Origin of the sequence: Streptomyces zaomyceticus (genome assembly GCF_014656215.1) — a bacterium.
GTDB lineage: Bacteria > Actinomycetota > Actinomycetes > Streptomycetales > Streptomycetaceae > Streptomyces > Streptomyces zaomyceticus.
On the sequence record NZ_BNBZ01000029.1, the window covers coordinates 1 to 91,784 of the forward strand.

General features: G+C 71.9%; 77 protein-coding genes, 10 tRNA genes, 1 other RNA gene and 1 riboswitch. Of the genes, 30 read left to right on the top strand and 58 right to left on the bottom strand.

All coding sequences use genetic code 11. The annotated features are described in order from the left end of the window. Positions 1 to 491: 491 nt before the first annotated feature. A complete protein-coding gene (locus IE311_RS28780) occupies positions 492 to 1,058 on the bottom strand; it encodes a MarR family winged helix-turn-helix transcriptional regulator (RefSeq protein ID WP_189834766.1) in 567 nt (188 codons plus the stop codon). 154 nt (positions 1,059 to 1,212) lie between these two features. On the opposite strand from IE311_RS28780, the gene IE311_RS28785 reads away from it, so the two are divergent. Then, entirely contained in the window at positions 1,213 to 2,484 is a 1,272-nt protein-coding gene (locus tag IE311_RS28785; RefSeq protein ID WP_189834767.1) for an MFS transporter, read from the top strand. On the opposite strand, the gene IE311_RS28790 is transcribed toward IE311_RS28785, so the two are convergent. Further along, on the bottom strand, positions 2,481 to 4,148 hold the full coding sequence (locus tag IE311_RS28790) for an ATP-binding SpoIIE family protein phosphatase (protein WP_189834768.1): 1,668 nt from the start codon (positions 4,146 to 4,148) through the stop codon (positions 2,481 to 2,483). The genes IE311_RS28785 and IE311_RS28790 overlap by 4 nt on opposite strands. Positions 4,149 to 4,254: 106 nt before the next feature. Further along, positions 4,255 to 5,619: an NAD(P)/FAD-dependent oxidoreductase gene (locus IE311_RS28795; RefSeq protein ID WP_189834769.1), complete on the bottom strand. Its 1,365-nt coding sequence runs from the start codon at positions 5,617 to 5,619 to the stop codon at positions 4,255 to 4,257. Positions 5,620 to 5,974: 355 nt separating this feature from the next. Between IE311_RS28795 and IE311_RS28800 the strand changes: the two genes are divergently transcribed. Then, positions 5,975 to 6,763 carry a TetR/AcrR family transcriptional regulator gene (locus IE311_RS28800; RefSeq protein WP_373313998.1) on the top strand — a complete coding sequence of 263 codons (789 nt, stop codon included), beginning with the start codon at positions 5,975 to 5,977 and terminating at the stop codon, positions 6,761 to 6,763. Positions 6,764 to 6,984: 221 nt separating this feature from the next. Then, positions 6,985 to 9,129 carry a sigma-70 family RNA polymerase sigma factor gene (locus tag IE311_RS28805; protein ID WP_189834771.1) on the top strand — a complete coding sequence of 715 codons (2,145 nt, stop codon included), beginning with the start codon at positions 6,985 to 6,987 and terminating at the stop codon, positions 9,127 to 9,129. Here the strand turns inward: IE311_RS28805 and IE311_RS28810 are convergent. The 3 genes from IE311_RS28810 to IE311_RS28820 all read right to left on the bottom strand — a co-directional run bounded on the left by IE311_RS28810 (position 9,116) and on the right by IE311_RS28820 (position 15,566). After that, positions 9,116 to 12,526: an ATP-binding protein gene (locus tag IE311_RS28810; RefSeq protein ID WP_189834772.1), complete on the bottom strand. Its 3,411-nt coding sequence runs from the start codon at positions 12,524 to 12,526 to the stop codon at positions 9,116 to 9,118. The genes IE311_RS28805 and IE311_RS28810 overlap by 14 nt on opposite strands. A 72-nt stretch (positions 12,527 to 12,598) precedes the next feature. Continuing rightward, on the bottom strand, positions 12,599 to 13,195 hold the full coding sequence (locus IE311_RS28815) for a Uma2 family endonuclease (RefSeq protein WP_373314001.1): 597 nt from the start codon (positions 13,193 to 13,195) through the stop codon (positions 12,599 to 12,601). 121 nt (positions 13,196 to 13,316) lie between these two features. Then, positions 13,317 to 15,566 (bottom strand): asparagine synthase-related protein, encoded by a 2,250-nt coding sequence (locus IE311_RS28820; protein WP_189834832.1) that lies wholly within the window; start codon positions 15,564 to 15,566, stop codon positions 13,317 to 13,319. A 568-nt stretch (positions 15,567 to 16,134) separates the two neighbouring features. Between IE311_RS28820 and IE311_RS28825 the strand changes: the two genes are divergently transcribed. The 4 genes from IE311_RS28825 to IE311_RS28840 all read left to right on the top strand — a co-directional run bounded on the left by IE311_RS28825 (position 16,135) and on the right by IE311_RS28840 (position 21,233). Continuing rightward, the gene (locus IE311_RS28825; RefSeq protein ID WP_189834774.1) at positions 16,135 to 17,574 is read left to right on the top strand and encodes an MFS transporter; all 1,440 of its coding nucleotides are present in this window, start codon (positions 16,135 to 16,137) and stop codon (positions 17,572 to 17,574) included. A gap of 176 nt (positions 17,575 to 17,750) precedes the next feature. Further along, positions 17,751 to 18,935, top strand: a complete 1,185-nt coding sequence (gene lhgO, locus IE311_RS28830) for an L-2-hydroxyglutarate oxidase (protein WP_189834775.1) — start codon at positions 17,751 to 17,753, stop codon at positions 18,933 to 18,935. Between the two features lie 106 nt (positions 18,936 to 19,041). After that, the gene (gene trmB, locus IE311_RS28835; RefSeq protein ID WP_189834776.1) at positions 19,042 to 19,836 is read left to right on the top strand and encodes a tRNA (guanosine(46)-N7)-methyltransferase TrmB; all 795 of its coding nucleotides are present in this window, start codon (positions 19,042 to 19,044) and stop codon (positions 19,834 to 19,836) included. Between the two features lie 56 nt (positions 19,837 to 19,892). Further along, a complete protein-coding gene (locus IE311_RS28840; protein ID WP_229902231.1) occupies positions 19,893 to 21,233 on the top strand; it encodes a PrsW family intramembrane metalloprotease in 1,341 nt (446 codons plus the stop codon). Between the two features lie 4 nt (positions 21,234 to 21,237). On the opposite strand, the gene IE311_RS28845 is transcribed toward IE311_RS28840, so the two are convergent. From IE311_RS28845 to IE311_RS28885, 9 genes are all read right to left on the bottom strand, one after another. After that, complete coding sequence (locus IE311_RS28845; protein ID WP_189834778.1) at positions 21,238 to 22,185, bottom strand: aldo/keto reductase; 948 nt, start codon at positions 22,183 to 22,185, stop codon at positions 21,238 to 21,240. A gap of 222 nt (positions 22,186 to 22,407) precedes the next feature. Next, the gene (locus IE311_RS28850; RefSeq protein ID WP_189834779.1) at positions 22,408 to 23,541 is read right to left on the bottom strand and encodes a M23 family metallopeptidase; all 1,134 of its coding nucleotides are present in this window, start codon (positions 23,539 to 23,541) and stop codon (positions 22,408 to 22,410) included. An 11-nt stretch (positions 23,542 to 23,552) separates the two neighbouring features. After that, a riboswitch (cyclic di-AMP (ydaO/yuaA leader) is annotated at positions 23,553 to 23,699 on the bottom strand. Between the two features lie 201 nt (positions 23,700 to 23,900). Further along, the gene (locus IE311_RS28855) at positions 23,901 to 25,166 is read right to left on the bottom strand and encodes a PP2C family protein-serine/threonine phosphatase (RefSeq protein ID WP_189834780.1); all 1,266 of its coding nucleotides are present in this window, start codon (positions 25,164 to 25,166) and stop codon (positions 23,901 to 23,903) included. Positions 25,167 to 25,343: 177 nt separating this feature from the next. Continuing rightward, a complete protein-coding gene (locus IE311_RS28860) occupies positions 25,344 to 26,534 on the bottom strand; it encodes an MFS transporter (RefSeq protein ID WP_189834781.1) in 1,191 nt (396 codons plus the stop codon). A gap of 29 nt (positions 26,535 to 26,563) precedes the next feature. Next, the gene (locus tag IE311_RS28865) at positions 26,564 to 27,607 is read right to left on the bottom strand and encodes a PLP-dependent cysteine synthase family protein (protein ID WP_189834782.1); all 1,044 of its coding nucleotides are present in this window, start codon (positions 27,605 to 27,607) and stop codon (positions 26,564 to 26,566) included. Positions 27,608 to 27,669: 62 nt separating this feature from the next. Beyond that, entirely contained in the window at positions 27,670 to 28,050 is a 381-nt protein-coding gene (locus IE311_RS28870; protein ID WP_189834783.1) for a hypothetical protein, read from the bottom strand. Positions 28,051 to 28,137: 87 nt separating this feature from the next. Next, positions 28,138 to 28,878, bottom strand: a complete 741-nt coding sequence (locus IE311_RS28875) for a MerR family transcriptional regulator (RefSeq protein ID WP_189834784.1) — start codon at positions 28,876 to 28,878, stop codon at positions 28,138 to 28,140. 155 nt (positions 28,879 to 29,033) lie between these two features. Further along, positions 29,034 to 29,107 (bottom strand) — tRNA-Met (locus IE311_RS28880). Positions 29,108 to 29,159: 52 nt separating this feature from the next. After that, a complete protein-coding gene (locus IE311_RS28885; protein WP_189834785.1) occupies positions 29,160 to 29,654 on the bottom strand; it encodes a rhodanese-like domain-containing protein in 495 nt (164 codons plus the stop codon). A 194-nt stretch (positions 29,655 to 29,848) separates the two neighbouring features. Here IE311_RS28885 and IE311_RS28890 point away from each other — a divergent pair, with 194 nt between their 5' ends. Continuing rightward, the gene (locus IE311_RS28890) at positions 29,849 to 30,790 is read left to right on the top strand and encodes a sigma-70 family RNA polymerase sigma factor (protein ID WP_189834786.1); all 942 of its coding nucleotides are present in this window, start codon (positions 29,849 to 29,851) and stop codon (positions 30,788 to 30,790) included. A gap of 204 nt (positions 30,791 to 30,994) precedes the next feature. Here IE311_RS28890 and IE311_RS28895 read toward each other — a convergent pair whose 3' ends face one another. The 7 genes from IE311_RS28895 to IE311_RS28925 all read right to left on the bottom strand — a co-directional run bounded on the left by IE311_RS28895 (position 30,995) and on the right by IE311_RS28925 (position 40,515). Beyond that, on the bottom strand, positions 30,995 to 31,612 hold the full coding sequence (locus IE311_RS28895; RefSeq protein WP_189834787.1) for a phosphatase PAP2 family protein: 618 nt from the start codon (positions 31,610 to 31,612) through the stop codon (positions 30,995 to 30,997). Next, a complete protein-coding gene (locus IE311_RS28900) occupies positions 31,609 to 33,003 on the bottom strand; it encodes a diacylglycerol/lipid kinase family protein (RefSeq protein WP_189834833.1) in 1,395 nt (464 codons plus the stop codon). Before IE311_RS28900 ends, IE311_RS28895 begins: the two co-directional genes overlap by 4 nt. Positions 33,004 to 33,185: 182 nt before the next feature. After that, a tRNA-Lys gene (locus tag IE311_RS28905) sits at positions 33,186 to 33,258 on the bottom strand. Positions 33,259 to 33,351: 93 nt separating this feature from the next. After that, complete coding sequence (locus IE311_RS28910; RefSeq protein WP_189834788.1) at positions 33,352 to 36,480, bottom strand: FG-GAP-like repeat-containing protein; 3,129 nt, start codon at positions 36,478 to 36,480, stop codon at positions 33,352 to 33,354. A gap of 249 nt (positions 36,481 to 36,729) precedes the next feature. Continuing rightward, the gene (locus IE311_RS28915) at positions 36,730 to 39,090 is read right to left on the bottom strand and encodes a DEAD/DEAH box helicase (RefSeq protein ID WP_189834789.1); all 2,361 of its coding nucleotides are present in this window, start codon (positions 39,088 to 39,090) and stop codon (positions 36,730 to 36,732) included. A 197-nt stretch (positions 39,091 to 39,287) separates the two neighbouring features. Continuing rightward, positions 39,288 to 39,977 (bottom strand): hypothetical protein, encoded by a 690-nt coding sequence (locus IE311_RS28920; RefSeq protein WP_229902233.1) that lies wholly within the window; start codon positions 39,975 to 39,977, stop codon positions 39,288 to 39,290. Between the two features lie 187 nt (positions 39,978 to 40,164). After that, positions 40,165 to 40,515, bottom strand: a complete 351-nt coding sequence (locus IE311_RS28925; RefSeq protein ID WP_033208941.1) for a metallopeptidase family protein — start codon at positions 40,513 to 40,515, stop codon at positions 40,165 to 40,167. Positions 40,516 to 40,619: 104 nt separating this feature from the next. On the opposite strand from IE311_RS28925, the gene IE311_RS28930 reads away from it, so the two are divergent. The 3 genes from IE311_RS28930 (at position 40,620) to IE311_RS28940 (ending at position 40,932) form a co-directional block, all read left to right on the top strand. Next, positions 40,620 to 40,692: transfer RNA gene (locus IE311_RS28930), tRNA-Glu, on the top strand. A 40-nt stretch (positions 40,693 to 40,732) separates the two neighbouring features. After that, a tRNA-Asp gene (locus tag IE311_RS28935) sits at positions 40,733 to 40,806 on the top strand. Positions 40,807 to 40,858: 52 nt separating this feature from the next. Then, positions 40,859 to 40,932: transfer RNA gene (locus IE311_RS28940), tRNA-Phe, on the top strand. 125 nt (positions 40,933 to 41,057) lie between these two features. On the opposite strand, the gene IE311_RS28945 is transcribed toward IE311_RS28940, so the two are convergent. From IE311_RS28945 to IE311_RS28955, 3 genes are read right to left on the bottom strand one after another with little or no spacing between them, the layout of a single operon-like run. Beyond that, the gene (locus IE311_RS28945; protein ID WP_189834790.1) at positions 41,058 to 41,900 is read right to left on the bottom strand and encodes a cytochrome c biogenesis CcdA family protein; all 843 of its coding nucleotides are present in this window, start codon (positions 41,898 to 41,900) and stop codon (positions 41,058 to 41,060) included. Further along, positions 41,897 to 42,673, bottom strand: a complete 777-nt coding sequence (locus tag IE311_RS28950; RefSeq protein ID WP_189834791.1) for a DsbA family protein — start codon at positions 42,671 to 42,673, stop codon at positions 41,897 to 41,899. The genes IE311_RS28945 and IE311_RS28950 overlap by 4 nt, the downstream gene beginning before the upstream one ends. Before the next feature lie 57 nt (positions 42,674 to 42,730). After that, positions 42,731 to 43,081 carry a hypothetical protein gene (locus IE311_RS28955; protein ID WP_189834792.1) on the bottom strand — a complete coding sequence of 117 codons (351 nt, stop codon included), beginning with the start codon at positions 43,079 to 43,081 and terminating at the stop codon, positions 42,731 to 42,733. A 125-nt stretch (positions 43,082 to 43,206) separates the two neighbouring features. On the opposite strand from IE311_RS28955, the gene hrpA reads away from it, so the two are divergent. From hrpA to IE311_RS28970, 3 genes are all read left to right on the top strand, one after another. Continuing rightward, positions 43,207 to 47,145, top strand: coding sequence for an ATP-dependent RNA helicase HrpA (gene hrpA, locus IE311_RS28960; RefSeq protein ID WP_189834793.1), 3,939 nt, complete (start codon positions 43,207 to 43,209; stop codon positions 47,143 to 47,145). Positions 47,146 to 47,226: 81 nt separating this feature from the next. Then, a tRNA-Asp gene (locus tag IE311_RS28965) sits at positions 47,227 to 47,300 on the top strand. 127 nt (positions 47,301 to 47,427) lie between these two features. After that, on the top strand, positions 47,428 to 47,712 hold the full coding sequence (locus IE311_RS28970; protein ID WP_189834794.1) for a DUF6274 family protein: 285 nt from the start codon (positions 47,428 to 47,430) through the stop codon (positions 47,710 to 47,712). A gap of 341 nt (positions 47,713 to 48,053) precedes the next feature. Here the strand turns inward: IE311_RS28970 and bldC are convergent, their stop codons facing one another. Continuing rightward, complete coding sequence (gene bldC / locus IE311_RS28975) at positions 48,054 to 48,260, bottom strand: developmental transcriptional regulator BldC (protein ID WP_003949541.1); 207 nt, start codon at positions 48,258 to 48,260, stop codon at positions 48,054 to 48,056. A 394-nt stretch (positions 48,261 to 48,654) separates the two neighbouring features. Between bldC and IE311_RS28980 the strand changes: the two genes are divergently transcribed. Further along, complete coding sequence (locus tag IE311_RS28980) at positions 48,655 to 48,840, top strand: hypothetical protein (RefSeq protein WP_189834795.1); 186 nt, start codon at positions 48,655 to 48,657, stop codon at positions 48,838 to 48,840. Between the two features lie 2 nt (positions 48,841 to 48,842). Here the strand turns inward: IE311_RS28980 and IE311_RS28985 are convergent, their stop codons facing one another. After that, the gene (locus tag IE311_RS28985; protein WP_189834796.1) at positions 48,843 to 49,709 is read right to left on the bottom strand and encodes a hypothetical protein; all 867 of its coding nucleotides are present in this window, start codon (positions 49,707 to 49,709) and stop codon (positions 48,843 to 48,845) included. Between the two features lie 156 nt (positions 49,710 to 49,865). On the opposite strand from IE311_RS28985, the gene IE311_RS28990 reads away from it, so the two are divergent. Continuing rightward, positions 49,866 to 50,957 carry a Leu/Phe/Val dehydrogenase gene (locus tag IE311_RS28990; protein WP_189834797.1) on the top strand — a complete coding sequence of 364 codons (1,092 nt, stop codon included), beginning with the start codon at positions 49,866 to 49,868 and terminating at the stop codon, positions 50,955 to 50,957. Between the two features lie 344 nt (positions 50,958 to 51,301). Continuing rightward, positions 51,302 to 51,556 (top strand): DUF3073 domain-containing protein, encoded by a 255-nt coding sequence (locus tag IE311_RS28995; protein WP_030318267.1) that lies wholly within the window; start codon positions 51,302 to 51,304, stop codon positions 51,554 to 51,556. A 203-nt stretch (positions 51,557 to 51,759) separates the two neighbouring features. Here the strand turns inward: IE311_RS28995 and purM are convergent, their stop codons facing one another. The 4 genes from purM to IE311_RS29015 all read right to left on the bottom strand — a co-directional run bounded on the left by purM (position 51,760) and on the right by IE311_RS29015 (position 56,381). Beyond that, positions 51,760 to 52,827 carry a phosphoribosylformylglycinamidine cyclo-ligase gene (gene purM, locus IE311_RS29000; RefSeq protein WP_189834798.1) on the bottom strand — a complete coding sequence of 356 codons (1,068 nt, stop codon included), beginning with the start codon at positions 52,825 to 52,827 and terminating at the stop codon, positions 51,760 to 51,762. A gap of 63 nt (positions 52,828 to 52,890) precedes the next feature. After that, positions 52,891 to 54,417, bottom strand: a complete 1,527-nt coding sequence (gene purF, locus IE311_RS29005) for an amidophosphoribosyltransferase (protein ID WP_189834799.1) — start codon at positions 54,415 to 54,417, stop codon at positions 52,891 to 52,893. Positions 54,418 to 54,660: 243 nt separating this feature from the next. Beyond that, positions 54,661 to 55,497: an META domain-containing protein gene (locus IE311_RS29010; protein WP_189834800.1), complete on the bottom strand. Its 837-nt coding sequence runs from the start codon at positions 55,495 to 55,497 to the stop codon at positions 54,661 to 54,663. Between the two features lie 95 nt (positions 55,498 to 55,592). After that, on the bottom strand, positions 55,593 to 56,381 hold the full coding sequence (locus IE311_RS29015; protein WP_189834801.1) for a maleylpyruvate isomerase family mycothiol-dependent enzyme: 789 nt from the start codon (positions 56,379 to 56,381) through the stop codon (positions 55,593 to 55,595). Positions 56,382 to 56,456: 75 nt separating this feature from the next. Here IE311_RS29015 and IE311_RS29020 point away from each other — a divergent pair, with 75 nt between their 5' ends. After that, positions 56,457 to 56,867 carry a nuclear transport factor 2 family protein gene (locus tag IE311_RS29020; protein ID WP_189834802.1) on the top strand — a complete coding sequence of 137 codons (411 nt, stop codon included), beginning with the start codon at positions 56,457 to 56,459 and terminating at the stop codon, positions 56,865 to 56,867. 83 nt (positions 56,868 to 56,950) lie between these two features. Here IE311_RS29020 and IE311_RS29025 read toward each other — a convergent pair whose 3' ends face one another. From IE311_RS29025 to purS, 5 genes are all read right to left on the bottom strand, one after another. After that, positions 56,951 to 57,781, bottom strand: a complete 831-nt coding sequence (locus IE311_RS29025; RefSeq protein ID WP_189834803.1) for a M23 family metallopeptidase — start codon at positions 57,779 to 57,781, stop codon at positions 56,951 to 56,953. Positions 57,782 to 57,813: 32 nt separating this feature from the next. Beyond that, positions 57,814 to 58,320, bottom strand: a complete 507-nt coding sequence (locus IE311_RS29030) for an ArsR/SmtB family transcription factor (RefSeq protein WP_189834804.1) — start codon at positions 58,318 to 58,320, stop codon at positions 57,814 to 57,816. 125 nt (positions 58,321 to 58,445) lie between these two features. After that, positions 58,446 to 60,695, bottom strand: a complete 2,250-nt coding sequence (gene purL, locus IE311_RS29035; protein ID WP_189834805.1) for a phosphoribosylformylglycinamidine synthase subunit PurL — start codon at positions 60,693 to 60,695, stop codon at positions 58,446 to 58,448. Then, positions 60,695 to 61,375: a phosphoribosylformylglycinamidine synthase subunit PurQ gene (gene purQ / locus IE311_RS29040; RefSeq protein ID WP_189834806.1), complete on the bottom strand. Its 681-nt coding sequence runs from the start codon at positions 61,373 to 61,375 to the stop codon at positions 60,695 to 60,697. The genes purL and purQ overlap by 1 nt, the downstream gene beginning before the upstream one ends. Beyond that, a complete protein-coding gene (gene purS, locus IE311_RS29045; protein ID WP_015035032.1) occupies positions 61,372 to 61,617 on the bottom strand; it encodes a phosphoribosylformylglycinamidine synthase subunit PurS in 246 nt (81 codons plus the stop codon). The genes purQ and purS overlap by 4 nt, the downstream gene beginning before the upstream one ends. A gap of 366 nt (positions 61,618 to 61,983) precedes the next feature. On the opposite strand from purS, the gene IE311_RS29050 reads away from it, so the two are divergent. The 8 genes from IE311_RS29050 (at position 61,984) to IE311_RS29085 (ending at position 66,921) form a co-directional block, all read left to right on the top strand. Beyond that, the gene (locus tag IE311_RS29050; RefSeq protein ID WP_189834807.1) at positions 61,984 to 62,325 is read left to right on the top strand and encodes a histone-like nucleoid-structuring protein Lsr2; all 342 of its coding nucleotides are present in this window, start codon (positions 61,984 to 61,986) and stop codon (positions 62,323 to 62,325) included. Positions 62,326 to 62,492: 167 nt separating this feature from the next. Next, a tRNA-Gly gene (locus IE311_RS29055) sits at positions 62,493 to 62,564 on the top strand. A gap of 80 nt (positions 62,565 to 62,644) precedes the next feature. Then, positions 62,645 to 62,720: transfer RNA gene (locus IE311_RS29060), tRNA-Gly, on the top strand. Between the two features lie 252 nt (positions 62,721 to 62,972). Further along, on the top strand, positions 62,973 to 63,998 hold the full coding sequence (locus tag IE311_RS29065; protein ID WP_229902234.1) for an ABC transporter ATP-binding protein: 1,026 nt from the start codon (positions 62,973 to 62,975) through the stop codon (positions 63,996 to 63,998). Continuing rightward, positions 63,995 to 64,810, top strand: a complete 816-nt coding sequence (locus IE311_RS29070; protein ID WP_189834808.1) for an ABC transporter permease — start codon at positions 63,995 to 63,997, stop codon at positions 64,808 to 64,810. Before IE311_RS29065 ends, IE311_RS29070 begins: the two co-directional genes overlap by 4 nt. A gap of 139 nt (positions 64,811 to 64,949) precedes the next feature. After that, positions 64,950 to 66,206 (top strand): sensor histidine kinase, encoded by a 1,257-nt coding sequence (locus tag IE311_RS29075; RefSeq protein WP_229902235.1) that lies wholly within the window; start codon positions 64,950 to 64,952, stop codon positions 66,204 to 66,206. After that, positions 66,203 to 66,823, top strand: coding sequence for a response regulator transcription factor (locus tag IE311_RS29080; RefSeq protein WP_189834810.1), 621 nt, complete (start codon positions 66,203 to 66,205; stop codon positions 66,821 to 66,823). Before IE311_RS29075 ends, IE311_RS29080 begins: the two co-directional genes overlap by 4 nt. A gap of 22 nt (positions 66,824 to 66,845) precedes the next feature. Next, positions 66,846 to 66,921: transfer RNA gene (locus tag IE311_RS29085), tRNA-Gly, on the top strand. Between the two features lie 240 nt (positions 66,922 to 67,161). Here IE311_RS29085 and IE311_RS29090 read toward each other — a convergent pair. The 6 genes from IE311_RS29090 to ffs form a co-directional block, all read right to left on the bottom strand. Next, positions 67,162 to 68,070 carry a phosphoribosylaminoimidazolesuccinocarboxamide synthase gene (locus IE311_RS29090; RefSeq protein WP_189834811.1) on the bottom strand — a complete coding sequence of 303 codons (909 nt, stop codon included), beginning with the start codon at positions 68,068 to 68,070 and terminating at the stop codon, positions 67,162 to 67,164. A gap of 88 nt (positions 68,071 to 68,158) precedes the next feature. Further along, positions 68,159 to 69,619 (bottom strand): N,N-dimethylformamidase beta subunit family domain-containing protein, encoded by a 1,461-nt coding sequence (locus IE311_RS29095; RefSeq protein WP_189834812.1) that lies wholly within the window; start codon positions 69,617 to 69,619, stop codon positions 68,159 to 68,161. Positions 69,620 to 69,891: 272 nt separating this feature from the next. Then, positions 69,892 to 71,874, bottom strand: coding sequence for a M48 family metalloprotease (locus tag IE311_RS29100; RefSeq protein ID WP_189834813.1), 1,983 nt, complete (start codon positions 71,872 to 71,874; stop codon positions 69,892 to 69,894). A 250-nt stretch (positions 71,875 to 72,124) separates the two neighbouring features. Next, positions 72,125 to 73,375, bottom strand: a complete 1,251-nt coding sequence (purD, locus tag IE311_RS29105) for a phosphoribosylamine--glycine ligase (RefSeq protein WP_189834814.1) — start codon at positions 73,373 to 73,375, stop codon at positions 72,125 to 72,127. A gap of 61 nt (positions 73,376 to 73,436) precedes the next feature. Next, the gene (locus IE311_RS29110; protein WP_189834815.1) at positions 73,437 to 75,587 is read right to left on the bottom strand and encodes a DNA polymerase III subunit gamma and tau; all 2,151 of its coding nucleotides are present in this window, start codon (positions 75,585 to 75,587) and stop codon (positions 73,437 to 73,439) included. Positions 75,588 to 75,823: 236 nt separating this feature from the next. After that, positions 75,824 to 75,922: signal recognition particle sRNA small type (ffs, locus tag IE311_RS29115), an RNA gene on the bottom strand. Positions 75,923 to 76,028: 106 nt separating this feature from the next. Between ffs and IE311_RS29120 the strand changes: the two genes are divergently transcribed. Then, positions 76,029 to 76,116: transfer RNA gene (locus tag IE311_RS29120), tRNA-Ser, on the top strand. Positions 76,117 to 76,196: 80 nt separating this feature from the next. Here the strand turns inward: IE311_RS29120 and IE311_RS29125 are convergent. The 13 genes from IE311_RS29125 to IE311_RS29185 all read right to left on the bottom strand — a co-directional run bounded on the left by IE311_RS29125 (position 76,197) and on the right by IE311_RS29185 (position 86,781). Further along, positions 76,197 to 77,456: a tyrosine-type recombinase/integrase gene (locus IE311_RS29125; RefSeq protein ID WP_189834816.1), complete on the bottom strand. Its 1,260-nt coding sequence runs from the start codon at positions 77,454 to 77,456 to the stop codon at positions 76,197 to 76,199. Between the two features lie 10 nt (positions 77,457 to 77,466). Continuing rightward, a complete protein-coding gene (locus IE311_RS29130; RefSeq protein WP_189834817.1) occupies positions 77,467 to 77,697 on the bottom strand; it encodes an excisionase family DNA-binding protein in 231 nt (76 codons plus the stop codon). A 487-nt stretch (positions 77,698 to 78,184) separates the two neighbouring features. Continuing rightward, positions 78,185 to 79,657 (bottom strand): ATP-binding protein, encoded by a 1,473-nt coding sequence (locus IE311_RS29135; protein ID WP_189834818.1) that lies wholly within the window; start codon positions 79,655 to 79,657, stop codon positions 78,185 to 78,187. 1 nt (position 79,658) lies between these two features. Beyond that, complete coding sequence (locus tag IE311_RS29140; protein WP_189834819.1) at positions 79,659 to 80,507, bottom strand: bifunctional DNA primase/polymerase; 849 nt, start codon at positions 80,505 to 80,507, stop codon at positions 79,659 to 79,661. After that, positions 80,504 to 81,187 carry a class I SAM-dependent methyltransferase gene (locus IE311_RS29145; RefSeq protein ID WP_189834835.1) on the bottom strand — a complete coding sequence of 228 codons (684 nt, stop codon included), beginning with the start codon at positions 81,185 to 81,187 and terminating at the stop codon, positions 80,504 to 80,506. Before IE311_RS29145 ends, IE311_RS29140 begins: the two co-directional genes overlap by 4 nt. A 94-nt stretch (positions 81,188 to 81,281) precedes the next feature. Further along, positions 81,282 to 81,470, bottom strand: a complete 189-nt coding sequence (locus IE311_RS29150) for a hypothetical protein (protein WP_189834820.1) — start codon at positions 81,468 to 81,470, stop codon at positions 81,282 to 81,284. A gap of 159 nt (positions 81,471 to 81,629) precedes the next feature. Next, positions 81,630 to 81,875 (bottom strand): hypothetical protein, encoded by a 246-nt coding sequence (locus tag IE311_RS29155; RefSeq protein ID WP_189834821.1) that lies wholly within the window; start codon positions 81,873 to 81,875, stop codon positions 81,630 to 81,632. Positions 81,876 to 82,024: 149 nt separating this feature from the next. Then, positions 82,025 to 84,103, bottom strand: coding sequence for a cell division protein FtsK (locus tag IE311_RS29160; protein ID WP_189834822.1), 2,079 nt, complete (start codon positions 84,101 to 84,103; stop codon positions 82,025 to 82,027). Positions 84,104 to 84,192: 89 nt separating this feature from the next. Then, positions 84,193 to 84,399, bottom strand: a complete 207-nt coding sequence (locus tag IE311_RS29165; RefSeq protein WP_189834823.1) for a DUF6257 family protein — start codon at positions 84,397 to 84,399, stop codon at positions 84,193 to 84,195. 77 nt (positions 84,400 to 84,476) lie between these two features. Beyond that, positions 84,477 to 84,851 carry a DUF6251 family protein gene (locus tag IE311_RS29170; protein WP_189834824.1) on the bottom strand — a complete coding sequence of 125 codons (375 nt, stop codon included), beginning with the start codon at positions 84,849 to 84,851 and terminating at the stop codon, positions 84,477 to 84,479. A gap of 207 nt (positions 84,852 to 85,058) precedes the next feature. After that, positions 85,059 to 85,394: an RRQRL motif-containing zinc-binding protein gene (locus IE311_RS29175; protein WP_189834825.1), complete on the bottom strand. Its 336-nt coding sequence runs from the start codon at positions 85,392 to 85,394 to the stop codon at positions 85,059 to 85,061. Continuing rightward, a complete protein-coding gene (locus tag IE311_RS29180; RefSeq protein ID WP_189834826.1) occupies positions 85,391 to 86,518 on the bottom strand; it encodes a conjugal transfer protein in 1,128 nt (375 codons plus the stop codon). Before IE311_RS29180 ends, IE311_RS29175 begins: the two co-directional genes overlap by 4 nt. Continuing rightward, positions 86,515 to 86,781 (bottom strand): DUF6284 family protein, encoded by a 267-nt coding sequence (locus IE311_RS29185; RefSeq protein WP_189834827.1) that lies wholly within the window; start codon positions 86,779 to 86,781, stop codon positions 86,515 to 86,517. The genes IE311_RS29180 and IE311_RS29185 overlap by 4 nt, the downstream gene beginning before the upstream one ends. Positions 86,782 to 87,256: 475 nt before the next feature. On the opposite strand from IE311_RS29185, the gene IE311_RS29190 reads away from it, so the two are divergent. Beyond that, positions 87,257 to 88,015 carry a GntR family transcriptional regulator gene (locus IE311_RS29190; RefSeq protein ID WP_189834828.1) on the top strand — a complete coding sequence of 253 codons (759 nt, stop codon included), beginning with the start codon at positions 87,257 to 87,259 and terminating at the stop codon, positions 88,013 to 88,015. Between the two features lie 40 nt (positions 88,016 to 88,055). Continuing rightward, positions 88,056 to 88,595, top strand: coding sequence for a GNAT family N-acetyltransferase (locus tag IE311_RS37390; RefSeq protein ID WP_373314002.1), 540 nt, complete (start codon positions 88,056 to 88,058; stop codon positions 88,593 to 88,595). Positions 88,596 to 88,711: 116 nt separating this feature from the next. Here IE311_RS37390 and IE311_RS29195 read toward each other — a convergent pair whose 3' ends face one another. The 3 genes from IE311_RS29195 to IE311_RS29205 form a co-directional block, all read right to left on the bottom strand. After that, positions 88,712 to 89,302 carry a hypothetical protein gene (locus IE311_RS29195; RefSeq protein WP_189834829.1) on the bottom strand — a complete coding sequence of 197 codons (591 nt, stop codon included), beginning with the start codon at positions 89,300 to 89,302 and terminating at the stop codon, positions 88,712 to 88,714. Positions 89,303 to 89,867: 565 nt separating this feature from the next. Beyond that, a complete protein-coding gene (locus tag IE311_RS29200) occupies positions 89,868 to 90,080 on the bottom strand; it encodes an EF-hand domain-containing protein (RefSeq protein WP_189834830.1) in 213 nt (70 codons plus the stop codon). A gap of 468 nt (positions 90,081 to 90,548) precedes the next feature. Next, positions 90,549 to 91,187: a TetR/AcrR family transcriptional regulator gene (locus tag IE311_RS29205; protein ID WP_373313999.1), complete on the bottom strand. Its 639-nt coding sequence runs from the start codon at positions 91,185 to 91,187 to the stop codon at positions 90,549 to 90,551. A gap of 144 nt (positions 91,188 to 91,331) precedes the next feature. Between IE311_RS29205 and IE311_RS29210 the strand changes: the two genes are divergently transcribed. Next, the gene (locus IE311_RS29210) at positions 91,332 to 91,721 is read left to right on the top strand and encodes a VOC family protein (protein WP_189834831.1); all 390 of its coding nucleotides are present in this window, start codon (positions 91,332 to 91,334) and stop codon (positions 91,719 to 91,721) included. The last annotated feature ends 63 nt before the right edge of the window (positions 91,722 to 91,784 follow it).

Below are 91,784 nucleotides of genomic sequence, written 5' to 3' on the forward strand. Positions count from 1 at the left end.
TGATTTTTGGCACGCTGTTGAGTTCTCAAGGAACGGACGCTTCCTTTGTACTCACCCTCTCGGGCTTTCCTCCGGGCTTCCCTTCGGTCTTGCGTTTCCGACTCTATCAGATCTTTCCGACCCGATTTCCTCGGTACTTTCCGGTCCCTTTCGCTTTCGCTCCGGGCCCTTCCTGTGTTTCCGACTCTATCAGATCCTTTCGGCGTCTGATCCCCGGTCAGCGGGGTTTGTCTTTCCGGCTGTTGGGCCGTTCCGACGTCTCAAACTCTAGCGGATTTCCCCGGCGCCTCATAATCGAGACTTTCGAAATGAATTTCGGCATGCCGAAATTCGTCCCGGTGGGGAGATCGTACGGAGTAGAGGTGCCGCTATCAGCGGCGGAGTGGTTGTCGAAGAACCGTTCCGGCTCCGTGACAACTCGGAGAACACTACGCATCCGGGAGGGGCGTGTCAACCCTCCCCCGGATGGCCTCGGGAGACCTCGGAGGACCTCAGTCGAGGTCCGTCAGACGGCCGCCGGCGTCGGGCTGTGTGAGCTCCACGCGGCGCAGCAGACGGATGAGCATCTCGCCGAGGGCGCCCTTCTCCTCCGTCGAGAGGTCCTGGAGGAGCTCCTCCTCGAAGTCGGTGGCCATCCGCATGGCCTCCAGCCACTTCGAGCGGCCCTCGTCGGTGAGCTCGACGATCACGCGGACGCGGTTGTTCTCGTCGCGGTCGCGGGTGACCAGGCCCTCGCCCGCCATGCGGTCGATGCGGTGGGTCATCGCGGCCGGGGTGAGTCCCAGTCGCTTGGCGAGCTCGCCCGGGCCCAGTCGGTAGGGCTCTCCGGCGAGGACCAGGGTCTTGAGGACCTCCCACTCGGCGTTGCTGATGCCGAGGTCGGCGAGCTGGCGTCCGTACGCCACGTTCATCCGGCGGTTCAGCCGGCCGAGGGCGGAGACGACCTTCTCGACCTGGGGGTCGAGGTCGCGGAACTCGCGCTGGTAGGCGGCGATCTGCTCGTCGAGGCTCGGCTCCTGCGGAGCCTGCGGACCGGACCGCTCGGGGTTGTCGGACATGCGGGGAGTATCCCACGGGTCTCGTTGGCGTTGAAGTCCTTCGGTGTGTACTGTTAAGGCTCTAACTTTAGCGTTGAAGTCTTCAAGGTTCAGGGATACACCTCTGAACCTGCGACCGAAGTGGGTGAGTGTGACCAAGGCGAGGGGCGCAGCGATGCGCCGTATTCAGGCAGGCAGCGCGCTGAGCGCGTTCGGACTCGGCTTCACCGTGCCGTACCTCTATGTGTACGTGGCGCAGGTGCGGGATCTGGGTGCCGCCACGGCGGGCATCGTCCTGGCCGTCTTCGCCATGGCCGCCCTCGTGGTGCTGCCGTTCAGCGGGCGGGCCATCGACCGGCGCGGCCCCGTGCCGGTGCTGCTGGTCGCCTCGGTCGTCGCCGCCGTGGGTGCGGTGGCGATGGGCTTCGCCTCCAGCGTGCCCGCGGCCGTGGGGGCCGCGGCGCTGCTCGGTGCCGGTACGGCCGTGCTCCAGCCGGCCCTCGCCACGATGATCGTCTGGTGCTCGACGCCCGTCGGCCGCACCCGGGCCTTCGCCATGCAGTTCTTCCTGCAGAACCTGGGGCTCGGTGTCGGTGGTCTGATCGGCGGTCTGCTGGTCGACACGAGCCGTCCGGGCAGCTTCATCCTGCTGTTCTCGATCGAGGCGGCGATGTTCCTCGTCCTGGCGGCGATCGTCGGGACCGTGCGGATGCCGGGCTCCCCCGCCTTCCAGGGCGCCCGTCCCTCCGGGAGCGGCAAGGGCGGCGTCCGTGCGCTGCTCGGGCACAAGGCGATGGTGCAGCTCTGCGTCCTCGGCTTCGTCCTCTTCTTCGCCTGCTACGGACAGTTCGAGTCGGGTCTCGCCGCGTACGGCACCGAGGCCGCCGGCATCCAGCCCTCGACCCTCGGCATGGCGCTCGCCGCCAACACCGTGGTGATCGTGGCCGCCCAGTTCCTGGTGCTGAAGTTCGTCGAGCGCCGCAGGCGGAGCCGGGTGATCGCGGCCGTCGGTCTGATCTGGACCGTGGCCTGGCTGATCGCCGGGTACGCGGGCCTCGGGCACGGCAGCCAGGCCATGGCCACGGCGGCCTTCGTCTCCACGTACGCCCTCTTCGGGCTCGGTGAGGCGATGCTGTCGCCGACCGTGGCACCGCTGGTCGCCGATCTGGCGCCGGAATCGATGGTCGGGCAGTACAACTCGGCCTTCGCCCTGGTCAAGCAGCTGGCGCTGGCCGTCGGACCGGCCGTGGGCGGGCCCATGGGGGCCGCGCTGCACGGTCCGTACATCGTGACCTTCGTGCTCTTCTCGCTCGGCATCACCTTCCTCGCCGTACGGCTCGGAAAGCAGCTGACCCCGGAGCAGAACCAGCCTTCGCTCGCCCTCAGGCCGTCGAAGGTGGTCGCACGGCACGAGCCGGTCCGCGAGAGCGAGACCGCCCCGGCCTAGGCCGACCGGTCCGGCAGGGCGAATTCGCACCAGACCGCTTTGCCGCCGCCCGGTGTGCGGCGGCTCCCCCAGGACGAGGCGATCGTCGCGATGATCGAGATTCCGCGACCCGCCTCGTCCTCCGTTTCCGCCCTGCGGCGGCGCGGCAGATGGTCGTCCCCGTCCGTGACCTCGATGATCAGGCGCCGATCGGTGCGGCGCAGCCGCAGCCGCATGGGCGGGGTGCCGTGCTGGAGGGAGTTCGCCACCAGCTCGCTGGTCGCGAGGACCCCCAGGTCGCGCAGCTCGACCGGGAAGCGCCAGGACGACAGGACCCCGGAGGCGAAGGCACGCGCGCGGGGAGCGGCCTCCACCCCACCGAGGAGTTCCAGGGCCGCGTTGTGGAAGAGCTCCGCGTCCGCTCCCTTGCGGGACGGGTGCTGGACGACCAGGACGGCCACGTCGTCGTCGTGCTCCGCGGTGACCCCCAGGGAGCGGAGCAGCCGGTCGCAGACCACCTGCGGGGTGCCGCTGGCGCCGGAGAGGGCACGGGCCAGGGCGGCGACGCCCTCATCGATGTCCTCACGGCGCCGCTCGACCAGGCCGTCGGTGTAGAGGACGGCGGTGGAGCCGGGCGGCAGGGCGATGGAGCCGGAGGCGTGCAGCCAGCCGCCGGTGCCGAGCGGCGGGCCCGTCGGGTCCTCGGCACGCCGGACGCTGCCGTCCTCGTCCCGTACGAGGATCGGGAGGTGGCCGGCCGAGGCGTAGACCAGCTTGCCCTCGCTGGGGTCGTGGATCGCGTACACACAGGTGGCGATCTGGCTGGCGTCGATCTCGGCGGCGAGGCCGTCGAGGAGCTGGAGCACCTCGTGCGGGGGCAGGTCGAGGCGCGCGTAGGCCCGGACGGCGGTGCGGAGCTGGCCCATGACGGCGGCGGCGCGCACCCCCCTGCCCATCACGTCGCCGATGACGAGCGCGGTGCGTCCCGCGCCGAGGGTGATCACGTCGTACCAGTCGCCGCCGACGGCCGCGTCGGTGCCGCCGGGCTGGTAGGTGGCGGCGATCCGCAGGTCGTCGGGCTGTTCGAGGTCCTGAGGGAGCAGGGAGCGCTGGAGGGTGACGGCGGTTTCGCGGTGGCGGCGCTCGCTGGCCCGCAGCCGCTCGGCGGCCTCGGCGTGGTCGGTGACGTCGGCGGCGTGGACGAGGACCCCGCCGCCGTCGAGGTGCGGGCTGTCCACGGGCAGGCACGTCACCGTGTAGGAGCCGCCGTCCTGGGTGCGCCGGGACTTGACCGTACGGGGCTTGCCGCTGCGCAGGACCTGGTCCATGAGCGGCAGCAGCCCGAGCTCCTCCGCCTCCGGGCAGGTGTCGGCGACGGTGGCGCCCGCGGGGCGGGGGCCGAAGGCGGCGGCATAGGCGTCGTTGACGTACGCGATGCGGTGCTCCGGGCCGTACACGAGTGCGACCAGGCCGGGGAGACGGCCGAGGAGCTCCCGTACGGAGAAGTCCTCGAGGGCGGGGACGTCGGCGGACTCGGTCGCCTCGGCGGCCTTGGCCGCCTCATCGATGAGCTGCCCCAGCTGCTGCGCGTACTCACCGCGGGCGGCGGGCACGGAGCCTTCGGTCCCCCGCGCCGCGCGGCGCTGTGTGCCGGGGAGCCGGGCGCTCCAACGGGTGAAGTTCACGGATCTGTATGCCTCGTGGTGTCGGTGCCGTGCAGAGTCACGCTGTGCAGGTGTGAGCCCACCTATGGTCACACGTCCAGTGTGGACGAGTGCACTGACAGTGATGTCAGGACGACGGCTTGTCGCCGTGGTCGGGTGGCGGTGCGGCGGCGAGTTCGAATTCGGCGCGGGGGTGTTCCAGTGAGCCCAGAGAGACGATCTCCCGTTTGAACAGGCCGGACAGGGTCCATTCGGCGAGGACCCGGGCCTTGCGGTTGAAGGTGGGCACCCGGCTGAGGTGATAGGCGCGGTGCATGAGCCAGGCCGGATATCCCTTGAGTTTCCGTCCGTAGACGTGGGCGACTCCCTTGTGGAGGCCCAGGGAGGCGACGGAACCGGCGTACGCGTGCTCGTACTCCTTGAGCGGCTGTCCGCGCAGGGAGGCCGTGATGTTCTCGGCGAGGACCTTGGCCTGGCGGACGGCGTGCTGCGCGTTGGGCGCGCACTCCCTGCCGGGTTCCTCGGCGGTCACGTCGGGGACGGCGGCGGCGTCACCGGCCGCCCAGGCGTGGTCGACGCCCTCGACGGCGAGCCGGGACGTACAGCGGAGCCGGCCGCGTTCGTTCAGCGGCAGGTCGGTCGCGGCGAGGACGGGGGCGGGCTTGACCCCGGCGGTCCAGACGACGGTGCGGGTGGGCAGCCGGGTGCCGTCGCTGAGGACGGCGACCCGGTCCTCGCAGGACTCCAGCCGGGTCTCCAGGCGTACGTCGATGTTCCGGCCGCGCAGCTCGCGAATGGCGTACCGGCCCATCTCCGCGCCCACCTCGGGCAGGATCCGGTCCGAGGCCTCGACGAGGACCCATCGCAGGTCCTCCGGCTTGAGGTTGTGGTAGTACCGCGCCGTGTACCGGGCCATGTCCTCCAGCTCGGCGAGCGCCTCCACGCCCGCGTACCCCCCGCCGACGAAGACGAAGGTCAGGGCGGCGTCGCGGATCGCGGGGTCGCGGGTCGAGGAGGCGATGTCCATCTGTTCGATGACGTGGTTGCGCAGGCCGATGGCCTCCTCGACGGTCTTGAAGCCGATGCCGTGGTCGAGGAGGCCGGGGACCGGAAGCGTGCGGGAGACCGACCCCGGCGCGAGGACCAGCTCGTCGTAGGTGAGGTCGACGGCGCCGGTGCCCTCCTCGGCGGTCGCGAGGGTGGCGAGGGTCGCGGTCCGCTTGGCGTGGTCGACGGAACGGACCTCGCCGATGACGATCCGGCAGCGGTCGAGGACCCGGCGGAGCGGCACGACGACATGGCGCGGGGAGATCGAGCCGGCGGCGGCCTCGGGCAGGAACGGCTGGTACGTCATGTACGGCTCGGGGGTGACCACCACGATCTCGGCCGCGCCGGCTCTCAGCTCGGCCCTGAGCTGCCGCTGCAGGCGCAGCGCGGTGTACATGCCGACGTAGCCGCCGCCGACCACGAGAATGCGCGCAGGTTCGGTCACTGTCCCATGACGCACCTCCGTCCGTGGTTTGTCCACAGCCCCGGCAAATTGTGTGACCGGAGGGGTACGGAGGCGCGGGGTGGCGCACAACAGGGGTGTGGGGAGAACAGTGCAGGTCAGAGTGGGCGTGACGGGTCCGCCGGAGGGTCGGAATCGGGAGTGTTCCGGTCCTTGCTCCGATCGGGGGGCGCACCGTACGGAACTTCCCCTTCTGAATTGACCCGGACTCAACTATGTTCGTACTTCGTCGGGGTGTCGGACGGGAGCGCGTGGACCGAAGCGCTTGCCGACCGGAAGCGCCCCGTGTCAGGGCGGGGAGTCTCCGGGGGGAGACATCATGAGCGGGGGAACGCTTATGCAGATTCAGGATTCACGTTGGCAGACGGGCGCCGGAACGGCGACCGTGGACGACGGCCTTCACGCGGGCGCCGGCGCCTCCGAGCGCAACGGCGCGTCGGTGCTCGGCAGCAGGTCCGCGCCGCTGCGGGTGGACGCCCAGCGCAATCTGGAGCATGTCCTGCGCGCCGCGCGCGAGGTCTTCGGCGAGCTCGGTTACGGGGCTCCGATGGAGGACGTGGCACGCCGCGCCCGCGTCGGTGTCGGCACCGTCTACCGGCGCTTCCCGAGCAAGGACGTGCTGGTCAGGCGGATAGCCGAGGAGGAGACCTCCCGGCTGACCGAGCAGGCGCGGGCCGCGCTCGGCCAGGAGGACGAGCCGTGGTCGGCGCTCTCCCGGTTCCTGCGGACCTCGGTGGCCTCGGGCGCGGGCCGGCTCCTTCCGCCGCAGGTGCTGCGGGTGGGCGTGGACGACGTCACGGTGCTGCCCCTGGGTGACGGCACGGACGACCCGGCACGGGTGCCGTACCAGCGCGGTGTCGCCGAGCAGTCGGACGCACGCGTGGTCGCGCCGAGGGCCGTTCCGGCCGAGGAGCGGGACGACGCGGGTGCCTCGGAGCTGCTCGAGGTCGTCGGCCGGCTGGTCGACCGGGCGCGTGAGGCGGGTGAGCTGCGGGCCGACGTGACCGTGGCGGACGTCCTCCTCGTCATCGCCACCGCGGCGCCGGCCCTTCCGGACGCGGTGCAGCAGGCGGCGGCCTCGAGCCGGCTCCTCGACATCCTGCTCGAAGGCCTGCGCTCGCGGTAGGAGTTCGGCGGAGGCTCCGGGAGCCTTCGTTCTCGTGCGCGGCGGCGCCTTCGTGGTCCGGGCGGACCAACGACCATGACACGAACGTGTGAGCGGTTACGCCCGGATACGCGAAGTCGCCCCGGACGAGTGGTAGATGGACGCGGCGCTTCGGCGTGCTCGCGCTCTGTGGCAGGCTTGGCCGGTGTTCGGGTCTGAGCGTGCGTACGGGGGCTTCCGCGATGAGCGGTGACAGTCGGGACGAGCAGCTGAACAACGGCGGCGCCGCCGAGACCGGGGACGTGTCCTTCCGGCAGGTGCCGAGCCAGGGCGGTCCGGGCGGCCTCCACGGCCCGCCGGGGCAGGCCGAACCACTCGACGTGAGCGTCCCGCCGCAGCGCAAGGGCACAGTCGGCTCCCCGCCCGCCGGACGGGGAGCGGGCACGGGCATCGGAACCGGGATCGTCGCGGGGACTGTTTCCACGGCCTCCCCGGGCCCAGCGGACTCCGCGGACTCCGCCACCCCTTCCGTCACGGGTACCAGCACCGGTACGGCTCCGGACACGGCCTTCGAGGACGACGAGCCCGACACCGTCCTGCCGCCGCCCGTCGAGCTGCCCCCCTCCGACTCCGAGCTCGTCCAGCTCATGCGGGAGGGCGACGACTCCGCGTACGAGGAACTGTTCCTCCGCCACTCCGAGGCCGTGCGCCGGTACGCCAGGACCTGCTGCCGGGACGCCCACACCGCCGACGACCTGACCGCCGAGGTCTTCGCCCGTACCCTCCAGGCCGTCCGGGGCGGGGCCGGGCCCGAACAGGCCGTACGCGCCTATCTGATGACCACCGTCCGCCGGGTCGCCGCGCACTGGGCGCGAACCCAGAAGCGGGAACACCTCGTCGAGGACTTCGCCGTCTTCGCCGAGGCCGCCCGCGCCTCGGAGGTCTCCGACCAGAACGCCTCCTTCGGGGCGGGGCTCGACCTCGGCGCCGACGTCCTGGCCATGCACGAGGCCGAACAGTCGCTCGCCATGCAGGCCTTCCGCTCACTGCCCGAGCGCTGGCAGGCCGTGCTCTGGCACACCACCGTCGAGGAGGAGTCCCCGAGCGAGGTCGCGCCGCTCTTCGGCCTGACCGCCAACGCCACCGCCGTGCTCGCCAGCCGCGCCCGCGAAGGCCTCAAGCAGGCCTACCTCCAGGCCCATGTCAGCCAGTCCCTGACCGCCGGGGGCGACTGCGCCCGGTACGCGGACCGGCTCGGCGCCTACGCGCGCGGCGGACTGCGGATGCGCGCCGAGCGCGGGCTCCGCAAGCACCTGGACGAGTGTTCCCCATGCCGGCTCGCCGCCGGTGAACTGGCCCATGTCAACGCCGGGATCCCGGCGCTGCTGCCGGTCGCCGTCATCGGCTGGTTCGCCGCCGGGTACTCGCTCAAGGCCGCCGGGGTCGTCGCCGGCGGTGCCGTCGGCGCGGGAGCGGCGGGCGCGGCGGCCGCCGCCTCCGGGTCCTCGGGAGGCGCGGCCTCCGGAGGCGCCGTCGCCGAGGGGCTCGGCGCCCCCGCGAAGGCCGGGATCGCGGCCGCCGTGGCCGTCGCCGCCGCCGCAGGGCTCGTCTGGGCCATGGCCGGGGACCCGGTGCCGGTGGCCGCGCCCAGGCCCGCGCAGCCCGTCGTCACCCCCGTCGTACCGGAGGAGCCCGCGCCCCCGCCGAAGCCGACGCCGAAGCCCGTGCCGCCGCCCGCGCCCGTACGGTCCGAGCCGCCGAAGCCCGCCCCGACACCGACACCCACCCCGACACCCAGCCCCGAGAAGCCCACGCCGGAGCCCACGCCCCCGCCGAAGGCGTCACCGGCCCCCACGCCCCCGCCGAAGCCCGCCCCGACACCGACTCCCACCCCGACGCCCAGCCCCGAGAAGTCCTCGCAGAAGCCCGCACCGCCGCCCGCGCCGCCGGCCGTCTACCAGGTCAACGAGCTGGAGTACGGGATCTTCGGCGACGGCACCAAGCCCGAGGTGTCGCTCTCCGACAGCAGTTGGATGTGGCAGCGCGACGGACTCTCCGTCGGCGGCACCCCGTACGCGCACGGGGTGAGCGTCCACGCGCCCTCGTCCCTGCTCATCGACCTCAACCGGCAGTGCACGAGTTACGACGCGATCGTCGGGATCGACGATCTGAGCGCCCTGCTCGGTGTCGGTGGCGTCCGCTTCTCCGTCTACGGGGACGAGGAGCGGCTCTGGCGCTCCGACGTGGTCCGGGCGGGCGACCCCCCGGTCCCCGTGCACGTCGACATCTCCGGCCGCAGGACGATCCGGCTCGTGGTGGAGGAGCACACGCCGTTCGGGCGGGCCGCCGTCGCCGACTGGGCCCAGTCCCGCATCAGCTGCTCCTGAAGGCCTCCGCGAGGGCCAGTACCTCGTCGAGGCCGAGGCCCTCCCCCGCCGCGCGGGCCGCCGCGACGCCCGACGGGCCGAGCGCGGCGAGCGCCCGGTCGGTCACGGCCTGGAGATCCCGCAGCCCCGGGACCGAGCGGGGCAGCTCCTCGCGCCAGCCTTCGACGGCCGACATGATCAGGACCGCCAGGTTCTGTTCGCCCGCCGAGGACAGGACGACCGCGAGGCCCTCCGCCAGGCCCGAGATCATGAAGTCCGCGCACTGCGCGTCCCGCGCGCTGCGCAGTGCCTCGATGGCCGTGGCGACGGCGGACGCCCGTCCCTCGACCGCCTCGACGCGCGCGGACAGCCCCACGAGCGCCGCCTCGAAGTGCGGCGGGGGCGCCCCGGTCGAGACCGTGTGGCCCGCCTGCTCCAGCTGGGCGCCGGCCTCCGCGGCCTCTCCGCGGTACAGGGCGAGGGCGGCCCGCAGGAAGCAGATGAACACGCCGGTGTCCCGCACGCGGTAGCGCTCCGCCTCCCGCGCGGCCTCGTCGAGTCCCTTCCCCGCCGCCTCCATGTCGCCCGTGTGATAAGCGAGTTCGGCCAGGCGGGCGAGGAGGAACGGGGACTCGGCGTGCGCGCCGACCTCCCGGGCCAGCCGGAGGGCCTCCTCGTACGCCTCCCCGGCCTCCTCGCTCCGGCCGCGCAGCATATGGGCCTCGCCCACCGCGCTCGCGATCTGGGCGCCCATCCACCGGTCGCCGACGCTTCGGGCGAGAAGACGGAGCTCGGCAAGGTCCTCGTCGATGCCGGGCATGCCGCCGGGCATGTCGACGACCATGTGCGTACGGAACATGAGGCTGACGCCGACCTCCCAGTCACCGCCGTGACGACGGCAGTTGGCGACGGCCTCGTCGAGGAGCTCCCGGACCACGGCCGGTGTCTCGGTGAGGTACGCGGTGAACGGCCAGAGCAGGCCGGGGAACCGGGCGCCCTCGGGGCCGGGCGGCTCGCCGAACGCCGTCCGTACACGGCGGGCGAGCGCGATCGCCTCCGGTTCCTGGAAGTCCCCCAGCGTGCGGCTCTCGACCTCCAGGAAGAACTGCAGCATGCGCAGACGCATCCGGGGCCAGTACCGGAGGTCGTCGGGCTCGTCCGGGTCGTCGCCGAGCGCGACCGTGCGGTGCACCCAGGCCAGGCCCTCGGGGCGGTAGTTGCGCAGCCACCAGAACCAGCCCATGGCGAAGACCAGACGGTGGGCGGCGGCCTCGTCGGGGGAGGTGCCGACGGCGCGGTGCAGGGCGGCCCGGATGTTGTCCAGATCGCGCTCGATCCGCTCGATCCACGGGAGCTGCTCCGCCGAGCGGAGTCGGGGCTCGGCGGTCTCGGTGAGGGCCGTGAAGTGGGCGGTGTGCGCGGCCTCGGCGGCGGCGAGGATCTCCGGGTCCTCGGCTGCCCGCTCGACCGCGTACTCGTGGATGGTCTCCAGGAGCCGATAGCGCATCTCGCCGCCCTCGACGGGGGTGGCGACGACGAGGGACTTGTCGACCAGGGCGCCGAGCGCGTCGGCAGCGCGCGGGGAGAGGGCCTCCGCTGCGTCGAGGTCCCAGCCGCCGGCGAAGACCGAGACCTGGCGGAGCAGGGTGCGCTCGTCGGGGTCGAGCAGGTCCCAGGACCAGTCGACGACCGCGCGGAGGGTCTGCTGGCGGGGCAGGACCGTGCGGGAACCGGAGGTGAGGAGACGGAAGCGGTCGTCGAGGCGGTCGGCGATCTGGCGCGGGGTGAGCAGCCGGAGGCGGGCGGCGGCCAGTTCGATGGCGAGGGGCAGGCCGTCGAGGCGGCGGCAGATCTCGTCGGCGGCCGCGCCGCCGTCCCGGGTGAGGTCGACGTCGGGGCGTACGGCGCGGGCGCGCTCGGCGAAGAGGCGGTGCGCGGGGTCCGGCGGCAGGGGTTCGAGGGGGCGGACCGACTCTCCCGGGACACCGAGGGGTTCGCGGCTGGTGGCGAGGATGCGGAGCTCGGGGCAGTCGGTGAGGAGGGTCTCGGCGAGGGCGGCGGCCGCGTCGATCACGTGCTCGCAGTTGTCGAGGACGAGGAGGAAGGGGCGGCGGGCGAGGTGCTCGACGAGCTGGGTCGTGGGGTCGTCCTTGAGGGGCGCGCCCTCGCGGGTGATCAGGGTGATCTCGCGGAGCCCGAGCGCGGAGAGGACGGCGCCGGGGACGGCTTCGGGGTCGTCGAGCGGGGCGAGTTCGGCGATCCAGGCGGTGGCGGGGGAGGCGGGTGCGGGCTCGGTCCGCTGGAGGTTGGCCCCGGTGGGGCCCGGACTGGTGGGGGCTGAGGCGGTGGGGGTTGAGGCGGTGGGGTTTGCGGCTGTGGCGGGTGTGCCGGCTGGGTCGGTGGCGGGGGCGAAGGCCCTGAGGGCGGCTTCTTCGGCGAGCCGGGTCTTGCCGGAGCCGCCGGGGCCGGTGAGCGTGACGAGCCGGAAGCGGTCCAGCTCGGCGTGGATCGCGGCCAGCTCGGGCTCCCGGCCGACGAAGGAGGTGAGACGGGGCCGGATGTTGCCGGGGACGGGGGTGGACGCGGTCGGGGGCGTCGGGGGGTGCGCGTGGTCCGGCGGTGAGGTCGGCCGCGGGCCGGCGGCGGTCGTCGTCCCCCACGGGGTGTCCGTAAGGGGAGCGGTGGAGTTCGGGGCCGGGGCCGGGGCCGTGAGGAGTTCCCGGTGGAGGGCGGTGAGTTCGGGGCCCGGGTCGGCGCCGAGCGCGTCGGCGAGGGTGCGGCGGGCCGACTCGTAGGCCGAGAGGGCGTCGGCGTGACGGCCCTCGGCCCGCAGGGCGCGGATGAGGTGGGCGCGGAAGGCCTCGTCGTACGGATACGTGGTGGTGAGCTCGGTCAGCTCCGGTACGAGTCCGTCGGTGGCGCCCCGGCGCAGATCGGCCTCGACGCGCTGCCGCAGGGCGGCGAGCCGCTGGGCCTCGGGCCGGACTCCCGCCGGGTCGGGCAGGTCGGCGAGGGCGGGGCCCCGGAAGAGCCCGAGGGCTTCCCTCAGGAGCGCGGCGGCGGTGTCGGGGTCGCCGGAGTCGAGGCGGGTGCCCGCCTCCCTGACGCGGCGCTCGAAGACGTACAGGTCGATGTCCTCGGCGGTGGCGGCGAGCCGGTAGCCGGGGCCGGGGGTGGAGGCGACGGCCTCCCGGCCGAGGGTCCGGCGGAGCCTGCCGACGAGGGCCTGGAGGGCGGCGGGGGCGTCCTGCGGCGGGTCGTCCCCGTAGACGTCGTCGGCGAGCTCCGTGACGGAGGCGGCCCGTCCGCCGCGCAGTGCGAGCGCGGCGAGGAGTGCCCGCAGCCGGGCTCCGCCGAGCGGGAGGGGAGTGCCGCCGGCGCCGAGGGCCTCGGTGGTGCCGAGGATGAGATACCGCACCGGGTCATTGTGTCCGCCGGCACCGGCGTACGCCTCGGGGTTTACCCGGGGGTGACCCTGGGGTCGCGGTGGTCAGAACTCCGCGGTGTCCAGGGTGAAGCCGAGGGGGGCGGGGAGCGGGACCTGCGTCCCCAGCTTGTGGATGGACTTGTGGCCGAAGTCGTCACCGGAGGGTCCTGAGCACACGACCGCCTCGCCGGCCTCGCGATCGATCAGCAGGTAGACGGGGATGCCCGCGCGGGCGTAGGCCCGGCTCTTCTCGACGCGGTCGCGGCCCGCGGTGGAGGTGGAGGTGACCTCCGTGACGAGGAGGACGGGGTCGGGAGCGTGCCACTCCCGCTGGTCGTCGAAGCTGCCCTTGGGGGCGATGACGAGGTCGGGGATGACCCTGACGGTGTCGGTGGCCCCCGGCAGACTGAGGCCGATGCCCGTGAAGTTGCGCAGTTCCCTGTCGACACGTCGGGCGATGACTTGTTCCACCACCTCGGTCACGATCTCCTCGTGCTCGCCGTTGGCCGGAGGTACCACGTAGATCTCCCCTTCGATCAGCTCCACGCGCCAGCCCTTCGGGGCCACGGCGCTGAACAGCTCGAAGGTCTCCCGCACGCTCGCGCCCTCACGGTCGGGCAGCCCCTCGGAGAGCACGCTCTCCGGAACCGGCGGCGGCATCGCCATGACGGACCTCCTTCGCTCGGTGCGACGCTCTCAGCTTAGGACGGGGGTCCGATCGGGGTCCTGGAAGCGTTCACTCGCACGAGCGTGCAGGGACGTTCCGCCCGGGAAGCGGCTCTCACGCCGAGAGCGAGCGCGAGGTGGGGATCAGCGGTCCCGGGACCGCACGGGGCGGGCGGGGGGACGTCGTGTCCGTCCAGCAGGAACCCCGGCGGGCGAGGAGCCGGCGGAGCCAGAGTTCGGTGGAGACGAGGTCGGCGAGGCCGTCGAGGGGGACGGGGGCGCCGTCGGCCGCCGCGCGGAGGGCCTCGCGGACGACGCGGGCCTCGATCAGGCCCGCGTCGGCGAGGAGCGGGGCGTCGAAGAGGGCGATGAGGTGGGGGAGCGCCGCGCGCAGCCCCGCGCGCGAGGCGGCGGCCGGGACCGCCGGGTGGGGGGCGCCCCAGCCCGGGGGGAGGTCGTGGATGCCGGCGCCCGAGAGGACCGTGCGCAGGACGCCCGCGCGGGCGTCCGGCTGGACCCGGAGCGCTTCGGGAAGGTCGCGGCAGGCCCGTACCACCTGGTTGTCGAGGAAGGGGGCGTGCAGGCGCTGGCCGCGGATCTCGGCGGCCTGTTCCAGCACCCGGTGGTCCGCCGCCGCCCGGGCGAGGGCGGCACGCGCGCGTGCCTCCCCCGGCCGCTGGACGGAGGTCGGCAGGGTCGCGGCCCGGTTCAGGCGAACCGATACTTCGGCCAGGGCCTCCCCCGTCAGCCAGCGCGCCGCCGGTCCCGGCCGCGACCAGGTGAGCGCCGAGAGGGACGCCTCCAGGGGGCCGAAGCCGTCCTGAGCCGTACGGTTCGCCTCCAGGACCCGCCGGGCCGCCGCCTCGAGGCCCGTCCGGTACGGGGTGCGCGCGAGCTTCCGCGCCGCCCGGTACACGGTCAGCGGCACCAGGAGCGAACCCGCCGACGGCCCCGACGCCTTGGCGAGCGCCGTCACCGGGCGGACCAGCGAGCGGCGCCTGCGGTCCATCAGGAGGTCGGCGAGGCGGGCCGGGTGCGCGTCCAGGACCTGCTTGGCGCCCATCCCGGTGAAGTGGTCGGCGCTGCCGCCCGCGAGCCGCCTCCGGTGCCGTTCCGCCGTGACGAGCGAAGGTCCCGGCTCGTCGGTCAGCGGCCCGTCGAGAGTGGCGTACGGGAGCGCCTCCTCGCCCGCCGCGACGACCACGTGGTGCAGGCGGGGGTCGGCCGCGAGCTCCCCGGCCCGCTTCAGCTCGGCCTCACGGCCCGACCCCGCGCGGGTGGCCAGGTCGTTGAAGGTGACGGCGAGCAGCCGCTCCCCCGCGCCCGTGCCGTGCCCGACGATCGTGCCCGGTACTCCCGGGAGGCCCGCCGCGAGCAGTGCGAGCGTGCCGGAGGCACTGCCGCCGGAGAGGTCGGCGCCGATGCCGGGCGCCGGTCCTCCGCCCCGGGCCGCACGCCGGTCGGCGGGCCCCATGCCGGGCACCGGGCCCGGGTCGGGCAGCGGGGACTCGGGCGCGTGCCGGGGGGCGGTGAGCCGGGCCCGCACGGCTTCGACCAGGGCGTCCCTGACCCCTTCGACGGCCTGGTGGGGATCGGCCTGGGCCGCCGCGACGGCCAGCGAGGCGACCTGTTCGTACCCGGTGATCTCGCGCGAGCCCTCGCGCAGGATCAGCGCGTGTCCCGGCGGCACCCGCCGGACACCCTCGTACGGGGTGGAGTCGCGCAGTGCCTCCGGGGTCTCCGGGCAGGCGAGGAGCGCGGCCACATGGCCGATGTCGAGCTGGGCCTCGACGAGGTCGGCCAGGGGCAGGGCGGCGGTGGCGAAGGCGGTGCCGCCCGCCCAGGGGGTGTGGAACACCGGCCGGGCGCCCGCGAGGTCACCGGTGACGGTGACCCGGCGGCCCGCCTTGACGACCGCCGTGTAGCTGCCGGGCCAGGCCGTGAGATGCCTCAACGCGCCCCCGCGCGCGGTGAGCAGGCCGATGCGCAGTTCCTCGTCGCTCGCGGCGCAGCAGCCGAGGACGGCGAGGCGGGTGTGGTCGTCGACGGCCACCACGCGCACCTCGTCCGGGCGCCAGTCGCCGACCGCCCACAGCGGATCGGGGTCGCCCCAGAGGAGTTGGGCGCCGACCGGTTGCACCGTGCGCCCCTCGGTGGCGGCCCGGCCGGAGCCGGCGGGGTACGGGTCTCCGTAGCCGGAGGTCGCGCCGTATCCGCCGGAGCCCGGGCCGTACGCGTCGGAGGCCGAGCCGTACCCGCCGGAGGCCGAAGCCGTCCCGTACGCGCCGCTCACCGACCCCGCCCGCGCCCCGGCCGTCGTTGCGAAGTTCGCGGCGACACTGCTCCAGCCCACCAGCCATCGCATCGGCGCCTCCACATCCGTTTCGGTGGGAGACATGCTGCCACGACAACGGCGCACGGGGCGGAGTCCGGGCGCACGCGCGCCAAAGCCGAATGCGCCCCTGGCATGGGCCAGTTGAACACCGGCGTCATTCGGCCAAATATCGACCCTCCCCGGCGGGGGTGGAGGGCCTCCGGGCAGCCGCCCGCACGCATCGCCTCTCACCGGCCGTCGGCAGTCCGGGAGGCGCTCCCGCCTCCCGGAGCCGTCCGCCGCCCGCGGGGAATGGGGCGGCGGTATCCCCCAGCCCACCGGTCCGGGACAGTTCCCGGCCGAGCGGGCCGACCCACGCGCTACTCATGGAAGCGCTCCCCCGACGGCCCCGAGAGAGCGCACGGCCGGGCGCACGGCCACACGGCGGGAGCACGAGCCGGGCCACCGGGCCCTCCCGTCGGCCTTTCACACAACAATCTCGCCATACGGAACACCGCCCCTTAACGGTAGGGATGCGGCGAACTACGCTGTGTTTACGAATGCCGCACGCCTATGCCCGGCGTCGTGGCGGCCGTCTGGGTTGTCGAGGGGTGGCGTCATGTCCAGGGAGCAACGCGGGCCGAACGAAAAGCTCGGCACGGTTCTCGCCCTCGCGGGAATCAGCAACGCCGGGCTCGCCCGGCGCGTCAACGACCTCGGTTCACAACGGGGACTGACGCTTCGATACGACAAGACCTCGGTCGCCCGGTGGGTGTCCAAGGGCATGGTGCCGCAGGGCGCCGCCCCGCATCTGATCGCCGCCGCGATCGGACAGAAGCTCGGCCGGCCCGTGCCCCTGCACGAGATCGGCCTCGCCGACGCCGACCCCGCACCCGAGGTGGGCCTCGCCTTCCCCCGCGACGTGGGCGAAGCCGTGCGCTCCGCCACGGACCTGTACCGGCTGGATCTCGCCGGGCGGCGGGCCGGCGGCGGGATCTGGCAGTCGCTCGCCGGATCCTTCGCGGTGAGCGCCTACGCGACGCCCGCGTCCCGCTGGCTGATAACCCCCGCCGACCCGTCGGTGGAGCGCGAGGCCCCGCTCCCGGCGAGCGGCATCACGGCCGCCACCGTCGGCGAGCACGCGCGCGTGGGCCACAGCGACGTCGCCAAACTCCGCGAGGCCGCCGAGGACGCGCGCCGCTGGGACTCCAAGTACGGCGGCGGGGACTGGCGCTCGTCCATGGTCCCCGAGTGCTTACGCGTGGACGCGGCACCGCTGCTCCTCGCCTCGTACTCGGACGAGGTCGGCCGGGCCCTGTTCGGCGCGACGGCCGAGCTCACCCGGCTGGCCGGCTGGATGGCCTTCGACACCGGGCAGCAGGAGGCCGCCCAGCGCTACTACATCCAGGCCCTGCGTCTCGCCCGCGCCGCCGCCGACGTGCCCCTCGGCGGCTACGTCCTCGCCTCCATGTCCCTCCAGGCCACCTACCGCGGCTTCGCCGACGAGGGCGTCGACCTCGCCCAGGCCGCGCTCGAACGGAACCGGGGGCTCGCCACCGCCCGCACCATGTCCTTCTTCCGGCTCGTCGAGGCACGCGCCCACGCGAAGGCCGGGGACGGGGTCGCCGCGGCGGCCGCGCTCAAGTCCGCCGAGGGCTGGCTGGAGCGCTCCCGGGAGGGCGACGGCGACCCGAGCTGGCTGGGCTTCTACTCGTACGACCGGTTCTGCGCCGACGCCGCGGAGTGCTACCGCGATCTGAAGGCGCCCCGCGAGGTGCGCCGCTTCACCGAGCAGGCGCTCTCCCGGCCGACCGAGGAGTTCGTCCGTTCGCACGGGCTGCGACTCGTGGTCTCCGCCGTCGCCGAGCTGGAGTCCGGCAATCTGGACGCGGCCTGCGCGGCCGGCACGCGCGCGGTGGAGGTGGCGGGACGGATCTCCTCGGCCCGGACCACGGAGTACGTACGGGACCTGCTGCACCGGCTGGAGCCGTACGGGGACGAGCCGCGCGTCATGGAACTGCGGGAGCGGGCGAGGCCCCTGCTCGTCGCCCCCGTGTGACCGGGAGGCGGCTGACGGGGACCGGGTGACGGGGGGGGCCGGGCGGCGGGGTGACGGGGGGCCGGGTGACGGCTCCCGGTCGCGCGGACGGCGTGACCTGCGTCTCGTGATGTCGCGCGAGGTTTCACGGGATTGTCAGTGGGCCAGTGCACTATCGGGGGTGGGAGGTGGCGCTGGTGTTTGACTGTGACGTGCTGGTGATCGGCGGCGGGATCGTCGGTCTGTCGACGGCGTACGCCCTGACGCGCGCCGCTCCCGGCACCCGGGTCACGGTCCTGGAGAAGGAGCACGCCCTCGCGCGCCACCAGACCGGGCGCAACAGCGGGGTGATCCACAGCGGGATCTACTACCGGCCGGGTTCGCTCAAGGCCCGCTTCGCCGTCGAGGGCGCGGCCGAAATGGTCAAGTTCTGCGCGGAGTGGGGCATCCCGTACGAGGTGACGGGCAAGCTCGTCGTCGCCACCGCACGCGAGGAACTGCCCCGGCTGCACGCGCTCGTGCAGCGCGGCAGGGAGAACGGCATCCCGGTGCGCGAGCTCGGCCCCGCGCAGATCAGCGAGTACGAGCCACGGGTGCGGGGCCTGGCGGCGATCCACGTCGGCACGACCGGCATCTGCGACTACGGGGCGGTGTCCGCCCGGCTCGCCGAGTCCTCCGGGGCCCGGATCCTGTACGGCGCGGAGGTCACCGTCGTCGACCGGCGGCCGTGGGGCGTCGCCGTGCGGACGGCGGACGGCCGGGTGGTGCGGGCGCGGGTCCTGGTGAACTGCGCGGGGCTGCACTGCGACCGGATCGCGCGGCTCGCGGGCGACGACCCGGGCATGCGGATCGTCCCCTTCCGGGGCGAGTACTACGAGCTCGCCGACCCCTCGCTCGTGCGGGGCCTGGTCTACCCGGTCCCCGACCCGGCGTTCCCCTTCCTCGGGGTCCATCTGACGCGGGGCATCGACGGCGGCGTCCACATCGGGCCGAACGCCGTCCCGGCGCTCGCCCGCGAGGGATACGGCTGGTCCGTCGTCCGGCCCCGCGACCTGGCCGGCACGCTGGCCTGGCCCGGCTCCTGGGCCATCGCCCGCGAGCACTGGCGGTACGGGGCCGGCGAGCTGCGGCGGTCGCTGTCGAAGCGGGCCTTCACCGAGGCGGTGCGACGGCTCCTTCCGGTGGTGGAGGAATCGGACCTGCGGCGGGCGGCGCCGGGGGTCCGGGCGCAGGCCGTGCTGCGGGACGGGACGCTGGTCGACGACTTCCTCATCCGCGAGGCCTCACGGACGGTCCACGTGCTGAACGCCCCCTCGCCCGCCGCGACGGCGTCGCTGCCGATCGGACGCGAGGTGGCGGGCCGGGCCCTGGCCCTGCTGTAGCCCGCGAGAGCCCTGCCCGGCCCGCGACGCCCCCGGGCCGGGTGGCGGGGACGTCCGGGGTTCGGGACCGGTGGCAGCCCGGGGGGCGCCGTAGAATCTGGGCATTGTGTCTGAGCAGCCAGAGAACACCGCGCAGCCCGTCGCCGAGTCCGTACCGCCCGTCACGCAGCGGGGCAGTCAGCGGTTCGCGCCCGGTGAGGGCCCCCTGCCCGACCCCGCCGGGTCGCACCACGAGCGACGGATCCGCAGCTTCCAGCCGCGGCGCAGCCGTGTCACCACCAGCCAGGCCGAGGCGCTGCTGAAGCGGTGGCCCGACTGGGGTCTCGACATCGACGGCAAGCGGGTCCTCGACCTGGGCGAGATGTTCGACGGGCTTCCGGTCGTCATGGAGATCGGCTTCGGCATGGGCGAGGCGACCGCGCAGATGGCGGCCGCCGACCCCGGCACCGGCATCCTCGCCGTGGACGTGCACACCCCCGGCCAGGGCAATCTGCTCGGCCTGGCCGACCGCAACGGCCTGACCAACGTCCGGGTCGCCAACGGCGACGCGATCATCCTGCTCCGCGAGATGCTCGACAAGGACGCCCTCGACGGCTGCCGCGTCTACTTCCCGGACCCCTGGCCCAAGGCCCGCCACCACAAGCGGCGGCTCATCCAGCCCGAGTTCCTCGGCCTCCTCGCGACCCGGCTCAAGCCCGGCGGCGTGCTCCACTGCGCCACCGACTGGGAGCCGTACGCCGAGCAGATGCTGGAGGTGCTCTCCGCGCACCCGGACTTCGAGAACACGGAGGCCGACGGCGGGTTCTCGCCGCGCCCCGACTTCCGGCCGCTCACCCGCTTCGAGGGCCAGGGCCTCGACAAGGGCCACGTCGTGCACGATCTCCTCTTCCGGAGAAAGTGACCGGGAGGGAACAACTCCTTGGCCCCGTGTCGGTGGGGGTCGTTAGGGTCGCTCACGTGTCGAACCCCGCCCCCGCCGAAGCACCCACCGGCGCCGGAACCGCTCCGGTCCCCCACCGGGACACCGAGGAGCCGGCCTTCCCGGCCGCCGCCGACCGGTCCCAGTGGCGCTACCGGCCCCGCCGGGCCTTCTGGCGCAGCCGGGTGGTCCGGGCCGTCGCCGTCGTCACCGTGCTCGCGATCTGCGCCCTGTTCATCCTGGGCCTGGTCCGCGAGCAGACCGGCACCGAGGGCTTCCTCGTCGGCCTGGGCCTCGCGGTGCTTCCCGTACCGCTGCTGATGGCCGCGTTCCGCTGGCTGGACCGGGTCGAGCCCGGCCCCTGGAAGAACCTGCTCTTCGCCTTCGCCTGGGGCGCCTTCGCCGCCGCGCTGGTCGCGATCCTGGCGAACTCCTTCGCGGTCCGCTGGATCGCGACGGCGACCGCGGACCCCGATTCGGCGGACACCCTCGGCGCGACGGTGATCGCCCCGGTGGTGGAGGAGAGCGCGAAGGCCGCCGCGATCCTGCTGCTCTTCCTCTTCCGCAGGAAGCACTTCGGCGGTCTGGTCGACGGGGTCGTGATCGCCGGGTTCACCGCGACCGGCTTCGCCTTCACCGAGAACATCCTCTACCTCGGCAACGCCTTCGGCGAGGACCAGGAGTTCGGCTCCACCGGCCTCGGCTCGGTGACCGCCGCGACCTTCTTCGTCCGGGTCGTGATGTCCCCGTTCGCGCATCCGCTCTTCACCGTGCTCACCGGCATCGGCTTCGGATTCGCCGCCCTCGCGCCGCGTGGGAAGCGGCTCCGCCGGGTGCTGCTCCCGCTCGCCGGGCTGCTGCTCGCCATGGGGCTGCACGCCGCCTGGAACGGCTCCGCCACCTTCGGCGGCCCGCTGGCCTTCTACGCGGTGTACGGGGCACTCATGGTCCCGGCCTTCGGCCTGCTGACCTGGCTCGCGGTGTGGAGCCGACAGCGCGAGCTCCGGACGATATCCGGCGAGCTCCCGGCCTACGCGGCGGCCGGCTGGCTCTCCCCCGCCGAGCCGACGGCGCTCTCCTCGATGCGCGCCCGCCAGGTGGCCCGCGCCTTCGCCGCCCGCACGTACGGGCCGGCCGCGGCGCGGGCCGTCGGCGAGTACGAGTCCTTCGCGACGACCCTGGCGTTCCTGCGGGACCGGGCCCGGCGCGGCACGGCCGGGCCCGACTTCCCCGCCCGCGAGCAGGAGCTGCTGCACCATCTGTGGCAGCGCCGGGAGGTCGCCTCCCCCGCGCTCACCTACGCGGCGCGGGCGACGGGCCGGGTGTGGGCGCCGCCGCAGTACCTGGACTACGACGGCTACAACCCGTACCGCAGGTAGCCGGTCAGACGGCCGAGGCCTCGGTCAGCAGCGTCAGCTCGGCCTCCGTGAGGGTGAGGTCGGCGGCCGCGACGAGCGCCGGGACCTGCTCGACCGTGCGCGCCGAGGCGATCGGTGCCGCGACGGTCGGGCGGGAGGCGAGCCAGGCGAGGGCGACGGTGGCGAGTTCCGCGCCGTGCGCCTCGGCGACCGTGTCGAGCGCGGAGAGCACGGCCCGGCCCCGCTCGGTGTCCAGGTGTCCGCCGGCCCCGGAGGCGCGGACGCTGTCGACGGTGGCGCCGGGGCGGTACTTGCCGGTGAGGAAGCCGGCGGCGAGGCCGTAGTACGGGACGGCGGAGAGCCCGGCCCGCTCGACGGTCTCCAGGAGGGGGCCCTCGTAGGTGTCGCGGGAGACCAGGTTGTAGTGCGGCTGGAGGGCGACGTACCGGGCCAGGCCCTCGGCCTCGGCGAAGTCGAGCGAGGCGCGCAGCCGCTCCGGGGAGATGTTGGAGGCGGCGACGGCCCGCACCTTGCCGTCCTTCACCAGCTGGTCGAGGGCGGTGACGATCTCCTCGACGGGGACCGACTCGTCGTCGAAGTGCGTGTAGTAGAGGTCGATGCGGTCGGTGCCGAGGCGCCGCAGCGACTCCTCGGCGCCCGCCTTGATGGTGGTGGCGGACAGGCCCTTGAAGTGGGGGTGGGCGCCGACCTTGGTGGCGACGAGGACGTCGTCGCGGTTGCCGCGCGAGGCGAGCCAGCGGCCGATGACGGTCTCGGACTCGCCGCCCTCGTTGCCCTCGGCCCAGGCCGAGTAGACGTCGGCGGAGTCGACGAAGTTGCCGCCGGCGGCGGTGTAGGCGTCGAGGACGGCGAAGGACTGCGCCTCGTCGGCGGTCCAGCCGAAGACGTTGCCGCCCAGGGCGAGCGGGAAGACGTGCAGATCGGAGCTGCCCAGCGGGCGGAGAGAGGTCATGGGTCGGTCAACCTTCCGCACCGCCGGGGCTATTCCGGGAGCCGGGGGCCGCTCGGGGAGACCCGGCCCGCTCGGGGAGACCGGGGCCGCTCGGGGAGACCCGGCCCGCTCGGAGCAGCGGGGGCCGCTCAGGGAAGCCGGGGCACTGCACGAAGGCGGGGCCGGGACAGTGCACGAAGGCGCCGGGCCGCTCCGAAGCGGCCCGGCGCCTTCCGGGGTGCGTCAGATGCTGAGGCCCTTGGAGCGGAGCCACTGCGCCGGGTCGATGCCGTCGCCGCCGGCGGTGTGCACCTCCATGTGGAGGTGGGCGCCGGTGACGTTGCCGGTGGCCCCGACGCGGCCGATCGTCTCGCCGGTGCCCACGGTCTGGCCCGCGCCGACCGTCATCGAGGACAGGTGGCAGTACCAGACCTCGGTGCCGTCCTCCAGCTCCAGGACGATCCGGTAGCCGTACGAGCCGGACCAGCCCGCCGACTTCACGGTGGCGCCGTGGACCGCCTTGAGCGGGGTGCCGGTGGGGGCGGCGAAGTCGAGGCCGGTGTGGTAGCCGGAGGACCACATCGAACCGGACTGCATGTAGGTGGCGCTGACGCTGTACGAGGACAGGGGCATCGAGTAGCTCGCTGCCAGCTTGGCGAGGCGCTCGGCCTCGGCCTTCGCCTTGGCGGCCGCTTCCGCCTTCGCCTTGGCCTCCGCCTCGGCCTTCGCCTTGGCCTCGGCGGCCGCCTTCTCCGCCGCGTCGGCCTTCGCCTGCGCCTCCGCGGCCGCCTTCTCCGCCGCCGCCTTCTCCGCGGCGGCCTTCTCGGCGGCGTCGGCGGAGGCCTGCTGCTGCTCGGCCTGCTGGAGGATGCGGGCGCGCAGGGCCTCGCCCGCGTCGCCGGCGCCGGTCACACTCTGCGCGGCCTGGTGGGAGGCCTGCTCGGTGGTGGCGTCCTGGGTGTCGTCGAGGGTGGCGTAGGTCGCGACCGTGAGCGGGTTCGGGTTGGCACGGGCCGCGCTGACCGTCTCGGAGGACTCCTCGGGGAGGAGCTCGCCGACACCGGGGAGGTCGTGGGGGTCCGGCAGGTGGAGGTCCGGGAGGTCGGGAAGGTCCGGGAGCGATATCGCGACCGGGGGCTTCTCCTGCGCGGTGGCGAGGCCGCCCGCGCCGACCGCCGCGATCACACCGACGCCGAGGACGGTGGAGGAACGGGCGAAGTTGGAGCGCTGCTTGACGACGCGGTGCCGGCCGCCGGAACGGTTCTGGGCGCGGAGGGAGTCCTCGGTGGGGTTCCACTCGGTGTTCGGGGCGGAAGGAGCCGCACCACCACCGAAGGCATCGAAGGGTGCTTCGGGTGCGGGAGTGTTGGACGCCACGAAGGCGCGCTCCTTTCCTTCCTTCTCGCCTACCGGGTTAGCTGACGGGTTCGGAGCAGGAAGGTCTCCTACGGGCACGGTCGCACAGGTGCGAAAGGCCCGATTCACCCCAAGTAGTGGTTCCCCGGTTCCTTTTCAGGATTCGGCGCGTGCGCACGGTGCCGCCTCTTGCGACGGCTGGGACGACCGCGCTGCGTTATCGAACGTTAATAGACAGGGGCTCCCGATTCCAAGCTGTTCCTCTTGATCATTCATTGAATTGAGAGGGAATGGTCCGAGTTGACCCCCCTTCAGTCCTGGGCGGCGAAACCCTCGCGATCTGACGTTATGTCAATTGTTATCGCAGCGACACCTCGTGACTACGGCCGGTGACCGGGCCCCTGACCGGGTCGCCGATCCGGCCCCCGGCCGGGCTCGCCCCGGGGTTCGCCGGGACCGCCCGGCGGCACCACCGGCATCGTCCGGCGGCGCTCCGGCTGCCCCGCCGCCGGCCGGCTCACCGCGAGCAGCGCCATGTCGTCCGTGGACCCGCCGCCGGTGTGCAGCCGTACGTCGTCCACGAGCGCGTCGAGCAGCTCCTCGGGGCCCGGGAAGATCCGGCCGGCCAGGCGTTCCCCCGGGTCGTAGAAGACGCCCTCCGCGTTCCGCGCCTCCGAGAGGCCGTCGGTGTAGAAGAGCAGCGTCGCGCCCGGCGGGTACGGCCGGCCCTCGGCCCGGTCCGGCCACGCCGCCAGATCGCCCATGCCGAGCGGAAGCGCCGGCTCGCCCGGCTCCAGCGTGTCCAGGCGCCCGTCCGCGTACAGCATCAGCGGGGGCGGGTGCCCGCGGTTGACGAGGCGTACGAAGCCGCCGAAGGTGCTGCCGCCGTCCCCGTGCGGGATCTCGGCGAGGACGGCGGTGGTGAACCCCTCGAAGGCGTCGAGCCCGTCCCGGCGGGTGCCCTCCCGGGCGAGGGCCCGTTCGAGGCGCTGCACCACGCCCTCCAGGGTGCGCTCCTGCTCGGCCGCCTCCCGGAAGGCCCCGATGACGACGGCGACGGCCTCGACCGCGTCCAGCCCCTTGCCCCGGACGTCCCCGAGCACCATCCGCACCCCGTAGGGGGTCTCCTGGACGGCGAACAGGTCGCCGCCGATGAACGCGTCCGCCTGCGCCGCCTCGTAACGGGCCGCGCACTGCAGCCCGCCGATCCGCTCGGCGGGCATCGGCAGCACCGCCTTCTGCGCGGTCTCCGCGATGACCCGCGCGGAGGCCAGCCGCTCGCCGCTGCGGAGCACGACCCGGTTGATGAGCAGCGCGAGCGCGGAGACCGTGAGGACGGTCAGGGTCTCCGTCAGGGAGGGGATGTCGGTGACGGTGCGGTTGTAGAGGTGCAGCCCCTCGGAGGCGAGGACGGCCGCGATCCCGGTGAGGAGCGTCGTGAGGGTCGAGAAGAAGGGCGCGGCGATCAGTGGAGCGGCGGAGAAGAGCGGCGCCGCCGTGTAGGTGGCCGGTGTCAGCAGATCGAAGAAGACGCCGCCCAGGATGATCAGCGGCGGCAGGGCCCGGATGAACTTCCGGGCACCCCGGTACGGGCGGCGGCCCCCGCCGCCCCGCCGTCCGCCGAACGCTCCTGGGGGGTGCCCCACCTGTGCTCTCCTGCCCCGTCCCTACCAGGCCGTCTCTTCCGGAAGGGACGACCCAGGCCGCGGCCCGCCCGCGCCCTCCCAGGGTGGCCGCGGGCGGGCGGGGCGGCGACTCCCACGGGGCCGACTGGCGTACGGACCGGGGCGCGGCGGGAGCCGGGGACGGGCCGGGGGGCCGGTTCAGTCCGCGGCCGAAGTGCCCTCCGCGAGCCGGCCCCCGCGCGTGAGGAGCGCCATCGCCGCCGCGCACGTCAGGCCCACCGCGCACAGCGCGAGCCATGGCACCGCCGACCAGCCGGTCACGTCGAGCAGCGCGCCCGTCCCCAGGTTTCCGAGGGTGATCCCGATCCCGCAGACCGTGTTGTAGAGCCCGTAGTGGGTGGCCACCCAGCGCCCCCGGGACAGGGCGACGACGGTGTCCATCTCGTAGGGGTAGAGCACCGCGTTCGCGACGGCGAGGACCGTCGCGCACAGCAGCAGCCCCGCCAGGCCCCGCCCCAGGGCCGCCGGGACCAGGAAGGCCCCGCCCATCAGGGCGAGTCCGAGGACCAGACACCGCTCCCGGCTCAGCCGCCGCTTGCACCAGGCCGCGATCCGCAGCTGCCCGGCGAGCGCGACGAGGGCGGAGACGACGAAGAGCGCCGTCGTGGGCCCCGTACCGCCGGCCGCGAGCGGCAGCGCCAGATAGACCTGGAAGGACAGCACGTACGAGCCGGTCATGGCGAGCGAGAAGAGCCAGAAGGTGCGGTGGGCGAGCACCGTGCGGAACTGCCCCCGTTCCTCCCCCGTCCGCGCCGGCGTCCCGCCCCGTACGGGCATGTACCGGAGCTGTACCAGGGTCAGCCCGGCGAACAGCACCGCCGCCACCCCGCACGTCAGCCGGAACGACACCCCCGTCAGGGCCACCCCCAGGAGCGGACCGAGCAGTATGCCCGCCTGGTAGTAGACGTTGAAGAGCGCGAAGGCCTCCACCCGCCGCTCCTCCCCGGCCTCCGCCGCGAGGCAGGCCCGTACGGCGGGGTTGAACAGCGCCCCCGCGAGACCGGTCGCGAGCGAGGCGACGATCAGCATCGGCAGCGACTGCGCGAAGGCCAGCGCCCCGAAGCCGGCCGTCCGCAGCGCACAGCCCGCCACGATCAGCGGTTTGAAGCCGAGCCGGTCGGCGAGCGCCCCGCCGACGAGGAACATGCCCTGCTGGGAGAGGTTCCGGGCGCCGAGCACCAGCCCCACCGCCCAGGCGGCCATGCCGAGCCCGTCCGCGAGGTGCGCGGCCAGGAACGGCATCAGCATGTAGAAGCCGAGGTTGATGGTGAGCTGGTTGAGGAAGAGGAGCCGTACGGCGGGTTCGAAGGTACGGCTCTGCTTCCACACGCCTCCCCGGGGAGCCGCCGCCGTGGTGCTCAACGGGCCCGCCCCGCCCGGTCCATGACCTTGCGGGTCCAGCCGTCGACGGGTGTGCCGGGCTCGTATCCGGCCGGGTCCTCCCTCACGGGTCCGGAGAGAAGGCCGTGCGCGGCGCAGAACTCGTCGTTGAAGACGGTGTCGAAGTAGCGCTGCGGCCCGTCGGGGAAGACGGCCGCGATCCGCGTTCCGCGCGGCCGGGTGCGGGCCAGCCACCCGGCGACCAGCGCGACCGCGCCCACGCTCCAGCCGCCCGTCGCGAAGTGGCGCGAGGCCAGGCGGCGGGCCGCCCGTACCGCCTCCGCGGGGCCCACCCAGTGGATCTCGTCGAAGGCCCCGTGATCCACGTTGCCCGGGTGGATGGAGGAGCCGAGGCCGCGCATCAGCCGCTCCCCGGCGGGCAGGCCGAAGACGGTGGAGCCGACGGAGTCCACACCGACCAGTTCGAGGGCGGGGCTGCCGGTGGCGCGCAGGGCCCGGGAGATCCCCGCCGAGTGGCCCCCGGTGCCGACCGCGCAGACGAGGACGTCGATCCGGTCGAGCTGTCCGGACAGTTCGGCGGCGAGCCCCGTGTACGCGTCGGGGTTGTCGGGGTTCCCGTACTGGTTGGGCCACCAGGACCCGTCGAGGCTCAGGAGCAGCTCGGCGACCCGGTCCATCCGGGCCTGCTGCCAGCCGCCGTGCGGGCTGGGCTCCCGTACGACATGGACCTGGGCGCCGTGGGCGGCGAGCATCCGCCGCACGATGGGTTCGAGGCCGGGGTCGGTGACGACATGGACGGGGTGGCCGTGCAGGACGCCGGCCAGTGCGAGACCGAGTCCGAGCGTGCCCGAGGTCGATTCGACGATCGGGGCGCCGGGCCTCAGCTCTCCGCGGCGGCGGGCCTGCTCGACCATGTGGAGGGCGGCGCGGTCCTTGATGCCGCCGACGTTGAAGCCTTCGAGCTTGGCCCAGTAGCCGTCGTCCGTCCACAGCACGGGGGTGTTGCCGACGGCCTGGGCGGCGAGGGACGGCAGGGCGGCGACGGGCAGCAGGTTGTTCATCAGGGGTACGTCCTCGAAGTGGGTACGCCGAAAGGGAGCCTGGTGGTGTCGTGCGACCCGGCTCAGTTCCGGTTCACTCCGAGGGCGATCAGCAATCGGCCCGGCTCGGGTCCGGGTCCCGCCCGGTCACGGACGCGGCGCGTACACGGATCGGCGGGGAAGACCTCGTCGTCGGCGAGGACCACGGCCGCGCCGGCGTCGGGGGCGGTGGGCCGGGGGACCGTCTGGGCGGGGAGATGGACGTCGAAGGACCAGGTGTCCCCGGGCCGCTCGCAGCCGTGCGGCAGGGCGGGGGCGGTGACGGTGGTCGTGGCGTCGCGGGCGGAGAGCGGGTGATGCCCGTGCGTCCCGTGGCAGACGCTCACGAGGAGGGCGAGGAGCGCGAGCAGGACGAGGACGGCGGGCGCCCGCCGTCGTACGTCGATCACTGTCGCGTCACGCATGGTGCGCGTGACGTTACGTTGCGGCAGCGCGCGGCCGCAAAGAGGCGTGCCCGTTTTCGGACACCGTTTACTTCGGGCGGGTCGCCCCTACAGGTTCCGCTCCGCGTAGATCTCCATCGCGTCCCGGACGAGGACCGCGGTGCCCTCGCCGTGCTTGTCGTAGTTCTCGGTGAAGCGCGGGTCGTCGACGTACATGCGGCCGAGACCGATCACGTATTCCCTGCTCGGGGTCGTGGTGGTCGAGAGCCAGGCGACCTGGCGCCCGGCGATCGCCTGCACCTCGTCGCTGTCGGCGGCCAGACCGTCCTTGAGCGCCTGCGCGAAGGCGCGGGCGATGCCGGCCTGCTCGTCCATGAACGCCTTCTTCCCGGCGGCGTCGAGCGAGCGCCACCAGCGGTCGCCCTTCTCGTACGCGTCGCGGCCCCAGCGCTCGGTGACCTCCTCCTCGTACCGCGTGTGATCGAATCCGTCGAACACTTCTTCCGCCATGAGTTCCTCTCCGTTCTCGGTCTTGTGGAGAGTGGTCCGCACCGCCTCGATCTGCCGCCCGATCCGCTCCCGCTCCTGTTCGAGGAGGAGTAGATGGGTGCGCAGCGCGGCGGGCGTGTCCCGTTGACCTTCCAGGACCTCGGCGATGGCGGGCAGGGAGAGCCCGAGCTCGCGCAGCAGCAGGATGCGCTGCAGCCGCACGAGCGCCGCCTGGTCGTAGTACCGGTAACCGTTCGCGCCGATCCGGCTCGGCTCCAGCAGTCCGCGTTCTCCGTAGTGCCGGAGGGTGCGGCTGGTGGTGCCGGCTTTCCTGGCGATCTCTTGGATCGACCACTCCATACCGAGAACGCTAAATCTTGACGTCGCGTGAAGGTCAAGCCGACGGGGGCCGCCCCGGGGGTGCGCGAGAGGCACACGGAAGGCGAGCGAGGGCGAGGCGCATACGACGAAGGCCCGGATCCAGTGAATGGATCCGGGCCTTCGTTGCTACTGAGTAGCGGGGACAGGATTTGAACCTGCGACCTCTGGGTTATGAGCCCAGCGAGCTACCGAGCTGCTCCACCCCGCGTCGGTAAACACGACTCTACGGCATGACCGGGGCGATCACGAAATCGGTTTCGTCAGCAGCCGCAGTCGTCGGAGTCGACCGGCGCCGTGAGCGGGTCCGCGGCCTTCTCCGCGGGGCCCTCCCAGGTCTCGTACGCGAAGCCCTCGCGCACCCAGTACTCGAAGCCGCCGAGCATCTCCTTCACCTGGAAGCCCCGCTCGGCGAGGGCCAGCGCGGCGCGCGTGGCGCCGTTGCAGCCGGGGCCCCAGCAGTACGTGACGACCGGCACCGACCGGTCCAGCAGCTGCTCCGCCTGCTCGGGGATGAGCGCGGTCGGCAGGTGGACCGCGCCGGGGACGTGCCCCTGGTCCCAGGAGGCGGTCGACCGCGAGTCGATCACCACGAAGCCCGGGTCGGTGCCGTCGGCGGCCGCGGCGGCGAGCGTCGAGGCCACGTCGGAGACATCGGCGTGGAAGGCGAGGCTGGCGGAGAAGTACGCGGCAGCGGCGGCGGGAGAGGCCGGCGGGGTGCGGAGTACGGGGTTGACCTGCGTCGTTGTCGTCGTCATGGTGATCAATCTACGGACGGTGATCACCGTGCTGAAGTGATGATCCACGGCGGTCCGGGGCATCGACCGGGGAATCCCGGGCCTTTACCGGGGGACGGAGTGGATCTCACGCATCAAGACCGCGAGAGCCGCCGACACCCCTCCACACCACCGCCCCGGTGTCACACCGGAGCGGTTCCATCCGTCATGGGGACATGACGGCACGCGAACGGGGAGAACGACGAGTGGACCAGGAACGCGACGACAGAGAACTGCTGGCCCGGCGCTTCGAGGCCGACCGCGGCCACCTCAGGGCCGTCGCCTACCGGATGCTGGGCTCGCTCGGCGAGGCCGAGGACGCCGTGCAGGAGGCCTGGTTCAAGCTCAACCGCAGCGACGTCAGCGGAGTGGAGAACCTCAGCGGCTGGCTGACCACGGTCGTCGGCCGCGTCTGCCTCGACATGCTGCGCTCCCGCGGCTCGCGCCGCGAGGACCCGCTGGAGTACTACGTGCCCGACCCGGTCGTCCGGGTCGCCGACCGCACCGACCCCGAGCACGCGGCCGAGGTCACCGAGTCCGTCGGCCTCGCGCTCCTCGTCGTCCTGGAGACCCTCGGACCGGCCGAGCGCCTCGCGTTCGTCCTCCACGACATGTTCGCCGTCTCCTTCGACGAGATCGCCCGGATCGTGGACCGCACCCCGGCCGCCACCCGGCAGCTCGCCAGCCGCGCCCGCCGCCGGGTCCAGGACGCCACCCCCGCCGCCGGGCCCGACGCACGGCGGCAGCGGGAGATCGCCGACGCCTTCCTCGCCGCCGCGCACGGCGGCGACTTCGAGGGACTGCTCGCCGTCCTCGACCCGGACGTGGTGCTGCGCGCGGACGGCGGCCGGACCCTCGCGGCCGTCTCCAAGGTCGTCCGGGGCGCCGAGGCCGTCATCGCCCAGGCCCTCACCTACGCCAGGTTCCGTACGGGAACGCTGTGGGTCGTCGCCAACGGCGCGCCCGCCGCGCTGTCGGTCAGCGACGGACGCCCGGGCGCGCTCATGGTGTTCACCGTCGCCGGGGACCGGATCGTCGAACTGCACATCCTGGCCGACCCGGAGCGGCTCGCCGCGCTCGACCTCTCGGAGGAGGACCTGGCCCGGGCGACGTACTGAAGGAAGCCGCCGCGGACGGCGTACTGATGAGGAGCCGACCCTGGCGCCGCACTGCGGAAGCCGCCGCGGACGGCATACCGAGGGAGCCGGCCCGGGCGGTACGCCGGAGGAGCCGGCCCGGGCGGTACGCCGGAGGATCCGGCCCGGGCGGCGCTCCGAGAGGAGCCGGCCCGGGCGATACGCCGAGAGGGGCCTGACGGCCGCTCACTTCTCCTTGGGGGCCGTCAGGGAGGCTCCGACCACCAGGGAGGCGGCGGCGCTCGCGATGCCGAGCACGGCGCCCGCGGCGACGTCGCCCGGGTAGTGCACCCCGGTGTGGACGCGGGAGTAGCCCACGGCCATCGCCAGGATCTGGAGGGGGACGGCGGCCGGGGGCAGCACCACTCCCGCGGCGGTGGCGAAGGCCACCGCCGACGCGGTGTGCCCGGAGGGGAACGACGCGGAGTCCGGCATCGGCACATGGCGGCCCACCACCACCCGGGCCGCCTCCCGGTCCGGCCGCTGCCTGCGGACCAGGCGCTTGCCGAGCAGGTTGGCCGTGGCCGAGGCGACCGCCACGGCTCCGACACCGGCGAGGGCCGCCCGGCGCGGGCGGCCGGGCACCAGGGCGAGCGCGGCCGCGACCGCGAACGAGATCTTGGAGTGGTCGGCCGCGTGCGAGAGCCGGCGGAGGGCCGTGTCGAGCGTGGGAGTGGGGGTCGCGGCCACGGCGGCGTACACCGCGCCGTCGATCGCGCGGAGGTCCTGGAGAACGGCGCGGACGGAACCCGGGGGCGCCGCCCCGTCCGTGGTCCCGATCGCGCTTTCGGTGGTGCCGGTCATGTGCCGCTCCTCGGGGAGGGATGGAAGGCGAGTTCGGTGATGCGCCGCCAGTCCATGGGCGGCTGGGGTTCGATGGCGCCGGGCCGGTGGCGCGGCACGAGCACCCGCAGGGCGCGGGGGCGGAGGGTGCAGACGACGGGGGTGGGAAGGGTCAGCGCCTCGCCGTCGACGGCGACGGAGATGGTGCCGGGAGGCCGCACGGCCTGCCCGATCACTTCGACGCGGGCCGCGGTCAGAACGTTGAGCCCGGTCGACTGGGTGCCCAGTACGGCCAGCTCGGCGGCCTGGGCCGCGCCGTCGACGCGAATGCCGATCACCCCGAGCTCACCCCCGTCCAGCAGGGGTCTGCGGGCGGCGACGGCATTGAACGGATCGGGCGCCGCGTACGGGTTGTTGCTGACGAGAAGCGCCTGCTGCGCGGGCAGCCGGAGGCTGTCGGCGGTCGCGTCGAGACGGTCGCCCTCACCGCCCTGGAGCAGATCGGGCAGGACCTCGAACGCGGTGCCCGCCTTGTCGTCCCGGTACTCGGGGTGCTGGACGACATCCGCGTACACACCGAAGGAGACGGTGTTGACGAAGGCCCGCCCGGATACCGAGCCCAGATCGACCCGGAGCTCCTCGCCGTCGACGAGGGCCTCCAGACAGGTCGCCGGGTCGGCCCGGTCGAGACCGAGGTCGAGGGCGAAGTGGTTGCGGGTTCCGGCCGAGATGACCAGGAACGGCAGGTCGTGCTCGGCGGCCACGGCGGCGACGAGCGCCTGCGTGCCGTCGCCTCCGGCCACCCCGAGCAGATCGGCGCCGCCGGCGACGGCCTCCTGGGCCAGCGCGGCGACATCGGACTCGACGGACGGGTCGAGCAGTATGACCCGGGCGCCGAGCTTCTCGGCCCGCTCCACGAGGCCGAACCGGGCGACCTTCCCGCCCCCGGACTTCGGGTTCATGATCAGCACGGGCCGCCGCGGCCGGGGCCGCCGCTCGCCGCGCGCCCGGTCGGTCCGCCCGCCCCGGCGGGCATCCTCCACGGCCCGGATGCTGCGCAGGGCGGCCCGCGCGCAGACCAGCGCGATGCTCCACAGCCCGAGGGCCAGAAGCGCGGTCAGCCACAACCCCCCGATGACGTACAGGGCGAGGACCGCGAGGGGCGCGCCGACGGCGACGACCGCGCCGAAGACCCGCAGCGACCCGCGGTGGGCGAGGAACCACCAGATGCCCACGGCCGAGAAGGAGAGCCCCCCGAGCCCGATCAACAGGATCAGCAGCCCGCCGGCACCGAGCCCGGTCAGCAGGAGCACGACCGCCGCCGCGGCCGTGCCCAGCGCCCACCGGGCCAGAAGTCTGGCCTCCCCCGTCGGATCGTCCGATCCGTTCACCGTCACGGTCCCCACCTCCATGCTCAACGTGCACGTCCCAGCGTCGCCCACGGTGCCGCACCACGCGCCCGGGGAAGATCCGTTCGCGGAAAAAGCCCGCGCCGGAGGCTCCGGGGCCGGGTACGACGAAGCGCCCCGCCCGGTCGGAACCGGTCGGGGCGCTTCTCGGCGCCTCGGGGGCGACTACCCCCGCCCGCCACACGTAGGCCGTGTGGGACTCGAACCCACAACCAACGGATTAAAAGTCCGCTGCTCTGCCAATTGAGCTAACGGCCCGTGGACAAGCACTCCCGTGCAGCATAGCCCGAGACATCCCCCGAACCGATCGGGTATCCGACACGGGTCGGGGGATGCGATGCGGCGTCAGGATCAGAACAGGGCCTTGAAGGTGTTCCAGCCTCCGGTGCCGATGAGGACGCGCCCGCCGTACGTGCCGACGCAGGTGTTCTGGTAGCCGAAGAGCCTGCCCGAGGTGTCGCGGGCCACCAGGTCCGGGCAGCCGTCGCCCGACTGGTCGCCGGCTCCGACCAGGGAGGAGTAGATGCCCCAGCCCGTGCCGATCTTCACCCGGGCCGTCACACCGCCGGTCGTCAGGCCGTTGTAGCGCCAGAGGCCGCCGTCCGCGTCGATGCCGAGCAGGTCGCCCCGGCCGTCGCGGTTGAGGTCGCCGGCGCCGACGATCTTCTTGTAGAGCTTCCAGTTGGTGCCGATCCGCACCCGGGGCTTCACCCGGTGGTCGGTCGTACCGGCGTAGAAGTACATGTCACCGGTCGTCGTCTGGCGGGCGATCAGGTCGGTGAGACCGTCACCATTCACGTCGCCGGGCGAGGTCAGCACGTCGTACTGCCCCCAGCCCGACCCGATCGGCGTGTACGGCGAGGAGGCCGAGACCACCTTCCCGCAGCCCGGCCGGTACGCGCGCAGCTGGTCGCCCACCCGGGCCAGGACGTCCGCGCACCCGTCGCCGTTCACGTCGCCGAAGGGCACCAGGACGGAGCTCGTCGCGAACTTCGTGCCCGTACCGGCGATCCGCGCCGACAGACCGCCGTACCCGTCGCCCCGGTACATCGACACCGCGCCCGCCGTGTCCATCGCCAGGAGGTCGCCCTGCGTGTCGTTCCCGGCGAGGTCCCGCCAGGACGGCGTGCCGCCGGAGACCGTGATCACGCCGGAGACGACGAGGTCCGCGCCCTTGCCGTCGGCCGTCGTCGCCGTCAGCTCCCAGGAGTACTGGCCGTTGGGCACGGCCTTGCCCGCGGCCGTCTTCCCGTCCCAGGCGACCGTGATGCCGTTGCGGGTCTCGCCGGCCCCGTAGGAGCGGACCACGGCCCAGCTGTACAGGTTGCGCACCGTCAGCTGCCAGCTCGACGCCGGCTTGGAGAGCGCCCAGGACGCCTTCCAGCCGTCCTTCGACCGCATCGTGGTCGCCGGGCGAGGCGAAGGGGTGGTGAGGTCGGAGGTGGGGACGCCGGGCCACACGACGTGGACGCGGTGGGAGGAGTCCTGGTACGCGACGGGCCCGCCGAAGCGGTCGACGGTCCAGGCCTCACGCCGGGGGACGCCCACGGGTGCGGAGTCGACGAGCGTGCGCACCGCGGGCGCGCCGGTCGTCGCGTGGCGGTCGGTGAGGTCGGTGAGCCGGAGGTACCCGGCGGAGTCCCGGTCGACGACGTAGCCGTCGCCCAGCAGGGCGTCGTCCGCCGCTCCCGTCGACAACTGCAGCTTCGTGTTCGTCCTGAGGTCGACCACGCCCCGCCGGCCGGTGGAGCCGCAGGCCCAGTACACCCAGCGCCCGGCAGCCACCTGGACGTCCGTCGGGGCGCACGCCGTGCCGGTCGTGACCTTGCCGAGGTCCTTGCCGGTGACCAGGTCCGTACGGGCCATCTCGCCCACCGCGGCCGTCGCCGTGTAGAGGGTGTCGCCCCAGAGGGCAGCCGTCGTGGACGGCTGGTCCCGGACGACGACGGTCCCCGCATCGAAGTCCACGACACGTGTCCTGGCGCCGCTCTGGAAGACGGCGCGGCGGCCGAAGGCGTCGGTGATCCGTCCGCTGGTCACGCCGGTGGACACCCGCTTCACCAGGCCTGCGGAGGTCCGGGAGGTGACCTCCAGCGGCTGGGAGGAGTCGTCACGGGACAGGTAGACCGTGCGGCCGTCGCCGCTGTCGAAGAGGGGAGTGCTGCTCTCCAGCCGCTTCGGCTCGGCACCCGCCCACACCGGCTGCGGATCACCGGTGTGCAGGGGCCCGACGGGCAGCGTCCGCCCGTAGAAGCCGCTGCCCTTCGACGTGTTCAGCTCCAGGGTGGAGAGCCGGCCCGCGCCGAGGGCGATCGACCGCACCTCGGCCGGCAGCGGCTCCACCCGGCGCAGCTTCTCCAGGACCGGCGCGCCGCCGCCCTTGCCCGGGACCGCCTTGAGGAGGGACCAGTCGGTGGCGGACGTGCCGCCGACGACGGCCGCGCCGCCGCCCGCGATCTGGGTGAGCTCCGCCTCGGCCCCGGTCAGAAGCGTCTGCGCGGGCTGGTCGGGGTGCAGGGCGACCAGCTTCCGCTGGAGGGACCCGCCGACGCCGGGCGCCTCGCCCAGGGCGAGGATCCAGTCCCCGACCAGGGCGATACGGGCGGTGCTCAGGCCCGCGGGGAGGACGAGGGTCCGCTCGGGGCCGGTCGGGGCGTTGCGCTCGCGCACATGGACGGTGCGGGCGCCGTCCACCCAGGCGAGCCGGTCGGGGCTCAGGGCCACCGGGGCGACGAGCACGCTGCCGGCCGGGGTGGGCGCCGGGAGCACGGTCATCCGCCCGGTGCTCAGGTCGACGAGGCCGAGGTCGGAGTAGTCGTACGCGTTCGGGTCGGCGGACCGGCCGAAGCGGATGACGGCCGTCGAACCGTCGCCGGCCGCGAGCCGCGCCAGGTGCAGGTTGGCGCCCGCGGGCCAGCCGGTGACGGGCGTACGGGGCCCGTTCGGGTCGTCGGCGCGCACCAGGTAGTAGCCGGTGGTCGTACCGGTGTCCTCGGCGGAGGCGTACTGCTGGAAGATCAGGGTGTCGCCGACCAGGCCCCGGTAGGACACGTCCCCGGGTATGTCGAGCGACCGCTCGGTGCCGGTCTCCAGGTCACGGACGGCGTGGACGCCGACGCCGCGCTGGACGTACAGATGGCGCCCGCCGGTGCCGGACTCGGCGAACGGCAGGAATCCTTTGTCATGTCCGAGCCGGACGCTCTTCGCGGGGTCGGTGAAGTCCGTCCACTCCAGCTCCCCGCCGGTCGGCCGGTCGGGGTCCTCCGTCTCGTGCACGTATCCCGTGGGGCCGACGGCGGTGACCGTCTGCTGCCGGGGCAGGGCCCGCCAGTTCGGCGCGACGTCCAGCTGGTCGATGCCGACGATCGGCGAGGCCTGCGCGGTCACCACGGGCGACAGCACGACGCCCGAGGCGAGCAACGCCGTGGCCAGGACGGCGATACGCGCACGCGGGCGCCGCACGGGTGCGAAACGAGACAAGGAGGCCCCTCCCCGGGAAACCTGAGAGTCCGGCTGCTGCCGGACCGCTGCTCACGCTGTTGTGCCGGATTCGGGGAGAAGTCTTCGCCGGGCCCCCCGGCCGGCACGTCTCACCCACGTCGACCGGCAGAGCGTATCCCGTCGTACACGGGTACGAGCCGGGGGCCGCACGCAACGAGCAGGGCCCGTACGCCACCGAAGTGCCGTACGGGCCCTGCTCGTCCATCGATTCAGCCGACCGGGTCGACCTCAGCCGTTGCGCTTCCAGCGCGGCTTGTCGTCGCGGCGCTGGAACGAGCCACCGGTCGAGCCGGTGCCGGTGCCGGTGCCGGTGCCGCGGTGGTCGTCACGACGGCCGTACGGGCGGTCGCCGCCACCCGAGCGGAAGCCGCCGGCGGGGCGGTCGTCACGACGGTCGCGGTTGAACGGGCGGTCGCTGCCGCGGTGGCCGCCGGCCGGGCGGTCGTTGTCGCGACGCTCGAAGGGACGGCCGCCACGGTCGTCACGGTTGAAGCCACCCGAGGGGCGGTCGTCACGGCGGAAACCACCGGACGGACGGTCGTTGTCGCGACGCTCGAAGGGACGGCCACCGCGGTCGTCACGGTTGAAGCCACCCGAGGGGCGGTCGTCACGGCGGAAGCCACCGGACGGACGGTCGTTGTCGCGGCGGAAGCCACCACGGTCGTCACGGTTGAAACCACCCGAGGGGCGGTCGTCACGACGGAAACCACCGGACGGACGGTCGTTGTCGCGACGGAAGCCACCACGGTCGCCACCGCGGTCGTCACGGTTGAAACCACCCGAGGGGCGGTCGTCACGACGGAAACCACCGGACGGACGGTCGTTGTCGCGGCGGAAGCCACCACGGTCGCCACCGCGGTCACCGCCACGGAAGCCACCGCGGTCGTCACGGTTGAAGCCACCGCGGTCGCCACCACGGTCACGACGCTCGTAGTTGCCCCGCTCGTCGCGGGCCGGACGCTCCTCGCGACGCTGCTCCTCGGCGCGCGCGGCACGCTCGGCCTCGGCGGCGGCGGCCGCGATCTCGGCCTCGGCGGCCTCGGCCACCTCGGCGACAGCGGCCTCCGGGTCCTCGCCACGCTCACGGGCGGCGCGGGCCACCAGGCGGTCGGCCTCCTCGCGGAGCTCGACGGCGCGGAGCTGCAGGCGCTCCAGCTGCTTGGTCAGGTCGACGACCTCGCGCTCGGCCTGCTTGGCCGAGTTGTTCGCCGAGTCGGCCTGGACCTCGGTCAGCGAACGGGCACCCGTGATCTCCGCGACCTCGGGGTCGAACGCGCCGGCGCCGCCGACCATGTGGCGCGAGGCGTCGACGCCCGCGTCCTCCATCAGACGGAAGATCTGACGGCGCTGGTGCGGCAGGGCCAGGGAGACCACGACACCGGAGCGGCCGGCACGGGCGGTACGGCCCGAGCGGTGCAGGTAGTCCTTGTGGTCGCCGGCCGGGTCCACGTTGAGGACCAGGTCGATGCCGTCGACGTGGATGCCTCGGGCGGCGACGTCGGTCGCGACGAGCGCGTTGACGTAGCCCTTCTTGAAGTCCTCCAGGACGCGGGTACGGGCGCCCTGCGTCATGCCGCCGTGCAGCGCGTCGGCCTTCACACCGGCGTCGCACAGCTGCTCCGCGATGCGGTCCGCGCCGAGCTGGGTGCGGACGAAGATGATGGTGCGGCCCTTGCGGGCGGCGATGGCGGCGGTGACCGGCGCCTTGTCCTTCGGCTTCACGACGAGGACGTGGTGGGTCATGGTCGTGACGTTGCCCTGGGCGCTGTCGACCTCGTGCGTGACGGGGTCGGTCAGGTAGCGCTTGACCAGGGTGCCGATCTCGTTCTCCATGGTGGCGGAGAAGAGCATGCGCTGGCCGCCGCCGGGGATCTGGTCGAGCAGCTCGGTGACCTCGGGCAGGAAGCCCAGGTCGGCCATCTGGTCGGCCTCGTCGAGGACCGCGATCTTCACGTTCTCCAGGGAGCAGGCGCCGCGGTTGATGATGTCGCGGAGGCGGCCCGGGGTGGCGACGAGGACGTCGACACCGCGCTCCAGGGCGTAGATCTGGTTGCCCATGGAGGTACCGCCGCAGACGACCTTCATCTTGAGGCCGAGCACGTCGCCGTAGGGCTGGAGGGCGTCCGCGACCTGCATCGCGAGCTCACGGGTCGGCGTGAGGATGATGCCGCGGGGCTTCTTCTTGTCGGTGTGGCCGCCGGCCAGACCGGCCAGGAGCGGCAGACCGAAGGAGAGGGTCTTGCCGGAGCCGGTACGGCCACGGCCCAGGATGTCCTTGCCGGCCAGGGCGTCCGGGATGGTCGCGGCCTGGATCGGGAAGGGGGTGGTGACGCCGTTCTGCGCGAGCTTGCGCACGACGCCGTCCGGCAGACCGAGGTCGCCGAAGGTGATGGTGGGCTCGGCGGACTCCTCGTCGAAGTCGTCCGAGTCGGTGTCGACGGCGTCGACGAAGTCGTCGGCGTCGATGTCGGCGTCGAGGATGTCGGCAGCGTCGATGACGGCCGTCTCGACGATCTCGGTGGCCTCTACGGCCTCGACGATCTCGTCGTTCTCGGGCATGACGGCGTGGTCAGAACTGAAAATGGACATGCGAAATGCGAAACCTTCCGGAGTCTCGGCACGCGCCCGTCAACTCCGTGATTTCGCAAACGACCGCCTCAATGCGGTCAGCCACGGCTAGGGAGAGTACGCGCCACACGGCGCTCTTCTGTGTCGGCGCCGGGCAATGGGATCAAACGATCTACCACCATACGCACCCTCCCCCACCTATGGCAAATCGGACTCCATCACACCGGCCCGACCTGCGGAGATGCCACCGGCTCCGGAGGCGCGCCCGGCCCGTCCGCCGCACGCATGGCACCCATCTGGGTGTCGGCCCCGGGCGCCGGCGGATCGGTCGGGTTCGAGGTCGGTTCCGGGGTCGGCTCGGGCGTCGGGACCGTGGGCTCCGGGGTCGGCTCGGGGCTCGGGACGGTCGGCTCGGGTGTCGGGGTCTCCCCGCCGCCTCCGGGGCCGCCGGACCCGCCGCCGTTCGCGCCGCCGTTTCCGCCGCCCCCGCTCCCGCCGCCGTTCCCGGCCGAGCCTCCCGCGTCACCGCCGGAGCCCCCTTGGCCGCCGTCCGTCGGCTGCGGCTTGGACGGGCCGCCGGAGCCGCCCGGACCCTCCACCGGCAGCACCGCGCCCGCGGACGGCTTCGCCGTTCCCGAGGGAGAGCCGCTCGGGACGGGGGACTCCGTACCCGCGCCGGCGACGTCCGGTCCGCCGCCGTCCGGCCGGCCGTTCCACGAGCCGCCCCCACCGCCGGGGAGCCCGGCGCCGCCGTCCGACTCGGTCGCCGCGCCCCGCTTCCCGCCGGACGCGACGGGCGACGGCTTCGCCCCCTCGTCGCTCACACTCATACAGCCGCTCATACCGGCACAGGCCGCGACGGCCAGCGCGGTGGCGGCCCATCTCACCGGGGTGGGCAAATGGCGCACGGGGGCACCTCCAGGGACACAACAGGCAGGAACGGAACGCGTTGCACTGCCCAACTCCCTTGGCGCCACAAGGGACACGCCCGAACGGTTCCGGGCGTCGGCCCGGGTCCCGGCCGGCACGGCGGCCCGAACGCCGGTCCGGGCGGTCCGGGCGGTCCGGGCGGTCCGGGCGGTCCGGGCGGTCCGCTCAGCCGTAGCCGAGCGCGTGCAGCCGCTCGTCGTCGATGCCGAAGTGGTGGGCGATCTCGTGCACCACGGTGATCTCGGTCTCCGCGACCACGTCCTCGCGCGACTCGCACATCCGCAGCGTCGGCCCCCGGTAGATCGTGATCCGGTCCGGCAGCACACCGGCGTACCACTCACCGCGCTCGGTGAGCGGCGTCCCCTCGTAGAGCCCGAGCAGCTCGGGGTCGTCCGGGGCCGGCTCGTCCTCCACGAACACCGCGACGTTGTCCATCAGCCGCGTCAGTTCCGGCGGAATCCGGTCCAGGGCCTCGGCGACCAGCTCTTCGAACTCCTCGCGCGTCATCTCCAGCACGCGCCCATTGTCCCCCCGCCGGAAACCGTTTTGGCGATAGCGGCCGCCATCCCATATGCTTCTCACGTCCCCGACGCACTGAGAAGTGCGCAGGTGAGTCTCTAGCCCTCATCGTCTAGTGGCCCAGGACGCCGCCCTTTCAAGGCGGTAGCACGGGTTCGAATCCCGTTGGGGGTACGTATTACCGTGTGCGAGACTAGTGATCGTGCACAAGCTTGGCTCTGTGGAGCAGTTGGTTAGCTCGCCACCCTGTCAAGGTGGAGGTCGCGGGTTCAAGTCCCGTCAGAGTCGCTGAAGCTGGAAACAGCTTCGTCCCCAAGCTCTTCGAGCAGGGGATACCCCAGGCTGGGTAGCTCAGTTGGTACGAGCGATCGCCTGAAAAGCGATAGGTCGCCGGTTCGACCCCGGCCCCAGCCACAAACAGAAGGCCCCGTTCGAAAGAACGGGGCCTTCTTCGTGTGTCCGCACGCGGAGACGCGTACGCGGAGATCCGCACACAGAGGCGCGTACGGGGAGGAGGCCGGCGCCCCCTCCCCGTACCGTCACACGTCCTCGCGGGACCGCGAGCGGCTCCCCCGCCTGCCCCGCAGCGCGAGCACCAGCGCCACCACGGCCACCACCGCGACGAGCAGGGCCCAGTCCGGGACCGCCCGGCCCAGCGAGGCCACCCGCTGCTCCACGGCGAACGAGTCGTCCACCGACAGCAGGCCCGGCAGCGCCGTCGTCCCGTCGAAGACCAGGAAGAGCGTGCCGAGGGCCACGAAGAAGAGGCCCGAGAGGAGCGAGGTCGAATGGAGCGTGAGGGGCCCGGCCTTGAGCGGGCGGCCGCGCAGCCAGGACCGCCGGCCGAGGTCGTACCGCTCCCAGAGCAGCGCGAGGACGAACAGCGGGACCGCCATGCCCAGCGCGTACACCGCGAGGAGGAGCCCCCCGTACGCCGGGCTGCCGCTCAGCGCCGCCACCGTCAGGACGCTGCCGAGGATCGGGCCCGCGCAGAAGCCCGCGAGGCCGTAGACCAGACCGAGGGCGTAGACGGAGAGGGCCGACGTGGGCCGGATCCGGCCGCTCGCCTCGGCGATCCGCCGGGAGGCGAAGCCCAGGCCCAGGATCTGGAGCACACCGAGCCCGACGATCAGCCAGCCGCCGGCGGTGACCAGGAGGTCCCGGTGGCCGTAGAAGAGGCGGCCCGCGAAGGAGCCGGCCGCGCCCAGCGGGACGAGGGTGGTCGCCAGGCCCGCGTAGAGGATGCCGGTCCTGGCCACCAGCTTCGCGCGGGTCTCGATCGAGTACGCGAAGAAGGCGGGCAGGAGCAGGGCGCTGCACGGGCTGAGCAGGGCGAGCAGCCCGCCGAGGAAGGCGGCGAAGTAGCCGATGCCGGAGGTCACTGCCCGGCGCCCGGCTTCGCGGTGCCGTGGCCCGCCTCCGGAGACTTCCCCTTCCCCTTCTCCTCGGCCGCCTCCGCCGCGGCCTCGATCGCCTCCGTGAAGGTCTCCAGGGGCTGCGCACCGGCGATCGGCCGGCCGTTGACCAGGAAGGACGGGGTGGAGGTGGCGCCCAGGGAGTACCCCTGCTCCTGGTCCGCGCGGACGGCCTCGCGGGCCGCCGTCCCGTCGGTGTCCTTCGCGAAGCGGGCTGCGTCGGGAACACCCGCCTCCGCGGCGAGGGCGGCGAGCCGGTCCTTGCCGAAGCCCTTCTCCTTGGCGCCCTCGGCGTAGGCCGCCTTGTGGAACTGCCAGAACCGGCCCTGCTGCCCGGCCGCCCAGGAGGCGCGGGCGACCGCCTCGGACTCCTCGCCGAAGATCGGGAAGTTGCGCCATTCGATGCGCAGGGTGCCGTTCTCGACGTACTTCTTCATCAGGACCGGCTCGGTGTCCCGGGCGAACTTCCCGCAGTAGCCGCACTTGAAGTCGGCGTACTCGATGAGCACGACGGGCGCGTCGGCCCGGCCGGCGGCGAGCTTGTCGGAGGCGTCGCGGCGGGCGTAGGCCTCCAGTTCGGCGTAGACGCCGGCGGACGGGTCGGCGGAGACCTCGGCGACGGCCGAGGAGCCGGACGCACCGGGGGACGCGGGCTTGGTGGCGGTGTACGAGACAACCCCGAGCAGGGCGGCGGCGACCGCCACCCCGGCGACGATCACGAGCGGCTTGGACTTGGGCATGCGGAACTGCTCCTGAGGAGAAGGAAGACGGGAGGGACGGCGGGGGCGGCCGTCCGTCTACACCCTCAGGACCGACAGCTCCACGGGAGACAGCGGTACGCGCGCGGGGAGCTCCCGCCCCGGCGCCGCGCCCCGGCCGCCCGGATCCGGTTCCCGGGCCCCGCAGGGGGTCCGGTCGGCGGCGAGGGAGGGCAGCAGCTCCGCGAAACCGTGCGCACGCGGCGGTACGACGGGACCCGCGGCCCCTTCGTCGGCGGGGTGGCCCGGATCGCAGCCGGGCACGGCGGCGCCCAGGACGACCGGGGCCGTCCCCGGGGACGTGTCCGCCGCCGCCCCGCACACCAGGAGGCCCAGCACCAGGGCCACGAGCGCGGCGAACGCCACCGGCACACGGGTGGTGCAGAACATGCGAAACCTCTCCGGTCCGGTCGACGTGTCCGAAATAGTACGCACCCCTCCCGGTGCCCTCCCGGGCAAGCCACTCGTAAATCGGTTCGCCGCTTCTCGGCCGCAGATGCGATCCTGGATTCCGTATGTCTACTTCCTTCGCCGCCCTCCAGTCCGTCCTGGCCGAGGTCTCGCTGCGGGACTCCCACCGGCTCGGCCGCCGTCTCGAAGGCGCCCGCCGCATCCGCAAGCCCGAGGCCCGCGCGGCCGTCCTGGACGAGATCTCCGTCGAGGCGGCCAAGGCCAAGGAACGCGTCGACGGGCGCGCCTCACGCGTGCCCGCGGTCACGTACCCCGAACAGCTGCCCGTCTCGCAGAAGAAGGACGAGATCCTGGAGGCGATACGTGACCACCAGGTCGTGATCGTCGCCGGTGAGACGGGCTCCGGAAAGACCACCCAGATCCCGAAGATCTGTCTGGAGCTCGGCCGGGGCGTCCGGGGCATGATCGGGCACACCCAGCCCCGCCGGATCGCGGCCCGCACGGTCGCCGAGCGGGTCGCCGAGGAGCTGCGGACCCCGCTGGGCGAGGCCGTCGGCTGGAAGGTCCGCTTCACCGACCAGGTGAACCCCGACGCCACCTTCGTGAAGCTGATGACGGACGGCATCCTGCTCGCCGAGATCCAGACGGACCGCGAGCTGCGCGCCTACGACACGATCATCATCGACGAGGCCCACGAGCGGTCCCTCAACATCGACTTCCTGCTCGGCTATCTGGCCCAGCTGCTCCCCAAGCGCCCCGACCTCAAGGTCGTGATCACCTCCGCGACCATCGATCCCGAGCGCTTCTCCCGCCACTTCGGCGACGCGCCGATCGTCGAGGTCAGCGGACGTACGTACCCGGTCGAGGTCCGTTACCGGCCTCTCCTCGAGGAGGACTCCGAGGAGTCCGACCGCGACCAGATCACCGCGATCTGCGAGGCCGTCGACGAGCTCCAGGCCGAGGGCCCCGGCGACGTCCTGGTCTTCCTCTCCGGTGAGCGCGAGATCCGGGACACCGCGGACGCCCTGCTCAAGCGGCAGCTCCGCAACACCGAGGTCCTCCCGCTCTACGCGCGCCTCTCGCACGCCGAGCAGCACCGGGTCTTCCAGGCGCACTCCGGACGCCGGATCGTCCTCGCCACGAACGTCGCCGAGACCTCGCTGACCGTCCCCGGCATCAAGTACGTGATCGATCCGGGCACCGCCCGGATCTCCCGCTACTCGCACCGGACCAAGGTGCAGCGGCTGCCGATCGAGCCGGTCAGCCAGGCCAGTGCCAACCAGCGCAAGGGCCGCTGCGGCCGTACCTCCGACGGCATCTGCATCCGGCTGTACTCCGAGGACGACTTCCTGACCCGTCCGGAGTTCACGGACGCCGAGATCCTCCGTACGAACCTCGCCTCCGTCATCCTCCAGATGACCGCCGCCGGCCTCGGCGACATCGAGAAGTTCCCCTTCATCGACCCGCCGGACCACCGGAACATCCGGGACGGCGTGCAGCTCCTCCAGGAGCTGGGCGCGATCGACCCGACGGAGAAGGATCCGAAGAAGCGGCTCACCCAGCAGGGCCGGAAACTCGCCCAGCTGCCCGTGGACCCCCGGCTCGCCCGGATGGTCCTGGAGGCCGACAAGAACGGCTGTGTCCGCGAGGTCATGGTCATCGCCGCCGCGCTCTCCATCCAGGACCCGCGCGAGCGGCCGGCGGAGAAGCAGACGCAGGCCGACCAGCAGCACGCCCGGTTCAAGGACGAGACGAGCGACTTCCTCGCCTTCCTGAACATGTGGCGGTACGTCCGCGAGCAGCAGAAGGAGCGGGGCTCCAGCTCCTTCCGCCGGATGTGCAAGCAGGAGTACCTGAACTTCCTGCGCATCCGCGAGTGGCAGGACATCTACGCCCAGCTGCGGACGGTCGCGAAGCAGCTGGGCATCCAGGTGAACGAGGAGGACGCCCCCGAGCAGTCCGTCCACGTGTCGCTGCTCGCCGGACTCCTCAGCCACATCGGCATGAAGGACGTGAAGGAGGGCGCGAAGAACGACTACCTGGGCGCCCGCAGCGCCAAGTTCGCGATCTTCCCCGGTTCCGCGCTCTTCAAGAAGCCCCCGCGTTTCGTCATGTCCGCCGAGCTGGTGGAGACCTCGCGCCTCTGGGCCCGGGTCAACGCGCGCGTGGAGCCCGAGTGGATCGAGCCGCTCGCCCAGCACCTGGTGAAGAAGACGTACAGCGAGCCGCACTGGGAGAAGGACCAGGCGGCCGTGATGGCCTTCGAGAAGGTGACGCTGTACGGCGTCCCGATCATCGCCGACCGCAAGGTCAACTACGGCCGGATCGATCCCGAGGTCTCCCGCGACCTGTTCATCAGGAACGCGCTCGTCGAGGGCGACTGGCGCACGCACCACAAGTTCTTCGCGGACAACCGCAAGCTCCTCACCGAGGTCGAGGAGCTGGAGCACCGGGCGCGGCGCCGGGACATCCTGGTCGACGACGAGACGCTCTTCGACTTCTACGACAAGCGCGTCCCCGAACACGTCGTGTCCGGAGCCCACTTCGACTCCTGGTGGAAGCACAAGCGCCACGACGAGCCGGAGTTCCTGGACTTCGAGCGCGAGATGCTCATCAACGAGAAGGCCGCCGGCGTCACCAAGGACGACTACCCGGACTCCTGGCGGCAGGGTCCGCTGAAGTTCCGGGTGACGTACCAGTTCGAGCCGGGTGCGGACGCCGACGGTGTGACGGTCCACGTCCCGCTCCAGGTGCTGAACCAGGTGACGGACGAGGGCTTCGAGTGGCAGATCCCGGGACTGCGCACCGAGGTCGTCACCGAGCTGATCCGTTCGCTCCCGAAGCCGATCCGCCGCCATTACGTGCCCGCGCCGAACTTCGCGTCCCGCTTCCTGGACACGGTCGTGCCCGTGCAGGAGCCGCTGGCGGGGGCGCTCGCCCGCGAACTCCAGCGGATGGTCGGGGTGCCGGTCACGGCCGAGGACTTCGACTGGGCGAAGGTGCCCGAGCACCTCAAGGTGACCTTCCGGATCGTCGACGAGCGGCGCAGGAAGCTCGCCGAGGACAAGGATCTGGAGACGCTGCGGCTGCGGCTGCGCCCCAAGGCCCGCAAGGCGCTCTCCCAGGCCGCCGCGGCGGCCACCGGAGGCCCGGACGGCTCCGGGCCGTCCCTGGAGCGCTCGGGGCTCACGGACTGGACGATCGGGACGCTCACGAAGGTCTTCGAGACCAAGCGGGCCGGTCAGCCGGTCAAGGCGTACCCGGCGCTCGTGGACGAGGGCGCGACCGTCGCCGTACGGCTCTTCGACACGGAGGCCGAACAGGCGCAGGCGATGTGGCGGGGCACCCGGAAGCTGATCATGCTGAACATCCCGGTGAACCCGGCGAAGTTCGCCTCGGACAAGCTGACCAACCAGCAGAAGCTGGCCCTGTCCTCGAACCCGCACGGCTCGATCCAGGCGCTGTTCGACGACTGCGCGACCGCCGCGGCCGACCGGCTGATGGCGGACCACGGCGGTCCGGCCTGGGACGAGGAGTCCTTCCGGAAGCTGTTCGACAAGGTCCGCGCGGACCTGGTGGACACGACCGTGCGGACGGTGGGCCAGGTCCAGCAGATCCTGGCGGCCTGGCAGGCGTGCGAGCGCCGGCTGAAGTCGACGAACAGCCTGGCGCTGATCAACAACCTGACCGACGTGCGCGCCCAGCTCGCCTGGCTGATGCCGGCCGGATTCGTCACCCGTACGGGTCTGAAGCGGCTCCCGGACCTGATGCGCTATCTGGTGGCGGTGGACCGGCGGCTCCAGCAGATGCCGACCGGGGTCCAGCGGGACACCACCCGGATGGAGAAGGTCCAGGAGATGCAGGACGAGTACGCCTGGCTCCTCGAACAGCTCCCGAAGGGCCGTCCGGTGCCGTCCGAGGTCACCGACATCCGCTGGATGATCGAGGAGCTGCGGGTGAGCTACTTCGCGCACGCCCTGGGCACGGCGCACCCCGTCTCGGACAAGCGGATCGTGAAGGCCATCGACGCGGCGGCCCCGTAGCGGGGCCGTCGGTGAGTTCGACCGGACCGCTGACCTGCTGTACAGTGTTCCTCGCAGCCACTTACGAGGGGCCGCCAGCAAGGACCTGTGGAGCAGTTGGTTAGCTCGCCACCCTGTCAAGGTGGAGGTCGCGGGTTCAAGTCCCGTCAGGTTCGCTTTGAGGAAAGGCCCGCATCGTGAGATGCGGGCCTTTCTTTGTGCTCCCGTGTCTTGACGGGGCCACAGGCCCGCCGGTACCCCGGACATCAGGGAATCGGGGGCCCACACCGGAGGTGGTCGCGCATGGCCGCGGCGTCCGCAGCACGGCACGACACGCGCGCGCTGCTGCGCGCCCATCTGGCGGCCGCGTCCCGCTACGGACACCTCACGCGCCACTGCGTGGTCTGCCATCGCCTCCTGCGGCTCTCCATGGAGCTTCCCGAGCCCGACTTCCGTGAGCCCGGCTTTCCCGAGCCCGACGTCCGCGAGCCCGGCTTTCCCGGGGCCGGGTCCCGGGAGCGTCCGGAGCCTCCGGATGCCCCGGAGCCGGCGGAGGCCACGGAGGACGAAAGTCCCACCGACCCATGACCAACGGCGGGTTGGGGGCGTTCCGCGAAGTGGGAGGCTGTTCTTTGGCAAGACATGGCGAGTGTGACGGGAGTCACTGAGGCAGTTTCAGAAACCGCTTCACTTACACCCTCCCTACACCAGCCCGATTTAATATGTGCAATTGCACCACTCCCCAAGAAGTGGCGCCGGACACAAAAGAAGATCGCGCCAGACCCGGCGGAGTCCAGCGCGATCGATGACGAAGGCCTGTTGGGGCAGGAATCCGTCGGCAGAGCTAGGGGTGGGCGACCGGATTGGGGGATCCGGACAGGCCCGGTGTTACGGGGTACTGCGGGGTACTACGGGGTGTTTGCGCGACCTCAGGCCTCGCTGCGCTGCTGCGGAATACCCGCCAGCAGCGCGCGGACCTCGGCCTCGCGGTAGCGGCGGTGCCCACCCAGGGTGCGGATGGACGTGAGCTTCCCGGCCTTCGCCCAACGGGTCACCGTCTTCGGGTCCACACGGAACATCGTGGCAACCTCGGCAGGGGTCAGCAGCGGCTCGGCATCAGGGGTGCGAGCGGTCATGAGCGGCCTCCTCGGGAGAACCGAACCTTCTCGGTTCTTTCCTCTAAATTCTGCACCTTGACCCGCGTTGCCCGAAATGGCAGAAGCGGGCCGAGTCGGTTATAGGACGAACGGCTTGTCCTCGGCACTACAACTACACCATCCGTCCAGCCACGTCGGCCAAACCGATGGAATTGCCCTCGCAGGTGTTCATCAGCGGCGGAAGTCGATGGACCATGCCATAACGGACAGTCACGCCACTGTGACGATCAGTCACAGAGCGATCAGGAGTCCTCAGACCCCCCATAGAGTGCAATGCTGAGCGTTCCGCCCATAGATGGACGGAAGGAACCCTCCCCGGACTCCTTGTCCTATTTTGGCACGAGGGTGGGTGATGGGCGCAAGGGTGCGTTACGTGCTGTCCGTCACGCTTGAGCCAAAGGCCCGGATCGGGACCAACGTCCCCGCCCAGCGGGTGCCGAAAGGCCCGGACACGCCGACCGGCCAAAACCGGGCATGCGGTATCCGGACATCCCTGAAGATCATTTACACCGGCCGTACATGTCTTGTCGATACCGACCTGACGAAGATGCCCGACTGATGTCAATTCGCGAAGCGGAGCTCCCTGACCGTCCGCCAGCGCTCCGCGAGCCGCCCGTACGCGTCACTCGCCGCCTCGCCGTCGCCGGCCCGCAGCGCCGCGATCCCCTCCGCCATCTGTGCCGCCGACCGGTCCTCCGCGAGCCACTCCTCCGTCACCGCGTGCACGAGCCCGCCGAAGTCCAGCTCCACCAGGGCCCGCGGATGGAACTCCTCCAGCCACCGCCCCACCTCGATCAGCCCCTCCGTCATGGGACCGTCGTCGATCGACTCCCGCAGCGCCCGCAGCGCCCGCGCGAGACGCCGGCGCGCCTGCGCCATCGTCGTCCGGTAGCGCAGCACCGGCGCCCGGCCCGGCTCCGCGGCCCCCTCGCCGCCCGGCGCCCCCGGCTCGTACTCCCTGTCCTCGTCCCCGAAGAGCGCGAACCAGCGCAGCGGCACATGCCAGACCGCCGTGCGGATCCACGGCCGCGCGTCCGGGTTCCTGCTGAGCCAGCGCTCGTAGTCGCTCGCCACCTGCAGGCGCACCACCGGCGGCAGCATCGCGTCGAGCACCGGCTCGGGGAACTGGCCGTCCAGCTCCTGGAGCGCCAGCCATCCCCGCAGCCTCGTCCGCCACGGACAGATCACCACCACCCCGTCCACATGGGCGACGAAGGCCTCCCCGCTCTCGTGGACCGGCACCGGGACCGGCGGCGTCGGCAACAGGTCCGCGAGCGAACGACGCAGCTCCTCCTGGGCCCCCGGAGTGAGCGGCCGACGGGCGTACCGGGCCCAGTGGGTCCGCTCCGGCTCGGGGAACGCGGCCAGCGGCTCGTACACGCGCAGATAGGACGCGTAGGGGATGAGGACCGAGGAGGCGACCGACATGTCGCAAATCCTTCCACGGAGGTACTCCGGGAGGGGGTGATCCTGAGCACTGCCGCTGATCTACGCCCAGGTAGGACTTACTCTCTTGCCGAACCGGTCCCTCCCCCACCCGTAGGGAGGGACCACACCGCCGCTTCGTACTTGGGAGTCACCACCGTGACCGATGTGACCGGCGTTCCTGCTGACGTACTGCACACCCTGTTCCACTCGGAGCAGGGTGGCCACGAGCAAGTCGTGCTCTGCCAGGACCGCGCCACCGGCCTCAAGGCCGTCATCGCCCTCCACTCCACCGCCCTGGGCCCCGCCCTCGGCGGCACCCGCTTCTACCCGTACGCCAACGAGGCCGCGGCGATCGCCGACGCGCTCAACCTGGCCCGCGGCATGTCGTACAAGAACGCCATGGCCGGTCTCGACCACGGTGGCGGCAAGGCCGTCATCATCGGGGACCCGGAGAAGATCAAGAGCGAGGAGCTCCTCCTCGCCTACGGGCGCTTCGTCGCCTCCCTCGGCGGCCGGTACGTCACGGCCTGCGACGTCGGCACCTACGTCGCCGACATGGACGTCGTGGCCCGCGAGAACAAGTGGACCACCGGCCGCTCCCCGGAGAACGGCGGCGCCGGCGACTCCTCCGTCCTCACCGCCTTCGGCGTCTTCCAGGGCATGCGCGCCTCCGCGCAGACCCTGTGGGGCGACCCGACCCTGCGCGGCCGCAAGGTCGGCGTCGCGGGTGTCGGCAAGGTCGGCCACTACCTCGTCGAGCACCTCCTGGAGGACGGCGCCGAGGTCGTGATCACCGATGTGCGCGAGGAGTCGGTGCGCCGGATCACCGACAAGCACCCGCAGGTCACCGTCGTCGCCGACACCGAGGCGCTGATCCGCGTCGAGGGTCTCGACATCTACGCGCCCTGCGCGCTCGGCGGCGCCCTGAACGAGGAGACCGTCCCCTTCATCACCGCGAGCATCGTCTGCGGCGCGGCCAACAACCAGCTGGCCCACCCGGGCATCGAGAAGGACCTGGTGGAGCGCGGGATCCTCTACGCGCCCGACTACGTGGTCAACGCCGGTGGCGTGATCCAGGTCGCCGACGAGCTGCACGGCTTCGACTTCGACCGCTGCAAGACGAAGGCGACGAAGATCTTCGACACCACCCTGGAGATCTTCGCACGTGCGAAGGCGGACGGGATTCCGCCGGCCGCGGCGGCCGACCGGATCGCCGAGCAGCGGATGTCGGACGCGCGACGCGCCTGAGGCACGTCCGGTCCGCGGCTTTTCCGTGTGCGTCCCCGCCGGGCCGCACACGGGCCGCCGCACGGTCGGCACACGGGGCCGGTCCGCCGTCGGAGAGACTTCCCTCACGCCCCTCGGCGGGTCGGACCTCAAGAAGAGGTTAAAATCGCGATTGACCAGCGAGGAGAGGGCACCTCGATGGTTCTGTACCGGGGTATGTGATGCGCGCGGCGTACCGTAGACCCGCGGAAACAGGTACCGTTGAAGCCCTACGGACCGGTCTCTCTGTCGAGAGTCCGTTCCGAATCATGAACGCGTGTCAAGACTCTGGGGCCATCGAGCCCCGTCACCGAGGGGGTCGAGCCATGGGGCGCGGCCGGGCAAAGGCCAAGCAGACCAAGGTCGCCCGCCAGCTGAAGTACAGCAGCGGCGGGACAGACCTGACGCGTCTGGCCAATGAGCTGGGCGCTTCGACTTCGAATCAGCCGCCGAATGGCGAGCCGTTCGAGGACGACGACGAGGAAGACGACCCGTACGCCCAGTACGCGGATCTCTACAACGAGGACGACGAGGACGAGGACGACGAGTCCGGTCCGAGTGCGTCCCCGCGTCGCGCTTGACCTTCTGAATCGCATTCACAGAAACCCGGTCCGGGAACACCCGGCCGGGTTTCTGTGCTGTCCGCGACCGGGCGCGGCTCCTCGGCCCGGTACCTTCCCGGGAACGGCCCTGCTCGCGGGCGGGCGTCCGAGAACCGGACGGCCCCCTCACGAGGACGGGGCGCCCCCTCAGGAGCGCCCCGCCACGTACTGCTCCGCCCGTTCTACTTCGCGTAGTCCCCGACCAGCTCGGCGCCGGTGGTGTGCGCGCCGCGCTCGGTGATCTCGCCCGCGACCCAGGACTCGACACCGCGGTCCGCCAGCGTCGTCAGGGCCACGTCCACGGAGTCGGCCGGCACGACGGCCATCATGCCGACGCCCATGTTCAGGGTCTTCTCCAGCTCCAGGCGCTCCACCTGACCGGCCTTGCCGACCAGGTCGAAGATCGCGCCCGGCGCCCAGGTCGAACGGTCGACCGTGGCGTGCAGGCCGTCCGGGATCACCCGGGCCAGGTTGGCCGCGAGGCCGCCGCCCGTGATGTGGCTGTAGGCGTGGACGTCCGTGGTCCGGGTGAGGGCCAGGCAGTCCAGCGAGTAGATCTTCGTGGGCTCCAGGAGCTCCTCGCCGAGCGTCCGGCCGAGCTCGTCGACCTGCTGGTCGAGGGTCATCCCGGCGCGGTCGAAGACCACGTGCCGGACGAGCGAGTACCCGTTGGAGTGAAGACCCGAGGAGGCCATGGCGATGACCGCGTCCCCCGTACGGATGCGATCGGCGCCGAGGAGCCGGTCGTACTCCACGACACCCGTGCCCGCGCCGGCGACGTCGAAGTCGTCCGGGCCGAGAAGGCCGGGGTGCTCGGCCGTCTCGCCGCCGACCAGGGCGCAGCCGGCCAGGACACAGCCCTCGGCGATGCCCTTGACGATGGCGGCGACCCGCTCGGGGTGGACCTTGCCGACGCAGATGTAGTCGGTCATGAAGAGCGGCTCGGCGCCGCAGACGACGATGTCGTCCATGACCATCGCGACCAGGTCGTGGCCGATCGTGTCGTACACGCCCATCTGGCGGGCGATGTCGACCTTCGTGCCGACACCGTCGGTGGCGGAGGCGAGCAGCGGACGCTCGTAGCGCTTGAGGGCGGAGGCGTCGAAGAGGCCGGCGAAGCCCCCGAGGCCACCGAGGACCTCGGGGCGCTGCGTCTTCTTCACCCACTCCTTCATGAGCTCGACGGCGCGGTCACCCGCTTCGATGTCGACGCCCGCGGACGCGTAGCTGGCACCGGTGGTCTGAGACATGGGTTCAGAGCTTTCGTGTCGTACTGCTCGTACTGCGGTCGCGTACTGCGGTTGCAGCGGGGCTTACGGGCGGCGGAGCGCGTCGGAGGCCGCGGTGGCCGCGGGACCCGCGGCCAGCTCGTTCTCCAGGAGCTGCTTGCCGAGCAGCTCGGGGTCCGGCAGCTCCATCGGGTACTCGCCGTCGAAGCAGGCACGGCAGAGGTTCGGCTTCTGGATCGTGGTCGCCTCGATCATCCCGTCGAGGGAGATGTACGAGAGCGAGTCCGCGCCCAGCGACTTGCCGATCTCGTCGATCGACATGCCGTTGGCGATCAGCTCCGCGCGGGTGGCGAAGTCGATGCCGAAGAAGCAGGGCCACTTCACCGGCGGCGAGGAGATCCGGATGTGGATCTCGGCCGCGCCGGCCTCGCGGAGCATCTTGACCAGGGCGCGCTGGGTGTTGCCGCGGACGATCGAGTCGTCGACGACCACCAGGCGCTTGCCCTTGATGACGTCCTTGAGGGGGTTCAGCTTCAGCCGGATGCCGAGCTGGCGGATGGTCTGCGAGGGCTGGATGAAGGTGCGCCCGACGTAGGCGTTCTTCACCAGGCCCGCGCCGAAGGGGATGCCCGAGGCCTCGGCGTAGCCGATCGCGGCCGGGGTGCCGGACTCCGGCGTCGCTATGACCAGGTCGGCCTCGACGGGCGCCTCCTTCGCGAGGCGGCGGCCCATCTCCACACGGGAGAGGTACACGTTCCGGCCGGCGATGTCGGTGTCCGGGCGGGCCAGGTACACATATTCGAAGACACAGCCCTTGGGCTTCGCTTCCGCGAATCGCGAGGTACGGATGCCGTTCTCGTCGATCGCGATCATCTCGCCCGGCTCGACCTCGCGGACGTAGCTGGCACCGCAGATGTCGAGAGCGGCGGACTCGGAGGCGACCACCCAGCCGCGCTCCAGACGGCCGAGGACCAGCGGGCGGATGCCCTGCGGGTCACGGGCCGCGTAGAGCGTGTGCTCGTCCATGAAGACGAGGGAGAAGGCGCCCCGGACCTCGGGGAGAACCTTCGCGGCGGCCTGCTCGATGGTGAGCGGCGTACCGTCCTCGCCCACCTGGCCCGCGAGGAGCGCGGTCACCAGGTCGGTGTCGTTGGTGGCGGCGACGCGAGTCGTCCGGCCTTCCTTCTTGGGCAGGTCGGCGACCATCTCGGCGAGCTGCGCCGTGTTCACCAGGTTGCCGTTGTGGCCGAGCGCGATCGAGCCCTGGGCGGTCGCCCGGAACGTCGGCTGCGCGTTCTCCCACACGGAGGCACCGGTGGTCGAGTAGCGGGCGTGACCGACCGCGATATGACCTTGGAGGGAACCGAGAGAGGTCTCGTCGAAGACCTGGGACACAAGTCCCATGTCCTTGAAGACGAGGATCTGGGAGCCGTTGCTGACCGCGATACCCGCGGATTCCTGGCCCCGATGCTGGAGGGCGTAGAGCCCGAAGTACGTGAGCTTTGCGACCTCTTCACCCGGAGCCCAGACACCGAAGACGCCACAAGCGTCCTGGGGGCCTTTCTCTCCGGGGAGCAAGTCGTGATTGAGTCGACCGTCACCACGTGGCACGTTTCCGAGTGTAGACGGGGTCGACCACTGGTCCGAATTGAGGATTTGGGGCCCGACCCCACTCGTAGGATCCCACAAAATGATCATCTCCGGCTTGGAGAGGGCTACAAAGCAGGCGGGGGAAGGGTTTCCACCCCGCGGGCCCTCCCGAGCGGACGCTCGTACCAGGGCGGAAGGCTCTCCGCGATGTGACGGAGTGCACCCCGACGACGGATGCGGCGACGCCCTTCCGGCGGCCCTCCCCTAGTTTCCGGCGGCCTTCCCGTCCGCGGCGGTCGCCGAGAGCCCCTCGCCCGAAGCGTTCGTGAGGGTCAGCGACCGGTGGTCGAGCCGATAGGTGAGCGGGCCGTCGAGGAGCTCGTACAGCTTCGTCTCCAGCTGCATCTGCGGGCCGGTGCACATCATCCGGGTGGTCGCCGCCGGCCCCTCGATCGTGAGGGTCCTGCCCTCCACCCGGGCGGTCGCGGAGAAGTTGTTGCAGCCCAGGTTGCCGGTGACCCGGCCGTTCGCGCCGACGACGAACCGCGCCTTGTCCCCACTGCCGGCGGGCAGGGAGGACGCGGTGTCCCCGGTGAGCAGCCCGTCGATCTTCCAGGCGGTGCCCCGGAGCGGGAGGTCCGCCTCGGCGGTGAGTTCCAGGCCGTTGCGGCCGTCCGGGGAGGTCAGGGTGAGGGCCTCGCCCCGCTGCTTCCCCTTGAGCGGGCCGGTGAAGGCCTTGAACAGCTCCGACTCGAAACGGGCCAGGTCCTCCGGACAGCCGATCTCGGTGATCGACTTCTCGGACACCGTCAGGGTGTCCCCCTTCACCGAGACGGCCGCGTCGAGGGTGTTGCAGCCGCTGTTCCCCCGGGCCCGGCCGTCCGCACCGAACGCGACCCGGGCGCCGTCCGGGGCGGCGGACCTGCGCCCGTCGACCGTCACGGCGCCGATCGTCCAGTGGGTTCCGGCGACGGGCAGGTCGGGGCCGACGGTGTCGGAACCCGGACCGGATCCCGTGCCTCCCTCCGTGCCGCAGGCGGCGAGAAGGAGGACCAGGGCGGCGGATGCGAGGATGCGCGGCGTCTGCGTCTGCGTCTGCATGGGAATGGGACGGACGCGGGCGGAGGACGGTTCCGTGGAGGGACCCGGACGGTCCGTGGAGAGGTCCGTGCCGTCCGTGGAGGGGTGCGTGCGGCTCAGCCCATCAGGGGCAGGAGGTCCTTCAGGTCGGCGCGTTCGCCGCTCGCGGCGACCCGGGCACCGTCCAGCTCCGTCGCCCACTCCGCCCGCCCGGTCGCCAGCCTGAGCCAGGTCAGCGGGTCCGTCTCGACCACATTGGGCGGGGTGCCCCGGGTGTGCCGGGGACCCTCCACGCACTGCACCACCGCGTACGGCGGAATCCGCACCTCGACCGCCCCGCCCGGTGCCTTCGCGGCGAGCGCGTCGGCGAGCAGCCGGGTGCAGGCGGCCAGGGCCTGCCGGTCGTAGGGGACGCCGGCGCCGGTCGCCGCGTTCAGGTCGTCGGTGTGGACGACGAGTTCGACGGTCCGGGTGACGAGGAAGTCGGCGAGGGTCATCGCACCGAACCGGGTCGGGACCAGCCGCTCGTCGGGAACGTCCGCGACCGCCTCCTCGTACCGCGCCACCGTCTCCCCGTACAGCGTCGCCAGGTTCGCCGTGTCGATCGCCCGGGTGTCCTCGTCGATGCTCGCCGCCTCCGTCACCGTGGCCAGGGGCCAGTCGAGCAGGGCGAGTTCCCGGCGGGCCGGCTCGGGCTCCGCGAGCCTCCGGGTCACCGTGGCGAGCGCCATCGTCAGATGCGCCGCCAGCTCCCGCACCGTCCACTCCCCCAGCCGGGTCGGGCCGTCGAGCTGCTCGGGGGTGAGCGCCGTCACCGCGTCCCGTACGTGGCGGAACTGGGCGAGCACGGCGGCCCTCGTCCTGGCGGAGTCGTAGCTGCGGGTGCGCTTCTTGGCCGGTGGCATGGGGGCGAGGGTAGTCGGAGACTGGAGAGGGAGGGCAGCCCGCACACCTACCCGTACGAGAGGGGTCGATCGGCCATGGCTGAGCACCCTGACGCCGCACTGGTCCGCCGGGGCTTCGAGGCATGGACCAGTGGTGACATGGAGACCGTCGGCACCCTGATGACGGCCGACTGTACGCATCACTCGCCCGGTGAGAGCCAGATATCCGGCCACATCAAGGGCCGTGACAACGTCCTCGACATGTACCGGCGGATGTTCGAGATCACCGGCGGTGAGATGCGGGTCGAACTGCACAGCATCTCCGTCGACGGCCGCGGCCACGCCGTGGCGGCGAACCGGTTCTTCGCCACCCGCGAGGACAAGGGTCTGGGCATCGAGATGAACGGCGCGCTGGTCTTCACGATCATCGGCGGCAAGATCTCCGACATCGACGAGTGCATCGAGGACATCGACGTCTCCGACAACTTCTGGGGTCCGGCCGAGTAGCGGGCTCGGGCCGGATGGTCCTGCTCGGCGCCGGGCAGGCGGGCTCGGCGTCGAGCAGGCGGGCTCGGGCCGATCAGGCGGGCTCAGGTCGAGCAGACGGAGTCCGGGTGTGCCACGAACGACTCCTTGTTCCCCGGTACGCCGATCCCGCGCCAGCTGAACGGCACCCCGCTCGCCGTGTCCAGGTCCGGGCCGTCCATCAGCTGGAAGTGGACGTGCGGCTCGGTGGAGTTGCCCGAGTTCCCGCACCGGGCGAGTTCCTGGCCGGCCCGTACCCGGTCGCCCGCGCGGACCGCGAGCGAGCCGCGCTTCAGATGGGCGTACATGGCGTACGTACCGTCCCCGAGGTCGAGGACGAGGTGGTTCCCGGTGACCCGGCGGGCTCCCGCGAGCCCCCGGACGGTGGACTCGACCATCATCAGAAAGAGCAGGGCGGGCAGCGAGTTGCGGCTGAGGTGGTCGCGCTGTCCGTCCTCGGCGTGCACGACCGTGGCGTCCGCGACGGCGAGCAGCGGCGCGTCGAAGGCGGGGAAGTCCTCGTTCCGCCGGATCACCGGCCACAGCCACGCGAAGCCCGGACGGGGCTTCGCCTCGTCCTCCCGGGTGACGTCGATGGCGTACGTCTGGCCGAGCTGGTGGGTGCCGTGGCTGGGCGTCCGGTCCGCCGGGCTGTTGAGCGCCGACCAGTGCCCGGCGACCGGCGGATCCACCTCGACCGTGGCCCGCGGCGCCCTCGCGACCCGCCTGCCCGCGGTCCTGGCGAGCACGAACCCGAGCGCCACGGCGGCGACCGCTGGCAGCCACCCGGCCATGTACGGATACGGCGGTTCGACGAAGCACGAGGCGATCGCCTGCACGACGAACACCAGCCAGAGCGTGCGGTGGAGGACCACCGCGAACTTCCGCGAAGACATCCGGACTTCCCCCTGATCGGTTGTGGTGACGGTTACGGCCGCGCCGCGGTGAGGACCACCAGGAGCGGGACGACCCGGGCCCCCGGGACCTCGTAGCGGCCGCGTCCGACGGTCCTGAGCCAGCCGGCGCCGGTCAGCTGGCGCAGGTGGTGGTAGATCTGGCCGGTCGTGCCGATCTCCTCCAGGTCCGCCAGCTCGGCGGCCGTACGCCGGCCGCCGAGGATCTCCCGCAGCAGCCGGAGCCGTACGGGATGACCGAGCGACGCGAAGGACTCGGCGGTCCCGGCCCAGTCCTCTTCGAGCAGCCGCTCGGTGAAGGCGCCGAACTGCCACTCGTACCGCTCCTGGGTCGGCAGTCGCACCGAGCCCGTGAAGACGACGGCGCCGTCCTCCCCCTGCTCCCCCGCGCCCGCGAGCTGCGCCTTGAGTCCTTCGAGGGCCCAGAGGGCGCCGTCTCCGGCCTCGGGGGCGCGGCGCTCCGCGCCTTCCAGGGCCGCCAGGCGCCGTTCCAGCGCGGCGACCCGCTCTTCCAGTTCCATGAGAACGAGATTACGTAATTACGTAATTACGCGCAAGAGAGCGGGCGCACGGCAGACGAAAGAGCCCCCGCCCGGACCCGAAGGTCCGGACGGGGGCTCCCGTACCGCTGTGTGTCAGGCGCCGATCAGGCCAGCAGGCCCGGGATGGTCGCCTCGTGCGCCGCGCGCAGCTCCGTCAGGGAGAGCGCGAACTCGCCCTGGACGTCGACCGCGTCACCGTCGACGACACCGATCCGCGCCGCCGGCAGACCCCGCGCACCGCACATGTCGGTGAAGCGGAGCTCCTCGCTGCGCGGGACGGCGACGACCGCACGGCCCGCCGACTCGCTGAAGAGGAACGTGAACGCGTCCAGGCCCTCCGGGACGACCAGCCGCGCGCCGTTCCCGCCGCGCAGGCAGGACTCGACGACCGCCTGGACGAGACCGCCGTCGGACAGGTCGTGCGCCGCGTCGATCATGCCGTCGCGGGAGGCCGAGATCAGGATCTCGCCGAGCAGCTTCTCCCGGTCGAGGTCCACGGCCGGCGGCATGCCGCCGAGGTGCTTGTGGACGACCTCGGACCAGGCGGAGCCGCCGAACTCCTCACGCGTGTCGCCCAGCAGGTAGAGGAGCTGGCCCTCTTCCGCGAAGGCGATCGGCGTACGGCGGTTGACGTCGTCGATCACACCGAGCACGGCCACGACCGGCGTCGGGTGGATGGCGACCTCACCGGTCTGGTTGTACAGCGAGACGTTGCCGCCGGTCACCGGGGTGCCGAGCTGGAGGCAGCCGTCCGCGAGACCACGGGTGGCCTCGGCGAACTGCCACATCACGGCCGGGTCCTCGGGGGAACCGAAGTTCAGGCAGTCCGAGATCGCCAGCGGCTTCGCACCGGAGGCGGCGACATTGCGGTACGCCTCCGCCAGCGCCAGCTGCGCACCCGTGTACGGGTCGAGCTTGGCGTACCGGCCGTTGCCGTCGGTCGCCATGGCCACGCCGAGGTTGGTCTCCTCGTCGATCCGGACCATGCCCGCGTCCTCGGGCTGCGCGAGCACCGTGTTGCCCTGCACGAACCGGTCGTACTGGTCCGTGATCCAGGACTTCGACGCCTGGTTCGGCGACGACACCAGCTTCAGGACCTGGTCCTTCAGCTCGGCGCCGTTCTGCGGCCGGGGCAGCTTGCCGGCGTCGTCGGCCTGGAGCGCGTCCTGCCACTCCGGACGCGCGTACGGCCGGTGGTAGGTCGGACCCTCGTGGGCGACGGAGCGCGGCGGCACGTCGACGATCTGCTCGCCGTGCCAGAAGATCTCCAGACGCTCGCCCTCGGTCACCTCACCGATGACGACCGCGATGACGTCCCACTTCTCGCAGATCTCCAGGAAGCGGTCGACGTGCTCCGGCTCGACGATCGCGCACATGCGCTCCTGCGACTCGCTCATGAGGATTTCCTCGGGCGAGAGGGTCGCGTCACGCAGGTGCACCCGGTCGAGCTCGACGCGCATGCCGCCGGAACCGGCCGAGGCCAGCTCGGACGTGGCACAGGAGAGCCCGGCGCCGCCGAGGTCCTGGATGCCCGCGACCAGCTTCTCCTTGAAGATCTCCAGGGTGCACTCGATGAGGAGCTTCTCCTGGAAGGGGTCGCCGACCTGGACGGCGGGGCGCTTGGTCGGCTTGGTGTCGTCGAAGGTCTCGGACGCGAGGACCGAGACGCCGCCGATGCCGTCGCCGCCCGTGCGGGCGCCGTACAGGATCACCTTGTTGCCGGGGCCGGAGGCCTTGGCGAGGTGGATGTCCTCGTGCTTCATCACGCCGATGCATCCGGCGTTGACCAGCGGGTTGCCCTGGTAGCACTCGTCGAAGACGACCTCGCCGCCGATGTTCGGCAGGCCGAGGCAGTTGCCGTAGCCGCCGATGCCGGCGACGACACCGGGCAGCACGCGCTTGGTGTCGGGGTGGTCGGCCGCGCCGAAGCGCAGCGGGTCGACGACCGCGACCGGGCGGGCGCCCATGGCGAGGATGTCGCGGACGATGCCGCCGATGCCGGTGGCCGCGCCCTGGTAGGGCTCGATGTACGAGGGGTGGTTGTGCGACTCGACCTTGAAGGTGACCGCGTACCCCTGGCCGACGTCGACGACGCCCGCGTTCTCACCGATGCCGACGAGCATGGCGTCGTTCTCGGGGACCTTCTCGCCGAACTGCTTCAGGTGGACCTTGCTGCTCTTGTACGAGCAGTGCTCGGACCACATGACGGAGTACATGGCGAGCTCGGCGCCGGTGGGACGGCGGCCCAGGATCTCGCGGATGCGCGCGTACTCGTCCTCCTTGAGGCCGAGCTCCTTCCAGGGCTGCTCGCTGTCCGGCGTCTCGCTCGCGTGCTTGACGGTGTCGAGGCTCATCAGGCGTTGACCAGCTTCTTGAGGATCGAGGTGAAGAAACCGAGGCCGTCCGTCTTGCCGGTGCCGACCAGCGGCTCGACGGCGTGCTCGGGGTGCGGCATGAGGCCGACCACGTTGCCCGCGGCGTTGGTGATGCCCGCGATGTCACGCAGCGAGCCGTTGGGGTTGACGTCCAGGTAGCGGAAGGCCACCCGCCCCTCGGCCTCCAGCTCGTCGAGGACGCGCTCGTCGGCGACGTACCGGCCGTCCATGTTCTTGAGCGGGACCTCGATCTCCTGGCCCTCGGTGTAGTCCGAGGTCCAGGCGGTCCCCGTGTTCTCCACCCGCAGCTTCTGGTCGCGGCAGATGAAGTGGAGGTGGTTGTTGCGCAGCATCGCGCCCGGCAGCAGATGGGCCTCGGTGAGGATCTGGAAGCCGTTGCAGATACCGAGGACGGGCATGCCCGCCTTCGCCTGCTCGATGATCGTCTCCATCACCGGCGAGAAGCGGGAGATGGCTCCGGCCCGCAGGTAGTCGCCGTAGGAGAAGCCGCCGGCCAGGACCACGGCGTCGACCTGCTTGAGGTCCTTGTCGCGGTGCCAGAGCGAGACGGGCTCGGCGCCCGCCAGGCGGGCGGCACGCAGCGCGTCCTGGTCGTCGAGGGTTCCGGGGAACGTGACGACGCCGATGCGTGCGGTCACGATTCCACCTTCACGACGAAGTCTTCGATCACGGTGTTGGCGAGGAAGGTTTCGGCCATCTCATGGATGCGGGCGAGGGCGGCGTCGTCGACCGGTCCCTCCACCTCCAGCTCGAAACGCTTCCCCTGACGGACGTCGGCGATTCCGGCGAATCCCAGGCGGGGCAGTGCACGCTGCACCGCCTGCCCCTGAGGGTCGAGGATCTCCGGCTTGAGCATGACGTCGACTACGACGCGTGCCACTGGCACTCCCGGTGGTGTGTTGCGTGGGCGGTTCCCTCAGCGTACCTGTCTCCAAATTCTACGCGGGTAGAGATCTGAAGGATCCTACAAAAGCCAGGCCCCGGCGGCGCTCCGCCGAGGAACACCACCCACGTCCCGGACCGAGCACGGCCACGCAAAATTCGAGTGAAATATTGCGGACCTCATTGCACCGGGACACGCTGAAACAATTGCCAGGGCTTCACAATGCGACGCCTACCGCTGTACAAAGGAATCCAGAAGAAAGCAGCATTGTCCCGGCACAGCCGTACGGCCGACATCGCCGCACGTCAGAGGCGTCACAAGCGCCGGCTCTGCGGCGTCGGCCGCAGGAAAGGACCGATATCCGTGGCTCAGCGTGTGGTGGTCACTCTCTCCGACGACATGGACGGCGGAGAAGCGGCTGAAACGGTCGCGTTCGGCCTCGACGGGAAGATGTACGAGATCGACCTGAATGCTGCCAATGCAAAGAAACTCCGCAAGGCTCTCGCCCCGTACCTCGCCGCCGGACGCAAGCAGTCGGGCAAGGCGGCGGCCGGCCGGAGCCCCTCGGTGGAGACGTACACCCACACCTCCCTCGCCCCCGACCCGGCGGCGGTCCGCGCCTGGGCGCAGTCCAACAAGATGGAGGTGCCCGCCCGCGGCCGCATCCCGAAGCGGGTCTACGAAGCCTTCCGCGCCGCGAGTTGAGCCGCGGCCGGCCCGGTCCCGGGCGGACCGGGCCCCCGTGGACCGGGGGCGGACGGGCAGCCGGCGAGGGGTCGACGGGGAGCCGATTTGCATTGCACCCCCCATGATCCGCTAAAGTCTGGAACACGCCGAGGGGCGAGGCCGCAAAGCCCCACCTCACGCAGCGTGCGGGTGTAGTTCAGTAGCAGAACAGCCCCCTTCCAGGGGGAAGGCGCAGTGTGCAATTCCTGTCACCCGCTCTGCATCGCAAGACCAAGCACTCCGGTGCATCAGGTAGAGTGGTGCTCGCACCGCCCGGTGAAAGCCGAGCGGCAGCAATGCGGACGTGGCTCAGTTGGTAGAGCATCACCTTGCCAAGGTGAGGGTCGCGAGTTCGAATCTCGTCGTCCGCTCCAGATCGAAGGCCCCGGTTCTCAGGAACCGGGGCCTTCGTCATGTCGCGAGGCCTTCGTCATGTCCCGGGCCCTTCCTCATGTCGCCGGCTGCCGGGCCGACTCCGGATCGAGCGAGCCTCGGCCCGCACCGCCGCCCCCACCGTCTTCCGTCCCCACCGCCTTCCGTCCCCCGTCCGCCCCATGACATTTGTCAGAAGCGGGTGGTGACAGCGCGCACTGCCGGACGGCCCCCGCCGCCGGAAGCCTGGACACATGACCAACGCGATCGAAGCGGAAGGCCTGCGCCGGAGTTACTCGGGCGACTTCGAGGCCGTACGCGGCATCTCCTTCACCGTCCCGCGCGGCGAGATCTTCGCCCTCCTCGGCACCAACGGCGCCGGCAAGACCTCCACCGTCGAACTCCTCGAAGGACTCGCCGCCCCCAGCGCCGGCACCGCCCGGGTCCTCGGCCACGACCCCTACCGCGAACGGGCCGCCGTGCGTCCCCGCATCGGCGTGATGCTCCAGGAAGGCGGCTTCCCCTCCGATCTGACCGTGGCCGAAACCGTACGGATGTGGGCGGGCTGCACCACCCACGCCCGTCCCACCGCCGAAGCCCTCGACGCCACCGGACTCGCCGGACGGGAACAGGTGCGGGTCAAGCAGCTGTCCGGCGGCGAACGGCGACGGCTCGACCTCGCCCTCGCGCTCCTCGGCCGCCCCGAGGTCCTCTTCCTCGACGAACCCACCACCGGACTCGACGCCGAGGGCCGCCGCGACACCTGGGACCTCGTCCGCGCCCTCCGGGACGGCGGCACCACCGTGCTCCTCACCACCCACTACCTGGAGGAGGCGGAGACCCTGGCCGACCGGCTCGCGATCATGCACCGCGGGCAGATCGTCCTCTCCGGCACCCCGGCCGAGGTCACCGCCGCCCGGCCCGCCCGCATCCGCTTCACCCTCCCCGAGGGCGTCCCCGCCGCCCGCCTCCCGCTGCACCTGCGGGCCGCCGAGGACGACGGGCGGGTGGAGATCCGTACCGGATCCCTCCAGGACGACCTGGCCGTGCTCCTCCGCTGGGCCGGGGAGAACGACATCCGCCTCGACGCGCTCGACGCGCGCTCCGCCTCCCTCGAGGAGGCCTTCCTCGACATCGCGGCGGGGAGAGCCGGTGAGCCGCGCCCGCTCGCACCGGACTCCTCGCACGCGCCGACCGGCCCGGATTCGGCGGCAGCACCGACCGCCTCACCTGCGGCGACCGCATCGGACACATCGCTCGCATCGGAGGCCGTTCGATGAGTTCGCTCGCCCGGGTCCCTTCCCGTATCCCTTCCCGTATCCCGTCCCGCTTCCCTTCCCGGGCGCGGCTCGTCGCGCTCGGGCGGGCCGAGCTGACGCTGCTCGTCCGCAACCGCACGGCGCTCTTCGGCGCCCTGCTCGTCCCTCTCCTCGTGGTGGAAGCGGTCCGCAGCTCCCTCCGGAGCACCGACCTCGGCAAGGCCGGCACGAGCGTCGCCGAGGTCGCCGTCACCGGCGCCATGGGCATGGCCCTCCTCATCGGCGTCTACAGCAACCTCGTCGCCGCTTTCGTCGCCCGCCGCGAGACCCTCGTCCTCAAGCGGCTCCGCACGGGAGAGCCGACCGACCCCGAGATCCTCACCGGGATCGCGCTGCCGGCCGCCACGCTCGCCCTCCTCCAGTGCGCCGTCCTGGCGATCGGCGGCATCGCCGTCCTCGACCTGCCCGCACCGGCCCGGCCCGAGCTGCTCCTCGCCGGAGCCGTCCTCGGCACCGTCCTGCTCACCACCCTCGCCGCGGCCACCTCGGCCGTCACCCGCACCCCCGAGAGCGCCCAGCTCACCGCCCTGCCGCTGGTCCTGGTCTCCTCCATCGGCTCCGGGCTCTTCGTCCCCCTCTCCGTGCTCCCCGAGAGGCTGGCGTCCGTGTGCGAACTGCTGCCGCTGACCGGCGTCATGACGCTCGTACGGTCCGGCTGGACGGGCGGAGCGGAAGCGGGGGACCTGCTGGGCGCGGCGGCGACGGCGGTGGCCTGGATCGCGCTCTCGGTGTTTGCTGTCCAGCGGTGGTTCCGCTGGGACCCCCGGCGCTGAGCGAAGCGGTGCCGGGACGGCCGGTGCCGAGCGACCGGCGCCGGGACGGCCGGTGCCGGGACGCCCGGTACATGCCGACCCGTGCATGACGACCAGTACGCGCCGACCGGTGCGTGACGACCGAGAGGGACCCGCAGCCGTGAAGAGCTGGAGAGGCCGGAGCGGCCTGGCCAAGGTGGACCTCTACACCCGGGTCACCGCGTACATGCTGCTGTGGGCCTCCGTGTTCGTCCTCGCGCTGCTGCTCCTCACCCGGCCGGTCCGCCACGAGGCCCCGCTGCTCCTCGTCGTCGTCGCTCCGCTGCTCAACCTCGCCAACGGGATCCTCTGCCACCGCTTCCTGCGCCGCGCCATGGACACCTATCTGAAGCCCGGAACCGTCTTCCCGCCGCGCGAGGTGCTGCCCGCGGCAGCGGTGACGGCCGCGACCACCGGGGCCGTCCTCCTCGAAGCGGCCACCGCCGATCTGACCGGGCTGCTGCCGGGGATGCTCGGGCCGGCGCTCATCCCCTTCCTCGCCGGCCACTGCCTGATCCTTCCGATCCGGACCGTCGCCCTGCACCAGACGCTCCTGATCGGCGCCCTCGCGGCCCTCGTGCCGCTCACCGGCCGGGACATGGGGGAGACCCTCGCGAGCGTGCTGAGCGTCGCGTTCCTCACCGGCTGGCTGGCGGTCACCGTCCGTCTCTCGCTCTGGGTGCTCGGTGTCGTCTTCGAACTGCGCGAGGCACGCGACGTACAGGCCCGGCTCGCGGTCGCCGAGGAACGGCTGCGCTTCGGGCGGGACCTGCACGACATCCTCGGCCGGAACCTGTCCGTCATCGCCCTCAAGAGCGAGCTCGCCGTCCAGCTCGCCCGGCGCGAACGCCCGGAGGCCGTCGACCAGATGATCGAGGTGCAGCGCATCGCCCAGGAGTCCCAGCGGGAGGTCCGGGACGTCGTCCGCGGCTACCGCGAGGCCGATCTGCGGGTGGAGCTGGAGGGCGCGCGGGGGGTGCTCGGCGCCGCCGGGATCGACTGCGCCGTCGAGTCCCCGGGGCTCGACCTGCCCGACGAGATCCAGGCGGCGCTCGGATGGGTGGTCCGCGAGACCACGACGAACGTACTGCGCCACGGGGACGCACGGCGCTGCGCCATCGTGGTGCGGGAGGAGGAGGACAGGGTGCTGCTGACGGTGGAGAACGACGGCGTACGGCCGGACGGGGGCGGCGTGCGGGGAGACGGGGGGCCACGGGCGGACGGAGGCGGCGGACGGGCCCGCGCCGGCACCGGGCTCGTGGGGCTGCGGGAGCGGCTCGCGGCGGTCGGCGGAACCCTCGACGCGGGTCCGGGCGACGACGGCACGTTCCGGGTGACGGCCCTGATCCCGGTGCCCCGGACGGGGGTGACCCGGTGACCGGGCCCGTACCCGTGCGCGTGCTGCTCGCCGACGACGAGCATCTGATCCGTGGCGCGCTCGCCGCGCTGCTCGGTCTCGAGGACGATCTCGTCGTCGTCGCCGAGGCCGCGACCGGGCCCGAGGCGATCGCCATGGCCCGCGCTCATCGCCCCGACGTCGCCGTGCTCGATCTGCAGATGCCGGGCGCGGACGGTGTGAGGGTCGCCACAGTCCTGCGGGGCGAACTGCCCGGCTGCCGCACCATGATCGTGACCGGTCACGGCCGTCCCGGGCACCTCAAGCGGGCCCTGTCCGCCGGTGTCCGCGGCTTCGTGCCGAAGACCGTCAGCGCTCAGCGGCTCGCCGAGATCATCCGCACCGTGCACGCCGGAAACCGCTACGTGGACCCGGAGTTGGCGGCCGACGCCATCGCCGCCGGGGACTCCCCGCTGACCGCCCGGGAGGCCGAGGTGCTCGAATTCTCCGCCGACGGGGCGCCCGTGGCGGAGATCGCCCGGCGTGCCTCGCTCTCCCCCGGCACGGTCCGCAACTACCTTTCCTCGGCCGCCGCGAAGCTCGGTGCGGAGAACCGGCACACCGCCGTGCGTCTCGCGCAGGCGAAAGGATGGGTATAGTTGGCTTCGCGCTACGGCGCATGCGGACGTGGCTCAGTTGGTAGAGCATCACCTTGCCAAGGTGAGGGTCGCGAGTTCGAATCTCGTCGTCCGCTCCATGAAGAAGCCCCCGGTCGAATCGACCGGGGGCTTTCTCGTGCGTCCGGGGAGTGCCTCCATGCCTCCACGAGCCCCCTCGGGGGACCCCCTCGGGGGACCCCCTCGGCGAGCCCCCTCGGCGAGTCTCCGGCGCGGGCTTCCCCGTGCGCGCTCGGCCCCCGGCACACACCCCGGCCCCCGCCCCGCGACACATGTGCCGGGGGCCTGGGGCCTGGGGCCTGGGGCCGGGGGCCGAAGCCTCAGAAGCTGTCGGACCAGGCCTTGCCGGTCAGCAGCTCGTACGCCTCCAGGTACTTGGCGCGCGTGGCGTCCACGATCTCCTGCGGGAGGGGCGGCGGCGGCTGCTCGCTCTTGCGGTCCCAGCCGGAGTCCGGGGAGACCAGCCAGTTCCGGACGAACTGCTTGTCGTACGAGGGCTGGGCGCGGCCCGGCTTCCACTGGTCGGCCGGCCAGAAGCGCGAGGAGTCCGGGGTGAGGACCTCGTCGGCGAGGATGAGCGTCTCCCCGTCGAAACCGAACTCGAACTTGGTGTCGGCGAGGATGATCCCGCGCTCGCGGGCGATGTCCCGCGCCCTGCTGTAGACGTCGAGGGTCGTCCGGCGCAGTACCGCCGCCGTGTCGGCGCCGACCTGGCGGACGACCTCCTCGTACGAGACGTTCTCGTCGTGGTCGCCGACCGCGGCCTTGGTGGCCGGGGTGAAGATCGGGGAGGGCAGCTCGGAGCCGTCGCTGAGGCCCTCGGGGAGCGCGAGACCGCAGACCGTGCGGGACTCGTCGTACTCGATGAGGCCGGAGCCGGTGAGATAGCCGCGGGCCACGCACTCGACGGGGACCATGGCCAGCGACTTGCAGACCGTGGTGCGGCCCGCCCAGTCGGCGGGGGCGCCGGCCGGCAACTCGGTCGAGAGCACGTGGTGGGGGACCAGGTCGGAGAGCTGGTCGAACCACCACAGGGAGAGCTGGGTGAGGACCCGGCCCTTGTCGGGGATCTCGGTGGGCAGGACCCAGTCGAACGCGGACATGCGGTCGCTCGCCACCATCACGAGGTCACCGGCCTCGTTGCGGTACAGGTCGCGCACCTTGCCCGTGTGGAGATGGGTCAGGCCCGGGACCTGAACGGGCTCGGGCTTTTCTACGAATCCGGACACGGTTCCTCCGCGTAGGTTGATCCAGGAACGTGTCCGATTCTCTCGCACATCCGGGCGGCCCCGGCCGCCAGGCCCTGTGACCCCCCGCTCAGTCCCTCTTGCAGATCCGGTCGAGGAGGTTCGCGGTGGCGCGCTGCACCCTGGCATCGACATGGCCGGGCCGGTCCAGCGCGGGCGACCAAGCGAACGTGCCGGACGCGAAGACCCAGGCACCCGAGGGCGCCCGGTAGAGCGAGGTCTCCTGGTGCCGCAGCGCCCCGTCGCCGTCACGGTAGGGAGAGTGGGCGAGCAGGATGCGGCCCTGGTGCTCGGGCAGCGCCGTCCGCGGGAAGTAGCGGTCCGCCTCGCCCGCCACCAGCCCCGGGAGCTCGTCGCCGTCACCGGCACCGGTCGCCTCCCAGAGCCAGTGCTCGGCGTTCCGTACGACCAGTGGGTGCGGCTCGGGCACCCGGCCCGCGTACTGGATGCCGAGGAGCTGCTGCTCGGGCCGGTCGACCTCGCGCCAGAGCGCCGGGCGGCCGGGGCCGCGCCGCTTGCGACAGGTGAGGAGCCGGTCCGGCACCCCGGACGGCGAAGGGCCCAGCTCCACCTGCCAGTACATGGTGTTGGCGGAGAGGAAGACCAGCGACGTGCCCTGGTCGCGGGCGAGTTCGACGGTCTTGCGCATCGGCGCCGACCAGTACTCGTCGTGGCCCGGGAAGACCAGGCCCCGGTAGCGGCTCGGGTCGACCCGGCCCGCGTGCAGGTCGCGGGTCTCGGCGTACGCCAGGTCGTAGCCGTAGCGCTCGGCCCAGCGGATGAAGTCGTAGGCGTGCCCGACATGGAGCGGCAGGCCCGCGCCCGCGTACGGGCGGTCGAAGGAGACGGTGACGGCCGCATCCTGCTCGCCGAGCAGCCGGCCCTCCTCGTCCCAGGCGTGGTAGAGGCTGGCGCCGGTGTGACCGTCCTCCGGATAGAGGTTGTACGCCTGCCAGGTCACGTCCGGGAGGACGAGCAGCAGATCGGCCGGGTGGTTGTCGCGGACCGTGAAGGGGATGTGCGAGCGGTAGCCGTCGGCGGTGGTGAGCACGGCGACGTACGCGCCGATCGACCAGTAGGACGGGACCTGCAACCGCCAGGACTGCCACCAGTGATGGCAGGAGACCGTGCGGTCGGCGGTGAGCGGGGCCGGCTGGACGATCCCGGAGAGCCGCGGGCTGGTGGTGATCTTCGCGGCGCCGTCGCCGCCGTAGTGACCGATCCGGTAGATGTCGACCGAGAACTGCTGCGGCGGGTCCACCGTGATGTGGAAGTCGATCGACTCGCCCGGCGCCACGGCCCCGTCGGAGGCGAACCCCTTGATCTGGCGCCGGACGTCGTCGGCCGTGCGCGGGCCGCCGGTGCCGCCCCGGGCCAGGATCTCGTCCGCGTACCAGGGGACCATCTGCCCGGTGTCGTCGAAGTAGTTCTCGGAACCGCGCAGCCAGGGCAGCGGGCCCTGGCCGAAGGGATCGGTGACGGCGTGCGCGAGCGCGCCGGACTCCCACCGTCTGATCTGCTCCGCCCCCATGCTGCGCCCCTCCCTCGACTCCCCCGGGTCGGTCGGTCAGTGCCTCTGGATCAGGCTCCTGGATCGGCTCCTGGCCCGGCCTTCGGATCGGGCCGTCGGCCCGGGCCCGTCGTTCGGGGCTCCGGACAGGCCGCCCGTGGTTCGTGCCTCTGTCAGTGGCGGTCTCCAGCACATCACATAACGCACGCACTCCGTCACCGTTCGTCGTGAATTGACGAGAGTGGAAGCCCCGGCTCCGGGAAATCGGCCCCGTCGGCGTACCCCCGGGCCCCTCAGACCAGGCGTACGGGCTTCTCCGGGCGCACCCCCGTGCGCGCCAGCCAGACGCGCAGCGGCTCCGGGTCTCCGTCCTCGACCAGGGCGAGGACCCGCGGACCGAGGTCCGCCGCCCGCTCGCCGCCGACCATCAGGGTGGGCCCGTCGAGCCAGTCGAGTCCCGGGACGGCCTCGGCGGTGTCCACGGCCGCGCAGCAGACCATCGCGGTCACATGGTCGGCGAGCAGATCGCGGCCGGAACGGGGCGGCTGGAGCGGGAAGAGCGGCAGGGGTCCGTCGGGACCGCTCACGGCCACGGCGGGCACGGCACCGGCCCGGTCGTCCTTCTCGGCGCTCCGGGCCGCCGCCTCGGCGCTCAGGGCGACGGCGGCCACCCTCGCCTCCCGCGCGGCCTCCTCACGCGCGAGGAGCGCGCTGAGCGCGCCCGCGAGCTCCTCGGCGGCGGGATTGAAGGACTCCTCGTCGTCGCTGTCGTCGGCGTCGCTCGCGTCGGCGCCGCTGTCGTCGGCGTCGCTCGCGTCGGCGCCGCTGTCGTCGGCGTCGCTCGCGTCGGCGCCCTCTTCGGCCCTGACGTCGGAGCCCTCGTCGGTGCTCATGGCGTCGTGCCGGGCGGGGGCCGAGGCGTCGTCGGGGGCCGGGCACGCGTCCGCGGGCTTCTCAGGCTCCGTGGACGGCTCCGCGGACGGCTCCGTGGACCGCTCCGGGAACGGCTCCGAGGACAGATGGGCGATCACCCGGGTCAGGGTCGGGCCGTCGCCGAGGGCCCTCCCGCTCCCGGCCGCGGAGCCGGCCGGGCCGAGGCCGTCGAGAACCTGATGCAGCCGGGCCGCGTCGGTGCGCCACTTCCGGTCCACGACCTCCTCCGGGTACTGGCTCCACTCCACCGGGGACCAGTCGGGGCCCGGTTCGGCCGGGCCGCCGTGGAAGAGGCGGGCGGCCAGCAGCGAGGTGGCCTCGTCGACCGCGCCCGGCTCCTCCAGGAGGTCGCAGGCGGGACGCTCGCCGAGCCGGGACGAGAAGCCGTCCGCGAGCCGGTCGCGGCGGGAGAGTTCGGTCAGGGCGGAGACCACGCCCGCGTCGAGCTTGGCGGGCCAGCGGCCCATGCGCCAGGCGGGCAGCGCGACCCGGGTCAGGAGGCGGTCCCAGCCCGCGTAGGCCAGGCCGACCTGCTCCTGGGCGACGATCCGTACGCCGTAGTCCACGGCCTGGGCGCGCTCCGAGCCGGCGGCGGCCACGCCGCGCTCCATCTCGGACGCGTGCCCCCGGCAGGCCCGGAGCAGGAGGCGGGCGACCTGCCCGACGGCGCCCGCGCCGAACCGGCGCAGCGGGTCGAGGCCGGGATTCGCATGCACGGCCACGGCCGCGTCCAGGCCCCGGACGAAGCGGCGGGCCGCTGCTATGTCGGGGTGGGCCGCGGGGCCCGTACCGGCGACGACCGGGGCGAGGACCGCCCGCAGCTCGCCGACACGCATCCACCACAGGAAGGGCGAACCTATGACGAGGACGGGAGCGCCGTCGCCGTCGGCGGACGTGCGCAGCGCCCGGTGGGCCCGGTGGGTCCGGTCCTCCAGCCAGCTGTCGCAGTCCGGGGTCAGGGCTATCGCGGCGGGCGCCGGGACGTCCAGCCGGTCGGCCAGGTCCCGGACGAGCCGGTAGAGGTCGGGGGCGGCGGTCTCGGCGAGCTCCACCGTCGGCGTGGCGGCCGGGCGGGCCCGGGCGACGACGAGGGAGACGGCCGTGGCGGCGACGAGGACGAGGAGCGCGAGGACCGTCACGACCCAGCGGGCCGTGTCCCAGCCCGAACCCGTGAAGTGGCCGGTGACCCCGCCCGCGTACAGGACGACGGCCACGGCGGAGGGGAGGACCGCGAGGCCCAGCGCCCTGCCTCGGACCCGGAGGACGGCGAGGGCCCGGGAGCGCGCGGCGCGCGCACCCCACTCCTCGCCGACAACGGAACCGGTACCGGACACGCCGTACATCACCCCCTCCTGCCCATGTCGGGACTGCCTGTGGCGGTGTTGGTCACTCCCCCACTGTGGCACCCGCCACCGACATCGCAATGCCGGTGGGCCAAGTGCCGGAACGCCTTCGCCGCACCCTAGTTGGGGCTTTGGCGGACGTCATCCGGATGGCCGAGCCGTCACTCGAAGGTATGGCTTTGGGCAAAGGTGATGGATTTCGCGCGGCCGTACGATCCACCGCACGGCCGCGCGAGAAACCGGCTGCGTATCAGGCCTCGGAGGCCTTGCGCGCGATGTCCGTACGGTGCTGCGAGCCGTCAAGACGGATGCGGCCGACCGCCGCGTACGCGCGCTCGCGGGCCTGCGCCAGGTCCGTTCCGGTCGCGGTGACCGAAAGGACGCGGCCACCCGCGCTGACGACCGACCCGCCGTCCCGCTTCGTCCCGGCGTGGAGCACGTACGCGTGCGGGTGGTCCTTCTCGGCGACCTCGGCGAGGCCCTCGATCGGGTCGCCCGTGCGCGGGGTGTCCGGGTAGTTGTGGGAGGCGACGACCACGGTGACCGCGGCGTCGTCGCTCCAGCTCAGCGGGGCCTGGTCGTCCAGGGTGCCGTTGGCGGAGTTCAGCAGGACACCCGCGAGCGGGGTACGGAGCCGGGCCAGGACCACCTGGGTCTCGGGGTCGCCGAAGCGGGCGTTGAACTCGATGACCCGCACACCGCGGCCGGTGATCGCCAGACCCGCGTACAGCAGGCCCGAGAACGGCGTGCCACGGCGGCGCAGCTCGTCGACCGTCGGCTGGAGGACGGTCGCGAGGACCTCGTCGACCAGTTTCGGGTCGGCCCACGGCAGCGGCGAGTACGCGCCCATGCCGCCGGTGTTCGGGCCCTCGTCGCCGTCGAGCGCGCGCTTGAAGTCCTGCGCGGGCTGGAGCGGGAGGACGGTGGTGCCGTCGGTGATCGCGAAGAGCGAGACCTCGGGGCCGTCGAGGTACTCCTCGATGACCACCCGGTCGCACGCGAGCGCGTGGGCCCGGGCCTGGGCGAGGTCGTCGGTCACGACGACGCCCTTGCCGGCGGCGAGGCCGTCGTCCTTGACCACGTAGGGAGCGCCGAAGGCGTCGAGCGCCTCGTCGATCTCCTCGGGGGTCGTGCAGACGTAGCTGCGGGCGGTGGGCACCCCGGCGCCGGCCATGACGTCCTTGGCGAACGCCTTGGAGCCCTCCAGCTCTGCCGCTTCCCGCGACGGGCCGAAGACGGGGATGCCGATCGCGCGGACGGCGTCGGCGACACCGGCGACCAGCGGGGCCTCCGGGCCGACGACGACCAGGCCGGCGCCGAGCTCGGTGGCGAGGCGCGCGACGGCGTCGCCGTCCAGCTGGTCGACGGGGTGCAGCTCGGCGACCTCCGCGATTCCGGCGTTGCCGGGCGCGCAGTGCAGAGCGGTGACGTCGGGATCGAGGGAGAGAGAGCGGCACAGGGCGTGTTCGCGGGCGCCGCCGCCGATGACGAGGACCTTCACGCCTGTCAGGGTAGCCCGCCGGCCGGCTTGCCCCTTGTGCGGGCCACCGAGCGAGACGCCCCTACTCGTTCGTGTATTCCTCCACAACCGTCGCTCCGAGCTCGCGCACGATCAGGTCGTGGCCCGAGAGGGCCGAGTCGACGAGGTCCGGATCGTCCTCCTCCGGCACGTCGTCCTCGGGCGCCACGGGCTGCGGCGCGGGCGGTGTGTACGCGGGCGCGGGGGCCTGCGCCGGCGCGGACGCCTGCGGGAAGGAGGGCGCGGGGGCGGACTGCGGCTGCTGCGCGGGAGCGGGCGGCGGGGCCTGCTGGAAGGCGGGGGCGGGCGCCTGCGGGCGGCCGCCGCCGAAGCCTCCGGCACCGCCCGAACCACCGAAGCCTCCCGTGCCGCCCGACCCGCCGAAGCCGGTGGCGGCCGGCGGAGGCGCGGCACCGCCCGACGGGTCGATGATCGCCTCGACCTTCCAGTTCACGTTGAACTGCTCGGCGAGGGCCTGCTTCAGCACGTCCTCGCTGCCGCTGCTCGCGAAGTTGTCACGCGCTCCGGCGTTGAGGAAACCGAGCTGCAGGGTCGTGCCGTCGAAGCCCGCGACCTGGGCGTTCTGGCTGAGCAGGATCCAGGTGAAGCGGCGCCGGTTCTTCACGGCGTCGAGGATCTGCGGCCAGAGGTTGCGCACCTGGGCGGTGTCGCCGCCACCTCCGCCCGTGGCCGCCGGAGCGGGGGCCGGCGCCTGCGGCTGCACCGGCGCGGGAGCGGGAGCGGCCGGAGCCGGGGCGGGAGGCCCGGGCCAGGCGCCGGGCGCGGGACCGCCAGGGGCGGCGGCACCCGGCCAGGCACCGGGCCGGGGCCCGGCGGGAGCCTGCGCGGGGGCGGGCTGCTGCACGGGGGCGGAGGCGTGGACGGGTGCCGGGGCGGCCTGCGGCGGAGCCTGTACGGGGGCCGGCGCCGGGGCCGGCGGGGGCGGGGCCATCGGGGTGTGGGCCTCGGGCCCGGGGACGTACCCCATCGCCGTCGCGGGGGGTCCGGGCGTGAAGACGGGCGCGGGAGCGGCGGCCGCCCCGCGCTCGAGCCGGTCGAGGCGCGCCTGGAGCGAACGCTCGTCGTCGAAGGCGGCGGGCAGCAGCACGCGCGCGCAGATCAGCTCCAGCTGGAGCCGGGGCGAGGTGGCTCCCCGCATCTCGGTCAGTCCGGTGTTGACGAGATCGGCGGCCCTGCTGAGCTCCGCGGCACCGAACACCGACGCCTGGGCCTGCATGCGCTCGATCACGTCGACCGGGGCGTCGATGAGCCCCTTCTCGGCGGCGTCCGGCACGGCGGCCAGGATCACCAGGTCACGCAGGCGCTCGAGGAGGTCGGCGACGAACCTGCGCGGGTCGTTGCCGCCCTCGATGACCCGGTCGACGACCTCGAACGCGGCGGCGCCGTCCCCGGCCGCGAAGGCCTCGACGACCGAGTCGAGCAGCGACCCGTCCGTGTAGCCGAGCAGGGAGGTGGCCATGGCGTACGTCACACCGTCGTCGGCGGCCCCGGCCAGGAGCTGGTCCATGACGGACATCGAGTCACGCACGGACCCGGCGCCGGCCCGCACGACGAGCGGCAGCACCCCGTCCTCGACGGTGGCGCCCTCGCGCCCGCAGACCTCGCCCAGGTACTCCCGCAGGGTGCCGGGGGGCACGAGCCGGAAGGGGTAGTGGTGGGTCCGCGAACGGATCGTCCCGATGACCTTCTCGGGCTCGGTCGTGGCGAAGATGAACTTCAGATGCTCCGGCGGCTCCTCGACCACCTTCAGGAGGGCGTTGAAGCCCGCCGAGGTGACCATGTGGGCCTCGTCGATGATGTAGATCTTGTACCGGCTGGCGGCGGGCCCGAAGAAAGCCTTCTCGCGCAGGTCACGGGCGTCGTCCACACCACCGTGCGAGGCGGCGTCGATCTCGATGACGTCGATCGACCCCGGCCCGTTCCGCGCGAGGTCACGGCAGGACTGACACTCCCCGCAGGGCGTCGACGTCGGCCCCTGCTCGCAGTTCAGACACCGCGCCAGAATCCGCGCACTGGTCGTCTTCCCGCAGCCACGGGGCCCACTGAACAGGTACGCGTGATTGACCCGGTTGTTCCGCAGGGCCTGCTGCAACGGGTCGGTGACATGCTCCTGCCCGATGACCTCGGCGAAGGACTCGGGACGATAGCGGCGGTAGAGCGCGAGAGACGACACATGTACGAGGTTATAGGCGCCCGCCGACAACCCGGGAAAAACGGCCGCGGGGACGGCGGGGGCCGGGGTTCGGCCGGCGACAGCCGAACCCGGTCGGGCCAGCCGTCGGGAGCCGGAGGGAATCAACCCCGCTCCGGCCGCCGCGCACGGGAACACAGCCACCTCGTGCGGGGAACACGGCCACCCGGCACGAGAGGACAGTCACCTCGTACGGGAACACGGCCACCCGGCACGGGAACGCAAGCGCCCCCCACGCACCTGCCAGAGCCGACCTACCCTTGCTGCCTTCCGGCCCTGGGGGAGTTCAGTCAGATAGCACCGCGTGAGGGGCTGCGCCCAGACTACCCGATCCCGGCCCGGCCTCGGCCCCCGCGGTCGATCCGGGAATCCGATCTGGATCACGTTCGCGAGCACCCCCCAACGTCTTGTATTGTTTGCCGCGGAGGATTCGCCTAGTGGCCTAGGGCGCACGCTTGGAAAGCGTGTTGGGGGCAACCCCTCACGAGTTCGAATCTCGTATCCTCCGCCATTGCTCTCACCGGGCAATACGTTGAAGGGCCCCACCGTTCGCGGTGGGGCCCTTCGACGTTCTCCGTCTCAGTTTCCGTCTCAGTTGCTCTCGGCGGGAGCCTCGCTCCCCTCTTCGGGTCCGCCCCAGAGTGCGTCACCGATCTGCTTGGCCACGTTCTGGAGCATCGGGCCGGTGATGTGCATGTACCGGGCGCGCATCCGCGCCGACCCTCCCGGCTCCCATCCCATGATCGCGTCCACGATCACGTCGGGGACGCCGAGCAGGAGGAGGACGGTCCCGGCGGTGTGCCGGGCGTCGTGCAGGCGACCGTCCCGCACGCCGGCGTCCTCCAGAAGCTTCTTCCAGTGGTGGTAGTCGGTGTTCGGGATCAGCGGCTTGCCGGTCGGCTGCGCGAAGACGTACCCGCCGTCCTCCCACTCGGCACCGGCCTCCTTCTGTTCCAGCTCCTGCTCCTCCCGATGCTTGGCGAGGAGCTTGATGAGCGGGACCGGCAGGCCGATGGTGCGTCGGCCGGCGCGGGACTTGGTGTTCTTGAACTCGCGCCGGATCTGCTTGCGCTCCGTGCAGTAGCCGGGCATCCGCCCGCAGGTGCCACCGCAGCCATGCTCGTACTTCGGCCGCAGTCGGTTCTTGCGGATCCGGAGATACCCGGCGTCAAGGTAGACGTCCTCCCACTTGAGGCCCAGCGCTTCACCCTGGCGGAGCCCCAAAGCGAGCGCGACCACCCAGCGGGCACTGTTCCGGAGCTTGGACGCCTCCAGCAACAGCCGCTGGATCTCGTCGATCGAGTACGGCTCGATCTCCTCCTCTTCGAGCCGCGGGGCCTTCGCGATCTCGGCGACGTTCTTCGCGACGTGCCCGCGCCGGACGGCCTCTCCCAGGGCAACCCTCACCGTGCGGTGCACGTGGTGGGCGGTCCCAGCGGAGCTCCCGTTCTTCTGCATGCGCTGGTAGAACTCTTCAAGGTGCTCCGGCTCCAGCCGCTCCAGCTTGTGGGCTCCCAGCCCGGGGACCAGGTGGACGCGCACGTCGACCTCGTAGCCGTCGTAGCTGTTCTCGCTGACGTACTTCTTGGCGATGTTCTCCACCCAGTGCTCAAGCCAGGTCTTGACGGTCCACTGCTGGCCCGCCTTCCGCACCGTGCCGTCCTTGCGCTGTCGCTCCAGCTCGCGGACCGCTTCGGTGACTTCCGCTCGGGTCTTGCGCTCGATGTGCCGGCGATCCGTCTTTCCGTCGGGCCGGACGCCGACCGTCACGCGGCCGTGCCACTTCCCGTCCTTACCGAGGTAGATGGACGACGCGCCGTTGGGCTGGCGGGTGCGCTTCTTCTCTTCCACAGGTGTCCTTCTAGGCTGCCGGAACGGCGGGTCGGTGGGCTTCACGGAGACGAGCGACGTAGTCGAGTACGGCCTCCGGCGGTACTCGACGGAGGCGGCCGACGGGTACGGACTCAAGCTCTCCGGAGCCGATGAGGCGGTAGCAGAGCGTCCTACCGATCCGGAGGCGGCGGGCGGCCTCCTCCACGGTCAGCAGGGCGAGGTTCGGGTCAGTGGCCGCGTCAAGGCGTGCCGAGTTCATGCGACTGACTCCTTTAGGCCGAAGCGGCGGGGCTCCCTTGCCCCCTTGGTGGGCCCCTCAGCGGCCCGGATGTGTCCGAGGTCGGGATTTCTGCGTCACCGCGTCATCCGCGTCACCTATGCCGCTTGACCTGCGGGTTTTCGGTGACGCAGGGACTGTCGGCCTGTGTCACCGGTGACGCAGGTGCCTGTCGTCGGTGACGCGGGTGACGCGGGGTGACGCAGGATTTAGGGCTCTGCGTCACCCTTGTCGTCGCAGCTCAGGAGCGGTTTAGGGGCCGTTGGTGACGCAGGTGACGCAGCGTTTTCCTCTTAGGAAAAAGAGAAGGCTGGTGTCTGTGATGTGGTGTGCCTTCGCGCGTGAAGAAGGAGCCGCGTTCGCGGCCGTTCATCGGGCGGCGCCGCCGCCGGAACAACAAGAGGAGCAAGCCGTGCGCGGGCCGGGCTTGCTCCTCTTTCTTGTGCGCGAGCGGTCCGGTGGCGCGGGCTCAGAACATCGGGGACTGCTCGTCGGCCGAGGGCGCGGGACGGGTCAGCTCGATGTAGCGGGCGGTCTTGTTCCTGCCCCAGTCGACGACGACGCCGCGTGCGGCAAGGACGGGCTGAAGGCGCTTGAGACGGTCGGAGAGGACCTTTCCGGTGGTGGGCCACCCCTTGGGCAGGGGGCGGAAGTCCTCGCCGCCGTAGAGCTGGGTGAGGCCGTGCAGCCACTCGGCGGACGTCATGCGGACTGCCGTGCCGGGGTCGATGCCCTCGGCGTGCTTGAGGACGGTCTGCGCGAGCAGGTCCCCCTCGATGACGTCGTCGTTGAGGTCGTCCAGACTCGTCCGGTAGGCGTCCAGCGCGCCCAGGCTGGTGGCGGCGTCGAGCTGCGCGCACAGGTGGGCGAAGTCGGCCATGCGCAGGTCGGTGGGGATGTCCGCGTCTGTGGCGCGGACCTTGACCGTGAGGTCGAGCAAGGACCCGAGGATGACGGGCAGGACCTCCTCGAACTCCGCCCACAACTCGGCCTCCGTCCGCCGCACCCGGGGACGCTCCAGACGCAGCGGAAGGAGCCGTTCGGCGAGGTCGGGCCGGATGACGCCGACGTCGATGCCGGTCAGCAGCAGCGGCCGGCGGTAGCGGGAGCGGACGACGTCGCCGTCGGTGAACAGGGCGCGTTTGATGGTCTCGGCTCCGGTGACGATGCAGCACATGAGGTCGGACAGGTCCGGGCTGAGGTGGGAGAGGTTGTCCAGCGCGGTGACCCATCCCGCCGCAACGGCCGTGATCAGGTTCTCCTCGTCCTTCGGGGCCCGCCGGAGGTCGCCGCTCATGCCTTCGATGATCCGCACCAGCATCCGGCCGGCCGTCGACTTCCCCGCGCCCTGGGGGCCGGTGAGGAACGGGGCCGGGACCGGGGCGGACGGCCCCAGGCAGCCGACCAGCCACGCGAGGGCCAGGCTCTCGCCTTGCGCGCTGGCGAAGTTGCACAGCCGCATCAGCAGGTCGATGCCCTTGCCGTCGGTGTCCTTGACCGGCAGCGGCATCTCCCCGGTGAGCTGGGTACGCCGCCAGCAGACCTCGCGCGGGTCGGGGGTGAGGATGTCCCAGCCGGTGGGGTGGATGCGGACGGACTTGCCGTCGTCGCGGCCGAGGTCGAGCCAGGTGGCGCCGTCGAATCCGGGGGCGACGCGAATGTGGGTGGGCTGTACGTCCTCGGTGAGCGCGAGCGCTTCGATCAAGTCGAGTGCCTCCTTCAAGGCCGTGCCGTTGAATACGCCGAGGCCGTCCCTGAACAGGCCGACCATGAGTTCCTGCCGGTGGCTGCCCGTCGTCCCCTGCGAGCGGATCGGGCGGGCCACGGGGTGGCCGTTCTTCTGCGCGTAGACGGTGCCGTCAACGGTCCGGAAGTACCGGAAGTGCTCCTGCGCGTAGTCGGTGATGACTTGGCGGGCGGGGTTCTTCTCGTCCTCGGACATGTCACATCCCCAGAGCCGTGAGGGCGTTGGACCACGCGTCGGTGCAGTGCCGGGAGGACTCCCCCTTGGACTGCGCCGCGGTGAACAGACGGCCGATGTGCGCCTCGGTGAGGCAGCCGCACCGGCCATGGGCGGACAGCACTGCCAGGAACGTCCGGTACACCATGGCGTGGACCGTGCTGGTCGCGTTGGTGATGCGGTCCTCCGCCATGGCGATGCCTCGCTCCAGGTAGGCAGGCGAGCGGTGCGGGCACTGTCCACCACCGGCGGGTGCGGCCAGGGTGACGGCGCGCGCCGCCGGGCGGGCCACGGTGGGCTCTTTCACGGCCAGCGCGCGCACGACGTCCGGGAGGGTGGTCATGGTGCCGGTGCCGGGCCCGCGCCACCGTACGTAGGACTGGGTGGACTTCAGGTCGACGCCGTCTCGCACGTGGTTCACGGACCGTGTGGTGCCCTGGTAGATCCAGTGCTCGCCGCGCGTCGTGGCGACGGTGCGGGTCGGGGGCAGGGTGGCGCGGGCCCAGTCGACGGCGGCGGCGCTGTCGAGGTCCACAACGGTCAGTCCGGCGCCGCCCGGGTGGTAGGCAACGGCCCCGGCACGCCGCCACGCGGCCGTCCACGAGTCGGAGGAGAGGACGGTGGGGTCGGTGGTGGCGGCGGCCCAGGCGTGGCAGGGACGCGGGCACTGGCAGGGGCCGGGGGTCTTCATGTTCGGCCGTCCGCCGCACGCGGTGCCGGTGCAGCTGGGGCAGTTGCCGAACGGGCCCTTGTCGGCCCGCAGCGGCATGACCGGCAGTCCGCCGGCGGCGAGCGCGAGGGCCACGGAGAGAGCGTCTCGTACAGGGGTCATGCCGCCCCCTCCACACGGGTCTGGGTGAGATAGGCCTTGCCGATGTGCTGCGTGTAGGCCGGGGGGATGCATTCGCGGATCCCGTCGCGGTTCATCCAGGGGACGCCCATGACGCGGCGTGCGTGGTCGACGCCGGAGAAGTTGCCGACGAACTGGCCATAGTGGCCGGGCGGGATGGGGCGGCCCATCTTCGCCTGAGGCGCCACGTGGGCGGGGTGTTCCGGCTGGGTGAGGGTCCAGTGGATGCTGGTCTCGAAGTAGCGGTGCCGGTAGGTCTCGATGCCGAGCATCTCCCCGCACAGCATGACCGGCGTGTGCAGCTTCGGGACGGCTCCGGCGACGTTCTCGACGACCCACGGCCGCCCGGTCGATTCCAGGGCGGTGCGGGTGGGGGCGATGAGGTCGGGGTGGGTGTTACCCCTCAGTCGCTGGCACTCGGAGTCGTGCTGGCAGGGCGGGGAGGCGTGGATGAAGTCGAAGGCGGCGCCGTGCTCGCGGATGAACGCGACCGCGTCGGCCTGGACGAACCGGTAGGGGTAGCGGGGCTGGGGGTTGATGTCGACGCCGATGACGTCGAACCCGGCCGTCACGTACCCGGCGGCGGCGCCGCCCTGGCAGCAGAACGCGTCCAGCAGTAACGGCCGGTGGCCATCTCGCCGGATCGGGAGGTGATGGGTCATGCTGGAGACCTCCAGGTCTCTTGGAAGGGTCATGGAGAGCAGGGCGACCCCGGTTCATTGGCGTGAGGGGGGTCGCCCTTCGTGCTGTCGGAGGTCAGAGTTTCTGGACGGTCTCGATGAGCGAGGCGGCCAGGGTGTTGATGGGCTTGGCGGCGCCGGTGGAGGCGAGGAAGAACCCGAATCCGGCGGCGATGAACGCGGCTCCGGCGCCGAGGGCGCGGGAGCGCAGGAGGAAGAACAGGACGAGTCCGAAGAGCGCGACCAGGGAGACGGTCACGACCATGGCGGTATCTCCTTTGACGGCGTGCTGGGGTGGCTGGGTAGGGTGCGTGGGCCCCGGGTGCTCGCAAGCTCGGGGACATGGACCGGTGGCTGCGCTGGCGAGCACGCGCCTTCGGGAGTCCGCCAGAAGGCGGGTGGCCGCCGGTCCCACGACTTCTGTTCAGCGGGTGCCGGCGCGGTGGACGGCACGGCCGTGGTTGGCCAGGCGGCGTCCGATGCGGAGCCGCTTGCCGTGGCCCTTGCAGCGACGGCAGGGCTTGGCCCGCTTCGGGCGGCTCTTGCGGTCAAGGACGACCTTGCCGCCGAGTCCCTGGCATTTGCGGCAGGTCCCGAACGGCGATGCCACACACAACAGCGTGTAACCGGCGAGGGTGGCGAGCAGGAGCAGGACGCTAGCGGTGAGCATGGATGGCCTTTTCCTCTCCAGGGTGGGTTTCCGGGGTTTTCGCAGGTGGGCTGCTAGGCGCTAGTGCGCAGGTCAGCAGCTCTTTGGGGTGCTAGCGCGGCTGCTAGACCTAGCGGCCGGGGCTGCTAGGTCTAGCGGTGGTGCTGGGGTCAGGCGGCGGCCCGGTCGGCGTTACGGCGGGTAATGGCGGTGGTGATGTCGGTGCGGTCGATGCCGCGCCGGTTGGCGCCCTTGCCCTCGTCCGTGGTGCCCCAGACCTGTCCCGCCTTGATGCCGTAGGGCTTGAGTGCGGCGGTGACGTTCTCGCCCTTCCACCCCGCGTACGTGTCCGGGCGAAGGGAGGCGAGGCGGGTGGCGATGCGCTCGCACCACACGGCCTTCTCACCCTCGGCCATGACGTCCAGGACGTCGGCGAGGATGTCGTTGCCGCCTGTCTTGTCGGGGCCCTTGCCGATGGCGTGGCCGGTGACGTTGCCGTAGTCCTCGCGGGCCTTGCGGGCGCGGGTGACGACCTGTTCGGCGGCGACGGCGTCGACGAACGCGGAGGCGACGATGCGGGGGTCGTCGCCCTCGCCTGCCATCCAGCAGATGCCCCGGTCGGACCGGGAGAACATCGTGGCCCGGTAGCCCGACTTGTACATCGAGGTCCCCAGCACCATGTCGTTGGCGGGCTGCCCCATCACCTTCAGGCAGAACCTGAGGATCGCGTTCGCCGAGATGCCGGTCGGCAGCGACTTCGCGTCCGGGCGCTGGGTCCCGAACAGGGTCACGATCCCCAGCGCGGGCCCGCGCTTGACCAGGTCGGTGCAGATCGCCTCGATCTCCGCGCCGTGCTCGGCGTGCTCGAAGGGAACCTGGCACTCGTCGAACCCGACCACGATCGGGTGCAGCCCCAGCGACTTGTCGTCGGCGAGGGCGGGGGTGACCTTCGACTCCGGGCAGCGCGAGCGCGGCAGGGACTTGATGACCTTCGCCCGCCGCCGCAGTTCCTCCTTCAGCTCCCGAAGCGACTGGACGACGTAGCCGATGTCGTCGTCCTCCTCGCCCGCGCGGTAGCGGTGGCAGATGGGTTCCAGGGCGCCGAAGTCGCCGGTGCCCTTGAAGTCGAACGCGTGGATCTCGGCCCGCGGGTCGAGTGCGGCGATGAGCAGGAACAGCCGCATGAGGAAGGTCTTGCCCATGCGGGGGACGGAGCCGACGACGACGGCCGCGAACATCAAGGTGACGCTCACGTCCCGCATGCGCTGGTCGTTGCCGAACACCACCGGCTTGAACAGATCCACGGTCCCGGTCTTGAGCAGCGGCCAGGCGGGTTTGGTGGTCTCGTTCATCGGCTTGTCCCCGACCCACAGGGTCAGCCGTCCCTCGTGCTCGGTGGGGTCCGGGGCGGGCCAGACGCAGCCGACCTTGCGGCGCAGGCCGGAGGCGAGGGGCTTGCGGGCCTCCATGATGTCCTCCGGGGTGACGCCGTAGGGCAGGTCGAGGTCGGCGCGGTAGCCGGGCCCGTCACGGACGATCTCACTGGTGAACCGCAGCCCGTTCATGTCGCCGCCCTTCTTGATGGCGGCGGAGATCTTCGCGTTGCCGATCGAGTCCAGCCCGCGCAGCACGATTGAGCCGGTGAGCTTCTGGATCTCGGTCTTCAGGACGGCCGGGCCGACGACCGGGGAGTCGGGCTGCTGCCCGGCCATGCCGAGCAGCAGCACCCCGCCGGTGGCGAACACGAACAGGTAGGCGGGGGCGACGACGTACAGCCACAGGGCGAAGCCGGCGCCGAACACGAGGGCAACAAGGGTGACCAGCCCGCGCAGCCGGATACGGCCGGCGCGCAGCTTGGACAGGCGCATGTACTCCTCGACGTCCTCGGTGCGTACCGCGTAGTCCCGCAGCGGCGCGGCCTCGCGGTCCCACACCCACCGGTTGGTGGAGGCGATGAACCGGCACGTTCCCCGCGGCGACATCAGGGCCAGCCGTCCGGCGTACACGGGGACGCGGACGCCGTGGAACAGGGCGGCGTAGCCGATGTTCGCGCCGGTATGGCGGGCGGTGGCGAGGAAGTCGCGGCGGTTGGTGAGCCATCCGGCGAGGACCGGCTTGCGCTTCTCGATGGTGACCTTCGGGTCGGGCAGGGACGGGTTGTCCACCATCGTCGGCGCGGTGGGCGTGTCGTCGTCGTGGTCGATGTCGGGCACGGGCCGCAGGTGCGCGGCCGTGGGCGTCTCGGTCATGCTGGGGGTCTCCTGCTGCTCGAAGGGGCGGAGGGAAGGGCCCGGGGCGGTCGGGATGCTTGGCGGCTGTCGGCCGCCCCGGGGCACAGCTACTTCTTGGTGGCGTTCTTCTCGGCGCGTTCGCGGGCGCCGTCGAGGAGGCGGTCGACCTTCTTCTCCAGGTCGCCCTGGTAGACGGTCTCGCCCGCGACTCCCCGCTTGGCCATGCGGCCGACGTACCAGGCGAACTTGGCCTTTTCGCCGGTGGTGAGCGGGGGGTGCTTGGGGTCGTACTCGGCGTTCTTCTTGCTGGTCATGACGCGGTCCCTTCTGGTGCCGGGGCTGTCCCGACTCCCCTCACCGCCCGTACGTCGACGGGCGGATCGGGCAGTCGTCAGCGACGGCGCTTGCGAGTCTTGGCGAGGGTCTTCGCGGCGGCCTTGCCGTCCGGGCCGCCGACCGACTTCACGACGGACACGACGCCCCAGGCGAGGACGGCGGCGAGGAACGCGAGGAGAGCGAGGTTGGCGGCGATCGCGGTGAGCGCGCCGACGAGCAGGGGGCCGAAGTAGACCCCGGAGGCGACGGTGCCGGCGCCGATCCCGGAGCCGAGCGCGATCCGCTGGACGGTGCGGTCCGGCGGCGCCTGGTGGATGTGCTGATGGACCACCTGCGGGGCGGTCGGCTGGACGGCGGGGAGGTGGTCGGCGTAGGCGTAGGTACCGTCCGGGAGCCGGATCACGCTGGAGGGTTCGGGGAGGTTCGACATGGGTTCTCCCAGGTCAGTAGGGGCCGCTACAGTCACGGGCCATGGGGGCTCAGCAGAGGCGTACGAGGCCGTGCAAGTGGTGCGGGCGACAGCTCGTGTACCGGTCTTGGTGGCGCTCGCGCCGGTACTGCAACCGGTGGCATCAGGTGCGGAAGTGGATCGCGCGGATCGTCGAAACAATCGGGGAGGCCGCCAGCGCCTAACGGCTCAGGCCGCCGCAGCCTCGGGATAGGCACAGGGGCTGCACGTGCCGAGCGAGGCGGGGATGCGGTATCCGGCGTCCCGCCCGCACTCGGGGCAGACCCGCCGGGCCGCGTTCGCCCGCTCCAGGGCCGCCCACCGTGCGGGCGTCATGGGCCGGACCGGGCGGGCCAGGTCGATCCGATAGAGGAAGGCGACCAGCGGGCCGCGTCGGCGGCGGGGCCGTTCGAGCTGGGCCACCACCGGCTGACCGGCCGGCCGCAGCCCCAAAGCGCGAAGCTGCCGGAACGTCGCCAGCCCCTCAGGCGCAAGACGCCAGCGGTAGACGGGGACAGCACTCATGCCGCTTCACCACGTTCGCCCTTGAGGGTGTCGCGCAGCCAACGGCCCTTCTCCGGCGACGTTCGCAGGGCCTTGCGGATACCGTCGGCGGTCAACTGATCCACCGACCACGACTCGGTCAACTGCCGCGCCTCGGAGAGCAGTTCCTCCTTCGTGCGGCGTGGCTGGACCGATCGGGCGACCTGCGGGACGCGACCGGTCGCCCGACGGCGTACGGGCTTGTCCGCCGCCATCACCGACGCCCGTCCGGTCGACTTCTCCGCCGCACCCGGTGCGGGCTCCTCCCGCTTGAACAGGTCGTCCGGGCTGGGTTCGGTCGGGGCCGGTGCGAGGGCGGGTACGGGCAGGTCAGAGGTAGACCGTTCCATCATGTTCTGTGTGGATTCCTGCGCATTTGCGGAGTCGATTGATCGGGTCGACCGGTCTACGTCCAGTTCGACCACCGGGACGTCGGCACCTGACGTGATGTTCGGGGCGACGATGGTGGCTCCGAACATCGCGGCCAGGGCCGCATCGGCTCCGGCGGTGACCCGCTGCCGCTGGACATCGAGCAGCCGATCGCCCAACGCGATGTCTCCGGCGCCGACCTTCCGCGCCAACTTCCACGACGTCCGCTCGGACCTTCCCCGGACCTTCTCATCGGGGTGGTTCGCGGCGCGGGCCCGGTGGTAGGCCAGGGCCTGGACGATCGCGGCCGCATGGGCTTCGGCCTCGGCGTCGCGGCCGTCGCGGTAGACCACGATCCGGCGGGCGAGGAACGCGGCGCCCTCGGCCGATGCGGTCATGCCCATCGGGGTGATCGCGTAGATGACCATCTCGCCCGGACTCTTCGCGGCGGTGACGGACATCGCGGACGCGGCTGCAGGCAGGGCCCACAGGCCCGCCCGGATCAGCTTCGGCGAGGACTGCCCCAGCAGCGTCAGGCCGAGCAGCACGATCGCCAGGACGGCGGTCGCACCCTCACCAGCCGCGACCGCCCCCACCGCCGTCCCTGCCCCGAACGCGGCCTTGATGTTGCTGTAGGTGCCGTACCCGCCGGCGCCGCCCGTGGCGAGCATCGGCACGAACGCGGCACCCAGCACGATCTTCTGGAGCCTGCTCAGCGGCTTGCCGGTCGCGCTCATGCCGCACCGCCCGACAGTGCGACGCCGACGCGGTTGGCCAGGTCCCGGCGGGCCGCCATCACCCGGTTGCGGGCCCGGCGCAGGCGCTGGGTGTCCAGCTCGGTGACCGGGCGGTCGATGGTCATGATCTGCGCGTCGAGCAGGTCGACCTCCGCCAGGATCAGCGGAATCTCGGTCTCGATCGCGTCCAGCTCCGCGTCCGTCGGCTCACCGACGGACGGGGTGGCCGTAACAACGGCCTGAAGTGCAGCGATGGACTTCATAGGGTGTGTTCCTCTCATCCAGGAACGGCCCGAAACGACCCCCCGGTGTTCCACCACCGGGGGGTCCCGCCGTTGAAACCAGGGGAATCTCCTCCGGCTCCCCTCCACCCCGCCCGTACGGACACCCCGCGAACGGGGCCCGGACGGGCAGGGGAGGCAACCGGCCGCAGCCCATCGGGGGCTGCGGAGTCGGATGTCGTTCTGACGGCCGCTCTCCCCAGGTGCGGGTTGCGGTGCGCCCTCTGTTCAGTTCTCAAGTCGACCCAAGCGCTCGGGGCGAATCAGTCGACAACTCGACGACCGACGCGCACTCCCGAACTGACGTGCATAGCTACGTACCTGACACCCCGTCCAGCTTGTCTGGAGGAGTGACGTGCCATCAGTTTGTAGATGCAGGGTTGGCGAGTCAAGCCCCCTGGTCTAACTTGTACGGAGGAGTTGGTTCGACGTTGGAAAGGGCATCGTGCGACGTGGCATGACGAAGGCTCAGGAGATTGCCGCTGATCTGCGGGATCAGATCGCGAGGGGGGCGCTGACCCCTGGCGACCCGCTGCCCAGCGAATCGAAGATGATGGCGGAATACGGATACAGCCGCGAGACGATCCGCGCCGGCGTGCGCGTGCTCGTCGATGAGGGGCTGGTCGTCACCGGGCAGGGGCAGGGCAAGTACGTCCGCGAGGACTACCCGCCCGTGGTGTGGAACTGGTCGACGCTAGAGAGCCGCAGCCGACACGAGAACTCGGCCGAGGGCAAAACGGCTGGGGACCAGTGGGCCAGTGCCGTAGCTCAAGAGGGCAAGGCGCCACGGCAAGAGATCACGGTGTCCATCGTCGTGCCGCCAAAGCACGTGCGCGACTCCCTCGCCCTGCCGGATGGCGGCTTGGCAGTCGCCCGGAAGCGGATCCGGTACGTCGACAATCGTCCGTACGCGTTGGCGGACTCGTACTTCCCTCAGGAGCTGGTTGCGGGCACTCTCCTGATGGAGCCGCGCGACGTCTCGGCTCCTGGCGGGGTGCTCGCGTCGGTGGGCTTGATCCAGGCCAAGTACAAGGACGAGATCGCGGTTCGCATGCCGACGAAACAGGAAGCCGAGCTGCTGGCGCTGCCCGCGGCAACGCCAGTAGCGGAGCACACCCGCACGGGCTATGACGCAGACGGCAAGCCGCTGCGTTGCATGGTCACCATTCTCCCCGGAGACAGGCACAAGATCCTCTATGAAGTCGACACCGACTGAGTTCCTCCGCCCCGCGAGGGCGGAGGACGTACCGGCTCTGATGGCGCTGCGGACCGAGGCCGAGTCTTGGCTCGGAACCAAGGGCACTGATCAGTGGAGCGATCCCGAGACTGGGACCAAGGCGATTTCCAAGTGGCGTGCCTCGATTGACGAGGGGCGCGCCTGGGTCGTTGAGGGTGACGCTGGCGCCGTTCTTGCAACCGTGAGCCGTGGTCCTGTCGATCGGGACTTCTGGATGGACGATGACCACCCAGAATCGGCGCTCTACCTCTACAAGCTGATTGTCAGCCGCCGCGCGGCAGGCCGGCGGCTTGGCGAGCGCATCGTGGACTGGACGTCTCGTCTAGCTGCAGTGGAAGGGCGGGACTGGGTGCGCATCGACACCTGGCGCACGAACACGGGACTGCACTCCTACTACGAACGTCTCGGGTTCACTCACGTGCGAACAGAAGCGCCCGCTCACCGCCTCTCGGGATGGCTGGCGCAGCGCCCGGTTCACGTCCTAAGCCGTCCAGAGGCGCCACTGACTGTGGGAGCTAGGGATCGCTCAGAGCGGGAGGCAGTACCCAGGCCACGATAAGCACCAAGTCCGGCCGAGCATCACTCGGCCGGACTTTCTGCGCTCCGGAAAACTGGCTCTCAGGTCTCGCCAGTAGAAGCCCGAACACATAAGCCAGGTGTCATCGATGCGCATAGCTACGTGCTGGCGCTGCCAAGGCTAGGCATCTGAGCGGCTGTGGCTTCACCAGGGTTCAGGGCACCTTGCGCCGCCTCAACAAAGGCGATCCGGAGGGGCCCGAGCGCGTTGCGACATGAGATGACCCTGGCTCGGCAGTCGCTTGCCTGGGTGGTGTCATCAGTGCGGTGGGCGTCGCGCATCCTCATCACGGCGGCCCAGTATCGGTCTACCGCGTTGTAAAGTTCGCGAACTCTTTCGCCCACGTGAGCTGGCCCTTCGAGAAACGCCTCATGAGTCGCACTCATTAGGCAGGCTCGATCCTCGCGAGCCCCTGGCAGAATCTCCTCGAACGCTTCTGCGTCGTGAGCGACTGACGTCAGATCAGCCACCTTAGTTTGGACCGTACCGACCGCCTTGATGAACGTCGCGTAAGCCTGTCGACGTTGCTGATGCCTTGCCTCTCCCTGGGCGTAACGGAGTTGCTCCTGCTGGACCAGCAGGTTGGTCTTTGCCTGCGCTTGTGCTGCACGAGTTGTGAACCAGCCAGTAGTGGCGCTGGCTATGATCGCCGCGCCGGCGGCGACCAGCGCCACCCAGAGAGCATCCATGGCCCGAGCATATGGTTTGCGGTCTGGATGGGACCGGCGCTCTGACGTTAACGACAGCCCCGCGAGACCGGGCCGCTTGGCCGTCTCAGTTTCCGTCTCATTCACTGACGTACAGCACCGTTCGGCACCGGCCAAACGCATGGCGCCGACAGTCCGCAGGTCCTGCATGAACACAGGTGAACGGCCCTGAACAAGTCCTTGACCAGGGCCAGCAGACTTGGAAAGCGTGTTGGGGGCAACCCCTCACGAGTTCGAATCTCGTATCCTCCGCCATTGCTCTCACCGGGCAATACGTTGAAGGGCCCCACCGTTCGCGGTGGGGCCCTTCGACGTTGTGCCGGAGCATGGAGCCGGCGAGGTGCATGTACCAGGCGCGCGTCCATGCCGACCCTCCCGGCCCCGCCCCATGATCGCGTCCACGATCCGTCGGCAACGCCGATCAGCGGAGAGGACAGTCACGGTCCCGGCCGTGTGACGAGCGTCGCGCAGGGGTCCGTCCCGCACACCGGCTCGAACCTCATGGCGTTCCGTGCCGAGACCTGGAGGGCGCCTGCGCCGTGGCCCGTCAGGCGAAGTACGACCTGAATTCGGCGAGGGTGATCCGCCGATCGCCGTCCGTGTCGGCGCCGCGGACGAAGTCGGCGAGCCTGACGCCCTGGATGGAGGCGTCGTTGGCCTGTCCGTAGTCCCTCAGCTCCCGCAGGCGGATCTCTCCGTCCCCGTCTGTGTCGATCTTCGCGAACAGGGCTTCAACCTCGGCACCGGTCAACTCGCTCACTGCGCGTCCTCATCTCTCTCGGGAAACGTCGGTTTGCGGCGGCATCACCGGACGCCGCACAGGAGGCCGGGAGCAGCGCGGCCCATCGGCGCAGGAGGCCCCGTACGTCCGGCCGGTCAGCGACCCCGCCGTTGTGGTGCCGACGGAGGGCCGACTCGTGGCACGGCCAGGCTGGCGCCAAGCCACCGCCACCATTGCGACGCTATCCACACCGAAGGCTCTGTACCATCCCCAAAGGGTTGATTTCACCCGATAGGTGCAGGTCAGAGTGCGGGCGGCACGGACGATGCCTGCGTTGACCACGAGAGGGTCGGCCCACTTCCCGGCCCCGGGCCCGGGGCGCCCAAGCCCTCACGGGTGCCCCAGGTGATGGCGATCGGACTTGCGGACGGACTCGGCGAGGGCGGCGAAGACATGGCCTGCTTCGCCGTCTCGATTCGCTTCTCATGCAGTGCGGTTCAGCCTCGTTCAGGCCAGGCCGGCGGACGCGACGAGGCCCGCTTCGAGGAGATCGAAGGTGTACGTGGCCTCCGGGGCCACCGTGGCCGCGATGCGGTCGTTGGACTCCCCGGCGAGGGTGAGCTCCTGGATGCGCTGGAACAGCAGACGGTGGGCGGCTCCGAGGAGCGCCGCGGCGGCCCGGGGCGCGATGGTCGGCGAGTCGGCGGGGGCGGCTGCCGCGAGGGCCTCGGCGAGGGCCTCCTCGCGCCGGTCGTGCAGTTCGCGCAGCCGGGCGGTCAGGGTGGGACTGTCGGCGATCATGCGGGCGAACTCCGGACCGGCGAAGCCGGCGACGGGGTCGCACCGCTCGACCGCTGCGGCGAACTCCCGACGCAGCACGGCGAGCGCCGACTCACCGGCGGCCCGGCCGGCGACCGCGCGGGCCAGCGTCGCGGTGAACTCCTCGTGATGGTCGAGGGCCATGTCCTCCTTCCGCGGGAAGTAGTTGGTGACCGTCTTCTTGGCGACGCGGGCAGCCGTGGCGATCTCGGCGATGGTCGTCTGCTCGAAGCCCTGCTCGATGAAGAGGCGGGTGGCGTGGTCGGAGATCAGCTGCCTGGTCTCCTGCTTCTTGGACTCGCGGAGTCCCATGCCCTCGGTACCCATGAGCGAATCTTACCCTCGACGCAAAAATATCCTTGACGCACCCACCCGGGCCTGCGTAAAGTTACGTCCGTCGTAAAAATCGCCCCGTTGAAGTTATTTGCGGTGGCGTGCCGTACCGAAGTGCCGAGCTGCCGAGGAGCCACCGTGAACGTCTCTGCCTCCACCCTCTCCCTCACCGTCGCCGACGTGGACGCCTCCCTGGCCTTCCTCACCACCCACCTCGACTACCAGGTGGCCATGGCCGCCGACGGCTTCGCCTCACTCACCCGCGAGGACGCGGCCGTCGACATCGTGCTGCTCGCCCGGGGCACCGAGGTCCTCCCGCCCGAGCAGCGCGAGCAGCAGGCCGCCGGCCTGATCCTGGCGCTGACCGTCACCGACCTCGCGGCGGAGGAAGCCCGCCTGCGCGCCGCCGGCGCACCGATCACGATGCCGCTGCGCGAAGAGCCCTGGGGCGAGCGGCTGTTCCAGCTGACCGACCCCAACGGAGTCGTCGTCCAGCTCGTCGAATGGGTCACCCCGAGCACTTCCTGACACCGACGAGCAGCAGCAACAGCCGTAGTGACCCGGAGGGCCGGACCGCGCATTCGCTCCGGC

Coding starts and splice junctions, on each gene's coding strand:
- IE311_RS28955 (WP_189834792.1), bottom strand. CDS start 43,081: ATGTTCTGCACCACCCGTGTGCCGGTGGCGTTCGCCGCGCTCGTGGCC.
- IE311_RS29190 (WP_189834828.1), top strand. CDS start 87,257: ATGACGAAGGCTCAGGAGATTGCCGCTGATCTGCGGGATCAGATCGCG.
- IE311_RS28995 (WP_030318267.1), top strand. CDS start 51,302: ATGGGGCGCGGCCGGGCAAAGGCCAAGCAGACCAAGGTCGCCCGCCAG.
- IE311_RS29135 (WP_189834818.1), bottom strand. CDS start 79,657: ATGTCCGAGGACGAGAAGAACCCCGCCCGCCAAGTCATCACCGACTAC.
- IE311_RS29130 (WP_189834817.1), bottom strand. CDS start 77,697: ATGAACTCGGCACGCCTTGACGCGGCCACTGACCCGAACCTCGCCCTG.
- IE311_RS29170 (WP_189834824.1), bottom strand. CDS start 84,851: ATGTCGAACCTCCCCGAACCCTCCAGCGTGATCCGGCTCCCGGACGGT.
- IE311_RS28970 (WP_189834794.1), top strand. CDS start 47,428: ATGGCCGCGGCGTCCGCAGCACGGCACGACACGCGCGCGCTGCTGCGC.
- IE311_RS37390 (WP_373314002.1), top strand. CDS start 88,056: ATGGCGCTGCGGACCGAGGCCGAGTCTTGGCTCGGAACCAAGGGCACT.
- IE311_RS29155 (WP_189834821.1), bottom strand. CDS start 81,875: ATGCTCACCGCTAGCGTCCTGCTCCTGCTCGCCACCCTCGCCGGTTAC.
- IE311_RS28785 (WP_189834767.1), top strand. CDS start 1,213: ATGCGCCGTATTCAGGCAGGCAGCGCGCTGAGCGCGTTCGGACTCGGC.
- IE311_RS28800 (WP_373313998.1), top strand. CDS start 5,975: ATGCAGATTCAGGATTCACGTTGGCAGACGGGCGCCGGAACGGCGACC.
- IE311_RS29015 (WP_189834801.1), bottom strand. CDS start 56,381: ATGCCACCGGCCAAGAAGCGCACCCGCAGCTACGACTCCGCCAGGACG.
- IE311_RS28890 (WP_189834786.1), top strand. CDS start 29,849: ATGACGGCACGCGAACGGGGAGAACGACGAGTGGACCAGGAACGCGAC.
- IE311_RS29160 (WP_189834822.1), bottom strand. CDS start 84,103: ATGACCGAGACGCCCACGGCCGCGCACCTGCGGCCCGTGCCCGACATC.
- IE311_RS28820 (WP_189834832.1), bottom strand. CDS start 15,566: ATGCGATGGCTGGTGGGCTGGAGCAGTGTCGCCGCGAACTTCGCAACG.
- IE311_RS28900 (WP_189834833.1), bottom strand. CDS start 33,003: ATGGAGGTGGGGACCGTGACGGTGAACGGATCGGACGATCCGACGGGG.
- IE311_RS29140 (WP_189834819.1), bottom strand. CDS start 80,507: ATGACCCCTGTACGAGACGCTCTCTCCGTGGCCCTCGCGCTCGCCGCC.
- IE311_RS29065 (WP_229902234.1), top strand. CDS start 62,973: ATGACCAACGCGATCGAAGCGGAAGGCCTGCGCCGGAGTTACTCGGGC.
- IE311_RS28870 (WP_189834783.1), bottom strand. CDS start 28,050: ATGCGTGACGCGACAGTGATCGACGTACGACGGCGGGCGCCCGCCGTC.
- IE311_RS29185 (WP_189834827.1), bottom strand. CDS start 86,781: ATGAAGTCCATCGCTGCACTTCAGGCCGTTGTTACGGCCACCCCGTCC.
- IE311_RS28815 (WP_373314001.1), bottom strand. CDS start 13,195: ATGCCGCCGCCGGTTCCGGAGAGCGTGCTCTCCGAGGGGCTGCCCGAC.
- IE311_RS28950 (WP_189834791.1), bottom strand. CDS start 42,673: ATGCCCAAGTCCAAGCCGCTCGTGATCGTCGCCGGGGTGGCGGTCGCC.
- IE311_RS29195 (WP_189834829.1), bottom strand. CDS start 89,302: ATGGATGCTCTCTGGGTGGCGCTGGTCGCCGCCGGCGCGGCGATCATA.
- IE311_RS29205 (WP_373313999.1), bottom strand. CDS start 91,187: ATGGGTACCGAGGGCATGGGACTCCGCGAGTCCAAGAAGCAGGAGACC.
- IE311_RS28865 (WP_189834782.1), bottom strand. CDS start 27,607: ATGAACAACCTGCTGCCCGTCGCCGCCCTGCCGTCCCTCGCCGCCCAG.
- IE311_RS29010 (WP_189834800.1), bottom strand. CDS start 55,497: ATGCAGACGCAGACGCAGACGCCGCGCATCCTCGCATCCGCCGCCCTG.
- purM (WP_189834798.1), bottom strand. CDS start 52,827: ATGTCTCAGACCACCGGTGCCAGCTACGCGTCCGCGGGCGTCGACATC.
- IE311_RS28845 (WP_189834778.1), bottom strand. CDS start 22,185: ATGACCTCTCTCCGCCCGCTGGGCAGCTCCGATCTGCACGTCTTCCCG.
- IE311_RS29070 (WP_189834808.1), top strand. CDS start 63,995: ATGAGTTCGCTCGCCCGGGTCCCTTCCCGTATCCCTTCCCGTATCCCG.
- IE311_RS29175 (WP_189834825.1), bottom strand. CDS start 85,394: ATGAGTGCTGTCCCCGTCTACCGCTGGCGTCTTGCGCCTGAGGGGCTG.
- purL (WP_189834805.1), bottom strand. CDS start 60,695: ATGAGCCTCGACACCGTCAAGCACGCGAGCGAGACGCCGGACAGCGAG.
- IE311_RS29100 (WP_189834813.1), bottom strand. CDS start 71,874: ATGTACGGCGTGTCCGGTACCGGTTCCGTTGTCGGCGAGGAGTGGGGT.
- bldC (WP_003949541.1), bottom strand. CDS start 48,260: ATGACCGCTCGCACCCCTGATGCCGAGCCGCTGCTGACCCCTGCCGAG.
- hrpA (WP_189834793.1), top strand. CDS start 43,207: ATGTCTACTTCCTTCGCCGCCCTCCAGTCCGTCCTGGCCGAGGTCTCG.
- IE311_RS28825 (WP_189834774.1), top strand. CDS start 16,135: ATGTCCAGGGAGCAACGCGGGCCGAACGAAAAGCTCGGCACGGTTCTC.
- IE311_RS29030 (WP_189834804.1), bottom strand. CDS start 58,320: ATGGAACTGGAAGAGCGGGTCGCCGCGCTGGAACGGCGCCTGGCGGCC.
- IE311_RS28985 (WP_189834796.1), bottom strand. CDS start 49,709: ATGTCGGTCGCCTCCTCGGTCCTCATCCCCTACGCGTCCTATCTGCGC.
- IE311_RS28875 (WP_189834784.1), bottom strand. CDS start 28,878: ATGGAGTGGTCGATCCAAGAGATCGCCAGGAAAGCCGGCACCACCAGC.
- IE311_RS29025 (WP_189834803.1), bottom strand. CDS start 57,781: ATGTCTTCGCGGAAGTTCGCGGTGGTCCTCCACCGCACGCTCTGGCTG.
- IE311_RS28895 (WP_189834787.1), bottom strand. CDS start 31,612: ATGACCGGCACCACCGAAAGCGCGATCGGGACCACGGACGGGGCGGCG.
- IE311_RS28805 (WP_189834771.1), top strand. CDS start 6,985: ATGAGCGGTGACAGTCGGGACGAGCAGCTGAACAACGGCGGCGCCGCC.
- IE311_RS28780 (WP_189834766.1), bottom strand. CDS start 1,058: ATGTCCGACAACCCCGAGCGGTCCGGTCCGCAGGCTCCGCAGGAGCCG.
- IE311_RS29150 (WP_189834820.1), bottom strand. CDS start 81,470: ATGGTCGTGACCGTCTCCCTGGTCGCGCTCTTCGGACTCGTCCTGTTC.
- IE311_RS28885 (WP_189834785.1), bottom strand. CDS start 29,654: ATGACGACGACAACGACGCAGGTCAACCCCGTACTCCGCACCCCGCCG.
- IE311_RS29020 (WP_189834802.1), top strand. CDS start 56,457: ATGGCTGAGCACCCTGACGCCGCACTGGTCCGCCGGGGCTTCGAGGCA.
- IE311_RS29095 (WP_189834812.1), bottom strand. CDS start 69,619: ATGGGGGCGGAGCAGATCAGACGGTGGGAGTCCGGCGCGCTCGCGCAC.
- IE311_RS29180 (WP_189834826.1), bottom strand. CDS start 86,518: ATGAGCGCGACCGGCAAGCCGCTGAGCAGGCTCCAGAAGATCGTGCTG.
- IE311_RS29145 (WP_189834835.1), bottom strand. CDS start 81,187: ATGACCCATCACCTCCCGATCCGGCGAGATGGCCACCGGCCGTTACTG.
- IE311_RS28915 (WP_189834789.1), bottom strand. CDS start 39,090: ATGTCCATTTTCAGTTCTGACCACGCCGTCATGCCCGAGAACGACGAG.
- IE311_RS29165 (WP_189834823.1), bottom strand. CDS start 84,399: ATGACCAGCAAGAAGAACGCCGAGTACGACCCCAAGCACCCCCCGCTC.